Below are 114759 nucleotides of genomic sequence, written 5' to 3' on the forward strand. Positions count from 1 at the left end.
TGGGCGTCATCTTCGGCCCGCTCCTGATCGGCGGTCTGCTGCCGCTGTGGGTCAAGCAGAACGTCCTGGCCTACCTGCCCGCCTCGGCGGCGGAGAACCTCACCAACGTCCGCCGCGACCCGACCGTCGCCACCTACCTCGACCCGCAACTGGCCAGCTGGGTACTCGGCGCGTGGATGCTCGCCTTCCTCGCCACCGCCTACCTGGTCCTGGGGAAGCGGGACTCCGGCTGACCCACAGGAGAGCAGCGCGGCGGGCACACCCCCACCCGCCCATCCCGGCGACGCCCGTCGCGCCACCCCCAGGGTGCGGCGGGCGTCGCGCTGCTCACGGCAGGGTCGACAAGATCTCCTTGGCGGCGCGCTGGTGGCCGCCCGCCGTCTGGCAGTGGGTGCTCATCGCCCGGACCCGCGCGGCTGTGGCCGGGTCGGTGGCGACGGTGAGGACCGCGTCGCGGATGGTTTCCGGGGTGAGGTCGTCGCGGGACAGCCGGGAACCCAAGCCGAGTTCCACGACCCGCTCGGCGTTGACCTCTTGTTCGCCGTGCTGGGGGACCACCACCATCGGGGTCGAGCAGGACAGCGACTCCATGATGGACCCCATGCCGCCGGGGCAGACGAACGCCGCCGCGTGCGCGAGGACGGCCGGGTGCGGCAGCCAGCGGTGCGCGGTGACGTTGGGGGGCAGGGGTTCCAGCTCCGCCGGGTCGGTGCCGCTGCCCAGCGTCAGCACCAGGTTCCACGGCAGCCCCTCGAACGCCCGCGCGCAGGCCCGGAAGAACGCGGGCTGGTCGTTGAACGACGAGGTGCCCAGCGACACCAGCAGCACCGGGTTGCCGTCGGCGGGCGGTGCCCAGCTCCCCGCGAGCCTGCGCGGGCCCAGGCAGGGGCCGACGAAGGTGTGGCGGTCGTCGAAGGTGTCGCCCGCGAACTGGAACTCCCGGGGCAGGAAGACCACCTTGCGATCCCGGGAGTCACTCAGGACCGCGCCCAGGTCCCCGACCACGCCCAACCGCGCGAGCACAGCCACCATGTCCACCTCGACCGGTTCCCCCGCCGACACGTGCGCGGCCACCCGGCCCGGCAGTGAGAAGTCCGCATTGGACACGAAACAGGGGCTCAATTGCACGGTGGGGCAGGGGAACAGGTGCGCCAGCACCCGCCCGGCGAGCCACATCGTCGCGTCGAACCCCAGGACGTCCGGCGGGTCGTCGGCCAGCCGCGCCAGGACCGGGCCGAGCGGGTCCCCGAAGTCGGTGACGCCGGTCAACGCGGCGGCCACGGCGTGCGCGTCCGCCGGGCCCTCGTACTCGACCGTGGCCGCGCCCGCGTCGGCCAGCATCGGGGCGAACCCCGTCCCGCAGGCCGCGGTCACCCGCACGCCTTGGGCGACGAGTTCCCCGACCACGTCCAGCAGTGGCGTGACGTGCCCGTACCCGGGGACGGTGGCGAGCACGACGTGCGGGATTGTCATGCCAGGAGCACACACGATGACCTTGTGAGGGATTTCCTAGACCTCCCGCCCGGCCCCGGCCACCCCGACCGCGCGGGGCACACGATGCACTTGTGGTCACACCAACCCGTGCGCCCAAACACGTCGTGTTCCTGCCGTACCCGTCGGCCGGGCACGTCACGCCGACGCTCGCCGTCGCCGAGGAGCTGATCCGCCGCGGCCACCGGGTGACCTACGCGGTGACCCCCGCCGTGGCCGCGACGGCGGCGGGGACCGGCGCGGCGGTGATCGAGTACGACACCGCGCTGATGTCGACGGTCACCCCGCCCGCCAAGTGGTCCGACGACGAGGTGGGCCGCGCGTTCCTCCAGTACGTCTCCGAGATCATCGGCACGACCGCCGCCATCGAGCGGCAGCTCGCGGACCGCGCCGACGCCATCGCCTACGACTCCACGGTCTGGGCGCCCGGCCGCGTGCTCGGCCGCAAGTGGGGTGTGCCGACCTGCCAGCTCCTGCCCGTCTTCGCCTCCAACGAGACCTACTCGCTCATGCGCGCCCAGGTCGACCACGCGGGCCACCCCGAACTCGCCGCCGACCACCCGGCTGTCCTCGCCTTCGGCGAGCTGATGCGCCGGTTCCTCGCCGACAACGGCCTCGACCCGGACGACGCCGACGAGATCACCACCGGGAAGGGTGAGCGGAGCCTGGTCTTCCTGCCCCGCTCCCTCCAGCCGCACGGCGACACCTTCGGCCCGGACCACCTCTTCGTCGGCCCCTGCCCCCGGCCCGGCCGCGCGCCCACCTGGGCCCCGCCCGGCGACGGCCGACCGGTCGCGTTCGTCTCGCTCGGCACCGTGGTCAACGACCAGCCGGAGTTCTTCCGCGTCTGCGCCGACGCCCTGGGCGACCTGCCGTGGCACGTCGTCCTCGCGACCGGCGACGCGGAGGTCCCGCCGCTGCCCGCGAACTTCGAGGCGCACCCCTGGGTCCCCTACGACGACGTCCTCCCGCACGCCGATGTCTTCGTGACGCAGGCGGGCATGGGCGGGATCCTCGCCGCGGGCCGCCACGCCACGCCGCTGGTCGTCGCCCCGTTCCAGCCGGAGCAGCGGATCAACGCGGCCCGCCTCGTGGAGCTGGGACTCGGGCGGCGCGTCGACCCGAGCGGCCTCACCGCCGCCGACCTCCGCGACGCCGTGCGCGCGGCGGTGGCCGGCGGGCGGGCTCATTTGGGGGCCTTCCGAGCTGACATCGCCGCAGCGGGGGGCGCGCCGAGGGCCGCGGACTTCCTCGAGTCCGGCCTCGACGACACCGCCATCGACCTGCCACGACGCCGTGCCTGTCCCTTCGACCCGCCCACCGGCTACCGCGATCTCGCCGCGGAGCGGCCCAGGCGGTTGAGCTTCCCCGGTGGCGGTGAGGGCTGGTTGGTCACCCGGTACGAACACGCCAAGGCCGTGCTCTCCGACGCGCGGTTCAGCCACCGCAGCGAACTCCTCGCGTCGCCGCTGCCCCCACCGTTCGAACTCCCGCCCGGCGACCACCGTCCGCCTGCCGCCGAACCGGGCGCGTTCAACAAGATGGACCCGCCTGACCACACGCACTACCGGCGGGTGATCGGTCACCTGTTCAGCCCGCGCGCCGCGACGGACCTGCGTCCCGCCATCGAGGCCGTCGCCAGTGAACTCCTCGATGCCATGGCCGTCCAGGGGGCCGCCGACCTGGTGCGTGACTTCGCCCGTCCGCTGCCCGCCCGGGTCATCTTCGACCTGCTCGGCGTGCCGGTCGAGATCCGGGATCCGTTGCAGGACAACCTCGACACCATCATGCGCCTCCAGATGACTCTTGAGGAACTCATCGACGCGGTGACCGTCGTGGGCCAGCTCCTTGATGACATGGTCGCGAACGGACTGTCGACTGGAGCGCTCGCGGACCTGGCTGCCCGGGGCGACCTCAGCGCGGTCGAACTCCGCAACCTGGCCTGGGCGCTGCTCGGCGGCGGCACCGACACGACGTCCAACATGATCTCGCTCGGCACGTTCGCCCTATTGGTGGATCCGGCTCGGCGCGCGGGCTTGTTGTCCGATGTGGACAATACGGTGGAAGAACTGTTGCGGTACCTCACGATCTCCCAGTTCGGCGCCAGCCGGTGCGCGCTGGAGGACGTCCAGGTCGGCGGGGTCCTCGTGCGAGCGGGGGAGACCGTGGTGGTGTCGCTGCCCGCCGCCAACCGCGACGCGGCGCGCTTCCCCGAGCCGGACCGCCTCGACCTCGCGCGGGACGTGCGGGGTCACCTGGCGTTCGGGCACGGCGTGCACAAGTGCGTCGGCCAGTACCTGGCCCGCGAAACGCTGCGCGTCGCGTACCCGGCGCTGTTCACCCGGTTCCCCGATCTGCGCCTGGCCGTCGAGCCGGAGGAGTTGCGATTGCGCGACGACATGGACCACTACGGCGTGCACGAGATGCCGGTGACCTGGTGACGCGGCACCTGGGGGACCGCGGCTCGCCCATCGCGACCGCGTTGCGCGCCGGTCGGGGTTCGACGCTGGGGTTGGTGCTGGTGAGCGCGGTCAACACCGCGGTGATCATCGCCGTGCCCGCGCTGCTGGGCGCCGCGATCGACGCGGCGCTCGAGCGCGGCCCGGGTGATCGGCTCGTCCTCGTGGTCGTCGGGCTGCTGGTGGTGGGCCTGATCGCGGAGAGCCTGACCGAGGTCGCGGACTTCTCCGCCCGCACCCGCGCCCTGCGGCACCTGCGGCTCGGCCTGCTGGGCCACGTGTTCACCCTCGGTTTCCGCGGCCAGCGCGGGTTCACCCAGGGCGACCTGCTCAACCGGCTGACCGACTCGACCGACCAGACCGCCCAGTCGGCCAACCTGGTCACCCGCGTCCTCGTGCCGCTGCTGACCTCGCTCGGTGGCATCGTCGCGCTGTTCGTCATCGACTTCCGCATCGGTCTGGCGTTCCTGCTGCTGGGCCCGGTGTTCGTGCTGCTGACCCTGCGCCACATCAAGCGGATCACCACCCTCAGCGCCGAGGCCGCCGTCGCCCAGGCGGACGTCGCGACCCGGCTCACCGACGCGATCCGGGGCCTGCGCACCATCCGCGCGAGCGGCACGGTCGACCAGGAGACCGAGCGCGTCCTGACGCCCGCCCGCGACCTGCGCGGGCTGTCGCTGAGCATCTGGCGGCGGCAGCGGCGGGTCAGTTGGGAGACGGCGATCCTGGCGCCGCTGCTGCAGGTCTCGGTGCTGGCGGTCGCCGGGTGGGGTGTGCTCGCGCACCGGATCGGGGTGGGCGAGATGCTGGCCGCGTCCGCGTACCTCGCGCACGCCATGGGCATCTTCGCCCAGGCCGGGAGCGCCCGGGAGATCGGCCAACTGCGCGCCGCGGCCCAACGGCTGCGCGCGGTCGCCGACGCGCCGGGCCTACCGGGCGGGACGCGCCCGCTCCCGGACGGCCGGGGCGCGCTCGGTTTCCGGGGAGTCGGCGCGCGGGTCGGCGGGCGGTCGATCCTGCGGGACGTCACCTTCGAGATCCCACCGGGCAGCACGGTCGCGGTCGTCGGGGAATCCGGCGTCGGCAAGACAACCCTGACCGCGCTGGCGGGCGGCCTCCTCGCCCCCGACACCGGCACCGTGACCCTCGACGGCGCCCCGATCGGCGACCTACGCCAGTCCGACCTCCGACGTGCCGTGGTTTACGCCTTCGAACGCCCGAACCTGCTCGGCCTGACCATCGCCGACGCCCTGCGCTACGGCGACCCCGACGTGCCGGACGCCCGGCTGCGGGCGGCACTGCGCTCGGCCGGTGCCGAGGAGTTCGTCGCCCGCCTACCCGCCGGCGTCGACACCCCACTCGACGGCCTGCGCCTATCCGGCGGCGAGGTGCAACGCCTGGGCCTGGCCCGAGCCGCCTGCCGATCCGCCCGCCTGATCGTCATGGACGACGCCCTGTCCAGTGTGGACACCGCGACCGAGGCGGCGATCAGCGCGGCCCTGCACGTAGCCGCCCGAGGCTGCACCCGCCTCCTCATCGCACACCGTGTGGCCACCGCTGCCCGCGCGGACTTCGTGGTGTGGCTGCACGCGGGCACGGTCGCGGGCATCGGAACCCACCGCGAGCTGCTGAACGACCCGTTGTACCGCGCGGTGTTCGCGGTGCGCGAGCACCCCGCCCCAGCCGAGACAGGGGGCTGAGTCGTGGACACCGTGATCGCTCTGCGTCCGGCCACCGGTTGGCGGCTGTTGGCCGAGACCGCCCACCGGCACCGGCGTGACCTGGTTCGGTTGCTGCTGTGGTCGCTGCTCGAAGCCGGGCCGACGCTCGTCTCCGGTGCGCTGGTCGCGGCGGCGCTCGACCGCGGGTTCCTCGCGGGTGACCTCGCCACCGGCCTCCTCCTGCTCTGCGGTTACGCCGCGACCGTCGTGCTCGGCGGCCTCGGTGCCCGCCAGGCCGTGCTGCCGCTCGCCGGGATCGTCGAGTCCCTGCGCTACGACCTGGTCGAGCGCACGGTGCGGGCAACCCTGGCGCGCGGTGTCGTGCCGGGGGAGTCGGTCGACGGTCGCAGTGTCGAGGGGGTCACCAAGCACACCGAGGTGCTGCGGATGCTGCTGTCCCAGTTGCTGACCGTGCTGCGGACGGCCGTGTTCTCGCTCGTCTTCGTCATCGCGGGGTTGTTCTGGTTGGCTCCGCCGGTTGCCTGGGTGTCGGTGGCGGCGACCGTGGTCGTCATCGTGGTGTTGGCCACCACCGCGAGCGGGTGGCAGAGCCGGGTCCGGGAGGCCTTGTTGGCCGAGGAGCGGTTGTCCGGCACCGCGAGCGCGACCCTGCTGGGGCTGCGGGACGTGGTGGCCGTCGGGGCCGCCGAGCGGGCGACTGCCGACCTGACCGCCGACATCGACCACCACGCCCGCGCGGTCAACCGAGTCGGTCGGGTGGTCGCGGGCCGGGTCGCGGTCCTCGCCCTGGGTGCCCGGCTGCCGTTGGTCGCGCTGCTCCTCACCGCCCCCGCCGCCGTGTCCTCCGGCGTCCTGACGCCGGGCGAGCTGCTCGGCGCGGCGACCTACCTGGTCGGCAGCCTCGACCCGGCACTGCGGGCGATCGTCCGCGTCGTCGGCGACATCGGGTTGCAGATCGGCGTGTTGCTGGCCCGCATCCAGGAATACGCCCGCCCCCCGGCCCACCCGGAGCCGGCGCCCACCGCGACCACGACCGGTGGTCGGCTGGTGCTGCGCGACGTCGAGTTCGCCTACGGCGCCTCGGCGGAGAAGATCCTCGACGGGGTGGACCTGGCGATCGCCGCGGGGGAGCGCCTGGTCATCGTGGGGCCCAGTGGCGCCGGGAAGTCCACGATGGCCAACCTGTTGGCCGGGCTCGACCGCCCATCGCGGGGCACGGTCACCCTCGACGGCGTGCCGGTCGCGGACCTCGACCGGACCTGGCCGCACCGGGCCATCACCCTGCTGCCCCAGGAGGCGTACGTGTTCTCCGGCTCGGTGCGGGAGAACCTGGCCTACCTCAACCCGGGCGTCACCGACGCCGAACTGGCGCGGGCCTGCGCGGCCGTCGGCGCCGATGAGCTGGTCGAGGCGCGCGGCGGGCTCGACGGGCGGATCGACGCGCCGAACGAGCTGTCCGAGGGGCAGAAGCAGCTGGTCACCCTGGTCCGCGCGTACGTGTCCCCCTCACGGGTCGTCGTGTTGGACGAGGCGACCTGCCACCTGCACCCCGAACGCGAGCGCCGCGCGGAGGACGCCTTCGCCGCCACCGGCCGCACGGTCGTGATCATCGCCCACCGGATGAGCTCCGCGATGCGCGCGGACCGGGTGGTGCTGCTGCACGCAGGCTCCCCGGACGTCGGCACCCACCAGGAACTGCGCTCGACCTCCCCGCTCTACGCCGACCTCGTCGGCTACTGGCACGAGAGCTGAGACCCGAGGATGGCATGAGATGAGCCCTGGTCACGTCCTGTTCCTGCCCCTGCCCGCCTACGGGCACGTGATGCCCACCCTGGCCGTGGTCGCCGAACTGGTGGCGCGCGGCCACCGGGTCACCTTCGCCACCACTGCGGAGTTCGCCCCGGCCGTGGTGGCCGCGGGCGCGGAACCGTTGCTGTACGAGTCGGAACTGGCGGGCAAGGCCCAACCCGAGCGGTTCACCACCGACTACGTCTCCCGCGAGCCCCTGCGCTGCATCACGGAGAACATCGTGACCACGCGGCTGTTCGACAAGAGCCTGCCGGAACCGCCGGACGTGTACGTGTACGACGTCAGCACCTTCCCCGCCGGTCGGGCGCTGGCGCAGAAGCACGGCGCCCGCGCCATCCAGCTGTTCCCGGTGTTCGCCTCCAACGAGCGGTTCGTGTTCGGCCACCTGCAGGCCGCGGAACTGGACGAGCCGATCTCGGCCGAGCACCCGGCCATCGTGGACTTCCTGGCCAAGGTGGCGGAGTTCATCGACGAACACGGCCTGGGGGTCAGCGTCGAGCGGTTCCTGACCCCGTGCGACGCGACGAACCTGGTGTTCATGCCCCGGGAGTTCCAGATCAACGCGGCGGACTTCGACGCCCGGCACACGTTCGTCGGGCCGTGCCTGAACCCGTCGTCGGACGTGTCGTGGGAGCCCCCGGCCGACGGTCGGCCGGTCGTGCTGATCTCGCTGGGCACGACGTTCAACCGGAACCCGGAGTTCTTCCGCCGTTGCGCGGAGGCCTTCGCGGACCTGCCCTGGCACGTGGTGCTGACGCTGGGATCCCGGGTGGCGGTGGCGGAGCTGGGCGAACTTCCGTCCAATGTGGAGGCTCACCGGTGGCTGCCGCACGCGGCCGTGCTGCCGCACGCCTCGGTGTTCGTGTGCCACGCGGGCATGGGGACGATGATGGAGGCGCTGGCGTTCGGCGTGCCGCTGGTACTGGTGCCGCCGGACGTGACCGAGCACCGGATCAACGCCCGCCGGGCCGCGGAACTGGGCCTGGGTCGCTCGGTGGACGCGTCCGCTCCGGGGGTGCGGGACGCCGTGCTCGCGGTGGCGGCCGACAGCGCGATCCGCGAACACGTGAACCGGATGCGCGACGTACTGTCCGCTTTGGACGGACCGGCGGTCGCGGCGGACGTGGTCGCGGGCGTGCTCCAGCCGTAATTCGCTTGCGGGGTGCCCCGGCCGTCGAAACGATCAAGGCCATGGGGCCCCTGCTGTTCGTCACGCTGTTCGGCCACGGCCACGTCACACCGACGTTGGCGCTGGTGGCGGAGCTGGTCCGGCGCGGCCACCGGGTCGAGTACGCGACCGGTGCCGAACACGCCGAGGCGGTGGTCGGCGCCGGGGCGCGCTGGGTCGAGCTGCCCCGGCTCCCGGACTTCCGCCCCGGGGGACCGAACCCGGCCGAGTCGTGGTTCCGGCACTACTTCGCCGCGATCCGGGCCGCGCACCCGGTGCTGCTGCGGCACTGCCGGGCCAACCGACCCCGCCTGCTCTGCTACGACGCGACGAACTGGCAGGGTCGCGTCGTGGCACGGCAGTGGGAGATCCCGGCCCTGCGCTACCTGCCGCACCTGGCGTCGAACGCGTCGTTCCAGCTCATGGACCTGACCCCGGTGCGGGTGCTGGCTCCGGAGTGCGCGCGGTTCGCCCGGGAGCACGGGGTCGACCTGGACGTGACGACCGTGGTCGAGGCACCCGAACGGCAGAGCCTGGTATTCGTCCCCGCCGAGTTCCAACCCGCCGCCGAGAGCTTCGACGACACCTTCCACTTCGTCGGCCCCATGCTGGGTCGGCGGGCGGAGGAGGAGTGGTCACCCCGGCACGGGGACCAGCCGCTGCTGTACGTGGCACTGGGCTCGATGATGTCGGACCCGGCCCTCTACCGGACCTGCGCCACCGACTTCACCGACGGCGCGTGGCAGGTGGCGATGAACGCCCGCGACACCGGCCCGGTACCACCGAACTTCGACGTCCGCCCCTGGTTCCCCCAACCCGCCGTCCTCCGCCACGCCAGGGCCTTCGTCACCCACGCCGGGATGAACTCCACCATGGAAGCCCTCACCCACGGCGTCCCCCTGATCGCGGTACCCCAGACACCGGAACAAGCCATCAACGCCGACCGCGTCGAGGAGCTCGGTTTGGGTGTGCGGCTGAAGGACCTTTCCGCCCTCCGGGAGGTCGTGGACCACGTCGCCAACGACCGGACCATCCGCCACAACCTCGCCGAGATGCGTGCGGCGATCGAAACCTCGGGTGGCGCCACCCGCGCGGCGGACATCATCGAGGCGTGTTGCTGAGTTCACGACGAACCGGTCTGGTTCCACCCACGCACCGGCAACCAGCCCGATGCCTGTAGGACCAGAATGGTCGTCAGACCGGTGGTCACGAGACCGCCGACCCGCAGGAGAGCCAGACTGGTCCGGGCGAGGCTGGCGATGACGAAACCGACGGTCCAGCCGATCACGACAAAGAGGTGCCGTTGAGCCCGGATTCGCTCGAGGATCTCTTCCCGCAGTGCGGCCCCTGGTGCGTGCCAGGGCCGAGGTCGTGGCGGCCCGGCGAGCGACCGGCCGGGCCACCGCCCGGCGCAGGGTGTGGTGGTTGCGGGCGCGGGGGCGTTCACCGTCGCCTGGGTGGTCTACCTCGTGCAGATGCTCCCCTAGAGCAGACCGCGGTCCCGCGCGTGGATGGCGGCCTGGGTGCGGTCGCGCAGGTTGAGCCTGGTCAGGATCCGGGAGATGTGGTTCTTCACCGTCCCCTCGCTCAGGTAGAGCGCGGCGGCGATCTCCCGGTTCGTCGCGCCCCGCGCGATGTGGCGCAGGATCTCGGTCTCCCGAGCCGTCACCTCACCCGTGTGCCCCGACGACAGCGCCGCCGTCACGTGCCGGGCCGCCGCGGCGTCGAGTTGGGTGACGCCCGCGTGCGCCAACCGCACGGCTTCGGCGAGGTCGGCGGCCGGGAGGTCCTTGAGCAGGTAGCCCACCGCGCCCGCGCGCAGGGCCTGCACGACGTACTCCTCGTCGTCGAAGGTCGACAGCATGAGCACCCGGCTCGCGGGCGCGCGGTCGCGCAGCACGGCCACCGCCGCCACGCCGTCCATCTCCGGCATGCGGACGTCCATCAGCACCAGGTCCGGTGCCAGGGCGAGGGTCCGCTCGATGGCCTCCTTCCCGTTGGCCGCCGTCCCCACGACCTCGATGCCCTCCCGCAACCCCAGCAGCGACGCGATGCCCTCCCGGATCAGGCGCTGGTCGTCCACCACCAGCACCCGCACGCTCACGCCCCCACCGCCAGACGCACCGTGGTGCCCGCCCCCGGCGCGCTCTCCACCGCCACCACCCCGCCCACCAACGCCGCCCGTTCCCGTAGACCCACCAGACCGAAACCGTCCACCTGCTCTGCCACCACGAACCCGCGCCCGTTGTCGCGCACCGTCAGTCGAACTTCGTCCGCGGTGTACTCGACGGAAACCCGCACCTCGTCGGCCGCGCTGTGGCGGTGGGCGTTGGTCAGCGCTTCCTGTGCCGCGCGGTAGAGAGTGGTCACCGCGGCCTGGCCGATCGGCCGCTCCGTGCCGACCACCCGCAACGTCACCTTCTCACCGTCGACCAGATCACCCAGCGCGGCGACCAGCGAGACCGGGGCACGCAGGGCGCCGACCGACGCGCGGACGTCCTCCAGCGCCAGCCGGGCCGACCGACGCGCGTCGGTGAGCGCGCGGTCGGCGACGGACGGATCGTGCGCGCGGAACGCCTCCGCCTTCTCCAACTGCACCGAGATCGCCGTCAGGTGGTGGCCGAGGCTGTCGTGGATGTCGCGCGCCAACCGGTTGCGCTCCACCGCCGCCGACAGCTCACCCACCCGCGCCGCCGACCGGCGCTCACGCAGCACGACCTCGGCCATCGCGACCGCCAGCACCAGGCCGAGGCCGAACATCAGCAGGTCCGAGACGACCGCCGCCTGCCGGTACCACTCCGGCACCCACACGGCGAACCCGCCGACGAGCAGCCCCAGGCAGACCGCGCCCAGCGCCGACCCGGCGGCGCGCCCGAAGCCCAGGTACGCCAGGAACGGCAGCAGCACGAACAGCGCCCGCGACAGCCCGGACCCGTCCAGCAGCGCCACGGCGACGAACAGCGCCAGCCGCGCCGCCAGGAAGGCCGCCGCGTGCTCGTGGCGCGCCGCGAACCACTCCAGCGCGAACAACGCGGCGACGCCCGCGCCGAACCCGATCGTCCTCAGTGGATCGTTCGGCCCCAGTCCGGCGAACACCCAGTACAGCCCGGCGACCAGCACGATTCCGTACACCGCACTCGTCACCCACGGCATCCTGCGCACTGGCCGAACACTACGCGCCACCGCGGCACCACGGGAATTCCTTGGCCGAAAGGCACATGACCTCCGGCCACCGCCTTGGCCGCGCGGCACTTCCGCCGGTACCGCCCGCGCTCCTACCTTTCCGGCGATCACAAGGGAGGAACCGGAATGAACACGACCAGACTGGGCGCCTGGTGCGGTATCGCGGCGGGCGCGCTCATCGCGCTACCGGCCGCCGTCGAGACCGTCACCGGCGAGACCGCCGCCACCAGCTTCCTGCTCGGCCTGTCACCGGCGCTGGCGGTCCCGCTGCTCATCGCCCTGCACCAACGCCAACAAGCCGCGACCGGCCCGTTCGGCGCCACCGCCTTCACCCTCAACACCATCGGCCTCGGCCTCTTCGGTGGCGCGGCGTTCATGCTCAACATGGGCATCTTCTACCTCCCCGAACCCACGGCGAAGACGCTGCTGCAAGGTCCGACCATGTACGCGCTGTTGGGCAGCGCCCTGGTCTTCACCGTGGGAACCGTCCTCTTCGGCATCACGATGGCCCGCGCGGGCGTCCTCCCGCGCGTCCCCTCGATCGCCTACACCCTCGCCCTGCCCGCCCTGGCCCTCGCCGCTCCGCTCCCCGACACCCTGTTGACCAGCTCCTTCCACATCGTCTCCGGCGCCGCCCTCGTCTGGCTGGCCGTGGCGCTGACCCGGTCGACGGCGCGCGAGGGCGGACGGAGCGCCGCGCGGTCGTGACGGGGCGTATCCGGGCAGGCTCCTGAGGAGGCCCTATATCGTTTGCCCGCCAAGGGACCATGGAGGAACCCGCCGCGGCTCCGCGAGCCCGGTGGGTCACTCCACATCGGACACGGGGAAGGCGATGCGCACCCAGGCGATCATCCGCAGGACACTGCGCGTACCGCGCGTCGACGGCGAGCCGGGAGACGGTGCCGCCGTCGCCCGGCAACTGGACATCGCGCTGGTCAAGGTGGGGTTCACCGCCGCGCGGGACCTGCTGGAACACGTCAGCGGCCTGGCGCCCGCCGCCGCGACCGGGCTCGCCCGGGAGGTCGTCGACGCGGTCCGCGAGCTGGTCGGAGCGCACGTCGAGCACAACTCGTACTTCATCAACTTCCCGAACCGGGTGCCCGACACCGTCGAGTTCTGGGCGAAGTGCCTGCGGGAGGCCCTGGCCCCCGCCGAGCGCGGCCGGTGGCGCAAGCGCGTGCCGACCGACGACGAGCTGCGCGCCCGCCTCGGCGCGGGCGTCGACCTGCTCAGCCTGCCCCGCTACGGCCGCTACCAGCACACCTTCGCCGAACTGCTCGCCGCGCACGACGAGCTGGTCGCGCTCGGCGCGGAGCGGATCACGGTCGTGCACCTCGGCGACTCCCTCGACGCCGAGACCAGCGCGCTGTACGTGGCGCTCGCCGGGTCCACCACCCCGCTCGGCGAGGTCGACCTCGAGCTGCTCGCCGAGCTGGCCCGGCTGTGCCCGAGCACCGAACTGCCGGACGTCCCGGTGCGGGAGAACAAGGCCGTGATCAACGCGGTCCGGCTCGCGGGCGGACGCCCCCTGATCGGCGTCGACACCGTCGCGGACGTGCTGCGGGTCGCCTGCCAGGCCAGTGGCGGCGACGTGACCTTGCAGCAGACCAGCAGGTTCCGCCGCTTCCGCAGGCCGGAGCGGCGCGTGCTCATGGCCGCGCTGAACTCGGTGACCGGGGGCAAGCTCGGTGACGTCGCCCGCCACCGCGAGCCGCTCAAGCGGCTGGGGGAGGGGCTGCACCCGCACGAGTACCCGGCCTACCCGCACGCCCAAGAGGTCTTCGCCGTCGCGCGCGGAGAGCGCACCGTCCGGTCGCTCGCCGCCCGGGCCGAGCTGGCGTTCGCGGCGGGGGACGTGGTGCGCGCGGCCGAAGTGCTCGGCAGTGCGCCGGCGATGTTCATGCGCTCCCTGGACCGGCTGCTGCGCTCGTGCGCCACGGAGTCCGAAGTGGACTCGGTGGCGGACGTCGCGGCGCTGGTGCTCGACTCCGTGTCCGGCCGCGTGCTGTGCTCGGTGCGCGAACACCTGGCCACCCGCACCGGCACCGGCGGCGCGCGGGTCTTCCCGACCCGGTCGCGCCGCGCGTGGGTCACCCAGGACACCCGCGACCCGCTGCCGCGCGCCGCGGTCGACCGGATCACCTCGCTCATCGACGCCGAGCTGATCGATCGCCTGCCCGCGTACGAACACCTCGTGGTCGACCCGGCCGTGCTCGACGTGGCGATCCCGTTGTCCGGCAAGGCGACCGAGGACGGTTTCGCCGTGCTGCCGCGCGGGTCGCGGACCCGGGTGGACGGCTCGGTGCTGCGGATGTTCACGTACTGGCGCCAAACCCGCGAACGCACGGACTTCGACCTGGGCGCGCTGCTGCTCGACGACCACTTCGGCTACCTGGGCCACGTGTCGTGGACCAACACCAAGGACGGCCTCATCACCTACTCCGGCGACGTCACCGAGGCGCCGTCCGGGGCCACGGAGTTCATCGACATCCCGCTGGGCTCAGTCTCCGCCGCGCACATCGTCCCCCAGGTCTCGGTCTACGCGGGCGAGGGCTTCGACGAGGTCGCGGAGTCGATGTTCGGCTGGATGACGCGGGAACCCGCGCAGCGCGGCGCCCCGTTCGAGCCCCGCACCGTGCGCACCCGCTCGGGGATGCGCGGCGCGGGCCGGGTCGCCCTGCCCGTGATGTTCTCCCGCGACGCGTCCGGCGCGTGGACCGCGACCTGGCTGCACCTGTACCTGAACGGCTCGCCCACCTTCCGGCAACTGGAGTCCAACCGGATGAGCACCGCGCTGCTGGTCCGCAACCTGCTGCGGCGCCGGTACTTCACGATCGGCTACCTGGTCACCCTGCTGCGGGCCAAGGCGGGCAAGGTCACGCTGTGGCGCGACCAGGACCGGTTCGACGCGCCGGTGGTGTTCCTCGGCCTGCACCGCCCCGACGGCCTGCCCGCGGGGTCGACGGCGATCACCACCGAGAACCTAAACCTGTTGGTGCCGCGCTGATCCGGGAGTAGACTCGGCGACGCGAGGCAATGCGGGGACTTCCTTCTCCATCGTTGATGAACAGGCTTAGTCCCCGCGCTCTCCTCGCCGAAGGGGCCCGCGCACCGCGCGGGCCCCTTTCACCTCGTGCGGATCAGTCCCACCAGAACGCCCACGAGTGGTCGTCGACGAGCCGCTCGGCGTAGGCGGTCAGCGTTTCGGTGTCCTGCCACACGTTGTCCGGGCAGAAGGCGAAGTGCTCGGCGGCCACGACCAGCGCCTCGGCCAGGGTCGCGGGCGGGGCGGCGACGCTGAGCAGCAGGGTGTCGAAGCCTACGGCGACGACCCGCGCGCCGAACCGGTCCTCCCAGTCGCGCAGCACGGCCGACAACTCCGCGGTGTCCTCGGTGTAGTTGGCCGGGCCGGTCCACCCCGCCACCGCCACCGCGTCGGCACCCCGCTCGGCGGCCACCAGGCCCAGCCGCATCGACGGGTGCCCGTCGAGAACGTGCTCCGCCAGGTCGTCGGCGGCGCGGTCCGCGTCGACGCGCGCGGCGGGCGCGGGAGCCGGACCGGGCCAGTCGCGGCCGTATGGCGCGGTGACCGCGGCCCGCTCCGCCGGTGAGAGGTCGTCGTCGCCGTTGTCGCCGATGCCGGTGTGCTCCGCCCACCACCCCGCCAACACCGCGGCCGCGTCGTGCCCGCCGGGCGCGGACATGGCGCCGGGGCACACCTCGCCGCTGCCCCACGGCCGGTACTCCGCCGCGTCGTCGTCCAGGGCGTCGAGCAGCAGCGGCCACAGGCCGGAGCGGGCGTGCTCGGCGCGCAGCCGCGCCCACAGCCCCTCGGGCGCGGACCCGTCGCTGAACCAGAACGCGGGTCGGTCGCCGACCTCCTCCTCGGAGCGCACGGCCCGGCCGGGCGGCAGCGGGACGGACAGGACGCGGGACGCGGCGCCGTCGGCGAACAGGGCTCGCAGGTCGGCGGGTAACGGCTGTTGGTCGGTCACGCGCGGATCGTAGCCGGCCGTACCGACACCGCGTGGTCCGTTCCCGAATCCACGGAGGGTGAGCCCGCGCACCGGCCCCGCCACCGACGGGGCAGGCCGATCCGGTGCGACGACACGCAGCGGACCCCTCCCGACCGCGCGGCCACACGATGGGGGGCTGACACGTTCGAGAGCTGGTTTCCCGGGCAACTTCCCCTGTGTCCGAACCGGAAGCACCGAAGGAGGAATCGCCATGGCTCGCCTCACGCGCGTCCTCGCGGGCACCGCGCTCGCGGTCGCCGCGACCGCCATCGTCACCCCCGCCGCCGCGGCCGACGGCCCGAGGTCCGGGGAAACCACCAACACCCGTCCCGCCGAGACGTGCGTGCGCGCGGGTGTGGTGTACGGCCAGAGAGCCACCGCGCCGGTCGCCTACCCGGTCGACGGGTGCGCGGGCGACGTCGCCCGGCTCGCGGAGACACCGAGCTTCACCTACAGCGGCCCGGCGGGCGTGGTCCGCGTCGGCGACGTGCCGGACCGGCAGTGCGTGACCACCCAGGGCGGGGCCCCGGGTACCCGCGCCGTCAACGGGTCCGACCGGATCGTGCTGCTCTACAACGGAACCAACTGCCGGGGCGTCGCCAAGGTCGTCTTCCCGGACGGCGAGTTCGCGGGCGCGTTCCAGTCGCTGCTGTTCCTGAGCATCCCTCGGTGAAAGCCCTGGGGCAGGGCGGTTTCCACCGCCCTGCCCCAGGTGTCCGCACGGGGGAGGCGCGTCAGCGGAGGTAGCGGCGGAGGCGGGACAGTCCCGACCGCCCGGCCTGCCCGGCGAGGTGCCGGAACCGGTCCCACGGCAGGGCCCGCCGGTCCACCTCGGCCTCTGGGTCGGCCAGTTCCGCCTTCAACCGGTTGATTTCCCGCTGCTGCGAGGTGATCGTGTCCACCAGGGCCGCCCGGTCCGCCTCGTTCGCCGCCGCGTCGTACTGCTGCTGCAGGACGCGGGTGTACAGGGCGATCCGGTTGTTCTCCATCGTCGCCAGCAGTTCCGACCCGGTGTACGGGCGCAGCGCCTCGGCCAGGTCCTCGGCGTACGGGGCACCACCGGGGACCAGGATGCCGAGCCCGAAGACGGCCGGGACCACGCTGAAGGTCCAGCCGGGGTTGAGCACCAAGGCGTCCTCGACCGCCGTCAGGACACCGTTGCGCTCGCCACCCGCGCGCTCGGCCACGGTGTACGCGCCCGCGCCGATGAAGCCCGCCGGGCTCAGCCCGTCGTGCCACGCGCTCGGGCCGTCGTGGCTGGCGGGGTGCTTGTCGCCGCCGCGCAGGGGCGAGGGCTCGTAGTACATGTCGCGGCGCGCGGCGGGCCACAGGACGTCGTGCATCAGGATGACCGCGTCCGGCGCGTGGGTCATGATCCAGCGCAGCTCCTCGCGGACCACCGCGTAGTTGTGGTCGCCGTCGAGGACGTACACGTCGGCGAGCGGCAGGTCGGCCAGTGCCTCCGGCGACGGCCGCTCGACCAACCGCAACGCGGGGTTGGCGGCGAACGTGTCACGCACCCGCGCGTCCGGGCTCGGCTCGACCCCGTACACCGCGGTCGCGCCCAGCTCGGCGTAGACGCCGCTGACGTGACCCGACTCCACGCCGACCTCGACCACCGTGGACACGCCGCGGTGCGCGAAGACGACGGCGAAGATCTCGCGGAACACCGCCATGGAGTGCAGCAGCACGGGGAGCTGCCGGGCGTGCCGGGCCTGGGCGTGCGGGTCGGTGCGGCTGCCGGTGGTCACGCTGTTCATCAGTCTCCTGTCAGCTTCCTGGCCGCCACCCTGGCGGCACCGGCGATCACCCCGACCGGCCCGCGGGCGCGGTACTCCTCGACGACCCGCGTGGACAGCGCCACCTGCGCGGGGATCGGCGCCGGGTCGCGCTCCTCCGGCATCCGGGGACCGGGCAGCGACCACGACTGCGGCAGCATCGCGAACGCGACCGTGACCTGCCCGGACGACACCGCCGCCCCACAGCGCGCGGCCAGCGGGAGCCACACCGCCGCGTGCGGGTGCTCGAACTCCACCAGGTTGCCGCCCAGCCACCGGCAGTCGACGAAGGTCAACTCGGCGAACTCGTCCGGCTGCTCCCAGCGCAGCGCGCACGCCCGCCCCTCGCGGCCGGTGACGACCCGCGCCTCGATCCAGTCCACCCGCACGATCGCCGGTCTGCCCGGGATGGCCAGCGACACGTCCACGACGTCCGGGCCGCGGAAGTCGACGCGGGCGAAGGACAGCCCGTTGTGGTTGATCCGGACCCGGCGGCGCGGGGTGTCGTGCCAGGTGTCGTCCGCCAGCCGGTACCGCAGCAGGGTGCCGAACGGCTCCCCGCTCGGCTCGAACACCGCCCGGTCGACCGCGCCCTCGGCGACCGCCCGGGTGGCCGCGGCCAGCCCCGGGTCGGACGCGGCCAGCAGTGCGGGCCAGAAGCAGTCGCGCATGTCCAGGTCGTCGAGGTCGTTGGGGGACAGGTACGGGATGGCTGCGGCCAGGTCGTCGGGCACCACCGGGGTGACGACCGCGGAGCCGAAGTTGTCCTCGTGCGCCCAGTCGCCCAGGAACGCGGCCTCCCGCGCGTCCGGTGCCTGGAGCGCGCGGGTGAGCACGGTGGCCAGCCGCGGCGCCGCGGTGGTGCCGAGCAGCGGCCAGTTCTTGTCGGTGCCGACGTAGCGGGCCCAATTCGCCTGGAACGCGCGGATACCGGCCTTCGCGGCGGCCCGCTCCGCCTGCTGCGCCGCACTGCCCTCCACGGGCCCGAGCACCGGCGCGCCGTCCTCGTCGAAGGCCAGCAGCGACCCGCAGAGCGCGTTGACGCACTGCTCGACCACCTCGGGGCTGCGGCTGACCGCGCGGACCACCTCGCGGGGGTGGTCCACCTGCCCGAGGTAGCCCTCCACGCGCAGGCCGTCGAGCAGCACCCCGGCGGCGCGCTCGTCGGCGACCAGGTAGAGCCCGGCGGGCGCGATGTCCACGCCCGCGTCGCGCAGCGCCTTGGCCAGCTGGTGCTGGATCGTGCCGCCCCAGCCGAGGTCGACCAGGGTCAGGTCCTCGGCGTCGAGGGCGCCCGCCGCGCGCAGCGACCGCACCAGCCGCTCGCGCGCGGTGTCGACCACCTTGGACAGCCGGGTGCGCAGGTGCTCGGTCTCGGTGAGCGCCCGCCCGACGGAGTCCACGAGCTGCTCGTCGTCGAGCAGGGAGTCCAGCGAGCCGACCAGCCCGGGCACGTCGCCGGGGCGCAGGCGCAGCATCTCCAGCAGCTGCCGCGCGCTGAGCCGGTACCGCTTGCGGATGAAGGCGCGCACGGCTCCCGGGTCCAGCGGGTCGAGCGCGGCCACCGAGGTCACCTGGCGCGAGAGCCACACCGGCTCGGCCCGCACGGCCCAGCCGCGGGCCTCGGCGGCGGCGTTGACCATGGCGGCGAGCAGCTCGCCCTCGCGCATCGGGCACCACAGCACGGATGTCCCCGCCTCGTGCGCCCGGTGCGCGGCCCACTCGGCGAAGCCGGTGAGCACGGGGCCGAGCACGGCGGCGCCGTAGCGCCAGGCCGCGGTGCGGGACGCGGTCGCGGCGGGGGCGTGCGCGCCCAGGGTCCGGGCGCGCAGGGTGGTCATGCCGAAGTCGCCGTGCGCCGGGTCGACCAGCGCGCCGAACGGGCCGAACGGGTCCGTCGTCTCCGACTCGCGCTCGATCACGCGGGTGAAGTCGGCGTCGACGCGCTCGTAGTGCAGGGTGCGCACGCCGAGCGCGGCGGGCACCTCGTGGTCGGCGACGCGGTTGTCGCCGATGTGCAGGACCTGCCGCGGCGCGCGGTCGAGGGCGCCGAGCACGATCGGCCAGAGCCCACCCGCCTTGTCCGCGCCGTGTTCGTGGGAGCGGAACACCGCGATGTCGTCGAGGGGACCGATCTCGGGGCGGTCCAGCAGCGCGGCCAGCTGCTCGGCGGTGAAGTACGTGTCGGACACCAGCACCACGGGCACGCCGTGCGCCCGGGCGACGCCGATCAGCGCGGCGACGTCGAGGTCGACCACGGTGCACGACCGCTCGACCCGCACCTCGGCGGCGACGAGCGCGTCCAGCCCGACCGGGTCCACCACGGCCTCCGGCATCGCCCGCCAGATGTCGAACAGCGACACCTCCGGGCCGAGCGCGCCGCGCCCCGCGCGGGCCCGCTGCTCGGCGCCGATGCGCATCCGGCGGAACGCGGCGTCGCCGATCCAGCCGGGGAGCTGACCCGTGGCCCGCAGGTGCGCGGCCAGCACGGTGAACACGTCGGTCGGCCGCGGTACCCGCCGCCACAGCAAGGTGTCGAACACGTCGAGCGAGAGCACGGCGCACGAGCGGTCGGCGATCATGCCGACGACGGGACCCAGTTGCGCGTGCTCGGCTATGTCAGGCACTCCGGCGCCGGTCATCTGTCTCCCCTGTGGTATCGCGCTCACGGCTTGCGGGGATGCTCAGTTTATGGACGGCCCGGACAATTCCCCGGACGGCGCACGGGGAATGCGAAGACTCTTTTCGGTAATGCCGGATCGAGTGAATACGGCGCGGAATTGCCTACGACCGGTAGCGGATTGGCACGGCCCTTCCCGGTGGCGCGCCGGGTCTCCCGATCGGAAGTCCTGAGTGGACGGTGAAGGTCCGTTCGCGTCACGGGCGGGCCGGGTTGCCCGGTGCCGCGCGGCACCGGGCAACCCGGTCGTGGTGCGGGTCAGGGGCCGGTGACCAGCGGGTGGTCGTTGAAGAACTCCCAGAACGTGTCAGTGGCCTTGATCTGCGCGGTCACCTTGCCGTTGCCGCTGGAGCCCGGCGCCGCGCCGGGCCAGGTGTGCGCACCGGTGATGATCTTGTAGTGCACGATGTCCCGGTTCTGCGGGCAGAGGTCACGGGTGATCCGGACGACCTCGGAGCTCAGCGGGGTGGACACGATCGTGGACGAGCAGAGGTTGCGGGTGGCCCAGGTCTGGGTCCAGTCCGCGATCGAGGGCAGCACCTCGTGGTGGTTGTCGTCGTCGCCGTTGTACTTGATGACCTGGTCGTCGTCGCCGTGGAACTCGACGATCGGCGCGCGCTGCTCGACGCAGTCCGACCGCGTGCCGGGGTAGAAGGCCCCCGCGACGATGCCGAACGCGGCGATCCGCAGCGGCAGCCTGCACGCCAGCAGCGCGACGAACCCGCCGCCGTTGGACTTGCCCGCCGCGAAGATCCGGTCCGGCTGCACGCACAGCGTCTGCTGGAGGTGGTCGAGCAGGTCGGCGACGAACTGCACGTCGTCGAACGGCGCCGCGTAGAGCGGGCCCTGCCAGGCGCGCTCGTTGTCCTGGTCCGGGAGGCCACGCGGGTAGACGGCGATGGCGTCCAGGTCGTCGATCTTGGAGTAGGCCTCGATCTCAGCGCTGTCGCTCTTGCGGCCGTGGAAGGCCAGGATCAGCGGCTTCTGGTGCCCGGGCTGGTAGGTGGTGGGCAGGTGGATCAGGTACTCGCGGGTGAGGCCACCGGACTGGACGGAGCCCGGCGCGGTCACCCCCGGGGTCAGCGTGGTGGACGTGAGCTGGCACCCGGTCGACGCGACGGGGTAGTTGTGCGCGGGCGGTGTCGCCCCCGCCACCTGCGGGGTGACCACGGTGGCGGCGACGGCGGCGGTGACGACGGCGAGCTCGGCGAATCTCATTGACACCTCGGGTGGAGGAGGGTTCACGGCTGGTCGTTGACGCTCGTGCCCCTCCACTGCTCGGCGGGAGCACATCCCGTCACACGGGGGACCCCCGCGGCCGGTTGCCCCGAATCCTGATCTTCATCCCGAGGTCGCTTCGGGGCACTGTCGCCCTTGACGACGAGGAAGTCTATATAGATAGACTTCCTCGCATGGCACGTCGACCCTCGGCCCAGACCCTGGCGGTGCTGGAGCTGCTGGCCCGCGACCCGGACACCCCGCGCCACGGCTACGAGCTGGGCAAGGAGCTGGGGCTGAAGGCGGGCACGCTGTACCCGATCCTGATCCGGTTGTGCGAGCGGGGTCATCTCGCCGCGTCCTGGGAGTCCGACCCACCCGCCGGGCGCCCGCCCCGGCACCTGTACCGCCTGCTCGGCACCGGCCTGCGCCTGCTCGACCAGGCGCGGGAAGCGGCTCCGGCGACCACCAGCCCGGCCCTGGGCGGCGCGTTGTGACCACCGACTTCGCCGACCGGCTGCTGGCGGTCGCGGTCCGCGCGCTCCCCGCGCACCGCCGCGACTGGGGTCGGGCCATGGTCGCGGAACTGGCCGCGTTGACCGACCGCGCCGAGCGGCGCCGGTTCGCCCGGGGCTGCGTGCGCGCGGTCGCGTTCAGCGGCCCGGCCCTGCGCGCCACCACCCGGGTGCTGGTCCTGCTGGCGCTGTCGGCGGTGATCGTGGTCGAGGCGACCCGCCTGCGGTCGGTCGGCGTCGCGGTCGAGGCGGTCGGGTTGGCGGTGGCCGTCCTCGGGCTGGTGTGGCGGGACTCCCGCCGGGACGCCGTCGGCCCGGTCGGCGGTCGGGTCGCCCGCCAGTGGGGGTACGCCGTGGTGCTGGCGACCGTCGCGGTGCTGCTGACCACCGGCGTCAACGACCCGAGCGGGTGGTGGCTGGCCGCGGCGGCCGTGGTCGTCTACCTGGCGGCCCTGCTCCGGATCACCACGCGCCGGGCGGACGGGATCGTGTCGTTCCCGCTCGTCGGCGCGCTGACCGCGGCGGGCCTGGCCGTGTGGTGGGTGCCGATGCTGCTGCTCGCGGCGGTGCGCGCGGCGCCCGCGCTGACCTTCCCGGTGGCCTTCGCGGTCGTGCTCGCGGGCGCGGTCCTCGGTCCCCGGGTCGGCTCGCGGATCCGGGGCCTGATCAGCGGCCTGGTGGCCGCGGGCGCGCTGTTGCTGCTGGTGTTCCTCGCCGCGGTGGTCACCTACCGCGTCGCCCCAGGACTTGCTCCTGACCTCTTCGGCGCCGACTGGGGCGCGTTCCCCAAGGCCACCCGGCTGGAGATGAACAGCGTGGAGGCCGTCGACCCGTACGTCGCCGACTTCCTCCTCGGCGCCCTGGTCGGCGCCGGTCTGATCATCATCACCGAGCGGTTGGTCGGCCGGACGGGACCCGCCCACCCCCGGTAGGAGGTGGGCGGGCGTCCGATCGTCCTGGCAGGGATCAGGGCGTCGGGGTGGGGCTGGTGGTCGGTGGTCGCGTGGTGGGCGGGGGACCGGTCGGCGGGGTGGGCGGCTGCCCGGTGCCGGGCGGCTGTCCGGGTCCACCCGGGCCACCAGGTCCGCCGGGACCGCCCGGGCCACCGGGGCCTTGGCTGTCGTCGTCGCCGACCTCGGTGTCGGACAGGTCCAGCGCGATGCTGAACTCCGCGGTGTGACCCTGGTGGGTGCGGCGCGGCTGGAGCGTGAGCTGGTCGCCGCCCTGCAGGTAGATGAAGTCCTTGGCGTTGGTGGTGTCCGGGGTGCCCTTGGCCTTGTACGGGTCCTTGGCCAGGTAGCCCGCCTTGAACTCCTCGGTGAAGTAGAGCTGCGAGGTGAACTCGTAGGGCTTGCCGTCGGTGCCGGTGGTCTGGATCTTGATGTGGATGTGCACCGTGCGGCCCCGGTACCAACCGGGCAGGACCGTGGTGAACCGGACCCGGCCCGCGCGGTCGGACTTCTGGTAGCCGCGCAGGAACTTCTTGCCGGACGACCCCTCGCTCGCGATGTCGGAGTAGACCCCCGCCGCGTCGCAGTGCCAGATGTCCACCACCGCGTCGCGCAGCGGCAGGCAGCGCTTGTCGCGGATCTGCAGGACGGTCAGCTCGAGGGCCAGCGGCGCGCCGGGGGACCGGACGCCGGTGGTCGGGTCCGAGCGGATGTCGGACCGGTTGAGCCCCTCGTCGACGAAGTACGGGCCCTCGACCTGTTCCGGTTTGGCCACGCAGTTCACGTCGCAGTCCGGTCCGCCACCCGGTCCGCCGTCACCCGATCCGGTGGCCGCGAGGGCCACCCCCGATCCGGTGACGGTCAGCGCGGCACCCGCGAAGCCGAGCAGGGTCAGCGCCTGCCGCCTGCCCAGGACGCGGCCGACCGGCTCGTCGTCATCGTGCATCGTTGAAGCTCCTCACTCACTGTGCCAGTTCGGATACCAGCGGTGAGGAAGCTAGGTGCGGTTCCTGGGCGCGCGGTGTGCGCCACCTGTGCGGTAGTTGTGTGAACGCCGTCCCCACTTGCCAAACGGCGCGGGGACGGCGTTCTCGGGTTGCGCGCCGTCTACCGCTCGAAGACGATTCGGCCGTCCACCACGGTCATCGCCACCCCGACGTTCGGCAGGTCGGCCGGGGCCAGCTCCAGCGGGTTGGCCTCCAGGACGGTCAGGTCCGCGACCTTGCCGACCTCCAGCGTGCCCTTCCACGACTCCGCGCCGTCCTGCCGCGCGGCGTTGACGGTGTAGGCGCCCAGCAGCTGCCGCATCAGGGCCGGGCTCGGCTCGGCGCCCATCCACTGCGCGGCGGCGGCGATCCACTGCCGCCAGTCCGGCTCGATGACCGGCGCGTCGGAGCTCAGGCACACCGGGATGCCCAGGTCGAAGGCCTCGCGCAGCGGCCACGCGGTGCGCGCGGCGTCCTCGTCGAGCGCGGCGGCCAGCCACGGCGCGGTCATCACCGCGATGCCCGGCTGGGTGTTGAGGCCGATGCCCAGCTCGGCGGCCCTGGCCAGCACCGCGCGGTCGACCAGGTCGCCGTGGATGAGGTAGTGCCTGCCCTTGGGGCCGTGCGCGGCGATGGCGTCGGCCATGGCCGAGACGGTGACCTCGATCGAGCGGTCGCCGGTGGCGTGCACGCCGATCTGCGCGCCCGCCTGGTGCGCCAGGTCGACCATGCGGCGCAGGTTGGCCTCGCGGTCGGCCAGGTCGGCGCCGTCGACCAGCAGGTGGCCGGAGCTGCCGTCGGCGTAGCAGCGGTGCGTCCAGGCCGAGCGCATCGGCGGGATGCCGTCGGCGAAGATCTTCACGCCCGCGATGTTGAACCAGCGCGGGTCGCCGTCGGGCTGCGGCGAGACCAGGCCGCGCTCGAAGTCGGCCAGCGTGCTGGGGCCGTCGAGCTGGCCGAACAGGCGCAGCACCGTCACCCGGGCGCGCAGCTTGCCCTCGGCGGCCACGGCGGCGTACTCGCGCAGCACGTCGGTGGAGAAGCACCCGGTCGAACCCTCGTCCTCACCCGGGCCGAGGCCGGGCTCGGTGTAGCTGGTGATGCCGAGTTCGGCGGCGATGTCACCCGCCTTGATGATGGCCGCGCGGCGCTCGGCCGCGTTCTTCAGCAGCGGCTCGCCGTCGCCCGCGGCCTCCAGGCCGCCGCCGAGCAGCGTCTTGGGCCACATCGCGCCCAGCCAGGCGCCGTGCAGGTGCGAGTCGTTGATGCCGGGCAGCGCGGTGCGGCCGTAGAGGTCCACGACGTGGGTCTTGGGGCCGATGAGGTGGTCGACCTCGCCGACGGCGGTGATCAGCCCGTCGGTCACGGCGACCGCGCTCGCGACGGTGTCGGCGCCGTCGAAGGTGAGCACCGTGCCGCCGGTGAGCACGAGGTCGGCGGGCTGCGCACTGGTCACGGTGTTCCTCCGGTCAACAAACGTAGAAGATGCGGCCTCAGTATAGGGGCCAACGGGATGTTCTCCCGGTTTTTCGTCTATGTATGTAGACTAAACCAACCACTCTCGGCAAGGAGGGCCACTCATGGGCGACGCCCAGCGCATCCCGGTCAGGCAGCTCGGACCCGGCGGTCCGGACGTGCCGCTGTTCGGCCTCGGCTCCTGGAACACCTGGGACCGGATGGAGTTCGACGACGCGGTCGCCCTGGCGCGCCGCGCGGCGGCCGCGGGTGCGACGCTGTTCGACGTCGCGCACTACAACTTCGGCCCGCACGCCGAGCAGGCCCGCACCGACATCATCTTCGGCGAGGTCGTGCGCGCGGCGGGCATCGCCCGCGAGGACTACCACCTGTGCGGCAAGCTGTGGCTGTGGGAGTACCCCACGACCACCTTCGACTCGCAGATGACCACCTCGCTGGAGCGCATCGGCGTCGAGCGGGCCGACAGCGTCGTGGTCGGCGACTACATGTCGCCGCCGGACATCCCCGCGGTGGTCACCGACGTCAACGAGCAGATCGCCAAGGGGCGCTTCGCCGTCTGGGGCGTCAACAACTGGATCGCGTCCGACCTCGAGGCGGCGCTGGCCTTCGCCGACCGCGAGGGCCTGGTCGGCCCCACCTTCGCCCAGCTGAAGTACAGCATCGCCCGGCGCACCATGGCCGAGGGCCCGTTCTACGCCCCGTACTTCGCCGACGGCCGCCTCGCGCTGCAGGCCTCCGACGTGTTCGAGGGCGGCATCCTCGCGGGCCGCAAGTTCCCCGAGCGCAAGATCGGCGCCGACCCGGGCGGCATCCGCGACACCATCCGCGAGGCCGCCGACGCGGTCGCCGAGATCGCCGCCCGCTACGGCGCGACCGCGGCCCAGGTCGCCATCGCGTTCTGCCTGACCAACCCGGCGGTGGCCAACGTGCTCTTCGGCGTCAGCCGGATCGAGCAGCTGGAGGACAACCTCGGCGCGATCGAGCTGGCCGCCGAGCACGGCGCCGAGCTGCACGCCGCGCTGGACCCGCTGTGGTCGGACAAGGCGGTCAACGCCGACGGTTCCTGGTCGCTGTAGGTCGGTCGCCCCGGAGTCCCCGCCCGCCATGCCCCGACGGGCGGGGAAGCGGGCCCCCGCACGCAGGAGTCGGTGCGCGGTAGTCGGGTCTCCCGGGGCGCGCATACCGGCGGTGTCGCTTTCTCGAACGGTGTGCTGTGGTGGGGGTCGCCTCCTGGGAGGCGGAAACGACAACGGGGGCGGTCCGGGAAATCCCGGACCGCCCCCGTTTTCCGTTTACGGGCGCGCGATGCGCTCGAAGAAGGAGTCCAGGTGCTGGCGCTGCAACTTCCGCGTCGAGTACCGCGGCCCGACCAGGCTCATCACGTTCGAACCCGCGTTGATCAGCACGATCTCGTCCACCAACTGCTCGTCGGGCAGCTCGGTGCGGATATCGCCTTCCGCGCGGCCTTCGCGCAGGTAGCGGTGCAGCAGCGAACGCCACGACTTGAGGTGCGCCAGGTAGCGGTTGTGCAGCCGCTTGTTCGACAGCGACATCTCCCAGAACGCGAACAGGACCCGGCCCGCGGTGACCCGTTTGGCGTCCAGGGGCATCGTCGCCGTGCACATGATGCGCAGCGCGTCGAGCCCGGTGTGGTCGGCCACGACGGCCGTGATGTGCTCGTGCATCATCGCCAGCGCCCGCTCGAACGTCGCCTCGACCAGCACGTCCTTGCTCGGGAAGTACCTTTTCAGCGCCCCGTTGGCGAACCCGGCGGCCTCGGCGATCTCCCGCATCGTGGCGGCTTCCAGCCCACCTCGAACAATCAGCCCCCACGTCACCTCCACGATATGCGCCCGACGCTCGTCGTGGTCGATGACCTTGGGCATCTTTCTCCTCAAGCACTGGTTAGAGCGTTACGACTACCGAGGAAGTGTAACGGAGCAACGCGCCTGTTCCACCACCAATCCGCACCATTCTTTTGCACCACGGTTGCCGGGATCTGTACCATGGACGTGAGTGATGGTCATGATGGGCGCGTTGTGTGTCCCCACCTGGGAACCTGGGCCGTTCGGCCACTCGATGTGATCGTCGCGGTCACGCTGGGGACATGTGGTGTTCGGATCTTTCGCCGCTCAAGACACGGTTCTCCATACCCGGTGAACGATATTTCACCGATCACCGGCGATTGGGCGGACTCGCTTTGTGTGAATGCCGCGATCGGTTGCCGCGGTAGGTCACCCGGATAAATCGGGTCCGCCCAATCACGCGTCAGACCAGGGTGCGCCGGGTCCTTGGCGGGCACGGCTCGCGGGCGTGGGGGATTGCGGCCGGTGCGGTTTCTCGACGGCTCGGGGGATTGTCGAGGGGCGCAAGCGGGCGAACTCGGTCGCGGGCTGCCCTCGGGTCAGCGCCGTGGTCGACCTTGTGGACGAACAGCGGAATCGGGATCCGCGGACGCCGCGGGGGCTGGTGCGGGCGTGGGTCCGCGTCTGTTTCCCTCGACAGCGGAGACGGTCGTGAGCGCAGGGCGCGTGAGGTGCGCCTGGGTCGGCCGCGGTGCCCCGGCAGCACCGGGGCACCGCGGGCGGCATTCGGCCTAGCCCACCGGTCGGATGCCGATGACGACGCGTTCGCCGCCGGTGTCGGGGTCGGTGTGGACGTCGACGTGCACCCGGTCGGCGTAGACGGGGTGGGTGACCACGATGGCGCCGTCCGAGTCGGTGACGCGCAGTTCCCGGGTCGGGGTGTCGAGGGCGCCGGAATGCAGGTGCGCCAAACCCTTCAGGGTCGACGCGGATGGGGGTGCGCGGTACAGCTCGACCGTCGCCGGGCCGTCCGCCGCTCCTCGGACGCAGATCCAGAGCGAGTCGTTGTCGGCGTGCACCCAGTCGGTGACCGGGTTCCAACCCGCGTGGCGGGCGGTGGTGGCGGTGTCGTCGACGAAGAGCAGTCCGCGGGTGAACGGCAGGGTGAAGGCGGCGATGAGGTCGTCGGTGTCCACACTGCCCTTTCCCACGTCGTGGTCCGGTCGAGACTAGTCGCAGACCCGGACGTCGAGGATCCGCACGGGCTTCTTCGGCGCGCCGTCGGTGGCGCCGTCCGGGGTGATCCCGGCGGCGACGATCCGGTCGAGGACGGTGAGGCCGCGCGTGACCCGGCCCAGGACGGTGTAGACGGGGCTGATCTTGGCGACCGAGTGCACGATGAACCACTCGCTGCCGTTGGTCCCCGGGCCCTGGTTGCCCATGGCGATGGTGCCGCGCGGGTAGGTCTCCTTGCCGGTGACCTCGTCGGGGAACCTGTAGCCGGGCCCGCCCTCCTCGGCACGGTAGATGTCGCCGCACTGCAGGACCCCGAGCCGTTCGCTGTTGGTCAGCCGCCAGCACTGGGACCGGTCGTAGAAGTCGGAGCGGGCCAGGTGCACCAGGTTGTGCACGGCGCACGGCGCGTTGTCGCGGTCCAACAGCAGTTCGATGGACCCGTAGTTGGTGCGGATCGTCACCTCGACCTCGCCGTGCGCCTTGGCCTTCGAGCCGGGGACGCGCACGGGCCGGGCCGCCGGGTTCTCCGGCGTCGGGGTGAACTGGCAGCGGACGGTTTTGTGCCGCGCGGTGGTGGGTTCGGCGCTCGCGGGGCTGGTGAGCAGCAGGGACGCGCCAAGCGACAGGGCGAGGGTGACCAGTGTTCGCTTCATCCACCGGACGCTAGTGGCTGCGGCGTACCCGGTCGATCCCCCGTTCTCCGGTAGTCGGTTGCCGCTGCCGCGCCCGGCCCGCTAGAGTCGGCGACGTGACTGCCGGGTCTGCCGTGAGGCAAGAGCGAGTGGGGTCCCCGGCCGGGGCGTGACCGGCGTTCGGGCCGCCCGAGGGCCGCCCGTCGACTTTCCTTCCTCAGCCAACCATCCCGCTGACCCGAGGAAAGTCCTTGCCCAACGATTTCAACGACGCCGTCATCGCCGAGTTCCGCGCGAACTCCGGCCAGGTGGGCGGTTTCTTCGAAGGTGCCCGTCTACTGCTGTTGACCACCACCGGTGCCCGCACCGGCAACCCGCACACCACCCCGCTCGGCTACCTGCCCGACGGCGACGGCCGGGTCCTGGTGATCGGCAGCGCGGGCGGCTCGCCCCGGCATCCCCAGTGGTACCGCAACATCCAGGCCAACCCCCTGGCCACCGTAGAGGACGGCGTGTTCACCTACGAGGCCAAAGCGACCATTGTGGACGGTCCAACCCGAGACGCCGCCTTCGCCCGAGCCGTGGAAGCCGACCCCGGCTGGGCCGACTACCAGGAGAAGGCGGCGGGCCGCGTGATCCCGGTCGTCGCCCTGGAACCGGCGGTGGCGGGACCACCCCCGTTCCGCTCGCTGGCCGATGCCCTCCTCCAGGTGCACGGCGCCTTCCGCCGCGAACTGCGCCTGATCCGCGCGGAGATCGCGCGGTCGGGGTCGGGGATCGGGGCGCAGTTGCGGATCACGTGCCTGTCGCTGTGCGCGGGCCTGCGCAACCACCACGTGGGGGAGGACACGATGGTGTTTCCCATGCTGGCCAAGCGGTACCCGGAACTCGCGGACGTGCTGGACCGGCTGGGCCGGGAGCACGAGCAGGTGGCGGCCTCGGTCGAGCGGCTGAAGGCGCTGCTCGAGGGGAACGGCGAGACCCTGCTCCCCGAGTTCGACCGCATCGCGGCGGAGCTGGAGGCACATCTGTCCTATGAGGAGGAACAGCTGCTGCCGCTGCTCTAGCCGGAGCCCCGGTCGCGGACGCCTGCCGGGTGGCGCGCTAGCGGAACAATCCATTCGACGCCAGGGCCACCGGCCGGACGGCTATGGCTGGCGCATTACCAGGGTGTGTCGCAGCGACCATTTGGGTCTTGGCTGTCACAGTGGAATTTCGCGGCGTAGCCCTGAATGGGCTAAACATCCCGGTTTTGCGACTGGAATCCTGCCGCCGCTCGAACGCCGAGGCCGACGCGGCGCTCGGGTTCAAGGCGCCCGCAAACGCCTTCGGCACCAACGGGATCCTCGTCTGCTCGGATGGCCTGCTGTGCCTCTTCGAGCACGTCAACGGCGGCGGCAGGCGGCTGCTGTTCAGCGACGAGTACTGGCACAACCTCTCCACCTGGACCTTCGACGAGCAGACTTCGTCGTGGTTCACCATGCAGGACGGTCCGCCGCTGTGCACCTCCGCCGCGGACCCCGGTGATCTGCAGGACTGGCAGTACTACAGCATCACCCTGAGCGCGTGCAGCGGTCAGAACTCCATGGGCGCGTGGAACGATCGCGCCACCAAGGTGCACGGCTGATGATGACCGGTTGGTGGCGCCGCGGACCGCGGCGCCACCAACCGGTCATCGGAAATCGGCGTGGACGTAGGTCTCGTATTCGATCACCGCGGGAACCGTCACGTTGAGCGAGCCCGCCGACGTGGTCAACAGCTGCTCGTTCCCGAGGAACTCGCCCGAATCCGGGGACACCAGAAGGGTGTACCGAGTCGGTAGTCCGGCACAGGCGGAGTCCATCGAGAAAGCCTCGGCGGCCCGGCCGATCCGGTCCGTTGTCGCGCCCTGGTAGCGGACGTCGGGTAGCCGCCCCAACAACTCCAGGGTGGCTGCCCGTTCGGGTGGGGTGAGGACGCGTTCGCGGAGGAGGTCGGTGACGGCGACGAGGGTTTTGATCGGGCCGATGTCGTCCGGGGGGTTCGGCCTGCGCGGGTACCGGTCCAGTTCCGCGACCGTCGACGGTGGCCTGCGGTCGCCGAACGACGTGGCTCGGCCGCCCGGCTGCCAGTTCTCGGAGCCGGTGCCCGCCCGGGGCGACGCCCAACCGCCGGGGTCCGTCCCGTTCTCGAACTCCGGTTCGGCCCACTCCACCTCCGTGCGACCGGAGCCGTCCGCCTCCCGCCAGGTGCGGTGGACCCGCGGCACCACGGCCGACAGCGTGAACCCGCCGGACACCTGGCTGTTCAGGTACCAGGCCCGCGTCTCCAGGTACTCGGTGCGCCCGCTCGTCGCGGGGGTGCCAGTTCGGTGCTGTGGGCGCGCTGACCACAAGCGGCGGGGGAGTCGCCCGCGAGCCCAGGGCGCGGTCGGGCTCGCGGCCTGCCCACAGCAGCAGACCGGTGGCGGCGACGATCACCGTGGCGCCCGCCAGGGACCAGCGTCCCGCCACCGGTGGCCGCGTGGGCTCGAAGACGAGGTGCGGCGGGTGCGGGCGGGCGCACCGCGGGCTCGTCGCGCATCGGGTCCAGGGGCTCAGCAGCTCGCGGATCAGGGTTCGCATCAGTGCACTTCCGGCGCGAACGACCCGTGATCGTTGATACCGACGTGTTCCAGCGCTCCGCACGGCCGCTGTCGTCCGCGCGTCGCAGAGGCGCACGGCGTAGGTCGGCTGCTCCTACGCGACCAGCCGAAGGACCTCTTGGTCGTGTTCGGCCGAGGACCAACCGGTCAACCGCCGTCTGCCTGGCCGCGAAACTGCCCATCCCCAGCACGAGCAGGCGGTGTCCGCTGCTCCAGCTGATTCGCGGTATCCGCTTGGCGGCGGGACATGCCTCCGCCCCCGGTATCCATTCCACCGAGGAGCACCGTCGCTTCCCGGCGAAGATGATCAAGCCTGTGGACTACCTCGCCGTGTGTCGTTCGTTCGGGTGACCGTTTCGCCGAGAGCGGAGAAGGTGGGGCTCTCCGGGCGCGTTGTCCACAGAGGCTTATTCACAACCCCGGGGTGAGTACCCGAAAGTAAGAGGTGGCGGCCCGTTTGAGAGAATTCAGTTACCACACCTGGTTCTCGAAAACGGACCGCCTCCATGTATCACACCACCGGCCTCGTGTGAGACCGTGCCGAAGAATTATGTGCTCTGATCCGCGAAGCCACCAGCGAATCGATTCGCCGGTGGCCGCCGGTTCTGGGTTTATACCGCTCCGTGGTGGTCACGTTGGCGTACTTGCGGCGGAATCGGGTTCAAGCGGAGTCGGCGGAAGCGTTCGAGGTGTCGCAGTCGACGATCGGTCGGGCGATCGCGGCGGTGACACCATTGTTGGCCGGCGTGCTCGAACAGTGCGTTCCCGCGGCTGACGATCTCGACGACCGCAACTCCCCCATAGTGGACGGGACACTGCTGCCGTGCTGGTCCTGGGCGTCCCGCCCCGAGTTGTTCTCCGGGACACACCGCACGACCGGGCTCACCGTCCAGGTCGCGTACACGCCGGACGGACGTCCGAGATGGGTGCTGGATCCTAGGCCGGGATCCCGTAACGACATCGTCGGCCTGAACGCCTCGCGGGTTCTCGACGGACGAGAGCCCAGCACCTGGCTCGGCGACAAGGGCTACATCGGCAGCGGCATCCTGACCCCGATCAGAAAACCCAGAAACCGCGAACAACCCGACTGGGAAGTAGAGTTCAACCGACACCACAACTCCATCCGTGTCGTGGTCGAACGCGCCATCGCCCAACTCAAAACATGGCGTGTTCTCCACACCGACTACCGGCGTCCCATCGACACTTTCACCGACACCATATCGGCCGTTATCGCCCTCTACTTCTACTCCGCTGAATAAGCCTCACAGGGTTGATCATCTTCAGCCGGAACTGTCGGTGCTCGCCACTAGAATGGATACCGGGGGCCGGAGGCGCGCGCCAGGGTCAGCTCGGCCAAGGTCAGCTCGGCCACGGCGGGTTCGGGATCTCGCGGTCGAGGGTCGGGGCGATCGCCGACTGGAACAGCTCCAAGGTGTCCCGGTGCTGCTTCCGCGTCAGGCCTTCCCGGTCCGCGCCCAGGTGCAGGACCTGGTGCCCGAACTCCTTGTGGTACCGACCGACCTTGTCGATGATCTGCTCCGGGCTCCCCACCAGCGCCGAACTGCGCTCGACGAAGTCCGCCAGCGAGTGGAACGCCGGCTCCACCCCGAGCCGCGTGAACAGGGCCAGCCGGGCCTCGAAGATCGGTCGGTACACGTCCAGCGCGTCCTGCGACCGCGCCGCCGCGTAGTACCCGGCCGTGCCCGCGCCGACGATCGCCTTCGACGGGTTGTGCCCGTGGTGCGCCCACCGCTCGCGGTAGTGGCGGATCAGGTCCGCGTACGGCTCGATCGGGTTCGTCACGTTCGCCGAGAACAGCGGATCCCCGTACCTCGCCGCCAGCTCCACCGACTCCCGGCTCGTCGCGCTGCCGTGCCAGACGCGGATGGGGTGCTGGAAGGGTTTCGGCCACACCTCCGCGTCGACCAGGGGTGGCCGGAACTTGCCCGACCACGTGACCTTGTCCTCCCGCCACAGGCGGCGGAACAGCTCGTACCCCTCGGCGTTGCGCTCCCACTGGTCTTCCGGGGTCACGTGGAACAGCTCGCGCTGGGCGTTGCCGTTGCCCTTGCCGATGATCAGTTCCAGCCTGCCGCCCGACAGGTTGTCCAGGGTGGCGTAGTCCTCGTAGGCGCGCACCGGGTCCAGCAGGCTCAGCGTCGTCACGGCGGTGAACAGGCGGATGCGGGAGGTGCGGGCGGCGATGTGGCTGAGCACCACCGGCGGCGACGACGAGATGAACGGCCGCTCGTGCCGTTCACCCACGCCGTAGCCGTCGAAACCCAGTTCCTCGGCCAGCACGGCGTTGTCGACGACGTCGCGCAGCCGTTCGGCGGGGCTGGGCTGGATGCCCGTGACCGGGTCCGCCGTGTAGGTGATCAGCGTGATCAGCAGGTACTTCATGCCGGGTCAGACCCCCAGGTGGTCTCGCAGCGTGTCGCCGCCGTACTCGGTGCGGAACACGCCCCGCTCCTGCAGCAGCGGGACGACGGTGTCGGCGAACTCGTCGAGCCCGCCCGGTGTGACGTGCGGTACCAGGATGAACCCGTCCGCCGCGTCCGCCTGAACCAGTTCGTTTATCCGCTCGGCGACCGTGGCCGCGGACCCGATGAAGTTCTGCCGACCGGTGACCTGGATGACCAGCTCGCGGATCGACAGGTTCTTCGACTCCGCGATGCCCCGCCACTCCTGCGCGGTGGCCAGCGGGTCGCGGTGCATCCGCACGCTGGCGCGGCCCCGCGCGATGGTGTTCTCGCCGTCCACCGGGTCGAAGTCGGGCAGCGGGCCGTCGGGGTCGTACCCGCTCAGGTCCGCGTTCCACAGTTGCTCCAGCAGCTTGATCGCGGTGGCCCCGCTGACCTGCTGGTGGCGCACCACGTCCGCGCGCTCCTGCGCGTCCGCGTCGGTGTCGCCGAGCACGAAGGTCGCGGCGGGCAGCACCTTGAGCTGCTCGTGGGTGCGGCCGTACTTCGCCAACCGCCCCTTGACGTCGGCGTAGAACGCCTGGCCCGCCTCCAGCGTGCCGTGCCGGGAGAAGATCGCGTCGGCCGACGACGCGGCGAACTCGCGGCCCTCGTCGGAATCGCCTGCCTGCAGGATCACCGGCCGCCCCTGCGGGCTGCGCGGCACCGGGAACCGGCCCGAGATGTGGAAGTGGTCGTCGCGGTGGGCGAACGACCCGGCGTCCGGGTCGCGCAGGAAGACCCCGTGCGCCTTGTCCACCGCGAGTTCGTCGCCGCGCCACGAGTCGATCAGCTCCAGCGCGGTCGACAAGAACGTCTTGGCCCGCGCGTAGCGCTGGTCCTGCGGCAGGAACCCGCCGCGGCGGAAGTTCTCGCCGGTGAACGCGTCCCACGACGTCACCACGTTCCACGCGGCCCGCCCGGCGGAGAGGTGGTCCAGCGACGCGAACTGCCGCGCCACCTCGAACGGCTCGTTGAACGTCGAGTTGATGGTCCCGGCCAGCCCCAGCTTCGAGGTGACCGCGGCCAGCGCGGCCAGCACGGTGAACGTGTCCGGTCGCCCGACGACGTCCAGGTCGTAGATCTCCCCGCCCTGCTCGCGCAGCCGCAGGCCCTCGGCGAGGAAGAAGAAGTCGAACTTCGCCCGCTCGGCTGTCCGCGCCAGCTTGACGAACGAGCTGAACTCGATGTGCGAGCCCGCCTCCGGGTCGCTCCACACCGTGGTGTTGTTCACGCCCGGGAAGTGCGCGGCCAGGTGGATCTGCTTGGTCATGTCAGCTCCTCTAAGCCGCGTAGCGGTTGGCGGGACGGGACAGGCCGAGCAGCCCGCGCAGGGTGTCGGCCTCGTAGGCGTTGCGGAACAGGCCCCGCGACCGCAGTTCCCCGGCCACGCCGCGGGTGATGCCGGTGAGGTCGTGCGGCACCGCGCCCGGCCGCAGCCGGAACCCGCTCAGCCCGGCAGCGTGCCAGTCGAGCAACAGGTCCACCAGGTCGCCGGGGGTGCCGGTGAAGACGTGGGCGTCGGAGCGGTACTCCGCGCCCGCCAGGTCGTCGAGCCGCTTCTTGTGGTCGCGCGCGGTGGCGGTCGTGCCGTCCAGGAACACCACGACGTCGCCGAACACGTGCAGGGTCTCCTGCTCGCGGCCCGCCTTGGCCTGCTCGTCGCGGATCTCGGCGACGGTGCGGGCGGCGTCGGCGCGGTCGGTCGGGGTCACGAACACCACGTCGGCGGACCGGGCCGCCAGCCGGTTCGGCACGATCGCGTGCGACAGCGTCGCCACCACGGGCTGCCCCTGCGGCGGTCGCGGCGTGATCGACGGGCCCTTGACCGAGAACCAGCGGCCCTCGAAGTCGATGTAGTGCAGCCTGTCCCGGTCGACGAACCGCCCGGTGGCCACGTCGCGGATCTCCGCGTCGTCCTCCCAGCTGTCCCACAGCCTGCGCAGCACTTCGACGTAGTCGGCCGTCTCGTCGAAGAGGTCGGCGATGTCGCTGCGCTGATCGCCGAGGTGCGCGTCGGCCAACCGGGGGGTCCCGATGTCGCGCCTGCCGAAGTGCGCGTTCTCCTGCGGGGTCCACCCGATCCGCACCCGCACGCCCGCGCGCCCGGTGCTCACGTAGTCCAGGGTGGCGATCGCCTTGGACAGGTGGAACGGCTCGGTGTGCGTCGCCACCGCGGTCGGGATGATCCCGATGTGCTCGGTGGCGGGCGCGATCCGGGCCGCGACCAGGACCGAGTCCAGCCTGCCCTGGACCCGGTCGGTGCCGTCGGTGGACGGGTTGAACGGGTCGTCCTGGAGGGCGAGCGTGTCCTCGAGGGTCACGAAGTCCAGCAGCCCGCGCTGGGCCTCGACGGCCTGGTCGAGCCAGAAGCCCGCGGTGAGCACCTGCTCCGGCCGGGCCTCCGGCAGCCGCCACGCCGCCGGGTGCCACCCGACCCCGTCCAACGCCACGGCGAGATGCGGTCCGCTCGTCACCGGCGGGCTCCCTTCCCAGAGTGTTCCCTGATCAACCTGACCGGATTGTGCGCCGGTCCGGGGACACCGGGCACGCACGGCCAGGTGGTGGGACGCCTGCCGGGGGCGGGAATAAAGGCGGGGCGCAAACGAAAGTCGGGTGGTCGCGCACGCGCGACCACCCGACTCGTCCGGCTTCTCCTACAGTGACAGACCCGCGTAGAGGTAGGTACCCGGGTTCTCGGGGTCGTCGACCAGCACGACGCCCTCACCGGGGCGCGGCACCGAGATCCGGGGCACGATGGTGCGCAGCCCGATCGGCCTGTCGTGGCCGTCGACGGACAGCAGCAGGTCGACGACCGGGTCGTGGTGCACCTGCGCGCCGGTGTCCACGACCGACTCCACCCGCCCGTACGTGCCCGGCACGCCCGTGGACAGCAACTGCTGCGCGGTCGGGCCGGACCGGGCGATGGTGACCGCCTGGCGCGCCGCGGCCATCTCCCACCCGGCCGCGTGGCCGCCCCCGCCGCTGAGGACCTTCTCCCGCCGCTCCTTGCCCTTGCCGAACCACCCCATGGGGCTCTTCCTCTTCCGCTCTCCACCCGACCGGTGTGGACACCTGGTCACTGTCGGAACAAAGCGTACGGTTACCTCTCCACGGCGGGATCCGGGGGGATACCGTTGTGGTGTACGACATATGGCCGGGTGGTGAACAGTGCTCGGTTTGTCCTGTGTGGAACCCGTTAACCCTTCACCGCGCCCGCCAGCCCGCTGACCAGCCGCCGCTGCACGAACACGAAGAACACCAGCACCGGGATGGTCATCAGGGTGGAGCCCGCCATGATCGCGCCCCAGTCGTTCTGGTCCGGTTTGACGAACACCTGCAGCGCCAGCGGCAGCGTCTGGTTCTCCGCCGCGGAGATGATGAACGTCTTGGCGAACAGGAAGTCGTTCCACGCGTGGATGAACGACAGCACGCTGGTCGCCACCAACCCGGGCGCCACCAGCGGGAACAGCACCCGCCACAGGAACCCGAACCGGCTCGCCCCGTCCAGGGTCGCCGCCTCCTCCAGCTCCACCGGCACCGCCGCGACGAACCCGCGCAGCATCCAGATCGAGAACGGCAGGCTGAACGCCAGGTGCACCAGCACCAGCGAGCCCAGGTGGTTGAGCCCGAACGCGGGCACCGACTGGCCGACCGAGCGCATCAGGAAGAACAGCGGCACCGTCAGCGCCTCCACCGGCACCATCTGCACCACCAGCAGCATGATGAGCATGGTCGTGCGGCCCTTGAACCGGAACCGGGTCAGCGCCGCCGCGGCGAGGAACGCGATGGCCATGCTCAGCACGACCACCGCCAGCGCCACGACCACGCTGTTGACGAAGTAGCGGCCGAAGTTCTGTACGGTCAGCGCCCGCACGAAGCTGTCGAACGTGGGGCGCAGCGTCCACGGCCGCGGTTGCGCGGAGATGATCTCGTCCTCGGGCTTGAACGCGGTCAGCACCATCCAGAACAGCGGGAACGCCACCACCCCCGCGACCACCACGGTGACCACCTCGGCCACCCCGCGGCCGCTGCCCCCGGTCCGCTTGACCGGTCGCCGCTCGACCCGGGCCGGGGCCGGTACCGCCGTGTCCACGCTCACAGTTCCTCCCCCGACCGGCGCAGCGCGCGCAGGTAGAACAGGGTGACGGCCAGCAGCACCACGGTCATCACCACGCCGATCGCCGCGCCCAGCCCGTACTCCGAGGCCGCGAAGGCCTGCTGGTAGGCGAACACGTTGAGCACCAGGTTCTGCCCGGCGATGCCGCCGCCACCGGTCATCACGTAGATCTGGGTGAACACCTTGAAGTCCCAGATCACCGACTGGATGGTCACCACGACCAGGATCGGCCGCAGCAGCGGCAGGACCACCGACCGCGCGGTGCGCCAGGTCGACGCGCCGTCGAGCGCGGCGGCCTCCAGCACCTCGCCGGGGATGGCCCGGATGCCCGCGTACAGGGTGATCATCACGAACGGGAACGAGCACCAGACGACCTGGGCGGCGACCAGCCCGAAGGCCGTCCACTTGCCGTAGGTCCAGGAGAAGCCGTCCAGCCCGAGCAGGTGGTTGACCAGGCCGAAGTTGGCGTCGAAGAGGAACAGCCAGATCGTCGAGCCCGCCACCGCGGGCGTCGCCCACGCGCCCAGCGCGGCCAGGAACAGGCACATCCGGGCCCACGGCCGCACCCTGGTGGCCAGGACCGCGAGCGCGGCACCGACCACCAGGGTGGTGACGACGCAGACGGCCGCGAACCCGACCGTCTGCGCCAGCACTTCCCAGAACCGCGCGCTGCCCAGCAGCTCCTCGTAATTGCCCGCGCCGAGGAACTCCAGCGGCGCGCCGCCGCTGACCTGCTCCTGCCCGTAGTCGAAGAGCGAGATGACCACGAGCTGGTACACCGGGTACGCCAGCAGAGCGCCCAGCACGAGCAGGGCGGGCGCCAGGTAGCCCAGCGCGGTCCGGCCCTGCCCGCGCGCGGCGGGCCCCGCGGTCACGAGCCGAAGGCCGCGTTCATGGCGTCGGCGGCCGACTTCGTCGCGGCGTCGACGTCCTTAGTGCCGCGCGCGACCTCCTGGAGCATGGTCGGGACCACCGCCTGCGCGTCGATCTTCGCCCAGGCCGGGGTGTTCGGCACGAACTTGACCCCGGAGGCCAGCGTGTCGGTGAACGGCTTGATCGCGGGCACCGAGTCGGCCAACTCGCGCTGCAGACCCGAGAAGGTGGGCAAGTTGCCCATGGCGTCGAACATCTTGCGCTGGTACTGCTTGCCCGCCAGCAGTTGCGTGAACTCGAAGGCGAGCGACCGGTGCTTGGTACCCGAGAGCAGGCCGAGCAGGTTGCCGCCGCCGAACGCGGGGGCGATGACGCCGGGGGCCTTGCCGGGCAGCGGGACCACGGCGTACTTGCCCGCCGCGGCGCTGGCGTCGACCGACCTGCGGTTGAAGTCGCCGCCGATGGTCATCGCGGCCTTGCCCGCGCGGAACGCCTCCACGCTGGCGTCGCCGCCGTTCCCCGCGCACTGGGCGGGCGGGCAGATGTCGTCGCGCAGCAGCTCGGTGTACTTGGCCACGCCCGCCTTCGCCTGCGGGGAATCGATGGCGGCGGTGAACTTGCCGTTGAGGCTGGTGGCGAGCTCGCCGCCCTCACCCCACACGAACGGCAGCGCGCCGTAGGTGTACTTGCCGCCGACGGAGATGCCGAGCAGGTCGGGCTTGGCGGCCCGGATCCGGCGGGCCAGCGGGGCGATCTCGTCCAGTGTGGACGGTGGTTTGACGCCGAGTTCGGTGAAGACGTCGGTGCGGTAGTAGAGCGCGCGCACGCCGATGTACCACGGGATGGCGTAGACCTTCTTGTCCACCTTGGTGGCGTCGAGCGCGGCGGGGAGCACGTCGTGCACGTCCTCCCAGTTCAGCGCCTCGCCGCTGATGTCGGCGAGGCCGCCCGCGGACACGTACCCGGCGAGGTCGGTGTTGCCGAACTCGGCCACGTCCGGCGCGCTCGCCGGGTCGCTGAACGCGGCCTTGAACCGCTCGGCGCGGGACTGGACCTGGATGTACTGCACGTCCACGGTCACGCCCTGGTGCTTGCCCTGGAACTCCGCGACCGCCTCCTGGACCACCTTCTCCTTGGCGGCGCGGTTCACCTCGTCGAACAGCCAGACCCGGAGCTGGCCGGTCCGCTCGTCGCCCGCGGGCTGGGCGGGACCGGACTGCACGGGCGCGCAGGCCGCCAACGAGACGGCCGCCGCGATCCCGGCTAACCACCGTGACTTCCGCATCTCTCGACCCCGTCCTGAGTGTTGCGCTGCACGCAACATTCGTTTCATAGAGAGCAACGTGTGGGCGATGGTAGAAGCGCGGTGCGGCCGTGGCAAGGTCTGAACCATTCGGACCAGTGGCCGGTGATTCCCCACCGGTCCTTTCCGGACGGTGCGGGCGGTATCGCGGGCCGCGCGCGGGCACGCGGCCCGGCGAACGGGTGGGAACGCGAAGAACACCACCCGCCGCGGCGGGTGGTGTTCCGGTGGGGCGGGTGGTGACTAGTTCTTGGCGCGGTCGCCCATCAGGCTCCGCAGCTGCTCCTCGGCCCACTGGTCCTCGGCGATCTCGCGCTCGGTGGCCCCGATCCCCACGGCCAGCAGGGAGAGCGCGGAGAGCACGCCGAGCACCATGGCCAGCGGTCCGAAGAAGGAGAACGCCTCGAGGCCCTGCACGTCCGAGGCACGCGCGCCGGTGACCTGCCCGACCTCCATGGCGGCCATGCCGACGTAGTGCATGCCCGACACCGCCACGCCCATGATCAGCGCGGCCCCGGCGGTGGCCACGATGCCCCGCACGTTGGAGGTGGCCCACAGCGCGGCGGTCGCGGCGACCACGGCGATCACGACGGACAGCACCACCAGACCCGTGTCGTAGCCGACGTGGGCGTTCATCGCCATCGCGGAGATGCCCAGGTAGTGCATCGAGGCCACGCCGACGCCGGTGATCGCGCCCGCGCCGATCAGCCGCGGCCAGGTCGCCTTGCCGCGCGCCACCGACCAGAGGCCGATCCACACGATCCCCACGGCCACCGCGAGGCTGATCATCGTCCGGAACAGGTCGTAGCGGATCGGGGTGCCGTCGACGGAGAAGCCCATCATCGCGACGAAGTGCATGGTCCAGATGCCGGTGCCGCCGATGGACACCGCGCCGAGCGCGAGCCAGGCCTGCTTGGGCAGCCCGATCTGGGCCCGGGCGCGCTGCATGCTGAAGAGGCCGAGGGTGCAGCCGAGGCAGGCGATGAGGTACGACAGGACGGGTGTGACCGCCCCGACGGAGAAGTGGTGAACGTGGTCCATCAGCCATCTCTCCTGTTTCGACCCTCAAGGCAACTTCGGGTGAGCACATCACGCTGCGTGCCTGTTGACCAAGGCGCGCGGGTGCGAGATGAGTCATGTTGATTGTGGTCTGAACAGGGATTATTGCGCCGCGCGCGGGATGGTTGAGCTTGGTCGCTGACCCGACGTGACATTGCGGAGGGTGATGAACCGTCGAGAGTGTCTCACTGTTCGCAATTCTTGCCCGCCAGGAAGGTTCCGGTTTCGCCGAAACGGTCGAGTGTGGCCATGTCCTGGCGACACGCCCACAAGATGTGGGTGCGCTGGCGGGCCGGCACCCCTATGTATTGTGTCCCGCAGCTGGTTCGACCGGTCCGCCAGATCGGTCGTCGCAAGAGGGAACCCGGTGTGAGTCCGGGACTGCCCCGCAGCGGTGAGTGGGAACGGAAGCCGTCACGAAGCACTGGACCCCGGGTCCGGGAAGCGATGGCCGGTAGGCGCCGATCGGCACGCCCACGAGTCCGAAGACCTGCCAGCACCCCGGCGCGCGTCCGCGCGCGGGTGTCCGCGGCCCCGAGGGAGGGTGGGAGGACGTGGCGGTCGCGCGCGCCCGTTCGCTCCCCGCTGTCCCCGGCAGGCCGCCCGGCTCGCGAGGAGACAGTTCTGTGACGGTCGTCGACTCAGTCGTGACCACCATGCGGGTGCGCAAACGAGATGGCGCGCTCGAACCCGTCGACGTCAACCGGATCGTGCGCGCCGTGGCGCGCCGCGCGGTCGGCCTCACCGAGGTCGACCCGCTGCGGGTCGCCACCAAGACGATCAGCGGCCTCTACGACGGCGCCACCACCGAGGAACTGGACAAGCTGTCCATCCAGACCGCCGCCGCGCTCGTCGCCGAGGAGCCCGAGTACTCCAGGCTCGCCGCGGGCCTGCTCAGCGCCTTCATCGACAAGGAGGTGCGTAGGCACGGCGTCGGCTCGTTCAGCGAGAGCATCGCGCTCGGCCACGCGGAAGGGCTCATCGGCGACACCACCGCCGCGTTCGTCGCGGCCAACGCCATCGACCTCGACGACGCCATCGACCTCGACGCCGACCGCCGGTTCGAGTACTTCGGCCTGCGCACCGTCTACGACCGCTACCTGCTGCGCCACCCCGCGCGGCGCACGGTCATCGAGGCGCCGCAGTACTGGCTGCTGCGCGTGGCCTGCGGTCTCTCGCGCACCGCCGCGGAGGCCGTCGGCTTCTACCGGCTCATGTCGTCGCTGGCCTACCTGCCCAGCTCGCCGACGCTGTTCAACTCCGGCACCGTCCACACCCAGATGTCCTCCTGCTACCTGCTCGACTCGCCCCGCGACGAACTGGAGTCGATCTACGAGCGGTACGCGCAGATCGCCCGGCTCTCCAAGTTCGCGGGCGGCATCGGCGTGCAGTGGTCCCGCGTGCGCTCCCGCGGCGCCCTGATCCGCGGCACCAACGGCCACTCCAACGGCATCGTGCCCTGGCTGCGCACCCTCGACGCCTCCGTCGCCGCGGTCAACCAGGGCGGCCGGCGCAAGGGCGCGGCCTGCGTCTACCTGGAGACCTGGCACCCGGACGTCGAGGAGTTCCTCGAGCTGCGCGACAACACCGGTGAGGACGCCCGCCGCACGCACAACCTCAACCTGGCCAACTGGATCCCGGACGAGTTCATGCGCCGCGTCGAGGCCGACTCCGACTGGTCGCTGTTCGACCCCGACGAGGTGCCCGGGCTGGTCGACCTGTGGGGCGACGACTTCGACCGCGCCTACCGCGCCGCCGAGGAGGCGGGCCGCGCCGTGCGCACCGTCCGGGCCCGCGACCTCTACGGCCGCATGATCCGCACTCTGGCGCAGACCGGCAACGGCTGGATGACGTTCAAGGACACCGCCAACCGCACCTGCAACCAGACCGCCGAACCCGGGAACGTGGTGCACCTGTCCAACCTGTGCACCGAGATCCTCGAGGTCACCAGCGACGACGAGACCGCGGTCTGCAACCTCGGGTCGGTCAACCTGGGCGCGCACGTGCTGGTGGATGGCGCCGGGGGCGACGCTTCCGGTGGAATCGACTGGGAACGCCTGCGGGCCACGGTCCGGACCGCGGTCGTCTTCCTCGACCGCGTGATCGACATCAACTACTACCCGACCGCCCAGGCCGCGGCGAGCAACCCGCGCTGGCGGCCGGTCGGCCTCGGCGTCATGGGCTTGCAGGACGTGTTCTTCAAGCTCCGCCTGCCCTTCGACTCACCCGCCGCGCGCGAGCTGTCGACTCGGATCGCGGAAGAGATCTACCTGACGGCGTTGGAGTCCTCCGCCGAACTGGCCGCGTCGGCGGGTGCGCACCCCGCGTACGCGCGGACCCGCGCCGCGCGGGGTGACCTGCAACCGGACCTCTGGGGTGTGACGCCGACGCAGACCGAGCGGTGGGCCCGGGTGCGGGCGCGGATCGCCGAGCACGGGCTGCGCAACTCGCTGCTCGTCGCCATCGCGCCGACCGCGACCATCGCCTCCATCGCGGGCTGCTTCGAGTGCGTCGAACCGCAGGTGTCGAACACCTTCAAGCGCGAGACGCTGTCGGGGGAGTTCCTGCAGATCAACTCCTACCTGGTGCGCGAGCTGAAGGCGCGCGGCCTGTGGACCGACGAGATCCGGTCCCGGCTCAAGCGCGACGACGGGTCCGCGCAGGGGGTCACCGAACTGCCCGCCGACGTCCGCGAGCTGTACCGCACCGCGTGGGAGCTGCCGCAGAAGGCGCTGATCGAGCTGGCCGCCGCGCGCGGGCCGTACGTCGACCAGAGCCAGTCGCTGAACCTGTTCGTGGCCGCGCCGACCATCGGCAAGCTGTCCTCGATGTACCTCTACGCCTGGAAAGCCGGGCTCAAGACCACGTACTACCTGCGCTCCCGCCCGGCGACGCGCATCCAGCAGGCGACCGTGGCCGTGCCCGAGGCCACCGTCGACGCCATCGCCTGCTCCCTGGAGAACCCCGAGTCCTGCGAGGCCTGCCAGTGACCACCCTGAACGACGACGCGACGCACAACAGCGCTCTGCGCAACACCGCCCGCAAGCACGCCCTGCTCGACCCGGGCATGGACCTGACGCTGCGGCCCATGCGCTACCCGCTGTTCTACGACCGCTTCCGCGACGCCATCAAGAACACGTGGACGGTGGAGGAGGTCGACCTGCACACCGACCTCGCCGACCTGGGCAAGCTGTCCCCGGCCGAACGGCACCTGGTCAACCGGCTCGTCGCGTTCTTCGCCACCGGCGACACCATCGTCGCCAACAACCTGGTGCTCAACCTCTACGAGCACGTCAACGCGCCGGAAGCCCGGCTCTACCTGTCCCGGCAGCTGTTCGAGGAGGCCGTGCACGTCCAGTTCTACCTGACGCTGCTCGACACCTACCTCCCCGACGAGGACGACCGCGCCGAGGCGTTCGCCGCCGTCGAGACCATCCCGTCGATCCGGGCCAAGGCCGAGTTCTGCTACAAGTGGATCGACTCGATCTCCGCGTTGACCCGCCTGGAGACCCGCGCGGACCGCCGGTCGTTCCTGCTGAACCTGATCTGCTTCGCCGCCTGCATCGAGGGCCTGTTCTTCTACGGGGCCTTCGCCTACGTGTACTTCCTGCGCTCGCGCGGCCTGCTCAACGGCCTGGCCTCCGGCACCAACTGGGTGTTCCGCGACGAGTCGATGCACATGGCGTTCGCGTTCGACGTGGTGGACACCGTCCGCCGCGAGGAACCGGACCTGTTCGACGACGACCTGCGCGACCAGGTCCGCGAGATGCTCCGCGAGGCCGTGGAGGCCGAGACGCAGTTCGCCCACGACCTGCTCGACCTCGGCGTCGCGGGCATGTCGGTGACGGACATGCGGGCCTACCTGGAACACGTCGCCGACCGGCGGTTGCAGGTACTCGGCATCGAACCGATCTACGGCAGCAAGAACCCGTTCCCGTTCATGGAGTTGCAGGACGTGCAGGAACTGTCCAACTTCTTCGAACGCCGCGTCTCGGCTTACCAGGTCGCGGTCAGCGGCACGGTCACCTTCGACGAGGACTTCTGAGGACACGGCGCGGTCGCTCGGATTCCCTGGCGACCGCGCCGTAGTTTGTGCGCCATGCGCGTGATGTTCGTGAGCCTTGCGTCGGTCGGGCACGCCTACCCGATGGTCCCGTTCGCCGCGGCGGTGCGGGCGGCTGGGCACGAGGTGCGGTTCGCGGTGGGGGAGGAAGTGCACGCGCCGCTGGCCTCGGTCGGGCTGCGGCCGTTCCGACCGGCGGACGTGTTCTACGAGGTGTACGCGGAGGACCTGGAACCGGAACTCGACCGGTGGCGACCGGACGCGGTGGTGCACGGGTGGGGTGTGCCGGAGGCCGGGGTCGCCGCGCGTCGGGCCGGGGTGCCTGGCCTGTGGCACGGGTTCGGGCGGATGTTTCCCGAGGGGATCGGGCTGGTGCGCCCGGTCGGTGGCACGCACCTTGACATTTGTCCGCCTTCATTGCAGGACAAGGGTTTTGAGGCGGAGCGGGTGTTGGTGCGGCCGGTGCCGTTCGCGCCGGGGGAGTTCTCGGTCGAGGTGCCCGGTCGGCCGCTGGTGTACGTGACGTTGGGGACGGCGTTCGGGACGGCCGATGTGCTTCGGGTGGTTGTGGCGGGGTTGGGGCGGGTTGACGCTCAGGTCGTGGTCGCTACGGGGCGGGTGCCGGTCGCGGAGGTGGGGCCGTTGCCGGGGAACGTGATCGCGCGGTCGTGGGTGGGGCAGGCTGAGGTGCTTCGGCACGCGTCGGCGGTGGTTCACCACGCGGGTAGTGGCACGACTTTGGGGGCGCTGGCGGTGGGGGTACCGCAGGTGGTGCTTCCGCAGGGGGCGGACCAGTTCGCCAACGCGGAGGCCTTGGTGGCCGCGGGGGTGGCGGTGCGACCTGGTGAGGTGACCGCGGAAGCTGTTGCGGATGCGGTGGCCGCGGTGTTGACCAGTCCGGATCTTCGTGCGGCCGCGGGTGGGATCGCGGAAGAGATCCGCCGGATGCCGGGGCCGGAGGAGATCGCCCGACGGCTCCCGGACCTCATCGCCGACTAGCTTGAGTTTTAACCTGTGCGGCGGGGTCGTGGGGTGTTGGACTGGGTCTTGCTGTTGCGGGTCTTGTGTGTGTCGGCGCTGGTGGCGGTGTGGACGTCGTGGCGTGGGGCTGGTCGTTGGTTGGGTTGTCCGGTGGGGCGTCCTGGACCTGGTCGGGTGGGTTTCGGTGCGCTGGCTGGTGTATCGATTGTTGCGTGGAGGTGCCGAAATCCGCGGCGGACCCGAGCCGGGGTCAGTCGGCCAGGGCGTGCGGTTTTCTCCCAGGGACGGCGCAGGTCGGTGGCGAGGTCGCGGGCGAGGCGGAGTTGGGTGTAAGCGGTCAGAATGAGCCAGGTCCACCGATCCGCCTGGTCGGGCGTGCGGAGTTTCGGGGTGGTCCAGCCGAGGGTTTGTTTGAGCATGCGGAAGGTGTGCTCGATGTCGAACCGCCGCAGAAACGCCTGCCAGAGAAGGTCGACCCTCGTGGCGTCGAGATCGGTGGCGGAATGCCAGAGCCAGACCGGTTTTGGGATCGCTCCGGAGGGCAGTCGGTCGACCTCGAGGCGGATCACGGTGCCCTCGATAACCGGGAGCTTCCCGAAGTGGTTTGCCCAGGCGGTGCGGTGGGTCAGACGAGGATGCAGCCGGTTCCAAGCGCGAGCCAGTGCTGGACCGTAAAGCCGGGTTTCCGTGCGTGTGGTGACCTCCGGCTCGCTCCAGGTGGCGGGGTCACCGAAGACGAACTCGTCGCCGTGGCGGCGGGGCCGCCCCAGGGTGCCGGGCAGGTGAGCAGGCGCGGGGCGGCGCAGCACCCGGTCCGAGCGCATTCGAACCAGCACGACCACCGGCAGATCCTGGAGCAGGAACGCAAGCCGAGGACCGTCGTAACCGGCGTCGGCCACCAGCATGATCGCCGGGTCGCCGGGCTGCCAGTGGCCTGCCTCGATCAGGCGGGTCACGACCTGGCGCACTTGCCGGGCGGTCACCGTTGCCGCGTCGTCTCCCGGCGCCAGCCTGACCGCGTCCAAAGGGGCGGTCCAGGAGCCGCGCCCTGTCTCCAACGCCACCACGATCGAGTAGGGCCAGCCAGGCACCATGATGTGCGTGTCTTTGCCGCGTCCGTAAGTGTAGCACAGGATCCGCTCCGGCGAGGTATGCGCTTCCGGCCGCAGCCAGCAGGTCACATCGACCGCCAACACCAACCGGCCGTCCGCCGCCCGCGGTAACGGGCAGGCAGCCAGAGCACATCGCAGCCGATCAACGTCCACCCGACCATGCGCCAAGCCGGCATAGAGGCTGCCGTGACCGCGACGATGTTCGCCTACCAGGGACAACTCAGGCAACGACCGCACCGGCCCGTCCGCGCACAACATCGCGTCGACCAGCTCGAACAACGCATCTCCCCGCTTGGACAAGCTCTGGTAGAACGCCTGACGGAACCGGGCGAGGTGCCCGGACACGCCGGCCGAACCGGCGTCGTGCACACTGATCAACTGAAGCCCTTGGTTGTGGTCGTCCTTCTGTCGCAAGAGGAATGATCAACCAAGGGCTTCGTTCATGATCGACAGGGGGCAGCCACCAAGCCCAGCACGTTAAAACTCAAGCTAGGCCATCCCGAGACCAGACACGTTGAGCGGTTGCTCTCTTGGTGGAAGGCAGCGCTTTATGGGTCTCATTATTGACTAGTCACTATCAAGATAATGAGCGTTTGAGAGGGGCGGGTGGTGGTGGGCGGGAGAGCGAGAGGGGGAGTTGGAGAGGTGGAGTGGGTGAGGTGGCAGCCGCAGGTCCAGGTGGCAGCGGGGTGTCTTGCGAAGGCATGGATGGGCGGAATCAGCGGGCATGGGGGCGGTTGCCTCGGAGTGGCTTCCAGGTCGCGGGAGCGGGGGATGGCTGGCGGGCAGGGGATCGGATGGGTGCGGCGGGTAGGTGGGGTGTGCGGAAGGGACCGTCGCGGGTCCAGGTGGCAAGGGGATGTCTTGTGAAGACATGGAGTGCGAACCAGGAGGGCAAACCGGCGGGCATGGCCTGGATGGGTGCGGTGGGCGGGCAGAGAGGGTTGTGGGTAGCCGCAGGTCTGAGTGGCGGTGGTTGTCTTCGAGGCAGGGATGGCGCGCCCAGTGGGTGTGCCGTGGAGGTGGTTGCCTCGGGGTGGTGGATCAGCGCGGTCGCGGCGCGTGGGGCTGGTGGTCAGGCCAGGGTCGTGGCGAGGGTGTCGACTACCGCTGTGACTCGGGTTGGTTCGTTGAGCTGCCTCGACCATAGCGCGGACTCGGTGGCCCTGGCCTGGGTCCAGCGGCGGAGGCGGTCGATCTCCAGTTCGGCCGCCTCCGTGAACTCGGCGATTCGGCGGTCGATCGCTCGGGCGGGGTCGGGCTCCGCCGCGATGGCCTGCCAGTCGCCGCGGAGGAGGGGGAGGAGTTCATAGGCGGGGTCGCCGGTGAAGCCGTTGGGGTCGATGGCGCGTAGGGCGTTGGTCGGGGTGTTGGTGCGGAGGATGTTGCCGAAGTGGAGGTCGCCGTGGACGAGCAGGGCCGGTTGGTCGGTGGCGAGGTCGCGGGCGTTGGCCACGCAGGCATCGATCACATGGCGCGGCAGCGGGTTTCCGAGTCGTTCCGCGTGCGCGGGTACGTCGACCGTCCACGCGCGGGCTTTGTCGGCCAGGGACGGGATGCCGGGTGGGGCCGGGATGGCCAAGTGGTGGGCCAGGCGGCCGATGGTGGTGAACGGGGTGGGCTCCGGGCGGTCCAGGGGCTGGAGGCGCTCCAGGAGCATGGCGAAACGGCTGTCGTCGCGGTCCAGGAGTCGGACGGCGCCGTTGCCGTTCCACGCGGCCAAGGCGAGCGGTTCAGCGGTGTTGTAGGTGAGTGGGAAACCCAGCTTGAGGACGACTTCGAAGCCGTCCGCGCGGGTGGCCGGGATCGCCACGCCCACGAAGCCGTGCAGCACGGGGCCGGACGCGACGCACGCCCACCGGTCGAGGAAGTCGGCGGCCAAGGCGGGCAGCGAGTCGATCCACCGCCTGCCCGCCTCGCCCTCGCGGGCGATCGTGGACTCGGCGAATCCCGGTGGGACGGTCAGCATGCGAACCCCGCGTTCGGCGAATGGACCTGGCACGGGGATTGTGCCAGGTCCATTCCGCACGGTTACAGCGTCGACAGGTCCACCGCGGCGGCCATGGCCCGGTAGCCCGCGTCGCTGGGGTGGAGGTGGTCGCCGCTGTCGTAGGCGGGCAGCAGGCTGTCCCGATCCGCCGGGTCGGCCGTCACGCGGTCGAAGTCGACCACCGCGTCGAACTCGCCGGAGGTGCGGATCCAGGCGTTCACCTCGTCGCGGACGCCCTCGCCGCGGTCGGAGAAGTACATCGCCCCCTTGTACGGCAGCAGCGTCGCGCCGACGACCCGGACGTGCTTGGCGTGGGCCTTGCGGATCAGCTCGCGGTAGCCCGCGATCAGGTCGGCGGCGGTGACCGCCGGGTTCGGCTTCGCGCAGACGAAGTCGAAGTCGCTGAAGCCGATGTCGTTGATGCCCTCCAGCAGGATCACCGTGCGGACACCGGGCTGCGCCAGCGCGTCCCGGTCGAACCGGGCGGTGGCCCGCTCCCCGAAGCACGGGGAGTCGTTGGTCACCCGGTTGCCGCCGATGCCCGCGTTGACCACGGGCCGCTTCCCGCGCAGGCGCTCGGCCAACTCGTCCGGGTACCGGTTGTCGCCGTTCATCGTGGACCCGGCGCCGTCGGTGATCGAGTCGCCGAAGGCCACCACGACGTCGCGCCGCGGTGCGGGGTCGACGGTCTCGACGCCGCTGAGGTAGTACCAGGCCTCGGTGGTCTCGCCGAACGCGGCCGCCGCGGTGTCCGACCGGTGGTCGCCCGCCGCGCGGTAGCTCGTCGCCGCGGCGAACGTGTGGCCGGTGGCGGGACCGGTCTTCTCCGGCAGGTACAGCGTGACGGTCAGCTTCTCCAGCGGCGACACCGGGAGTACCGCCAGGTCCGTCACGACGTCCCGGCCCGCGGGCACCACAACGGACCGTTTCCCGTCGAACGCCAGGTTCCGCACGGTCCCGGGCCGGACCGCCGCGCCGTCACCGGCCCGCGCCACGGTCGCGCCGCCCACCCTGAGCGGGGTCGACCCGTACGCGTTCGACAGCCGGACGCGGAGCGCGGGTCCGCCCGCGCTGACGCGCACGACCTGCCGCACGGTGTGGTTGTCGAACCCGTCGACTCCCCAGTTCGGCCCCAGGTCCGCGCTCTGCCGGTGCGGGGAGGCCGACCACGTGGCCGTCGTCCATCCCCGCGCCTGCCCGGCACCGGCGGTGCCGGGCACGAACGCGGGTACGACCGCAGCGACGAGCACAAGCGCCGCGAGTCTCTTCATTGCCTTACCCCCAACAGTTTTTTGTGCGGTGGTCCCAGGTCACCCGACCACCACTGGCACCAACCTACGGCCGACCCCCGACAATTCCCGGCGGCGCCGACGGGATCAAGGCGTGGACAGCGCGGCCGTGGGGGAGAGGTTGGCGGCGCGCACGGCCGGGTACAGGCCCGCGGCCACGCCGATCAGCAGCGTCGCGGCCACCCCGCCCGCCGTGGCCCAGGCCGGGACGACCGTCCCCCAGGACCGCGTGCTCGAATACAGGGCCGTCGCCGCCACGCCGAGCACCACGCCACCGGTGCCGCCCAGCGCCGAGAGCAGCAGCGACTCCGCCAGGAACTGCGTGCGGACCTGCCCCCGGGTGGCGCCGAGCGCCCGCCGCAGGCCGATCTCGTGCCTGCGCTCCAGCACCGAGATCACCATGGTGTTCGCCACCCCGACCCCGCCCACCAGCAGCGCGACCGCGCCCAGCCCGAGCAGCAGCCCGGTGAACGCCTCGTCCGTGGCGTGCCGGGCGGCCAACGCGTCGGAGGGCCGGGACACCCGGACTTCGTTGGGCGCCTCCGGGTTCGCCGTCGCCGCCAACACCGCGCGGACGGCCTCGACGGCGTTGTCCGCGCTGCGGGCGTACACCGTGGTCGGTTTACCGTCGAAACCCAGGTGCGCCACGGCCTCCGGCCACCCGACCAGCACTGACGAGTCCAACTCCGGGGCCAGCGGGACCGGCTCAAGAATGCCCAGCACGGTGAACCAGGAGCCGCCCACGTACACCCGCTCGCCGACCGTGCCGAGACCCAGCAGGCGCGCCGTGTCCGCCCCGAGCACGGCGGTCGGGTACCGCTCGGTGGCCGCGTTCAGCCAGGTGCCGGACGCCAGCCGGGCGCCCACGGTCGCCGGGAGGTCGAGGTGCGCGGCCCGCACCGAGATCCCGCCGGTCTCGATCGAGGGAATCCGGTCCGTGCGGTACGCGCGCGTGTCCGGCACCTTCCCCGTGGCGGCGACCTGCCGGACCGGCCCGATGCGGGCGATCATCGCCACCGACTCCGGCGGCAGGCTCGCGCTGTCCCCGGCCAGCGTGCTGCCCGGTGCCGCGGTCAGCAGGTTCGTGCCCAGCGCGGCCAGTTCGCGGTCGACCTGCGCGCGGCTGGAGCTGGAGATGCCGACGACGGCGGTCATCGCCGCGATGCCGATGGCGATGCCCAGTGCGGAGAGGAACACCCGCAGCGGCCGCGCGCGCAGCCCGGCGCCGCCGACGCGCACGACGTCGCGGGGACCCAGGCGGGCGGGGGTCAGGTCCATCAGGCCACCACCCGTCCGTCGCGCATGGTGATCCGCCGCGGCAGGGTCGCGGCGAGCTCCCGGTCGTGGGTGATGACCAGGACCGTCGCGCCCGCCGCGTGCAGGGTGGCCAGCACGGCCAGCACGCGGGCGCCCGCGGCGGAGTCGAGGTTGCCGGTCGGTTCGTCGGCGAGCAGCAACGGCGGGTCGCCGATCACCGCGCGGGCGATCGCGACTCGTTGCCGCTCGCCGCCGGACAGCTCGTTCGGCAGGTGCGACATCCGATCCGCCAAGCCCACCCGGTCGAGCGCGGTCTCGGCGCGGCGCTGACGCTCCCGGAGGGAGACTCCCGCGTACAGCAGGCCGTCGGCGACGTTGTCCACCGCTGACTGGCCCGGGGTGAGGTGGAACTGCTGGAACACGAACCCGATCCGGCGCGCCCGCAGCGCCGACACCCGCCGGTCGGACAGCGCGGCGACGTCGTGCCCGTCGACGCGCACCACGCCGGCCGACGGCCGGTCCAGCGCGCCGATCAGGTGCAGCACCGTGGACTTCCCCGAGCCCGACGGCCCCACGATCGCGGCCATTTCCCCGTAGTCGACCGACAACGTCACCCCGTGGACCGCGGTGACGCCGCCGGGGTAGACCTTGCTGACCGCGTCCAACTCCACGACCGCGCTCATCCCGGCACCCCCACGGACTGCCCCTCCGACACCCCGGTGACCTCGACCCGGCCGTTGGCGAACATGCCCGTGCGCACCGCGACGGTCCGCGTGGTCCCCGCGTCGACGACCTGCACCCCGTAGCCGCCCTCGGCCAAGGCCAGCAGCGCCGAGACCGGCACCGTGAGCACGTCCGCGCGGCGCGACGAGGTGAACTCGACGCCGACCGACGCCTGGTCCAGGCCCACCAGCGACCCCTCGTCCGCGGGTGCGACCGTCACCTTGAGCTTGGTCTCCGGTTCGGCGTCCGGTGCGCCGTTGCCCTCGTCGACGACGGTCTCCGCCGCGGTGACCTTGCCGGGCACGGTCTTGCCGTCGGGCAGCCGCACGGTCACCTCCGCGCCGACCGGCGCCATCCGCTGGTCGTCCATGGTCAGCTCGACCGTGACCAGCCGGGCGGATCCGGTGTACTCCACCACCGAACCGCCCGGCTGGACCCCCTGCCCCACGGTCGTCTTGTGCGAGTCGACCCGGATGGACCCGGCCGCGTACACGACGCGCCCGAGTTCGACGGCCCCGGTTTCCGGCAGACCGAGGTCCTCCTGCCAGTCCTCGACCGCTTTCGCGGTCGACCGCGTGTACTTCTCGTCGACGGTGAAACCCTTGTAGCCCAACGCCGCCAGGTTCTCCTCGAACTGCCGCACGTCCGCGCCTTCCGCGCCCGTGTCCAGCGCGCGGTAGGCGGGCAGCGACCCGTACAGCAACACGACCGGCGCGTTGTCGATCCGGCACAGCGCTTGTCCGCGCTGGACGGTGCTGCCCACTGCGGGTGCGGCGGTCAGCGTCCCGGGCAGTCTTGCCTGCACCGCCGTCGTGGCGCCGAAGCCCAACCTGCCGTCCTCCTTGTGCGTGTCGATGAGCGTTTCCCGCGTGACTTTCACTGTTCCCTGCGGACTCCGCTCCCGGCGTGGCTCATCCCGCGTCGAACCGTTGTCGAAACCGACCCCGGCCGCCGCCGCGGCCGCGCCGCTGACGGCCAGCACGACCGTGAGCCCGACGGCGACCCGGCCGCGCTTCGACGACCCGCTCATCCGCCGTCCTTGTCGGTCCGGGGCTCGCCCGCGCCCTTGGGGCCGAACTCCTGGCACGCCTGTTCGGCGGCCTTGAACTCGGCGCTCCCCGGGTCGAGGCCCTGGCCGCTCTCGATCCGGATGCCGCCGGACTCGTCCGGGTCGGGGAACCGGGGGAGTCCGTGCTCCCGCATGCACCGGGACATCTTCCTGGCCTGTTCCAGCATCCCCGGCGAAGCCTTCGGCAGTTCGCCGCCGTCGGGCGCGTACCGGCGGCACGCCTCGCGGGCCGCGTCGACCTCGCCCCGGTCGGCGCCGCGCGGGATGACCATCTCCACGCCGCCGCCGTCGCCGATCTCCGGGTCCGGCATGTCCACGCCGTGGTCGCGCATGCACTTCGCGAAGGCCAGCATGTTCTCCTCGGTGCCCCGGTTGTCGCCGGGGGTACCGCTCGGGGGCGCGGCGGCACCGGCGCCGTTCGCCGACGCGACCCTGTCGCCGTCGTCCGACCCGCCAACCCCGCACCCGGCCAGGGCGAACACCGCCAAGGCGACGACCGGGCCGTTCCGCAGACGCATCTCGCTCCCTCCCGCCCCGGGGCCGTCCCGGTGGCGGGGGCCAGTGAAGCCAGGTCGGGATTTCCCGGGCGTCACCGCGGGTGTTGACGCCGGGGAAACGCGGTCACCGGTCACCATGGGGAATGCGGATCCTGGTGGTCGAGGACGAGCCGCTGCTGGCCGACGCGGTGGCGCGGTGGTTGCGCGGCGACGCGCACGCGGTGGACGTGGTGCACGACGGCGGCGCGGCCGTGGAGCGGATCGGTGTGCACGACTACGACGTGGTGGTGCTCGACCGGGACCTGCCCGTGCTGCACGGCGACGAGGTGTGCAGGCGGGTCGTCGACACCGGCACCCCGACCCGGGTGCTGATGCTCACCGCCGCCACCGAGGTCGACGACCGGGTCGCGGGCCTGGTCCTGGGCGCGGACGACTACCTGACCAAGCCGTTCGCCTTCGCCGAACTCGGCGCCCGGGTGGCCGCGCTCGGCAGGCGGGCCCGGCCCGCGGTGCCGCCGGTGCTGCGCCGTGCGGGCATCCGGCTCGACCCGCACCGCCGGGAGGTGTTCCGCGACGGCCGCTACGTCCCGTTGTCCCGCAAGGAGTTCGCGGTGCTGGCCGAGCTGCTGCGGGCGGACGGCGCGGCGGTGTCGGCCGAGGTGCTGCTGGAGAAGGCGTGGGACGAGCACGCCGACCCGTTCACCAACGCGGTGCGGATGACGGTGCTGAAGCTGCGGCGCAAGCTCGGTGACCCGCCGGTGGTGCTGACCGAACCGGGAGTGGGGTACCGCATCCCATGACCCGACCGTCGCTGCGCGTCCGCCTCACCCTGGTCTACGGCGGCCTGTTCTTCGCCGCGGGCATCCTGCTGATCGCCCTCACCTACACCCTCGTCGCGCAGCGCATCCCGCACGGGGACAAGCTCATCGTGTCGGGGACGGGGCCGAAGCTCGACCCGGCGCCCGACCCCGAGCCGACCTTCATGGTGGGCTCGCTCAACCGGGTCATCGCCCAGACCGGCGATGACGCGCTGGACGCGCTGCTCACCCAGGGCGGGATCGCGCTGCTGCTGGTCGGTGCCGTCGCGGTCGCGTTCGGCTGGCTGCTGGCGGGGCGCGTGCTGCACCCGCTGAACCGGGTCACCGAGACGGCCGGGCGGATCGCCCGCTCCGCCGACCGGGGCCTGCACGAGCGCATCGGCCTGCGTGGCCCGCGCGACGAGGTGAAGGAACTGGCGGACACCTTCGACGCGATGCTGGAGCACCTCGACCGCGCCTTCGACAGCCAGCGCCGGTTCATCGCGAACGCCTCCCACGAGCTGCGCACACCGCTGACGCTCAACCGCGCGTTGCTGGAGGTCGCCGTCTACCGCGAACCGGCGTCGCCGCAGGTGCGGCAACTGGGGTTGGCGCTGCTGGAGATCAACGCCCGCAACGAGCGGCTGATCGACGGGCTGCTGCTGCTCGCGCGCGCCGAACGCGAACCGCTTGAGCGGTCCTATGTGGACCTGGCGGACATCGCCGAGCACGTCGTCCACCAGACCCCGCGCGACGGGGTGGACGTCCAGGTGGCCGCGGCGGAGGCCGCGACGGCGGGCAACCCGGTGCTGCTGGAGCGGTTGGTGCAGAACCTCGTGGACAACGGGATCCGGCACAACGTCGAGGAAGGCGGCTGGGTGCGGGTCGAGACGCGGCGGGTCGACGGGTACGCCGAGGTCGCGGTGACCAACACCGGGCCGGTCGTGCCGCCCTACGAGGTGCCCGCGCTGTTCGAGCCGTTCCGGCGACTGGGGCGGGAGCGGCTCTCCGCCGCGGGCGCCGGGTTGGGGCTCTCGATCGTCCAGGCGATCGCCCGGGCGCACGGCGGCGAGGCGCGCGCCGAGGCCCGGCCCGGGGGCGGGCTGGTGGTGACGGTGCGTGCGCCCGCGGCCGAGGCCCGATCACTCGGGGGCCTCGACCGCGGGTGAGGTGCTGCGGGCGCGTCCGGTTGCCCCATGAGGCCGGATGGTTGCCCTGGCGGGCGGCACATCGGGTGGGGTGCGCCCGCCGAGTCGGGAGCGATGCCGGGTGGGGAAGTGGGGAGCGGGAGGAGTGTTACTGCTCGTTCTCCATGGCGTCGATGAGGCTCTTGGGGCGCATGTCGGTCCAGTTCTTCTCGACGTAGTCCAGGCACGCCTGGCGGGTGTCCTCGGGGTGCGCCACCGTCCAACCCTCGGGGACCTCCTTGAAGCCCGGCCAGAGCGAGTGCTGGCCCTCGGCGTTGACCAGCACCAGGAAACGGCCGTCGGGGTCGTCGAACGGATTGGTCACGTCGCCCTACCTCCAAGCTTTCAGCGGGTGCCGCCGGAGCGCGGCGGCGGAGTCCAGTCTGGCCGCCCCGCGATCTTCGCGGCAAGCGCGTCCGACTTTCGTCGGTAGACGCGGTCCGCCGTTCGTTGGTTGACGATGTGCCCGGGATCTGGGTGACTGACGGGGAACGGGCGCTGACACAGGGGGAAACAGTGTTCGACAGCCGATTCGACACAGTGATCGCGGACAAAACCGACAGCAACACCGAGTACAAGACCCAGATCAGACACGACGCGAACGACAACCACCGGATCACCTTCACCGACGCGGACCTGGCCCGCACGCGGGTGGCGCCGACCCTGGGGAGGGCGGCGGAGACGGTGTTCGCGCTGGAGGCCTACACGCAGACCCGGACCCGCACCGGGTTCGAGGCGTGGCGCCGCACGGCGCACAACGCCCTGGCGCAGCGCTCGCCCGCGCTGCTGGGGCACCTGCAGGGCCTGGGCCGCTCCCGGGCGGCGCGCCAGGCGCTGCTCAGCGGCGACCCGGCCGAGCAGCGCACGGTGGCGCTGCTGCGCGAGTTCCACGCGGTGGCGGTGGCGCCGTACTGGGCGTCCATCACCGCCGAACTGGAAGCGGAACGGGAGTGCCGCGGCCGGGCGCTGCTCGCGGGCGGCATCGAGGAGCTGTTCGGCACCCTGCACCCGCGCGTGCGGTGGCAGACGCCGAACCTGGTGGTCGCCGGTCGCGGCGACCAGGTGGCGCTGCGCGGGCGCGGGCTGGTGCTCGCGCCGTCGCTGTTCCTGTCCGGCCCGCCGCGCACGATCGTGCCGGTGGCCCCGGACCGGCCGGTGACCCTGGCCTACCCGATCAGCCTCGACCGGGCGGCGCTGACCACCGTGTGGTCGGGCGGGCGGCAGGACGCCCGCGCGCTGGGGCCGCTGCTCGGCCGCACCCGCGCGGCCATGCTGGTCGCGCTGACCGACAGCCGGGCGTCGGTCGAGCTGAGCCGGTCGCTGGAGATCTCCTCGGCCGCGGTCAGCCAGCACACGTCGATCCTGCGGGCGGCGGGGCTGATCTTCTCCCGCCGGGACGTGAACTCGCTCTGCCACACCCTCACCCCGCTGGGTGAGGCGCTGCTGCGCGGCACCTGCCGCGCAGGCTGAACGAACTAGGAACCGACCGAAGCGACCGATCCACGGGCGGCGGTCCACCGAGGCGACTCGGCGGACCGCCGCCCGTTCGCGTGGGCCGCGTCCGGTTCCCGGGTGTCATCACGCACCCGATGACCCACCACCGGGCGTTCTCACGCCGGGCAGGCGTCTCGGACCTCGTGGCGAACCCCGGCGACCGTGATCGGTGCCGGACTTGGATACCCGAGGAAGTCAGCAATGGATCAAGGTGCGCGTGGCGAACTCATCGGTCGACTGTCCGAGGTGATCGGGTCCGTCACGACCGCGCACCCGCTGCGGGTCGACGTCGACGGGCCACCCGCCGCGGGCAAGACCACGCTGGCCGACGAACTCGCCGTCGTCCTGCGCGCGCAGGGTCGCGTCGTTGTCCGCGCGACCGTCGACGACTTCGTCGTTCCCCTCCCGCGGCGCTACCGGCGCGGCCGGTACTCGGCCGAAGGTTGCCGACGTTGTCGTGCACAACGAGAACCCCCACCGGCCGACCTGGGAGGTCCGCGCTCATCGACGCGCGGGACCCGACTCGGCTTGACAAGAAAGTTTGTCAATGCGACGGTGTGCGGGTGCGCGAGGTGGCGGTGATCGAGGACCCGGCGGTGGCCGGGGTGTCGCTCGACCCGGTGCGGGCCGGTTTGCTGGCCGCGCTGGTCGAGCCGGGGTCGGCGACCACCTTGGCGCGTCAGGTGGGGTTGACCAGGCAGAAGGTGAACTACCACCTGCGCGAGCTGGAGCGGCACGGGCTGGTCGAGCTGGTCGAGGAGCGGCGCAAGGGCAACCTGACCGAACGGGTGCTGCGGGCGACCGCGGCCTCGTACGTCATCTCGCCGAGCGTGTTGGCCGCTGTCCAGCCGGACCCGGCCCGCGATCCCGATCGGCTGTCCGCGCGGTGGCTGTTGGCCGTGGCCGCGCGGATGGTGCGGGAGGTGGGGGAGTTGGTCACCGGTGCGACCAAGGCCCGCAAGCGGCTGGCCACCTTCGCCATCGACGGGGAGGTGCGGTTCGCCTCGGCGGCCGACCGGGCCGGGTTCGCCGAGGAGCTGACCCGGGCGGTGACCTCGTTGGTGGCCAAGTACCACGACGAGTCCGCCGAGGGCGGGCGGGCGCACCGGATCGTGGTCGCCGTGCACCCGAAGGTCAAACGAGAAGAGCAGGAGTGACGATGCACATCCCGGTGACCAGCATCCTGGTCGACGACCAGGCCAAGGCCCTGGCGTTCTACACCGAGGTGCTGGGGTTCGTGAAGAAGACCGACATCGACCTCGGCGGCGGCGCCAAGTGGCTGACCGTCGTCTCGCCCGACGCGCCCGACGGGGTGGAGCTGCTGCTCGAACCCGACGGCAACCCCGGCATCCGGATCGACGACAAGCCCGCCGCGCAGGTGTGGAAGAAGACCCTCTACGACGCGGGTATCCCGTTCACCATGCTCGGCACCAAGGAACTGGACAAGGACCACGCGCGCATGGTGGAGCACGGCGTCCGCTTCACGCAGGAGCCGACCAAGACCGGGTTCGGGGCACAGGCGGTCTTCGACGACACCTGCGGCAACCTCATCCTCCTCGCCCAGCAGGACTGACCGTGGCGGATGAGCGCCGGAGCCTGGCGAAGCGGATCGAGCTGGCCGCGACGCCCGAGCAGGTCTGGCAGGCGGTGTCCACACCGGACGGTCTGTCGCTGTGGTTCGTGCCGCACGAGAACGCGGGCGGTGAGATCGAAGGCGACTTCGGCGGTGGCAACAGCCAAGCGGGCCAAACCCTGGAGCTCGAGCCCGGCCGACGGGTCGTCTTCGGCGCGCCCGGCCCGGACGGCGTCCCCCCGATGACCTTCGAGTTCCTCGTCGAGGGCCGCGCGGGCACCACCGAACTCCGCCTCATCCAGAACGGCTTCTTCGGCGACGACTGGGAAACCGAGTTCGACGGCTTCGGTCGCGGCTGGGACATGTTCCTGCACAACCTCGCCGAGTACTTCCGGCACTTCCCTGGCCTTCCCGTCACCAACGTGGTCGCCACCGCGTTCACCGCGCGCCCCGGTGGCGAGGTGTGGACCGACCTCACCACCCGACTCGGCGCGGACCCGGCCCTGAGCCTTGACGACCAGGTGCGCCTCACCCCCGACGGCCTTGACCCCATCGAGGGCGTCGTCGACCTGCGCGGTGACCGCCTCCTCGGCATCCGCACCGAGAACGGCTTCTACCGCTTCATGTCCGACGACATCCACCACATGGTGAACACGTCGCAGTACTTCTACGGCGTCACCGTGGACCGCGCCACCCGCACCGCCGCCTGGCAGACCTGGATCGACGGCCTCGCCGGGGTGTGAAAGCGGTCAGGGGGCGTTGGCTACCGGCGATCGTCACCGGCAGTGAGGGGGCGGCCGTGCCCGGTGCGGGCAGGAACAGCCGCGCCAGGTGGTCCGGGCCGTCGTGGCCGAAGTCGGCCAACCCCGGGCCCGCCAGGGTGACGCGGGCCATCCGGGCGGAGATCAGCCGTTTCGCGATCACCTCCACCGGGATCGCGTAGTGCGTCCGAACCGGTGCCCCCACCGCCGAGCCTGTTGCCAGCCCGGTCCAACCCGGGAATATTCCCTCGAACAGATCACCGTGCTGGACGAGACTGACGTCCTGCTGGATCCGCCTGCTCCCGACGGCGTGACGCCGTCACCGGACAACGCGCCACTGACCTGGGAACGCCCTGGGGCAGAGGCTGCCCGCCGTCCAGGCGGGTCGGTCCACCCGGTGCCCGCGTCGCCGAGCGCCGCGCTGGAGCGGATCAGTGGCTTCGACAGGGGTGTTGGCCGAGCTGGGAGGGTGATCCGGGCATGTCGGGGGCGATGGGTGCGCGGGGTGTGCTGGTCCGGGCAGTACGGCGGCACCTGTCCCGGTTGGTCGCCGGGGCGCTGCTGCTGTCGGTCCACCAGGCCGCCGAGGTCGCCGTACCGGTGGCCATCGGCCTGGTGATCGACCGCGCGGTCGCGACCGGTGACCGCACCGCGCTCGCCTGGTCGGTGGTCGCGCTCGCCGCGCTGTTCGCGGTCCTGTTCTTCGCCTGGCAGTTCGGGGCGCGGCAGACCCTGGTGGCGCTGGAACGCGAGACGCACCTGCTGCGGGTGGCGGTGGCCGCGCGGGTACTCGACCCGCGCGGCCACCGCACCGGCCTGCGCACGGGGGAGTTGCTCTCCATCGCCGCTTTCGACGCCCAGCGCACCGGCGTCGTGCTGCGCGCCTTCGTGGTCGCCGTCGGCTCGGTGGTCGCCCTGGTGTCCGCCGCGGTGATCCTGCTGACCATCGACCTGTGGCTCGGGATCGGCGTGCTCGTGGGTGTCCCCGGGCTCGCGTTCGCCACCCAGGCCATCGCGCCGCTGATGACCCGCCGCAGCGGTGCGCAGCAGGAGGCCGCGGGCCGGACCGCCGCGCTGGCCACCGACCTGGTCGGCGGGCTGCGGGTGCTGCGCGGCATCGGCGCCCAACACGCCGCGGCCGCGCGCTACCGCCGCTCCAGCGAGACCGCGCTGGCCGCGAGCCTGCGCGCGGCGGGCACGAGCGGGCTCTACGAAGGTGTCACCACGGCTGCGGGCGGTCTGTTCCTGGCGGCAGTCGCCGGGTTCGCGGGCTGGTTCGCCCTCACCGGCAGGCTGACCGTCGGGGAGCTGATCACGGTCGTGGGGCTCGCCCAGTTCATCGCTGAACCGCTGCGCGCCCTGGGCTGGTGCGGTGGTCAGGTGGCGAGCGCGCGGGCCTCGGCGGCGCGCCTGGCCGAGGTGTTCGACGCCGACCCGGACGCCGCGGGCGGCACGCGCGACGTCGACACCGCCGACGGGATCACCGTGGCGCTCAAGGGCGTTTCCTACCGCACGCTCCAAGACGTCGACCTCGACCTACGCCCCGGCGAACTCGTCGGCGTGCTCGCGAGCGACCCCCGCGACGCGGACGCGCTCGTCGCCGTCCTCGCCGGACGCGCGGCCGAGCGCACCGGCGACCTGCTCATCGGCGACGTCCCCGATGGTGAACTCCACCTCGACGCCCGGCGCCGCGCGGTGCTCGTCGAGCAGCACGACACCGCCCTGTTCGCGGGCACGCTGCGCGGCAACCTCACCGCCGGTGTCCACAACGGACAGCTCGCCGACCCCGAGGAGGAAGTCCTGCGCGCCGTCGAGGCGGCGGCGGCCCGGGATGTCGTCGACGCGCACCCGTCGGGGCTCGACCACCCGGTCACCGACCGGGGCCGCTCGCTGTCCGGCGGGCAGCGGCAGCGGATCGGCCTGGCCCGGGCCCTGCTCTCCGCCGCGCCCGTCCTGGTGCTGCACGAACCGACCACCGCCGTCGACGCGGTCACCGAGGAACGCATCGCCGAACGGCTATCCGGCCGCCGCACCGGGTTGACCACGCTGATCGTGACCAGCAGCCCCGCGCTGCTCGCCCGCGCCGACCGCGTGGTGGTGATCGAGGGCGGTCGCGTCACCCGCACCGGCACCCACGACGAACTCCGCGCCGCCGACGAGACCTACCGCCAGGTGGTGACCCGATGACCGCACCAGTAGGTGGTGACGTGGTGGCAGCGCCCATCCTCCCGGTCGCCGACGCCCGTCGAACCTGGTTGCTGCTGCGCGACGAACTCCTCGCGCACCGCCGGTCCGCCGCCGCCGTGCTGGTGGTCATGCTCGCCGCGAGCGCCGCCGGGCTCGTCGCGCCCTGGGTGCTTGGCCTGCTGGTGGACGACGCCGGTGCGGGCGCGGGCACCGACCGCCTCGTCCCGCTCGTGGTGGTCATGGTGGTCGCCGCGCTGGTCACCGGTGTGCTGGCCGCCTTCGGTGCCACGCTGGTGGCACGGCTGGGGGAGACCGTGCTGGCGCGCGTGCGGGAACGGGTCATGGACCGCGCGTTGCACCTGCCGTCGGCCACCCTCGAACGGGTCGGGGTCGGCGACCTGCTGTCCCGGGTCGGTGACGACGTGTCGGTGGTGACCGGCGCGATCACCACCACCGTCCCCGAGATCGTGCGCGCGTCGTTCACCATCGTCCTCACCGCGGCGGGCCTGTTCGGCCTGGACTGGCGCCTCGGCCTGGCCGGTCTGCTCTCCGCGCCCGCCTACCACCTCGCGCTGCGCTGGTACCTGCCGCGCTCGAAACCCTTCTACGCCGAGGAACGCCTCGCCGTGGGGGAGCGGACCGAGGCCATGGCCTGCTCCCTGTGGGGCGGCGAGACCGTGCGCGCCTACCGGCTGGAGCACCGGCACACCGCCGTCATCGAGGAGAAGTCGCAGGCGGCAATGGACCTGTCGATCGGTGTGTTCCGGGTCTTCACCTGGTTCGCGGGCAGGCTCAACCGCGCCGAGTTCGTCGGCCTGACCGCCGTGCTGGTCGTCGGGTTCTTCCTGGTGCGCGGCGACCTGGCCGCGTCCGGCACGGTCACGGTCGGCACGGTCACCGCCGCCGCGCTGTACTTCCACCGGCTGTTCAACCCCATCGGCTTCCTGGTGATCGAGGTCGACCAGATCCAGCAGGCCGGTGCGGGCCTCGCCCGGCTCGCGGGTGTCGCGAACCTGCCCGGCGCGGAAACGCCCGAGAACCCACCCGTGCCCGCCGACAGCGGTATCGAGTTGGAGGGCATCAGCCACCACTACGAACTCCAGGACGGCAAGGCCGGTTCCGAGGTCGTGCGCGCGGTGACGCTGCGGATCGCACCGGGGGAGCGGGTCGCGCTCGTGGGGGCCAGTGGCGCCGGGAAGTCGACGCTCGCCGGGATCGCGGCGGGCATTCTCCGGCCGACCACCGGGACCGTCCGGCTCGGCGGTGTCGACCTCGACGCGCTCGGCGAGGCCGCGACGCGCAGGCACATCGCGCTGGTGAGCCAAGAGGCGCACGTGTTCGCGGGCACCCTCGCCGACGACGTCCGACTGGCCCGCGAGTCCGCGACCGACGCGGAGGTCACCGCCGCGCTCGACCGCGTCGGCGCCCTGCCCTGGGTCGAGGCGCTGCCCGACGGCATCACCACCGTCGTCGGGGAGGGCGCGCACGGGCTGACCGCGGCCCAGACCCAGCACCTCGCGCTCGCCCGGGTCCTGCTCGCCGACCCCGCCGCGGTCATCCTCGACGAGGCCACCGCCGAGGCGGGCAGCGCGGGCGCCCGGACCCTGGACCGGGCGGCGGAGGCGGTCACCGAGAGCCGCACCGCGCTGGTCGTGGCGCACCGGCTCAGCCAGGCCGTGGCCGCCGACCGGGTCGTGGTGATGGACCGGGGCGCCGTGGTGGAATCCGGCTCGCACGCCGAACTGCTGGCCGCGGGCGGGGCCTACGCGGCGCTCTGGCGCGGGTGGACCGGGCCGATCACGCACACGGGGTGAAGTCGGGGCGCGGGACTTGCTCCTAGCGTCGGCGCGTGACACTTCCCCCCATACCGCGCGCCGTGCAGATCCTGGTCGGCCTGGCGTCGGTGGCCGTTGTCCTGCAAGGGATCTCGTACGCGTCCTGGCTGCTCGGACCGCTCGCGCTGGCCATGATGATCGTGGTCGCCGTGTCCCCCATCCCGCAGTGGTTGCGGGACCGGGGATTACCCTCCTGGCTCGCCACGACGGTCCTCGTCCTCCTCGTCTACGCGGTCATCGCCGTGCTCGTCCTGGTGGTGGTCGTCTCCATAGCCCAACTGGCGACCCTGTTGCCCGCCTACGCCGAGCGCGCCGACGCGCTCGTCGCGGAACTGGCCTCGGCCCTGGCCCGCTTCGGCGTCGGCGCGGACGAGGTGCGCGCCGCCGTCCACGGCCTGGACTTCGGTCGGGTCGTCGGCTACCTGCTCGACATCGTCGGCGCCGTCGGCACGATCGGCGGCGGCCTGGTGTTCCTGCTGTCGCTGCTGCTGTTCCTCAGCATCGACGCCGCCACCGTCCGGCTGCGCCAGCGCTCCGTCGCCGCCGACCGGCCGGAACTGGCGGCGGCGCTCTCCGGGTTCGCCCACGACACCCGCCGCTACCTGTGGGTGACCACGGTGTTCGGGTTCCTGGTCGCGGTGCTCGACGCGATCGGGTTGCTGCTGCTCGACATCCCGCTGCCGCTGCTGTGGGGCGTGCTGTCGTTCGTCACCAACTACGTGCCCAACATCGGGTTCATCCTCGGCGTGGCGCCGCCCGCGCTGCTGGCCCTGCTGCAGGGCGACTGGCAGCTGATGATCGCGGTGATCGTCCTGTACGTCGTGGTGAACTTCGTGCTCCAGTCGGTCATCCAGCCGCGGGTCATCGGCGACACCGTGGGCCTGTCGTCCACCGCCACGTTCCTGTCGCTGATCGTCTGGAGCGCGGTGCTCGGCCCGCTCGGCTCGGTGCTCGCCGTGCCGCTCACCCTGCTGGTCAAGGCGGTGCTGGTGGACGTCGACCCGCGTGCCCGCTGGGTCGACGCGCTCGCGGGCGCGCCGTCGCGGGTACCCACGGCCGCACCCGCTGACGCCGCCGAACCCCACACCGAACCCCCTGCCGAATCCGCGGAACCCGCCGAGGAGAAAGGGACGACCGACTGACCCCGCGCACGCCGAAGGGGCCCGGCCGCGATGGCCAGGCCCCTTCGTCCTTCGGTGACGTTCCGGTACCGCCCGCTCAGTCGCCCAGTTCGCGGCCGTGCACCACGATCGCCCACATCACCAGCACGTCCAGCGCGATGGCGATCAGCGACCACACCGGGTACGCGGGCAGGAAGGCGAACTGGCTGATGGCGTTGAGCGCGGCCAGCACCACGGCGGTGACCCGCGCCCACGCCGCCCCGGAGAACAGCGCGAACCCGGCCGCAGTCGCCAGGGCGCCCAGGATCAGGTGGATCCAGCCCCAGCCGGTGAGGTCGAAGACGAGCAGCCCCTCCGGGCCGACCACGTAGTAGTTCTCCTGGAACAGCGCGACCAGGCCGAAGATGACGGTGAACAGGCCGAGCAGCACCAGCATCACGGCGCCGAACCAGATCCAGCCGATCCACGCCGACCGCTCCCGTTCCCGGTGCCGGGCGGCCGCGTACTCCTCCGTGCGCTCACTCATGACATGTCCTTCTCTCCAATAGGTCCACGGGTGCACGCCGGTCACCCCGGGTACACGCAGCGGAAGCCGATGTCGCCCGCGGAACCGTCCTGGGTGTTCGCGCCGCGCGCGGCCACCCGGTAGCGGTCGCAGTGCGACTCGTGGCTCAGGTACGACCCGCCGCGCAGCACCCGGTGGCTGCCCGAGCGCGGCCCGGTCGGGTCGTCGATCCGGCTGGTGGCGTAGGCGGTCGGGTTGAACCAGTCCGCGCACCACTCCCAGACGTTGCCGGTCATGTTGGACAGCCCGAACCCGTTGGGCTCGTAGGTGTCCACCGGCGCCGTGCCGACCCAGCCGTCCAGGCCCAGGTCGCCGTCCGGGAACTCGCCCTGCCAGATGTTCATCCGGTGCGCGCCGCCGGGCTCCCGCAGGTCGCCCCACGGGTACCGGCGGCCGACCAGACCGCCCCGGGCCGCGTACTCCCACTCGGCCTCGGTGGGCAGCCGGGCGCCCGCCCAGCGGCAGAACGCGCGCGCGTCCCGCCAGCTCACCTGGGTCACCGGGTGGTCGCCGCGGTCCAGCACGGTGGACCCCGGTCCCTCGGGGCTGCGCCAGGTGGCGCCGTGCACCTGGCGCCACCACGGCGCCCGCACCGAGCGGGCCACCGGGTGCCGGTCGGCGAGCAGGCCCGCGAACACGTACGACCAGCCGTAGTGCTCGGCCTCGGTGGTGAAGCCGGTCGCCGCGACGAATTCGGCGAACCGGTCGTTGGTCACGGTGAACCGGTCGATGCGGAACGGGCTGAGCCGCACCACGTGCGCGGGTCCCTCGCCGTCGGCCGGGTGGCCCTCGCCGCTGTCGGTGCCCATCAGGAACTCCCCGCCGGGCAGCGCGACCGCGTCCCCGGCCAGCGGTGCCGTCCTCGTGCGGTTCACGCGCCCACCGCCTCCAACGGCGGCACCACGACCGCGTACACGACCAGCACGCTCAGGGTGATCGCCACGATCGACCAGAGCGGGTACGCGGGCAGGAACAGCAGGTGCCCCACCACCGACAGCAGCGCCAGCGCGAGCGCGCCGACCCTGGCCCACAGCGCGCCGAACTGCACGCCGATCCCGGACACAACTCCGATCAGGCCGAACACCAGCCAGATCCAGCCCCACGCGGTGTAGTCGAACACCAGCAGGTCGCCGTCCGGGGTGCGGTAGAAACCGCTCCGGGTGAGGGCGACCAGCCCGACGCCGACGTCGATCGCGCCGACCAGGAACACCACCAGCCCGCCGAAGGTCAGCCAGCCGGACACCCGCTTGCGCTCGCGCGGGGAGGTCCACTGCGGACCGCTGAGCATCGCCGCCTCCTCCCGCGCTCAGGCGAACGCCGTTCGCAGCGCCTGTTCCTGCCGGTCGTCGAGGTTGGTGTGCACCAGTTCCGCGCGCCCGCCCGGGAAGGCGTCGTGGATCCGGTCCAGCACCACGTCCTCGGTCAGCAGGAACAGCGCCGACGTGCCGGGCACGACCTTGGCCCGCACGTCGGAGATGAACCCGTCGTCGATGCCGATGTCGGTGAACTTCCCGCCCAGCGCCCCGGACGCGGCGCCGATGGCCGCGCCGATGAGCGGCATGAAGAACAGGATGCCGAACAGCAGCCCCCAGAACGTCCCGGTCAGCGCGCCCGCGCCGACCATGCCGTGCAGCTGCTTGGTGCGCGGTTTCGACTCGCCTTCCGGCCAGCTCACCACCGCCGCGTCCACCAGGGTGAGCGCGCCCTCGCGACGCAGCGACTCGACCGTGTCCCGTGCCTGCTCCGCGCCTTCCGCCGTGGGGAACTTCCATACCGTCAACGTGGCCGACATGCGTCGTCCCTCTCGTCCGTGGCCGCTGTGGCCGTCGGTGGAGCCCGGGCCAGCGCCGGGCAGACCCAGCATTTCGGCACGCCCCGCGCCGCCGCCTCCCCTCGGGGAGGTGAAGCCCGGTGCTCCACAGTGGACGAATCCGACCTACTTCGCCGCGGTCAGCAGCCTGCTGGGCCAGTCGACCGAGCGCAGCAGGTCGAACACCCCGATGACGGTGGTGACCACCGGGCCCGGTTGCTCACCGGGGCTCGCCGACCGCTTGGCCGAGGCCAGCAGCACCAGCACGAACAGCACCGTGAGCAGCGACCGCGGCCGCCGTCGCCGCCCGATCACCGCCGCCGCCCCGGCCGGGGAACAGTCCCTTGTGCCCGCATCCCGCGCTCCTCCCGACTAGAGCAACCCTTGTCTGCGCGCGGCCACCACGGCGTCCCGGCGCTGCCGGACGCCGAGCTTGCGGTAGATCCCGCGCAGGTGCGTCTTGACCGTGTTGGCCGAGACGAACATCGACTCCGCTATCTCGTCCACCGTCCGCATCGACGGCAGTTCCAGCAGCAGCTCCAGCTCCCGACTCGTGAGCGGGTCCGCGGTGGTGGCGTCCGCGGGCAGCGCGGACAGGGTGTCCACGGCGAACCGGTCCAGCCTGCCGAAGCGGCCCGCGCCCTCGGCGAGGATGTCCCGGACGGACCGGCGCGCGGTGAGGAAGGGCCGAATGGCCCGGATCGGCTCCGCGGCGCGCAGCGCGCGGGTGACCGCCTCGTGCGCGCGTTGCGGGTTCTCGCCTCGGTCGACCAGCGTGGCCTCCAGCAGCCACGCCTCCACCGCCGTCGTGCCCGCCAGCGGGCTCAGGTCCCCGGCCAGCACGGGACCGAGCAGCCGTCGCGCCTGGATGACCCGGCCGTGGTGCGCGTGCGTTATCGCGTGCAGCACGGGTAGTTCCGCGTGCCCGCCCAGCGCGGACCCGGCCGCGTCGACCAGTTCCGCGGCCCGGCCCGGTTCGCCCACCCGCAGCGTCATGCGGACCAGGGTGGGCATCAGCATCGCGACCAGCTGCGGGCTCACCCGCCGCGCGGTCAGCCCGCGCCAGTGCTGCAGCGCGGTGCGGACCACGGTGTGCGGGTCGGCCGCGCCGTCGAACTCCGCGAACGCGGCCATCGTGCGGCGGGCCAGCTCGATCGTCGGTTCCTGGTGCGCGGGCGCGGTCTCCGCGGCCAGCCTCGCCCACCGCCTCGCCTCGGCCGAGTCGCCCTGCTGGTAGGCGTACGCACCCAGTAGGACGTACGCCGTCGAGCACGGCCACTCCCGCTCCCAGTGGTGCGCCGCGGCCAGGTGCACCGCGCGGCCCGCCCGGCGGTCCATCTCCGGCAGGTCGCCGCGCAACGCCGCGGCGACCGCGAACTGCACCTTGGCCTGCAACGCCAGCCAGGGCAGGTTCTCCCGCAGGCACGACTGCACCACCCGGCTCAGCTCGGACTCCGCGGCCTCCGGGTCGCCCGCCCACAGCGCCGTGGCACCGCGCGCCTGCCGGGTGAGCGTGTCGGCCGCGGCGTCCCCGGTGGGCGTCGCGCGGGCCTGCGGCAGCACGCCCGTGGCGTCCAGGTGGGCCCGTCGCGAGAGCACGGTCTCGTACACCGCACGCACGCGGTCCGTCCACGGTGCCGCGTCGGTGTCGTCGATGCGGCCGAGGAAACCGTCCGCCGCCGCGGGATCGGGCGCCTCCAGCGCCGCGAACGCCGCCGTCACCGCGAAGGTCGGCTCCGCCAGCCGCTCGTCCGGCAGGGTGGCCAGCGCCGCGCGCAGCGGCGCGCCGTGTCCACGCAGGATCTGCCCGACCCCGTCGCCCGCCACCAGTTCCGCCACGAGTTCGGTGTCCTGGGCTTGAGCGGCGTGGTGCAGGGCGCTGGTCACGTCGCCCTCGGCGCGGAACCAGCGCGCCGCGCTCTGGTGCAGCCGCTGCGCCGCGCCGGGCCGGGTCCTGGCCAGCTCGGCGCGCAGGTGCTCGCGCAGCAGCGGGTGGTACCGGTACCACTCGCCCGGCACGTCGTCGCAGCGCGTCACCAGGAAGTTCGTGCGCGCCAAGCCGTGCAGCACGGTGCCCGCGTGCCGCTGTCCGGACAGCACCGAGGCCAGTTCCACCCCGACCCGGTCGCACACGCTGGTGGACAACAGGAACTGCCTGGTCTGCGGCGGGTGCGCGCCGAGGACCTCCTCGGCGAAGTAGTCCCCGGCCAGCGGGTCCTCGGCCGGGAACGCCGTCAGCGAGCGGTTTTCGGCCGGTTGCCCGGCCAGCCAGAGCGCGGCCAGCCGGGTGCCCGCGACCCAGCCCCTGGTCAGGTCGAGCAGGTCCGCGAGCTCCGCCTCGGACAGCGCCACGTGGTGCTCGGCCAGCAGCGCCTCGGCTTCCGGTGCGGTGAGCGCGAGTTCGCGGCCGTCGATCTCGCGCAACCGCCCGTCCAGGCTCAGCTTGGACAGGTGCACCGGGGGCGTGCGGCCCGCCAGGACCAGTCGCAGGTGGTCCGGTGCGTGCCGGACCAGGGTGGTGAGCACGCCGAGGACCTGCTGGTCGGACAGCTCGTGCACGTCGTCGAGCACCAGGCAGGTCTGGTCGGCGAGGCCGTCCATGGCGCGCGTCAGGTCGCCGAACGGGTCGGCGGACTCCGGCGGCGGGCACTCGTCGCGGTCGTCCGCGCCCGCGAGCGCGGCGTGGATGGTCGTCCACAACCGCGTCGGGTCGTTGTCGTGCCGGTCCAGCGTGGCCCACCGCACCGGCCGGTCCGCGGGGCGGGTAGCCGCCCACGCGGCCAGCGCGGTGGTCTTGCCCGACCCGGCCGGACCGTGCACAACGGTCACCGCGGGCGGTGTGCCGGGGTCGGTCACGTGGGCGTCGAGCGCGGCGGCCAGGCGCTCGCGCCACGGCCGGGTCGCGGCGCTGGTGGGCACGCGGACCTTCCCGGCGGGCACGGTCGGCCGGTGCCCGGTTGTGTCGGAATGGGCGCGCATGTCGTTCAGGTCCCGCATCGTGCGTTCTGCTCCTCTTCCGCTGTTCGTTGGCCGGGGTTCGCGCACATTCCGGTTTGCCCCATGCGATACCCGCGGCCACCTATATCCCCTTCTTTCGGCGAGTAGATCGTCGGTTCTTGATGACCGGCGTCACCTCATGTGGGCGAAACGGCTCACAAAATGAGGCCGCGTGCTGAAATCATTGCGGCGTATGCCGGTGCGTAACCGCGATTGGAACCGCATTCACAGTTTCCCCGTGGAAAGTGGTAATGGTCTGCGCTCACCCGCCACGGGTGATGATCATGACCGCCGAACAGCGAAAACGCCCCGAGGCGCGGGCCTCGGGGCGGTGTCGGGTGGTTCGGTCGGTCGTGCTCGGTCGGTTGTCGGTCCCGGTGTCGGTTCAGGTGAGGATGCGGGCGGCGCTCGCCGCGGCGGGCAGGGCCGCGGCGGCGACGGCCAGGCCGATGGCGCAGCACAGCACCACCAGCCTGGCCGCGGCGGGCATCCGCCGCCCGCGCCGCCCGGGCCGGTGGGGCTGCCCGGCACCAGGGGGGTTCAGAGGGTTGAGTGGGTTGAAGGGGTCGGCCGCCGCCAGTGCGTTCGTCAGGTTGGTCATGTCGGACCTCTCGTCGGACCGGTGCGGACACCGGTGCCGGACCCGGCCGTAACGAGCGCCTCCGCGCGGCCCCGACTCCGCTTGGGGGCGCGCCGGGTCCGGCACCGGCGGACGGGCGCGGGGACCGTGGTGGCCCGGTGGTGGCCCCGGCTGCTCCGTCTGCGTCGATCATGTCGCCCCGCGCCGGGCCGGTTCGTCACCCGAACAGGAGGAGATCGGCACCGACGGTCAGCACCCGCACTGCCGCGGCGTGCAGCCCGGGGGCCGCGACCAGGAAGTCCGCCGCGCCGGGCGTCCACGGCGCGCCTGCCGCGGTGCTGACCACCGCGCCCGCCTCGGCGGCGACCAGGCTCGCGCCGAGCAGGTTCTCGCTGTCGCGGCCGTACTGCCAGAACAGGTCCACCCGGCCCGCCGCCACGTCCGCCACCTGCCACGACGTCGGCCCGAGGTTGCGCACGGCGGCCACGGTGTCCAGCACCCGGGGCAGCGCGAGCCCGGCCAGCCGGTTCGCGTCGGGCTGCCGGACGTGCGGGTGGCTCGTGGCGGCGAGCGCGGCGGCCGGGTCGGTCTTGGTCGACGGCCGGATCGGCGCGCCGTCGCGGTGCGCGCCGCCCCCGGCCACGGCGGTGTAGGTCTCGCCGAGGTGGGGGGAGTGCAGGACGGTGAGGGTCGGGACCTCGTCGACGAGGAGGGCGACGGACACGCACCACTGGGGGAGACCCTGCAGGTACTGCACGGCGCCGTCCAGCGCGTCGACGACCCAGCAGCCGCCTGCGGGGGTGAGCGGGTCGAGCCGCCCGCGCAGCGCCGCGCACAGGGCGTCGTCGAGCTCGGTGAACTCGCGGTGCAGGGCGTCGAGGGTGTCCGGGGCGGTGGTGCCGCGGCGGTCGGGGATGGTCGCGGCGACCGTGCGGACGATCTTGGTCACGGTGTGCAACATGGGACAAGCGTGGTCGCGGGTGCTCGGTTATGGTGCCTGTGAGCGTCGCAGTGAGCGGAAGTGGACACCCGTGGTCGAGGAGTTGGGTGATTTCGATCAGCGCGTTGCCTCGGCCCTGCAGGTCGACGGCCGCGCCGCGCCCGGCCGCCTGGCCGAGGTGCTCGGCGTCTCGCCGCGCACGGTCACCCGGTCGCTGACCCGCCTGGCGGACCGGATCCGGGTCGTGCGGGTGCCGGACCCGCGCCACGGCCTGCCCGCGGTCACTCTGCTGCGGGTGCGGGTGTTGCGCGGTCGGGTGGAGCGCTTCGCGGACGCGCTGTCCCAGCATCCGGAAACCCTCTTCGTCGACATCCTCGAAGGCGGGGAGGAAATTAGCGCCGTCGTGGTCGGACCTAAACCGCATCTGCCGACCGCGGGCGCCATTACCAATGTCCAGGTGCTGTCGGTGCTGCACGTATTCTCCGATGCCGCGGACTGGCGCACGGGCCGCTTGTCGAAAGCGGAAGTCGAGGCGTTGACCCCGCCGCCCGCGACCGGGGCGCACGCCCCGGACGAACAGGACCGGCGATTGCTGGAACTGTTGACAAAGGACGCTCGAACGGGACCGTCCGCGTTGTCCGTCGCGTTGGGCGTGCCGGAATCCACGCTGCGCAGGCGAATGGACCGGCTCACTTCGGCCGGATTGGTCCGGACCTGCGTGGTGGCCGATCCGCGACTGTTCGGTCTCCAAGTGGACGCCAACCTCTGGCTGACCGTCCCACCCGGACGGTTGGCCGAGATCGGCGGCAGGCTCGCCCGCGACCCGATGGTGCACGGCGTGCTCGCCACGACCGGGCCGACCAACCTGATGGCGGCCGTGTTCTGCCGCGACTTACCCGCGCTCTACGACTTCGTCACCCGGCTCGACGGCGTGCCCGCCGCGGAGGTGACGGTGGTGGGCGGCGCGGTGAAGCGCGCGGGGCACCGGCACCCGGTCTGAGGTGCCCGGTACGGACCCGGGTCCGGGTCGGACAAGTCATCCCCGGGGGTCCTCCCCGGGGATGACGTCGGCTCAGCGCCGGGCGGCTTAGCGTCCGGGGGTGTGGGGATGATGGTGTTCAGGCGCGTGAGCGCGGTTCTCGTCGTGGCGGTCGGGCTCGTGGTCGCGGCGGCGGCGGGGTTGACCGGGGCGGTGGTCGTCGCGGCGGTGACCGACCGGCTGTGGCTGATCGCGGCCGCGGGTTTCGCGGCGTTCGCGGTGGTGATGGCCGCCGCCGGGTGGGCCGGGTTCGCGGTCGGCGGGGCGGGGCGGGCGTGGCGCGACGGGAGCGTGCTGGCCGGGGTCGTCACGGTCGCGGTGACGGTGGTCTGCGCCGTGCTGCTCAACGCGCCCGCGGTGCCGCCCGACGCGGCCGTGCCCGGGGACGTCCGGTTCTGGCAGCTGCCCACCGGGTCGCGCCTCGCCTACGTGTACGAGCCCGCGCAGGGGACCAAGCGCGCGAACCCGTGGTGCTGCTGCACGGCGGGCCCGGCACGCCCGCCGAGGGGATCTCGGCCACGGGGCGGGCGCTGGCCGCGGCGGGCTTCGACGTCTACTCCTACGACCAGCTCGGCTCCGGCCGCTCGACCCGCCTCGACGACCCGTCCGGCTACACCGTCGCCCGGCACGTCGCCGACCTGGAGGCCGTCCGCGACCGGCTCGGCGCCGGGAAGCTCGTGCTGGTCGGGCAGTCGTGGGGCGGGTCGCTGGCCGCCCAGTACCTCGCGGCGCACCCGGACCGCGTGGCGCGCGCGGTGTTCGCGTCACCGGGCGAGCTGTGGCCGCGCGCGTGGCGGGACGGGGTGGGCGAGCCCAGGCTCAACCGGGCGCAGCGGGACCGCCGGGACGACCTGGTGACCTCGCCGCGGTTGCTGCTGGCCTCGGCGCTGCTGTCGGTCAACCCCCGGGCCGCGCACGACTTCCTCGGCGACGCGGAGGCCGACCGGCGGATGCGGGAGATCGGCGTGGCGATCAAGGACGCGACCGGCTGCCCCGGCGCGCCACCGGCGGCCGTGCACGACAACCCGCCCGGCTTCTACGCCAACCAGCGGACCGTCGCCGACTTCGACGACGTCCCCGACCCGCGCCCGGCGCTGCGCGCGGTCCGGGTGCCCGCGCTGGTGCTGCGCGGGGAGTGCGACTACATCAAGGAAGCGGTCACGGCCGAGTACACCGCTGTCCTCGCCGGCGCCACGCTGGTCACCGTTCCCGGCGCGGGCCACAACATCGCCGCGGCCCGCCCGGACGCCCACCGCGACCTGATCACCGCCTTCCTCCTGGACGAACCGCTTCCCCAGCCGTGAACAGGTAGTTGCGGTGACCGTCGACCAGCCCCGGTACCGGCTGCCAGGCGCCGCGCCAGACCCGCGGTCGGTAGCCGAACTCGCCGAGCCACGCGAGGAACTCCGGTGGGGCGAGGCCGTAGCGGGCCAGGTGGCGGGGCTCGACCTCCAGCAGCAACGCCGGGCGGTCGCGGCCCAGCAGGTCCGCGCCGCCGCGCAGGACCGACCACTCGGAACCCTCGGTGTCCGCCTTGACGAAGTGGACCCGCGGCAGGCCGAGCCGGGCGGCGAAGTCGTCGAGGCGCTCGGTCGGGGTGCGCACCTCGACCTGCGCGTCGAACTCCCGGTTGGCGCCCAGCGCGGCGGTGCCGCCGGTGAGGAAGGCCCGGCCGGTGACGAACCGGGGACCGCGCAGGGGCACGCTCAGGTGGGACCGACCGGTCACCTCGGCCAGCGCCAGGGCGTGCGCCCGGACCGCGGGGCCGCGCCGCAGCGCCAGCAGCTCGGAAACCGCGCGGTGGGCGAAGACCAGCGGTTCGATGCTGTGCACCTGACCGCCCGGACCGACGAGGCGGGCCAGCTCCGCGGTGTAGATCCCCGCTCCCGCGCCGATGTCGAGGCACACGTCACCCGGTCGCACCAGCGCCGAGAGGCCCAGCACCTCGCTCTCCACCCACGGCGTCAGCCGGGCCAGCGCCCGGGTCGTCAGGGAAACCGCTTGGTCCACAAGGGAAGTCACGGCACCGACGCTAGGCGCCGGTGGGCGCCGTGCCGTCCCGCGCGGGAGCCCGGCCCCGGCCCCCGCCAAGGGGTGCCCGACGGGTGGTGTGGCTCCCAAGAGTGATGATCACGAACCCCATCGGGGGACCGCACCCGGCGCGCGGCGCCCTACCGTGGGGGTATGCACACGCGGAACGGACAGCGGGCGACCGTGGTGGCGGCGACCGCGGTGTTCGTGGCGGCCGCCGCCTCGGCCGGTGGGGTGATCTCGGGGCGGTTGTGGGACTGGGCCGTGTGGCCGGTCGCGGTGGCGCTCGGCGCGGCCGTCGCGGGGCCGCTGCCGTGGTGGCGGACAAGACCCTTCCCGGCGTGGCTGGTGGCCTGCGCCGCGACGGTGGCGACGCGGCTGCTGGAGGTCTGGCTCGCGGTCCCGCCCGGCCTGCTGACCACCGCCGCGGTCTTCGCGCTGACCCCGCTGCTGGTCGGCGTCGGCATGGCCCTGCGCCGCCCCCGCGCGCTGGCGGTCGCGGCGATCACGGTGGTGGTCATGGCGTTCACCCAGCCCGGCGCCGACTTCGGCGTCGTGCTGCTCGCCGCCGTGACCGCGACCCTGCTGGGCATGGCCACCGCCGCGCGGAGCCGGGCGGAGGCCGAACTGGACCGGGAACGGCTGCGCCAGGAGACCCTCGCCGCCCGGGCCCGGATCGCCCGGGAACTGCACGACGTCGTGGCGCACCACATGTCGCTCGTCGCCGTCCGCGCGGAAACCGCGCCGTACCGGCTCGCCGAGGTGCCCGACGCGACCGCCGCCGAGTTCGCCGACATCGCCGCCGCGTCCCGGTCCGCGCTGGCCGAGATGCGGGTGCTGCTCGGCGTCCTGCGCGCCGACACCGAGGCCGACCGCGCGCCCCAGCCCACCGTCGCCGACCTGCCCGACCTGGTCGACCGCGCCCGCGCGTTGGGCGCCGAGGTCCACCTGGCGCTCGACGAGCCGAGTCGCGGGCTGTCCGGTGTCCGCGCGCTCGCCGTGCACCGGATCGCGCAGGAGGCGTTGAGCAACGCCGTCGCGCACGCGCCCGGGCAGGCCGTCGACCTCTCGATCACCACGGCGGGCGGGGTGGTGGTCGTCGAGTCGCGCAACCGGCTCACCAGCACCGCGCACGGCACCGGGCTCGGGGTGCTCGGGATGCGGGAACGGGCCGAACTCCTCGGCGGCACCCTGGTGGTGGACCGGACCGGCGACGAGTTCCTGGTCCGCGCGGAGATCCCCGTCCCCCGCGCGGAGACCGCGTGATCACCGTGGTCGTGGTGGACGACCAACCGGTGGTGCGCGAGGGGTTCGCCGCGCTGCTGGACCGCCAGGACGACATCTGCGTCGCGGGCACCGCGGGCGACGGCGAACACGCCTTGGCGCTGTGCGGGCGGGAACGGCCGGACGTGGTGCTCATGGATGTCCGGATGCCCGTCCTCGACGGGGTCGCCGCGACCGGCAGGCTGGTGGCGGACCACCCGGACACCCGGGTCCTGATGCTCACCACCTTCGACATCGACGAGTACGTCTACGCGGCGCTGCGCGCGGGCGCGAGCGGCTTCCTGCTCAAGGACGCGACCGCGGCCGACCTCGTCGCCGCCGTCCGCGCGGTCGCCTCGGGCGGCGCACTCCTGGCCCCGACCGTCACCCGCCGCCTCGTCGAGCGGTTCGTGGCGCAGGACCCGCTGCCACCGGACAGCACCGCGATATCCCGGCTGACACCCCGCGAACGGGAAGTCCTCACCCTGGTGGCGCGTGGGCTGTCGAACGCGGAGGTGGCCCGCGCGCTGCACCTGGCCGAGGAGACGATCAAGACCCACGTCGGCCGGGTCCTCGGCAAGCTGGGGCTGCGGGACCGCGTGCAGGCCGTGGTCTTCGCCTACGAGAACGGCGTCGTCACGCCGCGGGCGGGCGGCTACGGTCGACCGCGTGCCCCGACTCGCCATGGTGAACCTCAAAGCCCGGGATGACGCGGCGCTCGGCCGGTTCTGGGCCGCGGTGCTCGACTGGGTCGTGTTCCACGAGGGGCCCGGTTCGACCGCGCTCGGACCGGCGGGCTTCGCCTGGCCGGACCCGGACGCCCTCTGCCTCGACGTCGTCGCGGTCCCGGACCCCGAGGCGGTGCGCGGCCGCGTGCGCCTCGACCTCGCCGCCGCCTCCGCGACCCACCAGGCGGAGTTGGTGGCGCGCCTGGTGGCGTCGGGGGCGAAGCGCGTCGGCGGTGGTGACGAGCCGTGGACCACCCTGACCGACCCGGAGGGCAACGTCTTCCGCGTGCGGCGGGAGACCGACCGGGACACCGGGCCGATCGCCGCGGTGGTGGTCGGCTGCGCGGATCCCCGTGCCATGGCCCGGTTCTGGGGCACGGCGATGGCGTGGACCACGCACGAGGCGCGCGACGACCGCGCGAGACTGCGCGCGGCCACGGGGATCGGCCCCTACCTGGAGTTCGTCCCCGACCCGCTCGTCACCCGGAACCGCTTCCACCTCGACCTCACCCCGAGTCCGCGCGCGGACCACCCGGCCGAAGTGGCCCGGCTGCGGACCCTCGGCGCCGCCGACGCCGACATCGGTCAGGGCGCGGTGCCGTGGGCCGTCCTGGCGGACCCGGAGGGCAACCGGTTCTGCGTCCTCACCCGCTAGCGGGTGAGGCGCACCGGGAGGCTCGTCAGGCCGCGGTTGCGGAACGACGGCAGCCACCGGGGTTCGAAGTCGGGGGTGGCGGGTGCGCAGCCGCGCGCCAGCAGGGCCGCGATCGCGATGCCCGCCTCCACCTGGCTCAGCCGCGAGCCGAAGCTGCGGTGCGGGCCGTGCCCGTAGCTCAGGTGGGGGTTGGGGTCGCGCCGGAGGTCGAGGGTGTTCGGGTCCGCGAAGACCGCCGGGTCGCGGTTCGCCGCCGCGATGCCCAGCAGCACGGTGTCGCCCGCCGGGATCACGGTTCCCGCGATCTCCACGTCCGTCCGCGGGAACCGGCGGATGGCGAACTGGAGCGGCTGGTCGTAGCGGGTCAGCTCCTCGACCGCCGACGGCAGCACATCCGGGTGGGCACGCAGGTCCGCCAGCTGCTCCGGCGCGGCGAACAGCGCCCACACGCCGTTGCCGATGAGGTTGACCAGGTTCTCGTAGCCCGCCCACAGCCCCAGGAACGCCAGCGACACCAACTCGGCCTCGCTGAGCCGGTCCTCCTCGTCGCGCACCGCGATCAGGGCGGACAGCAGGTCGTCGGCCGGCGCCGCGCGCTTGGCCGCGACCAGGTCGACCAGGAACCCGTACATGGCGGCCACCGCGTCCCGGGCGGCCGTCGGCGGCTGGTCCGGGCGCGGGGTGAGCAGCACGCTCGTCCACGAGCGGAACCGGTCCCGGTCGGCGGCGGGTACGCCGAGCAGGTCGCCGATCACCCGCACCGGCAGCGGCGCGGCGAACGCGGCGATCAGGTCGACGGGCTCGCCGACCGGTACCGCGTCGAGCAGTTCGGTCGCGGCCGCCTCGATCGCCGGTGCCAGCGCCGCCACCCGCTTCGGGGTGAACGCGCCCGCGATCAGGGCGCGCAGGCGGGTGTGGTCCGGCGGGTCGAGGTTGAGCAGGTTGGCGTCGAGCGCGGGCGGCAGCGCGAAGCCCCGGTAGCCCGCGCCCGCGTTGGCCCGGTCCAGGGACAGCCGCGGATCGGCGAGCCCGGCCCGCACGTCGGCGTACCCGGTCACCACCCACGCCTTGGCACCGTCCGGTGTGGACACGTGGTGCGCGCCGCCGTCGGCGCGCAGGCGCGCGTAGGTGGGGTGCGGGTCGGCGAAGAACTCGGCGTCGAAAAGTTCGCTCATCGGTTCCCCACCTTAGCGCGGCCGTCCGCGGTGAAGGCCCGCGATACCCGGACCAGCCAGTCGGTGCCGGTGTCGTGCGGCGGCGCCTCGGATTCCGGGCGCGTGACCGCGTCGGGGCCGTCGCGCAGCGCGGCGGCGATGGCGGCGGCCTCGACCGACGCCCGAAGGTCCGCGCCCGCCAACCCGGCTTCCCGCCCCCGCGCCGTCGCCGCCTCCACCACCGAGGGGTCCTGGTACGGCTGGAGCCACCGGATGCCGTCGCGGATCTCCACGACCCGCCGGTGCAGGCGGAAGTCCAGGTCCCGCACCGCGCGTCGCGGCGCCTGCCGGTCGAGCACGAGGTCCGGGTTCGCCTCGCTCAACGCCGCCCACAGCGGGTAGAGGTCGTTGTGGCGCCGGTAATCGCGCATCCGCACGCGCAGGGCGCTCACCTGCGGCCCCCACCCCGGCACGCTCCACCCGATCAACGTGAGGATGCCGCCCAACCCGGCACCCAACCGCGCCACGAACTCCCACCGCTGCGGGTCCAACCCCAGCGGCGCGGCGATGACGTCCGCGTAGCGGGCCGCCGAGTACAGCAGGCCACCGGTGGCCCCGATGGCCGCCATGCGCAGCCCACGGCGCAGCCAGGGGCCTTCCAGGGCCCGCGCGTGCCGCACGCACCGCGACACCAGCACCGCCTCGGTCACCGCGAACGCGGTCACGTAGAGCATCAGGTAGACCGAATACAGCCCTTTACCGGCAAACCGGATCGCGGCCGTCGTCGTGTCTTCTTCTGTGAGGTCGGCCAAGGCGAACAGCACGGCCATCGCCACTACTACGGCGCCGAAACCCACCACCTGCCGACGCACCATGGGACGGGCGTGTTCGGCGTCGTGCGCCCAGAACGTCAACGCGGCCAACTGCGTCGCGGCCACCCCGATCACGCTGCCCTGCGACAGCAGCAGCGACAGGTTGGGCACACCGGCCGACCGGTCGACCAGCGCCCACACGCGCGGGTCGCTGATGGTGAACGTCAACCCCATGAACAGGAAGAACAACGCCACCGCGACCGCGGCCGGACCGCGACCCGGGCGGGACAGCGCGGGCAGCTTGAACAGCAGGCTGACCCACGCCACCCCCGCGCACAGCGGGTAGAGGACCGCGTTCACCGGCCGCTACACCGCTTCGGGGTGCGTCGAGTGGTTGAGCGAGCCCGCGATCCGCGCCGCCACGTCGTCACCCGGCGGGGGAGCGCCGCGCAGCACCTCGCCGAGCAGGTACGCCAGCACCTCGGCCTGCTGCTCCTGCTCGTCGCTGTAGGTGGTGCGGCCCAGCATGTCGCGCACCAGCGCCGGGTCGATGTCCGGGAAGAACACCGCCGCCGTGTCCGCGTCGAGGTGGCCGCCGCCGCGGTGGCAGCAGATCATGTGCCCGATCTCGTGCAGGATGATGTGCTCCTGGTGCGCCGCCGGGGCGGCCTCGTCGAAGAAGATCCAGTCCGCGTCGCCGGTGGCGACCCAGATGCCGCACGGCTGCGACGCGAGCATCGCCACCGGGACCACGTGCAGCGGCCGCCCGCGCGCCCGCGCCAGGTGCGCGCACAGCCCGGCCAGGTCGGTGTGCGGTGGCAGTTCGAGCCCGGCCAGCAGGGCGGCGCAGTCGCGGCGCACCCGGCGCAGTCCCCGACGCGGCACGGCTTTCAGTCCTCGGGCCGGTCGGTGTCGGTGTCTGTGACGGGCGGCAGGCCGCGCTGCCTGCGGGCCTGGTCGAGCAGGGCCGTGATCAGGTCCAGGTTCGACCGCGGCAGGCCGACCGCGCGCTGCGCGATGCCGACGACGCCGCGCTCGCGCAGCATCGCCAGCTGCTCGAGCTGCGCGCGCACCCGCTCGCCGTGGCCGTCCTCGTCGTCGAAGAAGTAGCTCGGGTTGACCCCGAAGAACCGCGCCAGCGCCACCAGCAGGTCCATCGACGGGCTCGTCCGGCGGCCGGTGCGCAGCATGGACAGGTACGGGCCGCTGACCCGCAGGTCCGGGTTCGCCTTCTTGACCTCGGCGGCCACCTCGGCGTTGGACCACTGCCTGCCGCGCGGGAGGCTCACCCGGAACAGCCGGTCCAGCCGGGCGCCCAGCGAGGTCCCGGGCCGCTCGGCGGATGTCCCCGCCGCACCACCGGTTTCGGGATCCCCCACGGTTGGCCACCCTTTCGTGACTGTGACTCCCCCACAAGTCTCGCAGGGTAACTGTGAGTTGACAACGGGCCCGCACCGCTGCGTACCATGGCCACGCATGGGTTAACTGCCAGTTAGTGGTGGTGACCGGACTCGACGCGCGGCGCTCGGCCGCGGCTGATCGGGGAGAAAAAAAGGAGTTCCGCGCTCAACCGGCCTGGGGGTTACCGGGAGCGCGGAACTTCATCAAGCGTAGTACGAACTCGGCGATTGTGCACACCGACCCCCCGAATTCGTGTCCTCGGCGTGTCCTCGCGCCGGTCAGAGCCGGTAATCGAGGGTCGCTCACGAGCGCCGGGACCGGTCGCGCCCCGGGGTGAGGGGTCCGGGGGCGCGGCCGATCCCGGGTCGGATCGTCGGATGACCGGGCGTCGCCGCCGCGGGTCAGGGGTGGGACTGCTCCCGGTCCTGCGGCCCCGGTTGGGTGGGGACGTGCGGGCCCGCGGCGCCCACCACGGCGACCTGGTTGCGGCCGTTCTGCTTGGCGACGTCGAGCGCCTGGTCCGCCAGCTCCTGCAGGTCCGCCAGGGTCGTGGCGTGCTGCGGCGCGCAGGCCACGCCGATCGAGATCGTCACCCGCGGCACCTCGCGTCCCAAGTGGACGGACGGGCCGTCCGCCGGGGTGGTGATCGTCGTGCCCAGGGCCTCGACACCCGCCCGGATCCGCTCGGCGATCTTCAGCGTCTCGGCCGGGTGGGTGTCGGGCAGCACCGCGGTCAGCTCCTCGCCGCCCCACCGGGCCACGAGGTCACCCGCCCGGGTGTTCTGCCGCAGCGCGCGGGCCACGGCCTGCAGCACCTGGTCACCGCCGAAGTGGCCGAGGCGGTCGTTCCACCGCTTGAAGTGGTCGAGGTCGAGCATCAGCACGCCGGTCGGCCTGCCGTTGAGGCGGTCCAGCCGGATCGCGGCGGTGGCCAGGGGCAGGAAGCCGCGGCGGTTGCTCAACCCCGTCAACGGGTCGGTCGTGGCGTCGGCCTCGAGCCGGTCGCGGTCGGCCGTGCGCATCGCCAGGCTGCCCAGCAGGCGGGTTTCCATGACCGCCACCGCCAGCACGCCGAACAGCGCCACCGGGGTGATGGCGGCGGCCCCCACGGCCCCGAGGCCGACGAGCAGGGTGTGCAGCAGCAGGAGGTTGTCCTCCCGGCTGCCCCAGGTCTCGCCCAACCGCCAGGTGCGGAAGCGGACCGCGCGGTACACGCCGACGATCGTCCCCTCCACCAGGAAGTACACCAGGGCCGCCAGCACGAACAGCGCGGTGATCCGCAGCCCGCCCGCGTCGGGTTCGGTCAACCCGTCGTAGGGGCGGCCGGAGCCCACCATGAGACCCCGCAGCAGGCTCACGAACGCCACCGACAGCAGCACCGCGGCGGTGTTGCTCACCCACAGGGTCAACGGCCGCATCGCGATGCGCCAGCGGCGCACCCGCACCATGACGACCAGCGCCCCGGCCAGCATCGGCGGCAGCAGCAGGGCCGAGCTGAAGAACCAGATCGAGGCCTGGTCGATGAACTCGACGGTGCCGCGCTGCCTGCGCATGCTCCGGCGGCGCTTCTCGCTCGCCGCGGTGACCTCGGTGTAGGCCAGCGCGCACGCGCACAGCATCGCGAACAGACCCCAGTCCGCCGTCGTGATCCCCGGCGCCCGCGTCACGGCGTAGGCCAGCCCGACCACGCCGACCAGGTTGGTGATCAGCAGCACGACGCCCGTCGGCACGCCGAACTGCCAGAGGCCCCACCGGGTCGGGTGCAGTGCCGACCGCGCGCGCTCGGGCCCGCGCACCCCCGCGAAGGGGCACTCCGGGCCGTCGTTTCCCCCCATACCGCATGCCTCCCCTGAGCCGCCCACCCGTGCCGGGGTGGGCGCGCGCATCACGCGAGGCTGACCTGGCGCGGGCGGGCTCGGGTCGGCGCGACTGCGAACGCGCCCCGGAGCGACCGGACTCCTGGGCGGGTGCACGGGCGCGGCGCGGGCGGCTCGTCGGTCGTTCCCCTGGACCTGACGAGCCACCGGGGTGCGCCCCCGGCTCCCGGCGTCGCGCGATCGTCCCCCCGCGTCCCCCCGCTTGAGTTTCCTCGCGAGGAAACCATAGGGCAGTTCGCATCCCGGACAACCGAATTGGGCTGAACCACTCATTCGGCGGAGCGGGTGATCGCGACCGGGCCAGCGAGGTGAGGCCGATAGGGGGACGCGCCGTCACACTCGCGGCGTAGCGCGCGGCGGCCGTTCGCGGGAGGGGGGCCACCCTGAGCTGTCGGGTGAACGCGAACAGCGCCCGCGTCGGGCGTGGGGCACCCGGTCCGCCGGTAGGGCCGTTCGACCCTCCCGTTTCCCGTTGTGGACCGGACCATTTCCTCTTGTGTCCACTGTTGACGGTGTGCGGTTCTCGTTGGCCCGCAGGGGATCGGGGCCGAAACGCGCTGCCGCCGTTCAGCGGAGCGTCACCCCCCGGTACGCGGATAACATCGAGAATCCCCCGATTCCCCAGGAGGACGGGCATGACGCAGACCGCGCCGGTGGTTCCCGACCGTGGCGGGTTCCCTTTCCTCGACATCACCGCACCGGACTTCACCTACGACGCACCGGAAGTCGCCGCCGCGCGCGACCGCAGCTGGTGCGCCGAGAGTCCGATCGGCCTCCTGGTGCTTCGGCACGCCGAGGCCCAGCAGCTGGTGCGCGATCCGCGCCTGACCCACGACGGCGCCCGGTTCATGGCGATGAGCGGCGTCGCCGACGGGCCCGTGTACGACTGGTGGGTCCCGATGATGGTCAACCACGACGGCGTCGACCACCGCAGGCTGCGCGGCCTGGTGCAGAAGGCGTTCACCCCGCGCACCCTCGACCGGCTGCGCCCCTTCACCCGGGCGCGGGCCCGGCAGTTGGCGGGTGACCTGGTCGGCGCGGGCACGACGGACTTCTACGCCGCGTGCGCCGACCCGCTGCCGCTGGCGGTCATGTCGGCGCTGCTCGGCGTGCCGTCGGAGGACGTCGGCGTGTTCGGCACCTGGACGACCGACCTCGGGCTGGTGCTCAGCCTGATCCACGAGCGGTCGTTCCTGGACCGGGTGGTCGCCGCGGTGGTCGGGCTCGACGGCTACGTCGACCACCTGATGGACCTGCGCGCCGCCGAGCCCGGCGAGGACGTGGTGTCCGCGCTGGTCTCCGAGCGCGTGGCCGAGGGCGTGGTCACCCGGGAGGAACTGCGGAACCTGTTGGTGACGCTGGTGTTCGCCGCGCACGACACCACGCGCCACCAGCTCGCCAACGCCATGGTCGTCTTCGCCGAGCACCCCGACCAGTGGCGGCTGCTGACCCGGCGGCCCGAACTGGTGCCGGACGCGGTGCAGGAGCTGATGCGGTGGGCGCCCTCGGCGGCCAGCGTGTTCCGCTTCGCGGGCGAGGACTTCGAGTTCGGCGGTCGCCTGATCGAGCGGGACGAGTTCCTGCTCGTCCTGGCCCCGATCGTGCAGCGCGACCCGCTGGCGTACCGCGACGGCGACGCCTTCGACATCACCGCGACCGGCCGCGCCCCGCTGATCCAGTTCGGCGGCGGACCGCACCACTGCCTCGGTGCCGCGCTGGCCCGGATCGAACTGGAGGAGGCGCTGGCCGCGATGACGGCCGTGCTCGGTCCGCCGGTCGTCACCGAACCGGTCACCTGGCGGCCGCCGATCGGCATCCTGGGACCGACGGCCCTGTCCGTCCGGTTCGAAAGCCCCTAGCGGCGAACCCGGTCACGGGCGCGCAATCCCGTGCCCGTGACCGGGTCGACGTGGCGGGAACCGGCCCCGGTGTACTTCTATGGGGGAATGCGTACCCAGGTCGCCATCATCGGGGCGGGCCCCGCCGGTTTGCTGCTGTCCCACCTGCTCGGCGCCGCGGGCGTCGAGTCCGTCGTGCTGGAGACCCGGTCCCAGGAGTACGTCCTGGCCCGGATCCGCGCGGGCATCCTGGAGGACACGTCGGTCCGGTTGCTGGAGTCGGTCGGCCTGGCCGACCGGCTGCGCCGCGAGTCGATGCCGCACCGGGGGATCTACCTGCAGTGGCCGGGGGAGCGCCACCACCTGGACTTCGTCGACCTGGTCGGCCGGGGCATCCACGTCTACGGCCAGACCGACCTCACCCGCGATCTCGTCGACGCTCGCGAACGCGCCGGGCAGGCGCTGGTCTACGAGGTCACGGGAACCGCGCCGCACGACATCGACACCGACCGCCCGTCGGTGACCTATGTCGATCGCGACGGCAACCCCGGGCGCGTCGAGGCCGACGTCGTGGTCGGCTGCGACGGGTCGTTCGGCCCCAGCAGGCAGGCCATCCCCGAGGACCGGCGGCGGACCTGGGAACGCGCCTACCCGTACGCCTGGCTCGGCGTGCTCGCCGACGTCGCGCCGTCCACCGACGAGCTCATCTACGCCCGCCACCCCGACGGGTTCGCCATGCACTCCATGCGCTCGGACACCGTCAGCAGGCTCTACCTGCAGGTGCCGCCGGGGGAGGACATCGCGGCGTGGTCCGACGACCGGATCTGGACGGCGCTCGGCACCCGCCTCGACGTCGACGGCTGGACGCTCACCCCGGGCCCGATCACCGAGAAGTCCGTGCTGCCCATGCGCGCCGCCGTCACCGGCCCGATGCGCCACGGCAGGCTGTTCCTGGCGGGCGACGCCGCGCACATCGTGCCGCCGACCGGCGCCAAGGGCCTGAACCTGGCCATCGCCGACGTGGCCGTGCTCGCCCCCGCGGTGACCGCGCTGCTGCGCGGCGACGAGCGGCTCGCCGCCGAGTACGCCACGACGGCCGCCCGCCGGGTGTGGCGGTGCCAGCACTTCTCGTGGTGGATGACCACCATGCTGCACACCGGCGACGACCCGTTCGACGAACAGGTCCAGCTCGCCCAACTGCGCTGGGTCGTCGAGAGCGAAGCGGGCGCGCGGGGCCTGGCCGAGAACTACACCGGGTTGACGTTGGACGGCGCGTAGCAGGCACCGGATGTCCACAATGGTCCGCGATCCCCGGCGGGCCCGGATCGCCTACGTCAGGCAGAGTTCGTTGCCCTCCGGGTCGGCGATGGTGATCCAGGCGAACGGTCCCTGCTGGGCGCGGTGCAGCAGGGTGGCGCCCTTGGCCGTCAACCGCGCCAGCTCGGCTTCCTGGTTCTCCTTGCCCACGCGGACGTCGAGGTGGACGCGGTTCTTGACCGCCTTGGACTCCGGCACGACCTGGAACAGGATGCGCCTGCCGTCGGGGTGGCGGATCGCGGCGCCGACGCGCCACACCAGGACGCCGTTGTGCGTCTTGGTGTCGGACTCGGCGGCGTGCCCCTTGGCCACCAGGTCCCGGATCATGGCCTCGTCGCTGGGCTCGACCGCCCAGCCCAGCGCGTCGGCCCACCAGTCGGCGAGGGTGTGCGGGTCGGCGCTGTCGAAGGTCACTTGCACGTCATAAGCCATGCGCCGCAGTGTAGGGGCGGGCACCGACAACGACCGGTCAGCGGAACTCGAAGAACACCGTTTCCCCTGGTCCTTGCAACCGGATGTCGAACCGGTACCGGCGGTCCGTCTCGCGGGTGGCGACCAGCGTGGACAGTCGGTCGGACAGCGCCGCGAGCGCCGGGTCCGCGCTCAGCAGCGAAGAGTGCTCGGGTAGGTAGATCCGGGTGTACAGGTGGTGCAGCAGACCCCGCGCGAAGACGGCCACGGCGAGGTAAGGGGTCGCACCGGGATGGTGAGGGCCCGGTGGCACGGTGTGCACCGCCCAGTGACCGTCGGCGTCGGTGGGGATACGGGCGAACCCGGTGAAGGCGGTGCCGTCGCGGCCCAGGACCGCGTCGGTGACGGGGTCCCGGCGGATGGTGCCGACCGCCGTGGAGCGCGCGCCTTCGGCGTCGGTCTGCCAGATCTCCACCAACGCGTCCGGGATGGGCTGGTCGGCGCCGTCGAGCACCCGGCCGTGGACGGTGATCGCGCCTTCCGCGTCGCGCGACACGATCTCGGCGCCACGGGTGAACGGTAGGGCGTAACCGAAGAAGGGACCGATGGTCTGCGCGGGGGTGGGTGGTAGGTCCATCACAGGTCCTCGTCCTCGAACAGTGTCGCCGATGGACCGTCGAGCACGATGTCCCACCGGTAGCCGAGCGACCACTCCGGCACCGAGAGGTCGTGGTCGTAGGTCGCCACCAGGCGTTCCCTCGCCGACTGGTCGGTGACCGCCTGGAGGATGGGGTCGTAGGGGAACAGCGGGTCGCCGGGGAAGTACATCTGCGTCACCATGCGCTGGGTGAACGCGGTGCCGAACAGCGAGAAGTGGATGTGCGCGGGGCGCCAGGCGTTGTCGTGGTTGCGCCACGGGTAGGCGCCGGGGCGGATCGTGGTGAAGGCGTAGCGGCCGTCGTCGTCGGTCAGGCAGCGGCCGAAACCGGTGAAGTACGGGTCCAGCGGCGCCGGGTGCTGGTCGACCTGGTGGGCGTACCGACCGGCCGCGTTGGCCTGCCACACCTCGACGAGCTGCCCGCGCACGGGTTTGCCGGAGCGGTCCGTCACGACCCCGGTCACGGTGATCCGCTGCCCTTGGGGCTCACCGGGTCCGCCCCGGGTCAGGTCACTGTCCAGTGCGGTCACATCGGTCACGCCGAAGACCGGGCCGCTCAGCTCCACGGCCTCCGGGTCGCGCACGACGGCCAGGGCCTGCTCGGGGTGCCGCAGGACGCTGCTGCGGTACGGGCCGTAGTCGCGGTGCGGGTGGAAACCGCCGGGCAGCGCGGACAGCCGGGCGATCGCGGCGTCGATCTCGCGCTGCGTGGGGAGTTCGGTCATGGGTGCTCCGGTGTGCGCACGGGCGCGGCGGTGTTCGCCGCGATGTCGGCCTCGATGGTGCCGGGCGCGAGTTCGACCAGCGCCAACCCGGATCCGGTGATGTCGAAGACGCCCAGGTCGGTGATGACGCGGTCCACGCACGCGCGGCCGGTCAGCGGCAGCGTGCACTCGGGTACCAGCTTGGCGGTGCCGTCCTTGGCGGTGTGCGTCATGACGACCACGACCCGGCGGGCGCCGTGCACCAGGTCCATGGCGCCGCCGATGCCGGTGACGAGCTTGCCGGGCACCGCCCAGTTGGCGAGGTCGCCGCGCGCGGAGACCTGCATGGCGCCCAGCACCGCGGTGTCGATGTGCCCGCCGCGGATCATCCCGAAGGACAGCGCCGAGTCGAAGTAGCTCGCCCCGGGCAGGACGGTCACGGTTTGCTTGCCCGCGTTGATGAGGTCGGGGTCCACCGCGTCCTCGGTGGGGAACGGCCCGGTGCCGAGCACGCCGTTCTCCGAGTGCAGCACGACCCGCACGCCGTCGGGCAGGAAGTCCGGGATGAGCGTGGGCAGGCCGATGCCGAGGTTGACGTGCTCGCCGTCGCCGAGCTCACGAGCCGCGCGGGCGGCCATCTCGTCGCGTGTCCAGGGCATCAGGGCTCCCGCCGCACGGTGCGCTGCTCGATCTTCTTGTCCGCCGCCTGCTCGGCGGTCAACTCGACCACGCGCTGCACGAAGACGCCGGGCAGGTGCACGTGGTCCGGGTCGATGTCACCGGGCTCGACCAGCTCCTCGACCTCGGCGATCGTGACCCGGCCCGCCATCGCGGCCAGCGGGTTGAAGTTGCGCGCGGACTTGGCGAACACCAGGTTGCCGTGCCGGTCCCCGCGCGCGGCCCGGACCAGGGCGAAGTCGGTGGTGATGCCGCGTTCCAGCAGGTACTCGACCCCGTCGAAGACCCGGGTCTCCTTGGCCGGGGAGGCCAGCGCGACACCGCCGTCACCTGCGTAGCGCCACGGGAGCCCGCCCTCGGCGACCTGCGTGCCCACCCCCGCGGGGGTGTAGAACGCCGGGATGCCGCAGCCGCCCGCGCGCAGCCGCTCGGCGAGCGTGCCCTGCGGGATCAGCTCGACCTCCAGCTCACCGGCCAGGTACTGGCGGGCGAACTCGGCGTTGGTGCCGATGTAGGACCCCGTCACCCGGGCGATGCGGCCCGCCGCGAGCAGCACCGCCAGCCCGGACTCCATCGCGCCGCAGTTGTTCGACACCACGCGCAGGTCACGGGTACCGGCCGCGTGCAGCGCCGTGATCAGCGCGGTCGGCACGCCCGCCAGCCCGAAGCCCCCAACCGCCAGGCTGGCGCCGTCGGCCACGTCCGCCACCGCGTCCGCCGCGGTGGCCACCACCTTGTCCATCCGACTCCTGTTCGTCAGGTGAACATTGTTTCACTCGACAGCCATGAGTCTTGTCCGGCCGGGAGCGTGTGTCAACGCCCCGCCCCGGACAACCGAGGACGGCTCAGTTGTGGTGCACCGCGGTGAACCGCGACGTGACGTGCAGGTCCGCCTCGATCCGCGCGGCGGTCTCCCGCAGGTGGGGCAGCACCTCGGCGAGGAACTCCGCCGGGGTCCGGCCGCCGCTGTGGGAGGCGACGTTGACCGCTGCCACCACCTTGCCCGCCCGGTCGCGCACCGGCACGGCGACCGAGCGCAGGCCGACCTCCAGCTCGGCGTCCACCAGCGCGTACCCGTCCCGCGCGACGGCGTCGAGCACGGCGTCCAACCGCTCCGGGTCGGTGATCGTGTGCGGGGTGAGCGCGGCGGGCGGCGCCGCGGCCAGCCGCGCGCGGTACTCGTCGACGGGCAGGTGGGCCAGCAGTGCGCGGCCCATGGCGGTGGCGTGCGCGGGCAGCCGGGTGCCGACGGCGATCTCCACGGACATGATCCGGCTGACCGAGGCGCGCGCGGTGTAGCGCACCTCCGCCCCGGACAGCACCGCCAGCGACGACGAGTCGCGCACCCGCTCGGCCAGCGCCTTCAGGTGCGGCGCGGCGATGACGGGCAGCGTGGTGCGCGACAGCGGCGGGAAGCCGAGGCCCAGCACGCGCGGGGTCAGGCTGAACCGGCGGCCGTCGGTGGTGACGTAACCGAGGTGCTCGAGGGTGATCAGCGCGCGCCGCGCGGTGGCGCGGGCCAGGCCGGTGGTCGCGGCGACGGCGGTGAGGGGCAGTTCCGCGCGACCGTCGCCGAACGCGGTCAGCACGGTCAGGCCCCGGGCCAGCGACTCCACGAAGCCCCGCCCCAGCTCCTGCTTGGTGGTCCCGGTCCAGGCGGCGAGGCCCAGCGCGTGCGGCGCGGGCGCGGGGGCGATCCGGCCGACGAGCGCGGCCTCCATCTCGGCCACCGCCGCGCACAGCCGGGGCAGCAGCTCGCGCTCCATCGAGGCCGTGCTGTGCCTGCTGGAGTGGCTGACCACGCTCGCCGCGCACGCCGTCTCGCCGGAGGGGTACCGCACCGGCACCGCGACGGCGAGCAGGCCGGGCTCGATCAGCTGGTCGTCGAGGGACCAGCCGTGCGCGCGGGCGAACCGCGCGCGCTCGTCGAAGTCGAGGTCGCCGCCGGTGCGCGGGGCCATCGGCGGGAAGCCGCGGTCGTCCGGGTCGGCGGCGCGCCGGGCGCGCCAGCGCGTCCAGTCCTCGTCGGTCCAGGACGCGGCGATCACGGTGCCCGCGGCGGTGCGCTCGGCGGGCAGCAGGTCGCCGAGCCGGAAGGTCACCGACATGGCGCGGCGGCGGGTCACCTGGTAGACGAACCGGATGCCGTCGCCGTCGCCGACCGCGAGCGACACGGACTCGTCCACCTCGTCGGCCAACGCGCGCATATAGTCGCCGAGGCGGCCCGGTAGGCCCGTCGCGGCGAGGTAGGCGTTGCCGAGGGCCATCAGTGCGGGGGCGAGCGTGACCGTGCGGCCCTCCAGGCGCACGAAACCCATCTGCGCGAGGGTCGCCACCAGGCGGTCGACGGTGGCCCGGGCCAAACCGGTGGCCCGTTGCAGGTCGCCCAGGGTGGGCGTGTGCTCGGCCGCGGTCAGCGCCCGGAGCACGGCGAGACCGCGGACCAGGGGGGCGACCGCCTCCGCGGGCTCCTCGATGTCCTCGGCTGCCGACATGCGCGCACTCCGTCTGCTCGGTCCTCGATCGCGAACCACCACAGTGAACACCGCCCGTCGCGACCCGGCCGACCCGCCCTCGGTCGGGTGATCTTCCCCCGGCGCGTCGGGGCGCGTCGCCCGCATCCTATAGGTGCATTGATTCAGTCAAGCAGGAATGGCGGGACGGGGCTTTCTCGTGGACGACTCGCGCTCGCGGGCCGGTGTTCTCGGCGCGGGTCGGTACGGGTGATCGCCGCCGGACCGATCGTCCGGTGGTGGCGCGGCAGGCAGGCGGCGGGGCGGTACTCGGGTGCGGTGGTTCGGCGGACTTTGGCTTGGCCAAGCCGAGTTCGCGGTCGCCCGCATGGCAGATCCGATGGTCTCCCGGTGTCGGCCGATGCGGATCCGGGGGTTTCCGCGCGCCTCTCCCGGGCTCCCCGGATATGGTCGGCCGCGCTCGACAACCCACCGGGGGAGCGGTGCGGATTTCCCATTCCGCGGGCGGCCGTGCGGCGCGCCGCGGCAGTCGGCACAGCCAGGGCCCCGGGCCGTGCCCGCTCGCGACCCGCGTGCGGCACCATGGATCATGGAAGGGTGACCGCCCACGCCGTCTTGTCCCTCCCCGACGGTCGCCGGATATCCTATGTGGACAAGGGCGCCGGATCGCCCCTGGTGGCCCTGCACGGCACCTTCGGCCGAGGCGCCGTCTTCGACCGCCTCGCCCACGACCTGGGCGCCGCCGTCCGCGTCCTGGCCCCCGACCAGCGCGGCCACGGCCTCAGCGATCCCGCCGACGACTTCTCCCGCGCGGCGTTCGTGGCCGATGTCGCCCGCTTCATCGAGGCCTTGGACGTCGGCCCGGTGGCACTGCTGGGCCACTCCCTCGGCGGCGTCACGGCCTACCAGGTCGCTGCTCGCCACCCACACCTGGTGGCCGCCCTCGTCATCGAGGACGTCGGCGCCGTCACGGACAGCTCGGTGGTCGACACCCCCGTCCTCGACACCCGCGGGTGGCCGCGATCCGCCCCCACCCGCGCCGCACTGGCCGCCGCCCTCATCGACCGCGGCATCCCCGACCCGACGTACTTCCTGCTCAGCGCCGTCGCCGAGAACGGCCAGTGGCGGTTCCTGTTCGACTGGGAACAGATGATGGCCGTCCAACGGGCGGGCGCGGGCTCCTGGTGGTCCGACTGGACCGCCGCCACCTGCCCCACCCTGCTCCTGCGCGCCACCCAGAGCCCGTTCCTACCCGCACCCCTGGCCGACGAGATGGCGGACCGCCGCCCCGGCACCGAGGTACTCACCTTCCCCACCGGCCACTGGATCCACGACGACGACCCGACGGGCTTCGCCACAGCCGTGGCGGACTTCCTGGACACCGTCAGCGGGTGACGGGATAGCCCGCCTGGAAGGCCGGTCGGCGTGGCGCGTCGGCGGTGACGCGATCGAGTTCGTCGTCCAACTCCATGAAGACCTCCCAGTCCGGCTTCCCGCTCGCCGCGGCCAGGCGGGCGACGACCAACCGCTCCAGATCGGTTACCCGTTTTCCCTTCCACACCTTGTCCGCCAAGCTCACCAGCAGCCCCTCGAAGTCCGCCGCCGTCCACGACGCGTGGTCGCGGGCGAACCGCGCCAGCCGCTCCTCGACCCCGCGCGCCAGCAGGAGTTCGTAGCCCGCCCGCTCGTGCTCGCTCCCCGACCCGCTCCGGCAGCGGTCGCATCCCCGGCTCGGTCCGCCCGGACACCGCCTGCCTCAACAGTCCCTCGATCACCTCGGCGACCGTACCCGCGCCGGCCCGCCGGTGGGGTGAACCCGGGCGGCTGTTCGGTGGACACCCCGACACGAGTGGTAGACCGGGAATGGCTCCTGCCCGTCGAAACCCTGGTGGTGCACATGAGCGTGGTTCCCCCACCCACCGGCGAGCCGAACCGCGACCCGGTCGGCGGCCACCCCACCGACTACCCGACGCACCAGACGATCGTCACGTTCGACGTGGAGGGCTACAGCGCGCCCCACCGCGACGACCGGGCGCGGGCGGTGGTCCGGGCGACCGCGTACCGCGTGGTGGAACAGGCTTTCCTGGCGGCGGGTGTGCCATGGGGCATATGTTTTCTGGAGAACACGGGGGATGGTGCGATCGTGATCGTGCCGCCCCAGGTGTCCAAGGTGCTCCTGCTGGACCCGATGCCGGGCTGCCTGCTGGCCGCGCTCGCCGAGCACAACCGCGGCGCGGAGTTGGGCCACCGGGTCCGGATGCGGCTCGCCGTGCACGCGGGGGAGGTGTCGGAGGACGAGCACGGCCGCTCCGGTGACGACCTCGTGCACGCGTGCAGGCTGCTCGACTCCGCGGACCTGCGCACCGCGCTCGCGCACGCCGGGGTGCCGCTCGCGGTCATCGTGTCCGACGCGATCTACGACGGCATCGTGCGCCACCGCTACCGGGGCATCGACCCGACCACCTACCACCCGGTGTCGGCTCGGATCAAGAACGGCCGCGCGCACGGCTGGATCCACCTGCCCGGCACCACCGAGATCCCGGTCACCGGCGCCCCCGCGGCCCCCGAACCATCCACATCGGACTCGCCGACGCCGCGCCAGCTGCTGCCCGCGCCCGCGTCGTTCGTGTGCCGCGAAACCGAGATCGACGCCCTGGACGCGGCCTCCCGCGAACACCGGCTGCTGATGGTCGTCGGCCCGCCCGGCGTCGGCAAGACGGCGCTCGGGCTGCGGTGGGCGCACCGGGTCCGCGAACGCTTCGACGGCGGCCAGCTCTACGCCGACCTCGGCGGTCCGCACGACGAGGTGTCCCCGCAGGACGTCCTCGGCCGGTTCCTGCGGGCGCTCGGCGTCGCCGCGGCCAAGGTCCCCGTCGACCTCGCCGAACAGGCCGCCCTGTTCCGCTCCCTCACCGCGCGGGCGCGGCTGCTCGTCGTCCTCGACAACGCGGTGACCACCGCGCAGGTGCGGTACCTGCTCCCCGCGTCACCGGACGCGGTCACCCTGGTCACCAGTCGATCCCGGCTCGGCGGTCTGGTCGCGCACGGCGCGCGCACCGTCGAGCTGGCCCCGCTGTCCACAGCGGACGGTACGGCCCTGCTCGGCCGCCTGGTTGGACCAGCCAGGGTGGCGGCGGAGCCGGACTGGGCGCGACGGCTCGCCGCCCTGTGCGCGGGGCTGCCGATCGCGTTGTGCGTGGTGGGCGCCCGACTCGCGACCCGGGTCCGGTGCTCGCTGGAACGCGCGGTGCGCGACCTGCTCGACGAACGACGCAGGCTCGCCCGGCTCACCTTCGGACCAGACCTCAGCGTAGAGGTGGTTTTCGCCATGTCCTACCAAGCGCTCTCCGCACCCGCCGCCCGGCTCTACCGGCTCGTCGGCCTGCACCCCGGCGCCGACTTCACCCTCGGCGTCGCCGCCGCGGCCGTCGGCGACTCGCCCGGCCACGCGCAGGCGTGGCTCGACGAGCTGATGGAGGCCAACCTCGTCGACGAACCGCTCGCCGACCGGTACCGCTTCCACGACCTCATCCGCCTGCACGCCGCCGACCGCGCCCGCGCCGAGGAGGGCGAGCGGGCGAGCGCGGCGGCGGTCCGGCGCATGGCCGACTGGTACCTGCACTCCGCGGCCGCCGCCACCGCGAAGACCACGCCCCACCGCACGGGCTTCCACGTCGACGTGGCGCAGGAGCCGGTCGACCCCACCGAGTTCACCGGCCACGGCGACGCGCTCGACTGGCTCGACACCGAGCGGACGAACCTGCTCGCCGTCGCGGGCGAGGCCATGGACCGCGGCTGGGCGCCCACCACCTGGCAGATCGCCGACGCCATGTGGGGCCTGTTCCTCTACCGCCAGCACTACGGCGACTGGCTGCGGTTCGACACGCTCGCCATCCAGGCCGCCCAGAGCGCCGCCGACCGGGCCGCCGAGGCGCTCGCGTCCGACCGCGTCGCCCTGCTGCACCACGCGCTGCGCCGCAACGACGAGGCACTGACCCACATGGCGCGAGCCCGCAGCTGGTGGCAGGAGTCCGGCGACCGGCACCGCGCGGCCGGGTCGCTGGAGCGCTTCGGGTTCGTCTACCTCGACCAGGGCGAGGTCGAGCTGGCGCTGCGGCACTTCCGCGGCGCGCTGGCCGGGTACCGCGAACTCGACCAGTCCCGCAGCGTCGGTCTGGCGCTGATCAGCGTGGGCCGGGCCCTGCTGGCCGCCGACCGCCCCGGGGAAGCCGCCGGGTACCTGCGCGAGGCGGTCACCACCCTGGGCACGCTCGCGGTGCCGGACGAGTACAACCGGCCGCGGGCCCTGATCGCCCTCGGCCGCGCCGAGACGGCACTGGGGGACGTCGACGAGGCGGGGGAGCGGCTGCGGGCCGCGCTGGCCGCGATGGAGTCCGCCGACTCCCCGCTGGGCCAGGCCGACGCCTACTTCGCGCTCGGGGAACTCCACGAACGCCTGGGCAACCGTGTCGAGGCACGGCGCCACTACGAACGCACAGCGGCGCTCTTCGACGACCTGGGCAACCCAGGCGCGAATGAGGTCCGCGAGCGGGTACGGGCGTTGTAGCGCGTTCAGACCAGGAACACCCGGTGGTAGGTGGCCGCGACCGGATCGTCGGCCGCCTCCACTACGGGTTCACCCGACACCTCGACCCACGCGTGGAAAGTCTGCGGGTCGACCGCGAAGCCGAAGCACCAGTCCACACCGCGCTGGAGGACCGCGCCGATCAGGACCGCCGTGAGCGACAGCTCCAGGCACGCCACCCGCCCCGGGTAGTGCCTGCTCACCCACCTCGCCGCGGCGAGCCAGGCGACCACCTGCGCGGGCGTGGCCGTCTCCCGTACCCGGCCGCGCTTGACGCGGCTCACGGCAGTCGTGGAGAGGCGGAACGGTAGGCGTAGGAGAAGCAGGGCGACGGGAAACGCCACTACGGCGGCGAGGCGCTCGGTGAGACCGCTCGGGCGTTGCACCGGCGGTAAGGCCATCAGCACGCCGTGCGCCTCGCGGCGCTCGGTCGGCTCCACCAAGCCGAAGCGGACCAACTCGGCCACGAGCGCCTCCACGTCGTGCCGGATGCGGTCGGCCGGTACGCCGGGGAACCGGTCGACCAAGGCGGTGACCGCGGCGTCGACGTCGTGGTGGGCCTTGAGGTGCGCGAAGAACTCGGCGCCGGTCGCGTTGAGCCGGTGCCAGTGCCCGGTGGTCGCGTTGAGCAGCACGAGGTGCCCGTTGCCGTCGTCCCGGGAGTGCACGGTCTCCGGCACGGTGAACCAGCTCACGGGGAACCCCTCTCACGCAACCACAACTCGACCGCGAACACCTGGTTGAGCGCGCTCCACGGCACCGGCAGCCCGTCGATCGCGCCTTCGAGCACCGGCCGGACCCGCGCGGCGTCGAGCAGCCCGTGGTCGGCGGCGGCGGACTCGGCGAGCAGCGCCCGCAGTCGCGGCGCGGCCCGGCGGACCCCGGCGTAGGCGTCGCGGGAGTAGGCGCCCTTGGTGGGTCTGGTCAGCACCGCGTCCGGGACCAGCCCGGTCAGGGCCGCGCGGAGCAGCGGCTTGGGCGCGCTCGGGTCGGCGCGCCGGGCCGCGGTCAGGGAGAGGCAGGCGCGCACGACCGCGGCGTCGAGGAAGGGCGCGTGCACGGCGATGCCGTACCGCTCGCCCTCCACCCGCAGCGCGCGCTGGGTGAGGTTCTGCAGCCGCAACCAGCCCCGGGTGACGAGGTCGCCCAGGTGCTCGTCCCGGTCCGGCTCGTCGGCGAGCGCGGCGAGCCGGTCGGCGAGGCCCGCCGCGGCGGCCCGGGTCAGCCAGTGCGCCTGCGGGGTGCCGACGAGGGTGACCTGGTCGTCGGCCCAGTCGGTCGGCCCGCGCTCGCAGCCCCGCCGCAGGTGCGCGGCGAGGTCGAGGAGGGCGCGTCGGCGGCCGGTGGTGCCGACCTGGACGGCGCGGCGGAAGAGGCGGGTGGGGGACAGGGTGCGCAGGCGGGCCCAGGCGCGGCAGTGCCGCCAGAGGGTGGTGAGGTCGCCGTGCCTGGCGAGGTCCGCGAGGTAGGCGGCGGGCGGGCTGAGCAGCACGTCGCCCGCCTCGCCGACCAGGTGGGCGCGCGCGCCGAGCGCGGCGGCGTGCGCCAGCCGGGCCCGGAAGCTGCCGAGCGAAATCGGGGTCACGTGCGGTTCCCCGGTCGCGGCGACCAGCCTTTGGTAGGGCAGGTGTTCGCCCGATGTGGTCACGACGTGGTGCCGCAGGACCGGGGAAAGTGCCACGTATCGCGCCGCCCGGTCCACGTCATCGGCAACGGGGGCGTCGGGGTTGCGGAAAGTGATGACCGGTAACTCATCGGTGTACTCCGCCGCGAGGAATGCCAGCGACGTGGAATCCAGCCCTCCGCTGAAATCGGACACGACCCGCGGGGTATCCGCGACCCGGAGCCGAATCGATTCGAGCAGCGCCGATCGCAGTCGATAGGCGGCGTCGGCGATCGTCGCCGCGGAATCGACTCGTATCGGGTCGAGATTGTCCACCCGCGTACCCTCGGCGGCCATTCGGATCGTCGCGCCGCCGGGCACTTGACAGACGCCGGTGAACATGGTGGCCGACGCGAAGAGATCGGCGATCGAGGGGCAGGCCAGGCAGGCCGCCGCGGTGCCGGTGTCGAGGGGCGCGCGGACGGCCGCGGCGACCGCCCCGGGGTCGTCACCGACCACCGCGCGGGTGGGGGAGCGCGCGGTGTAGAGCGGGAACTGGCCGGTCGGGTCGGTCCGGAGCAGGATCTCGCCCGGCCGCTCGACGGCGACCGCGAAGGCGCCCGGGGCCCGGGCGAGCGCGTCGAGCCGGTCGGCCGCCGTCCGCCCCGCCGTCGGGTCGGCGATTTCTCGGAGCCCGAGGCAATTCCCCACCACGAATGCGCGGCAGCTCTCGTCCTTGAATTGAAGCGAATCGGAATTCGAGACGGTGAACCGCCATTTTTCGCGGCGGTCCGGCCCGTCGTGGTCGGTGGCGTCAGCGACCAGTAACACGCGGTTTCACTATCGGCTCAGCCGTACTCCTGGCCATTGGCATCCGGCGTTCCCGAGCCACTGCCGAACGTTACCTCGAAAGCGGGTCCGAGGTCGATCACGACCGGTGGCTGATAGTTGGGCTCAGGTGTGCGGGGCTGGACTTCAGCCGTAGCGGCGCTGTCGCTCAAATTCGCCTCCGAACGTTCTACTTCGGACCGTCAAGACCCAATTACCAGGAGTTAATGGTAGCGGCGCGTGTCACCACCCGCCAGGGGTGATCCTTCACGCGTATTGACGGAACTTGGACACGCGGCGAGAACCGAGAGTTCCTTAGGTTGGAGGTTGATGTCGGGTCGAACTGAACACAATCTCGTGTTCACGCCGCGGTGCATTGGGCGACCCGACTACCATCTCGCGTAGGGTCTACGGTAGGCAGTCTTCAAGTAGAAGACAACGGGGAGGGCGTGGTGAGCGCAAGTACATCCGAGGGAACGGTCCCCAGCGCGCGCGCGTTGCTGTGGACGCCGTCGGACTCCGTCCGCGACGCGAACCGCCGGAAGATCATCCGAGCGGTGATGGCCGGTCCGGGCACGCAGGTCAGCATCGCCCGGCAGGCCGACCTGTCCCAGGCCACGGTCTCCACCGTCATCACCGAGTTGCAGGGCGAGGGGATCGTCCGGGTCGACAACACCGAGGGCGAGCGCGGCAAGCGGGTGCGGCTCGGCGCGGTCCGCGGTGTCGCGGTGGGCGTGGAGGTCAACCACAACGGGCTGACCGTCGCGGCCCGGCGCGTCGACACCTCGACCGTCGAGCACGAGTCCGTCGACTTCGGGTCGGACCAGGGCGGCGCGATGTGGGTGCGCGAGGCGGCCCGGCTGATCCGGGAACTGGCCGCGCAGACCGGGCTCGACGAGGAGCACATCGTCTCCATCGGGATCGGGCTGCCCGCCGCCGTCGACCCGCGCAGCGGCGCCATCGCCCAGGTCGCCGCGTCGCTGTCGTGGGACCTGTCCGGCAACCCGCAGAGCCGGTTCCAGGACCACTTCCCCAACGTACCGGTCATCGTGGACAACGAAGCGAACCTCGCCGCGTACGGCGAGCAGGTCTACGGTGCCGGGCGCGGTCGGGAGACCATGCTGTTCGTCAAGGCGTCCACCGGCATCGGGTCCGGCCTGATCATCGGCCGCCGGATCTACCGCGGCAGGCACGGCCTGGCGGGCGAGGTCGGGCACCTGACCATGGACCCGCAGGGCATCGTCTGCCGCTGCGGCAACCGGGGCTGCCTGGAGACCGTCGTGGGCGGCACCCGGCTGCTCGACCAGGTCCGGCAGGCCTACGCCGGGTACCGGATGGACCTGCCGACCAGCCTGGAGAGCATGATCGAGCGGGCCAAGAGCGGCGACGTGGTGTGCAGGCGGATCCTGCAGGACGCGGCCCGCACCATCGGGGTCGCGCTGGCCAGGGTGTGCAACGTGGTGAACCCCGAGATCGTGGTGCTCGGCGGCGAGCTCGGCCGGGCGGCGGACTTCCTGGTCGACCCGCTGCAGTCCTCGATCCGGCTCTACGCCCTGCGCGGGATGTTCGACAGCGGTGTCGAGCCCATGGTGGTGGCGGGTTCCGAGCTGGGACTGCTGGCCGGGGCGCGCGGTGCGCTGGCATTCGCCCTGCAGATCGATCGGACGGTCGAATTGTAGACAACTTGGCTCGCGCTCTGACTTTGCCTTGACTTCGAATCGAAGAGTCGTACGCTTTCGGTAGCGGACCCGAGGTTCGCGTTCGGGGGTGGGGAGAGCGGGGTGGCGGCCGGTTCGGTGCGTCGGACGTGGTGGTGGCTGAGGGGCGACCACCACGGCGGGCGCGCGCGGCAGTAGCGCGGTCTTCGGCCCTTTCCCCTGAGATGGAGGAAGGGTGAGTGCCATGACGACTCCTGCGCCGTCCCCAGGGGGCGAGAACCAGCGGTCCCCGATGTCGCGGCTGAGCGAGCGGTACCCGGCGATCCGCCGCGTGCCGTCCGCGCTGCGGCGCCGGATCCGGGTCGTGGAGCGTCCGGACGAGACCGTGGCCCGGGTGGTGGAGGCGCGGCCCGAGCAGGCCCGCTGGGGCAGCACCGGCTACCGGCGGACGGTCCTGCTCGGCGCCCACACCGTGACCAGCTTGATGCGGTTGGAGGACATCTGCGTTCTCCTCGAAGACGACCCCCGCGTGCAGCTGGTCTACACCCAGGTGCCCGACCGGCTCGGCACCGGCGTGGCGAAGCGGCTGGGCGAGCTGGAGGTGCGGGTGGTGCCGTGGGAGGAGGCCGTCGACACCCGGTACGACCTGGCCATCTCCGCCAGCCTGCACCGCATGGAGGACGTCCCGGCGCTGCGCCGGTTCGCGGCCCCGCACGGCGCGGGCTACAACAAGCTGTGGCCCCGCTGGTCGCACCCGGGCGCGGAACGGCCGGTCTACGGCCTCGACCGGGAATCCCTGCTGGACCGCGATGGCTCGCTCGTCTTCGATTCGCTGGTCCTGCCGCACCCGGACCACCTGCGCACCCTCGCCCGCCAGTGCCCGGAGGCGGTGCCCGCGGCGATCGTCGCGGGCGACCCGTGCTTCGACCGGCTGGTCGCCTGCCAGGCCGACCGCGAGCGGTTCCGCGCGGGGCTGGGCGTGCGCACCGGTCAGACACTGGTCGCGGTCGCCTCCACCTGGGGTCAGGAGTCGCTGCTGTGCAGGCAGTTCGACCTGCTGGCCGCGCTGCCCGCCGCCCTCCCGGCCGACCACCGGGTGATCGCGACGCTGCACCCGGCGGTGTGGTCGGAGCACGGCTCCCGACAGGTGCGCACGTGGCTGCGCAAGGCGCGCGAGGCCGGGGTGGACCTGGTCGACGTCGGCGAGGACTGGCGGGCCCTGGTCGCCGCGGCCGACGTGCTGATCGCCGACCACAGCTCGCTGACCGCGTACGCCGCCGGGGTGGGCGTCCCGGTGCTGCTGAGCCACTTCCCCGACCTGGACATCGACCCGGACTCCGTGCTGGCCGAGCTGGCGGCGTGCAGCCCCCGGCTCGACTCGACGGTGCCGCTGCCCGTCCAGCTGGGCGCGGCCCGGGCCGCGCGGGCCGAGCAGTGGGAGATCGCCCGCCGCCGGGTGGCGACGGCCCACGGCCTGTCGGCCGACCTGATCCGCCAGACCCTCTACCGGCTCCTCGACCTGACCGAGCCCACCACCTCCGCGGCGTGGCCGGTGGTCCCGGTCCCGCGCCTGGTGGTCAACATGTGACTACCGGATCGCCGCGGGCCGGGCCCGGAAGGCACCACGCGCCAAGGCGATCAGCAGGACGGTGGTGAGGAGCAGGGCGCCGCCATCGGTGACGAGGGAAGGGAGGAGACCCGCCGGGCCGTAGCGGTCGGCGGTGGCGTCGGAGACCTCGAACGGGATCATGAACACCCCGGCGGCCTGGCAGGCGTTGACGGCCAGGGCGACCCAGAGCGGCCACCGGTGCGAGGTCAGGGCGGATACACCCAGGGCGTTGCCGACGATGAAGACGCAGCCCACCAAACGGAAGGCGGACAAGAACCCCGGCGCGTCCGCGGCGGCCTGGTCCGGGGTGTTGCCCGCCAGGACCATGGTCCGCTCGATGAGCGGCAGGTCGACTATGCCGAAGTTCTGCACCGCGGTGCCGATGGTGAACACCAGTGAGCACACCGCGACGGTCCAACGGAATCCGGTCACCTCGAACCCCCTTTTCTTGGTGATAAGGAGATTCTGGCACCGATGGGGTGCCTCGGGTGGCGTTCGGGACTACCGGTCCCGGCGGACCTCGGTCCGCAGCGTGGGCTTGTGGACCTTGCCCGATGCCGTGCGGGGCAACGAGGTCACGAAGGTGAAGCGGGTGGGGACCTTGTAGCCCGCCAGCCGCTCCCGCAGGTACGCGCGCAGGGCGTCGGCCTCGGGTGCCGCGGCGGCGCCCACGACGAACGCGTGGCCGGTCTCGCCCCACTTGGTGTCCGGTACGCCGATCACCGCCGCCTCGGCCACGTCCGGGTGCCCGGTCAACGCGTTCTCCACCTCGGCCGGGTAGACGTTCTCGCCGCCCGAGATGTACATGTCCTTCACCCGCCCCACTATGTGGTGGTGGCCAGCGTCGTCGACGCGGGCCAGGTCGCCGGTGCGGAACCAGCCGTCCGGGGTGAAGGCCGCCGCGGTCGCGTCGGGGGCGTTCCAGTAGCCCGGGGTCACGTTCGGGCCGCTGACCTCCAGCTCCCCGAGGTCTGACAGGCGGACGTCGGTGAAGAACACCGGCAGGCCCGCGGACCCGATGTGGGTGGCCGTCCGGCTCGCCTCCAGGTACGTCACCCCCGGCGCCGTCTCCGTCATCCCGTAGCCCTGGCTCAGCACCAACCCGCGGTCGAGGTACGTCCGGATCAGCGACTCCGGCACCGGCGCGCCCCCGCACATCAGCTCCCGCAACGAGGACAGGTCCGCCGACGCCCACCTCGGCGACGCCGCGAGCGTGGCGTACATCGTCGCCACGCCGAACATCCAGGTCACACGGAACCGCTCCACGAGGTCCAGGCAGTGGTCCGGGTCGAAGCCGGGGGTGAGCACCGCGCAGCCGCCCTTGGCCAGGGTCGGGAGCAGGGTCTGGGCGAGGGCGGCGATGTGGAACAGGGGCGCCGACACCAGGGTGACCTCGTCGGCCGAGACGTCGACGCCGACGAGCACGTTGGCCGTGTTCCAGATCAGGTTGGCGTGGCTGAGCACCGCCCCCTTCGGCCGCCCGGTCGTCCCCGAGGTGTAGAGGATCATCGCGGGGGCGTCCACCGGCACCGGGGGAGCGGCGGGCGCGTCGCCGCCGCCCCCGGGCCAGTCCGCGTCGACCTCGATCGTCCGTGTGGCGCCAGGCGCCGGGTGCGCGGGGTCGTGGACCAGGACCGCAGGGGCGGCGTCGGTCAGCTGGTAGGCCAGTTCGGGTCCGGTCAGCCGGAAGTTCAGGGGGACGAAGATCGCGCCGACCAGTGTGGTCGCGAACAGCGTGTCGACGAACGCCGGGTGGTTCTGGCCGAGGTAGGCCACCCGGTCACCGGCCGCCACCCCCGCCGCGACCAGCCGGGACGCCAGCGCGTTCACCCGGCGGGACAGCTCCGCGTAGGTCGTGGACCTCCCCTCGAAGACCAGTGCCGTGCGGTCCGGCGTCATCAGCGCGCGCCGGGCGGGCCAGCCGCCGATTCCGTTGCCCCACACCTCAACTCCCCTCCGCCGGAAGCTCTCCGCGACCGGTCTCCCGCAGCGCCAGCACGCACGCCGCGGACACGGCGCAGAACACCGCGATCGTCACCGACACCGGGACCGTCGACGCGCCGGACCCCCGCTGGAGTTCCGCGAAGATCAGTGGTGCGAACCCGGCGCCCAGCCCGGCGACCTGGTAGCCGAGCGACGCCCCGGTGTACCGGCTGCCGGTGGCGAACAGCTCCGCGTACAGCGCCGCCAGCGGTCCGAACAACATCGGGTGCAGTATTCCCTGTCCCACCACCAAAGCGAGCACGAGTGGCGCGTCCCCGCCCGCACGGACCAGTGGGAACAGCCCGAACCCGAACAGCGCGATCAGCACGGCCCCGGCGAACATGACCGGCCGCCTGCCGACCCGGTCCGAGAACGCCGACCAGGCGAGGACCCCGACCACCGCGGTCGCCGACGAGATCGTGAGCGCGTCCAGCACGTCCTGCCGCCCGTGTCCGACCCGCACCCCGTAGGACAGCACGAACGTGGTCAGCGTCGCCTGGAAGACGAAGGCCGCCAACCCGGTCCCGATTCCCAGCAGCAGCGCCCGCGGGTGTTCGCGCAGCACCGCCACGACCGGGATCCGGTGCCGCTTCGCGGAAACGAACGCGGGCGGTTCCTCGACCCGGGACCGCACGAACATCCCGACCGCCAGCAGCACGATGCTGAACAGGAAGGGGATCCGCCAACCCCAGGCGAGGAAATCCGCCTCGGAGGTCAGCCCGGCGGTCACCGACAGCGCCACGGTCGACAGCAGGCTGCCCGCCGGGCCGCCCGCGTTGGTGAACCCGGCCCACAGCCCGCGTCGAGACTTCGCGTGCTCGACGGAGAGCAAGACCGATCCGCCCCACTCGCCGCCCACCGAGATACCCTGCACGACCCGTAGCAGCACCAGCAGAACCGGGGCCGCCACGCCGACTTGCGCGTAGCCGGGCAGTAAGCCGATCAGGAAGCTGGACCCGCCCATCAGGATCATGGTCAGCACCAGCATCCGCTTGCGCCCCAGCCGGTCCCCGAAGTGGCCGAACACCAACCCGCCCAGCGGCCGGGCCAGGTAGCCGGTCGCGAACGTCCCGAAACTGGCCACGGTCGCCAGACCCGGTTCCAGGCCGGGGAAGAAGACCTTGCCGAAGACCACCGCCGATGCCGTGGCGTAGAGCAGGAAGTCGTAATACTCGATCGCGCTGCCGAGGAAGCTGGACGCGACCGCGCGCCGCAGCACCGGGGAAGTGGTCATGGCGGGCCCCTCGTCATTGAGGTACCGGATGGGGGAGTCAGGCGTAGTGGCGGTAAACCGCGCGCGCGACGCAGGCGGGCTTGACCGAGCCCGCGATCTCGATGGTGAAATCGCAGGACAGCTGCACGCCGTCGCCGGGCACGTCGAGCACCTCGACGACCTTGCCGGACAGGCGGATCTTGGCTCCCGACGGCACCGGCGCGGGGAAGCGGACCTTGTCCAGCCCGTAGTTCACGCTCATCCGCACGTCCTCGACCACCAGCAGGTCGCTGAACAGCGGGATGAGCAGCGACAGCGTGAGGTAGCCGTGCGCGATGGTCCCGCCGAACGGGCCCGCGGCGGCCCGCTCGGGGTCGGTGTGGATCCACTGGTGGTCGTCGGCGGCGTCGGCGAACCCGTCGATCCGCTCCTGCGTGACCTGCATCCACGCACCGGGGCCGAGGTCGACGCCGGTCAGCCCGCGCAAGCCGGGCAGTCCCTTGGCGGTGGTGGTCATCGCGGGTCTCCTTCCGTGGTCAGGCCGAGCAACCGGGCCGCGTTGTCCTTGAGCACGCGGGGTCGCACCTGGGGGTCGATGTCGAGCTTGGCGAAGTCCGCCAGCCAGCGGTCCGGTGTGAGCACCGGGTAGTCCGAGCCGAACAGGACCTTGTCCTTGAGCAGCGTGTTGGTGTAGCGCACCAGCTGCGGCGGGAAGTACTTGGGGGACCAGCCGGAGAGATCGATGTGCACGTGTGGTTTGTGCGTGGCTACCGCCAAAGCCTCGTCCTGCCAGGGAAAGGAAGGGTGGGCGAGGATCACGCGCAATTCCGGGAAATCGACGGTGACGTCATCGACGAGCATCGGGTTGGAATACCGCAGGCGGATTCCGCCGCCGCCCGGGACGCCTGCGCCGATTCCCGTCTGTCCGGTGTGGAACAGCGCGGAGACGCCCAATTCCTCGATGGCCTCGTACAGGGGGTAGGCCATCCGGTCGTTGGGCGCGAAACCCTGAAGGCTGGGGTGGAACTTGAACCCGCGCACGCCGTGCTCGGTCGCCAGCCGTCGAGCCTCGCGCACCCCCGCTTTCCCGCGCCAGGGATCGATGCTGGCGAACGGGATGAGCACGTCCGGGTGTTCGGCGCAGTCCTCCGCGATCTCCTCGTTGGAGAGCCGCGGGTGGCCGGTGGCGTGCTCGGCGTCCACTGTGAACACCACCGCCGCCATCCGGCGTTCCCGGTAGTGCGCGGCGATCTCGGGGATCGTCGGCTGCCGGTGGTCGTGAGCCTTGAAGTACCCGGCGGACGCGGCCAGCAGCTCCGGGCTCAGCGAGCCGCGGCCGTCCCGGGAGACCTCGGCGTGGGTGTGCACGTCGATGGCCACCAGGTCGTCGAGGGCGATCCCCATGTCAGGAAACCCTCTGCGGGGCGGGGATCCCGTAGGTCTCGGGTTCCGCGCCGATCCCGGTGGCCCAGGAATCGGCGATCTCGTCGGCGATCCAGCCGCCTTCGGAGTAGGCGACGGTCTTCTCCGAAGGGTGCGACCACAGGGAGAGCTTGTCCCCGCCGATTCCGATCGCCTGCCCCGTAACGCCTTCTGCGGCATCCGAGGCCAGGTAGACCACGAGCGCCGCAGCGTCCTCGGGGGTGCCGAAGCCCTCGTCGTGGCGCAGCCAGGCGGGTAACGGCGCGCCGGTGCGCTCGGCCTCGCCGATGGCCTCGGTGAACGCGGGGATCGTCTTCGTCATCTCGGTCGCCGCGATCGGCACGATGGCGTTGACGGTGATCCGCGACCGGGCCAGTTCCATGGCCCAGGTCCGCGCCATGGCGGCGATCCCGGCCTTGGCGGCGGCGTAGTTGGTCTGCCCGAAGTTGCCGCGCTGCCCGGCCGGTGAGCCCACCAGGACCAGGCGCCCGCCGCCCTGCTCGCGCATCCGGATCGCCGCGGCCCTGGCGCAGGTGAACGTGCCGCGCAGGTGCACCCGGACCACGTCGTCGAAGTCCTCATCGGACATCTTCCACAGCACGCGGTCGCGCAGGATGCCCGCGTTGGTGACCATGACGTCCAGCCGCCCGAACTCGGCCACCGCGGTGTCCACGAGGCGCTGGGCGACCTCGCTCGTGCCGACCGGCGCGACGACCACCGCGGCCCGCTCGCCCTCGGCGGTGATCGCCGCCGCGACCTCGTGCGCGGCGTCGGCGTCCACGTCGTTGACCACGACCGCCGCCCCCGCCGCGGCCAGCGCCGTGGCGTACGCGCGGCCGAGCCCGCGTCCGCCGCCGGTGACCACCGCGACCTTGCCTGACAGATCCATCTCCGCCTCCCGTGCTCGTCGACCCAAAGTACGGCACTCTCGTTACGGCCGTCAATGAAGTGCCCAACGTTGGCGGCGGTTACGCTGCGGCCATGACCGACGCACCGCGGCCCCAGGCCCTGATGCTCAACTTCCTGGGCCTGCACGTGCTCGGCCGGGACGTGGCCGTCTACTCCGGCAGCGTGATCGAGGTGTTCGCGCGGGTCGGCGTGTCCGAGGAGGCCGTGCGCTCGACGCTGACCCGGATGGCGGGCCGCGGCCTGCTGGCCCGCCACCGCAGCGGTCGGAAGGTCTACTTCGGACTCACCGCGCGGTCGGCCGCGGTGCTCGAGGACGGCAGGAAGCGGATCTGGGAGACCGGCGCGGTCAACCACGACACCGGCGGCGACTGGACGCTGGTCGGGTTCTCGCTGCCCGACAGCCGCCGCGGCGACCGGCACGACCTGCGCACCCAGCTGAGCTGGGCGGGTTTCGGGCCGCTGCAGAACGGGCTGTGGATCGCCCCCGGCCGCCGGGACGTTGACGCGATCGTCGACCACCTGGGCCTGGCCGACCACGTGACGGTGCTGACCGCGCGCCCCACCGACACGACCGGGTCGGCCGACCTGGTGCGCAAGGCCTTCGACACCGCGACCATCGCCGCCCGGTACACCGGGTTCCTGACCACATGGGACGTGCCCGAACCGCTGCCTGCGGTCCCCGACCACCTGGCCAGGCAACTGCTCCTGCACACCGACTGGCTCCAGGTCGTCCGCCAGGACCCGCACCTGCCCGCCGAACACCTGCCCGCCGACTGGCCCGCCAGCCCGGCCGAGCAGGTGTTCCGCCGCCTCGACGCGGACTTGCGCGGCGAGGCGGCGGACCTGGCGGCGGCGATCCTGGACGAACTCCCGGACCGCCCGCCCGCCTAGCCCCTGGTCAGGGGCACGGGCCGGAAGGTGGCGTACGGGGAGAACGCGCCCAGGTCGGCGGCCTTCGCGGCCGCGTTGAGGGACGCGGGGGTGGTGCGGTCGGCCCAGGAACCGGTGTCCAGCCGGTACTCCAGGGCGCGCAGCGCAGCGAGGTAACCCGCGGGCTGGAAGGCGCAGTGGCCGCTGCCCTGCACGAAGGCCTGGCGCAGGAGGTCCTGGGAGCCCGCGCGGCGCACGCGCGTGGCGTAGGACTCCTCGTGCTCGACCGGGATCAGCTGGTCGGCCACGGTGTGGATGTTCAACTCCGGCACGGCGAGCTTGCCGGTGGCGGTCGACGTCGCGGTCAACGTCCGCACGGCGCCCGGGTCGGCCTTGATGTCGGCGCGCCGGGTGAGCCGGGTCAGGTCCGCGCGCAGGTCGAGGCCCGCCTGCCGGTACAGGGCCGTGACCTGCGCGTACTGGGGGCTGCGGGTGATCAGTGCCGAGTAGTCGACGCCCGCGGTGGCCGCGCTGTTGCCGCCCGCGGCCAGCTCGACCTGGTAGCGGCCGGTGACGGTGAACGGCAGGACCAGTTGGATCAGCTGCGCGGCCTGCTGCCGCTGCTGGGCGGCGTAGTCGCGCGGATCGGGCGCGGTGGGGCCGGTGAACCAGGTGGGGGCGTTGTAGAAGGCGGCCGCGAGCGCGGTGCGGGCCCGGCCCTGGGCTGTGTTCTGGGCCTTCTTGGTGGCCTCGACCAGCGCGTTCGCCGCTGTCGTCGCCTGCTGGGGGTTGGCGTAGCGGACCAGTTGGACGTGCTGGTCGGCGGCCAGTAGTTCGCTGATCGCGTAGGCGCCGTCGAGTTGGTAGTCGTTCAGGCTCACACCGCCCGCGACCAGCCCGCACGTGGTGAGCGCGCCGTGGATCCGGCTCGCCCCGCGCTCCGCCTCCAGCGCGCTGACCAGCCCGCCCATCGACTGCCCCCAGGCGATGACCCGCTTGGCCTTGCCGGTGTGCGCCTCGGCGGCGGCGAGCGCGCCGAACTGGTCGTCGACGGCGGTGGCCAGCGCCCAGTCCGACGGTCCGGAGTAGGAGGAGCCGACGAGCGCGTACCCCTGGTCGAGCAGGGCGTCGTGGGTGGCGGGGTCGGGGGCGTTCTGCGGCCGCAGCGGGCCGAAGCCGTGGCTGAACAGGACGGTCGTGCCGTTGGGGTGCTCTGGCACGTCGGCGATCCAGGCCGCGCCGTCGGGGAGGGTGCTGGTGTAGTGGGTGCTGCCGGTGGCGGCGTCGGCGGCCACCACCCCCGCGGTGACGGCGGCGGTGGCGCAGGCGGCCGCGAGCAGGGTTCTCACAGTGCGCACAGGTACTCCAGGGTGGAAGTGGTGAACTTGGCCGGAAGTCGGCCAGTGGAATGCGCGGGCCCCGTGGGATCGGGTGGCGCCGCGGTGAAGAGCCACCAGCATCGCCACCGACCGCGACGGCTGTCAACCGCCGGTTTTTACCGGATGCGCTGGTGTGGCAGGGTTCTGCGGCGTCGACTCAGGCGGAGTCGTTTCCGGAAATGGTGAAGTTATGCGCGCAGGGCGATTTTCTGTGTGGACGCTTCTGCGTCGATCGACGGTTTGTATCGGAGCGGACTAGCTATTCTTTTCCGTGGAGTTCCAATAGTCGACGGCGCCTTGCAGGACCGTGCGGAAAAGCGCGAAGTTGACCGGCTTGTAGATGTAGCTGTCCGCGCCCGCGGCGTAGCAGCGGTCGATGTCGGCCGATGTCGTCGAGGACGTCAGGACGATGATGGTGAGGTCCGCGAAGGCGGGGTCGGCGCGCACGTCGGCCAGGACCTGGTAGCCGTCGGTGGCGGGCATCGACAGGTCGAGGAACATCAGGGCGGGCCGGGGCCGGGTCGTGTCGCGCAGGCGGTCGAGGACGGTGTCGCCGTCGGGGAGGAACTCGAGCGTGAGCTCCGGGTGCGACCGGGACAGGGCGCGGTCGATGGCCTCCCGGTCGACCTCGCTGTCCTCGACGACGAGCACCAGGCGGTCGTCGGGCGCGGGCCTCACGCCACCAGTTCGGTCCACGCCTGGTCTCCGTTCGCGTCGGTCAGGTCGATCCGGGCCCAGCGGGCGTCGCCGGTCACCGTGGCGCGGATCTCGCCGGGGTGCTCGGCGAGGAACGCGAGGAGCTCCTCGGGCGGGGGGAGGTCCGGGTTCAGCGCCCGCACGGCGGCGGTGACGGCGTCGGTCACCTCCGCCGACGGCAGCGCGCGGTCGAGCACCGGCGGGCCGAGGTAGCGGATGGCCAGCACCGCCACGTCGTCGTTGACGTGGTAGCGGTCCGACCCGGTGAGCAGGGCGTCGACCAGTCGGGCCGTCGGCAGCGCCCGCAGCTCGCCCAGTGTCCGCGCCAGCTCCGAGTCGCCGAAGAAGCCGCCGTCGGGGTCGCGGGCCTCGATCAGGCCGTCGGAGAACAGGACCACGAGGTCGCCGGGGCGGAGCAGGTCGACCGCCGAGCGCAGCCGCAGGTCGGCGAGCACCCCGACGAGCCGACCGGTGCAGCCGCACTCGTGCACCGTTCCCTCCCGCCGCACGAGCAGCGGCGCCGGGTGCCCGGCGGCCAGCGTCTCCAGCCGCAGCCCGTCCGGCTCGACCGGGCCCAGGGTGGCGGTGGCGATGGTCAGGAACCGCGAGATGCGGTTGCGCAGCATCTTCGCGTTCAGCGTCCCCAGCGCGTGCCGGGGCGACCCGCCCTCGGCCAGCACGGTCTCCAGCGTGTGCCGGGCCAGGCCGGTCAGCGCCGCCGCGGGCGCCCCGCGACCGCACACGTCGCCCACCAGCGCGATCACCGTGCCGCCGGGCTGGTCGACCACGCCGTAGAAGTCGCCGCCGACCTCCATCGTGTGGTCCGCCGCGTTGTACCCGGCCGCCAGCTCCACGCCGGGCACCTCCGGCAGCACCGCGGGCAGCAGGTGCTGCTGCAGCGACACCACGTCGTGGCGGCGCTGCTCGTAGAGCGTCGCGTTGTCGATCGCCAGCGCCGCGCGGCTCGCGAGGTCGCGCAGCAGCCGCGTCGAGTTCCGCCTGCCCGAGCCCCGGCGGTGGAAGAACGTCAGCAGGCCCACGTCCCGGCCGCGGGCGCGGAGCACGCCGATCGTCATGGTGTCCAGCCCGACCTCGGGGGGCAGCCCGGCGGGCCGGGCCTCGTCGTCCAAACCGGACCGGTCCGCGCCGTCGACCAGCGCCTGCCCCGCCCAGCGACCCGCAGCCAGGTGCTCGGTGAGCAGGCGCTCGCGCTGGGCGTCCACGTGCGCGGCGGCGATCGGCGCCATGCCGCCGTCCTGTCGGATGTGGATCGCGGCGCCGTCGGCCAGCGCGGGCACCACCATGCGCAGCACCGCGCGCAGCGTGTCCGCGATGTCGAGCGAGGCGTCCATCCGCAGCGACGCCTCGGCCAGCAGCGCGTCGAGGGCCTGGCGGTCCTCCAGCACGCGCTGCTCGCCGATGCGGTGGTCGGCGGCGATGACCACCTCGGTCGCCTGGGCCAGCGCGGTGGTGACCTCTGGTCGGGGCTCGTCGACGGCTATCCCGAGCACGCCCTGCCCGCGCTCGGCGGCGTCGAAGGCGACGACCAGCAGACCGGCAGCGGCCAGCCGCTCGGCCAGACCGGGGGAGAGGTCGGTCACCTCGGCCAGGGTGAGGTGGCGGATCGGGTCACCGGAGGTGAGCGCGGACACCAGCCCGCACACCTCCTCGGCCAATCCCGGCGGACCGGACTGGAGGCCGGTCGCGTCCGCCCAGCGCGTGACCTGCACCCGACCGTCCGCGCCGACCCGCACCCCGAACACCGCGCGCACACCGGGCAGCGACAGCAGACCCGTGTACAGCTCGCGCGCGAGCTGCCGCGTGCTCAACGCCCCGAACGCGGACCGCCACAGCGTGTGCAGGCGGTCCGGCCAGGAGTCCGATCTCGGGTCCAACTTCCCTCTCCGGTCGGTGTTCGGCGCGCGGCGGGGACGCCGCGCCAACTGTACGGTTTAGTCGAACAGCGGACCGGACGCCGGATGACCGGCCGCCCGGCCAGGAAGCGGACCGCGTGGGCGACGACTCGACATGGCAGCCGGACGAGCGCGACCGGGCGGCGGAGGTCGAGTCGGGGACGCCGTTCGACCTGTCGGTATGCCTGAACGAGCCCATCCACCGCCTCGGCGGCATCCAGTCCTACGGGACGCTGGTCGCCGTCGCCGCGGACGGCCGGGTCGAGGTCGCCGCCACCAACGCCGGTGCCGTGCTCGGGATCACCGACCCGGTCGGGCTCCCGGCCGACGCCGTGTTCGGTGTGGAGGGGCTGGCGGCGGTCCACCGCACGCTCGCGGCACCGACCGGCGACCGCGGCCTGCTGAGCCTGGCCGTGGCGGGCCGCGAGTTCGACGCGACGGTGTACCGGGCGGACGGTCGCGTCGTGGTCGAGCTGGAACCGCCCGTCGACGAGCGGCCGTTCGTGTTCTCCCGGTTCTACCCGGCCGTGCGCACCGCGCTGACCAGGCTCCAGCACGGTCGCACGGTGGTCGACGTGTGCGCCGCCGCGGTCGCCGAGATCCGCGCGCTGACCGGCTACGACCGGGTCGTGGCGTACCGGTTCGAGGGCCCGGCCGGGCCGGGTGAGGTGGTCGCCGAGTCGGTCGCGGACGGGCTGGAGCCGTGGCTCGGGCTGTGGTTCCCGGCGACGGACATCCCGCCCCAGGCGCGGCGGCTCTACGAGCGCAACTGGATCCGGGTCATCCACGACGTCGACGACGACACCGCGTCGCTGGTGCCCGCCGTGGCCGAGCCGCTGGACCTGTCGGACTCGACGCTGCGCACGGTGTCCGGCTTCCACCTGGAGTACCTGCGCAACATCGGGGTCCGGTCGTCGATGTCGGTGTCGCTGCTCGACCGGGGACGGCTGTGGGGGCTCATCGCCTGCCACGGCCTGGCGCCGCGGCGGCTCGGCGCCGAGGTCCGGGCGGCGTGCGAGTTCTTCGGCGTCACCCTGTCGCTGCAGCTGGCGGCGGTGCAGGACGCGGAGGCCGAGCGGGCGCGGCAGCGGGCCCGGTCCGCGCTGCTCGCCCTGGTCACCGAGCTGCCCGACGCGCTGCTCGACCACGGCGCCGAGCTGGCCGACCTGGTCCGGGCCGACGCCGTCGCGCTGCGGCTCGACGGCCGGTCGTCGCCGCTGGTGGACGCGCTGGTCGAGCACCTGCCGCCGCTCGCGGCGGGGGAGGTGTGGGGCTGCGAGAGCCTGGCCGAGCTGGACCCGGCGCTGGGCCGGTACGCCGACGAGGTCAGCGGTGTGCTGGTGCTGGCCCTCGACCGGCCCGGTGACCTGGTCGTCTGGACGCGGCGTGAGCGCCGGGCGGCGCGGACCTGGGCGACGGACCCGGAGCGGCCGGTGCGGGTGGGTCCGCGCGGCCAGCGGCTGACGCCGCGCGGGTCGTCGGCGGTGTACCGGGCCGTGGTGCGGGGCCGGTGCCTGCCGTGGACGACCGCGGACGAGGCGGTGGCCGTCGAGTTCGGCAACGCCGTGCGCGCCGCCGCCGTGCGCCGGGCCGCCCACCTGTCGGCGTTGAACGACGAACTGCGGCGCGCGAACGAGGACCTGGACACCTTCACCCACGTCGCGGCGCACGAGATGAAGGAACCCTTGCGCGGCATCGCCACCACCGCCGCCTTCATCACCGAGGACGCCCCCACCCTCGACCCCACCACGACCCGCCGCCTGGGCACCATCCAGAACCTCGCCCAGCGGATGGACGAACTGATCAACAGCCTGCTGCACTTCGCCCAACTGGGCCAAGCCGACCTCCGCCGGGAACCGGTCGACCTGCGCGAGGCCACCGAACGCGCCCTGGAGATCGCAGGCGGCCGACTCGCCGAACAGGACGTGACCGTCACCCTGCCCCCACCAGGCACCACCCTCCCCGCCGACCCGGAACGACTACAGGAAATCCTGGTCAACCTCCTGGTCAACGCGGCCAAATACGCCCGAACAGAACCCCCGCGCACGGTCGAGGTAGGCATGGCCGAGGACGCGGTCTACATACGCGACAACGGAATCGGCATCCCCGACGCATACCGAGAAGACGTCCTCCGACTGTTCCGCCGCCTCCACCCCCGCAACGCCCGCGGCGGTGGGCACGGCGCGGGACTGGCGATCGTCGACCGCATCGTGGCGCGGCATGGTGGGAGGTTGTGGGTGGAGTCGGAACTGGGACAGGGGACCGCGGTGTGGTTCACCCTGACCCCGTCGTCCACTTAGGCCTCGACGAACCGCTGTCGGGTGTGCCTGGAGAGGAGGAGGTCCACCGGCACGCTAGGCCACGGATGCCCGTCCGGCGCGCCGGGCCGTGGGCGTCCGGCCGCGACGAAGTCGCCGTACTCGCTGTCGACGACGGCCTGGTTGACCCAGCGCCCGCCGAGAACTGCTCGACCGACTTCCCGCGCCGCAGGGCGCCCACGAGGTAGGACTCCGCACGGTATCGCACCTGGTCACGCTACCGCGAGCCACCGACAGGCTCGAGCCGCGCTGGTGATCACGGGGTGGCGGTGGCCCGGGTCACGGGGGCCTGCTGTCGGTTCGCCACTGGGTGGGATGGGGCTCGGGGGATTAGGGACCTCTTTAGTGGTGCTTCCTAGCGTTGTCGGAGTCCCGGAGTCG

General features: G+C 72.5%; 104 protein-coding genes and 1 riboswitch (1 of these 105 cut by a window edge). Of the genes, 40 read left to right on the forward strand and 64 right to left on the reverse strand.

What is annotated here, in order from left to right; translation table 11 throughout:
* Positions 1 to 233: the final stretch of an ABC transporter permease gene (locus CLV40_RS02400; protein WP_104476403.1), read on the forward strand. 592 nt of this gene lie to the left of the window's left edge; 233 of the gene's 825 nt are visible here — the last part of the coding sequence; its start codon lies off the left edge, out of view; it ends in the stop codon at positions 231 to 233.
* 94 nt (positions 234 to 327) lie between these two features.
* Here CLV40_RS02400 and CLV40_RS02405 read toward each other — a convergent pair whose 3' ends face one another.
* Positions 328 to 1473: a macrolide family glycosyltransferase gene (locus CLV40_RS02405; protein ID WP_104476405.1), complete on the reverse strand. Its 1146-nt coding sequence runs from the start codon at positions 1471 to 1473 to the stop codon at positions 328 to 330.
* Between the two features lie 92 nt (positions 1474 to 1565).
* Between CLV40_RS02405 and CLV40_RS02410 the strand changes: the two genes are divergently transcribed.
* The 5 genes from CLV40_RS02410 to CLV40_RS02435 are packed head-to-tail and all read left to right on the forward strand — an operon-like array spanning position 1566 to position 9730.
* Positions 1566 to 3932 carry a macrolide family glycosyltransferase gene (locus CLV40_RS02410; RefSeq protein ID WP_104476407.1) on the forward strand — a complete coding sequence of 789 codons (2367 nt, stop codon included), beginning with the start codon at positions 1566 to 1568 and terminating at the stop codon, positions 3930 to 3932.
* Positions 3929 to 5650, forward strand: a complete 1722-nt coding sequence (locus CLV40_RS37015) for an ABC transporter ATP-binding protein (RefSeq protein WP_181043277.1) — start codon at positions 3929 to 3931, stop codon at positions 5648 to 5650. Before CLV40_RS02410 ends, CLV40_RS37015 begins: the two co-directional genes overlap by 4 nt.
* 3 nt (positions 5651 to 5653) lie before the next feature.
* A complete protein-coding gene (locus CLV40_RS02425; RefSeq protein ID WP_104476411.1) occupies positions 5654 to 7384 on the forward strand; it encodes an ABC transporter ATP-binding protein in 1731 nt (576 codons plus the stop codon).
* Positions 7385 to 7403: 19 nt separating this feature from the next.
* Complete coding sequence (locus tag CLV40_RS02430; protein WP_104476413.1) at positions 7404 to 8591, forward strand: macrolide family glycosyltransferase; 1188 nt, start codon at positions 7404 to 7406, stop codon at positions 8589 to 8591.
* A 41-nt stretch (positions 8592 to 8632) separates the two neighbouring features.
* Positions 8633 to 9730: a macrolide family glycosyltransferase gene (locus CLV40_RS02435; protein ID WP_104476782.1), complete on the forward strand. Its 1098-nt coding sequence runs from the start codon at positions 8633 to 8635 to the stop codon at positions 9728 to 9730.
* Between the two features lie 2 nt (positions 9731 to 9732).
* Here the strand turns inward: CLV40_RS02435 and CLV40_RS37705 are convergent, their stop codons facing one another.
* From CLV40_RS37705 to CLV40_RS02445, 3 genes are all read right to left on the reverse strand, one after another.
* A complete protein-coding gene (locus tag CLV40_RS37705) occupies positions 9733 to 9897 on the reverse strand; it encodes a hypothetical protein (RefSeq protein ID WP_181043278.1) in 165 nt (54 codons plus the stop codon).
* A gap of 195 nt (positions 9898 to 10092) precedes the next feature.
* Positions 10093 to 10713: a response regulator gene (locus CLV40_RS02440; protein ID WP_104476415.1), complete on the reverse strand. Its 621-nt coding sequence runs from the start codon at positions 10711 to 10713 to the stop codon at positions 10093 to 10095.
* The gene (locus CLV40_RS02445) at positions 10710 to 11762 is read right to left on the reverse strand and encodes a sensor histidine kinase (RefSeq protein ID WP_104476417.1); all 1053 of its coding nucleotides are present in this window, start codon (positions 11760 to 11762) and stop codon (positions 10710 to 10712) included. Before CLV40_RS02445 ends, CLV40_RS02440 begins: the two co-directional genes overlap by 4 nt.
* Positions 11763 to 11918: 156 nt before the next feature.
* Between CLV40_RS02445 and CLV40_RS02450 the strand changes: the two genes are divergently transcribed.
* Positions 11919 to 12500, forward strand: coding sequence for a hypothetical protein (locus CLV40_RS02450; protein ID WP_104476419.1), 582 nt, complete (start codon positions 11919 to 11921; stop codon positions 12498 to 12500).
* A 124-nt stretch (positions 12501 to 12624) separates the two neighbouring features.
* Positions 12625 to 14799 carry a TerD family protein gene (locus CLV40_RS02455; RefSeq protein WP_104476420.1) on the forward strand — a complete coding sequence of 725 codons (2175 nt, stop codon included), beginning with the start codon at positions 12625 to 12627 and terminating at the stop codon, positions 14797 to 14799.
* A 133-nt stretch (positions 14800 to 14932) separates the two neighbouring features.
* Here CLV40_RS02455 and CLV40_RS02460 read toward each other — a convergent pair whose 3' ends face one another.
* Positions 14933 to 15787 (reverse strand): DUF4253 domain-containing protein, encoded by an 855-nt coding sequence (locus tag CLV40_RS02460; protein WP_245930965.1) that lies wholly within the window; start codon positions 15785 to 15787, stop codon positions 14933 to 14935.
* A gap of 232 nt (positions 15788 to 16019) precedes the next feature.
* On the opposite strand from CLV40_RS02460, the gene CLV40_RS02465 reads away from it, so the two are divergent.
* Positions 16020 to 16481 (forward strand): hypothetical protein, encoded by a 462-nt coding sequence (locus tag CLV40_RS02465; RefSeq protein WP_104476424.1) that lies wholly within the window; start codon positions 16020 to 16022, stop codon positions 16479 to 16481.
* 61 nt (positions 16482 to 16542) lie between these two features.
* Here CLV40_RS02465 and CLV40_RS02470 read toward each other — a convergent pair whose 3' ends face one another.
* The 3 genes from CLV40_RS02470 to CLV40_RS02480 all read right to left on the reverse strand — a co-directional run bounded on the left by CLV40_RS02470 (position 16543) and on the right by CLV40_RS02480 (position 21484).
* Positions 16543 to 17568: a class I SAM-dependent methyltransferase gene (locus CLV40_RS02470; protein ID WP_104476425.1), complete on the reverse strand. Its 1026-nt coding sequence runs from the start codon at positions 17566 to 17568 to the stop codon at positions 16543 to 16545.
* Positions 17568 to 20228, reverse strand: a complete 2661-nt coding sequence (locus tag CLV40_RS02475; protein WP_104476427.1) for an HAD family hydrolase — start codon at positions 20226 to 20228, stop codon at positions 17568 to 17570. The genes CLV40_RS02470 and CLV40_RS02475 overlap by 1 nt, the downstream gene beginning before the upstream one ends.
* 296 nt (positions 20229 to 20524) lie before the next feature.
* On the reverse strand, positions 20525 to 21484 hold the full coding sequence (locus CLV40_RS02480) for a CE1 family esterase (protein ID WP_104476429.1): 960 nt from the start codon (positions 21482 to 21484) through the stop codon (positions 20525 to 20527).
* 194 nt (positions 21485 to 21678) lie between these two features.
* Here CLV40_RS02480 and CLV40_RS02485 point away from each other — a divergent pair, with 194 nt between their 5' ends.
* Complete coding sequence (locus CLV40_RS02485) at positions 21679 to 21981, forward strand: PadR family transcriptional regulator (RefSeq protein WP_104476431.1); 303 nt, start codon at positions 21679 to 21681, stop codon at positions 21979 to 21981.
* The gene (locus CLV40_RS02490) at positions 21978 to 22931 is read left to right on the forward strand and encodes a hypothetical protein (protein WP_104476433.1); all 954 of its coding nucleotides are present in this window, start codon (positions 21978 to 21980) and stop codon (positions 22929 to 22931) included. Before CLV40_RS02485 ends, CLV40_RS02490 begins: the two co-directional genes overlap by 4 nt.
* Before the next feature lie 34 nt (positions 22932 to 22965).
* On the opposite strand, the gene CLV40_RS02495 is transcribed toward CLV40_RS02490, so the two are convergent.
* Positions 22966 to 23895, reverse strand: a complete 930-nt coding sequence (locus CLV40_RS02495) for a dioxygenase family protein (RefSeq protein ID WP_104476435.1) — start codon at positions 23893 to 23895, stop codon at positions 22966 to 22968.
* Positions 23896 to 24056: 161 nt separating this feature from the next.
* Positions 24057 to 25391, reverse strand: coding sequence for an amidohydrolase (locus CLV40_RS02500; protein WP_181043279.1), 1335 nt, complete (start codon positions 25389 to 25391; stop codon positions 24057 to 24059).
* Between the two features lie 124 nt (positions 25392 to 25515).
* Here CLV40_RS02500 and CLV40_RS02505 point away from each other — a divergent pair, with 124 nt between their 5' ends.
* On the forward strand, positions 25516 to 26487 hold the full coding sequence (locus CLV40_RS02505) for an aldo/keto reductase (protein ID WP_104476437.1): 972 nt from the start codon (positions 25516 to 25518) through the stop codon (positions 26485 to 26487).
* Between the two features lie 216 nt (positions 26488 to 26703).
* On the opposite strand, the gene CLV40_RS02510 is transcribed toward CLV40_RS02505, so the two are convergent.
* The 3 genes from CLV40_RS02510 to CLV40_RS02520 all read right to left on the reverse strand — a co-directional run bounded on the left by CLV40_RS02510 (position 26704) and on the right by CLV40_RS02520 (position 29105).
* A complete protein-coding gene (locus CLV40_RS02510; RefSeq protein ID WP_104476438.1) occupies positions 26704 to 27297 on the reverse strand; it encodes a TetR/AcrR family transcriptional regulator in 594 nt (197 codons plus the stop codon).
* A 710-nt stretch (positions 27298 to 28007) separates the two neighbouring features.
* Complete coding sequence (locus CLV40_RS02515) at positions 28008 to 28427, reverse strand: hypothetical protein (protein WP_146107901.1); 420 nt, start codon at positions 28425 to 28427, stop codon at positions 28008 to 28010.
* 18 nt (positions 28428 to 28445) lie between these two features.
* A complete protein-coding gene (locus tag CLV40_RS02520; RefSeq protein ID WP_104476442.1) occupies positions 28446 to 29105 on the reverse strand; it encodes a peptidylprolyl isomerase in 660 nt (219 codons plus the stop codon).
* A gap of 230 nt (positions 29106 to 29335) precedes the next feature.
* Between CLV40_RS02520 and CLV40_RS02525 the strand changes: the two genes are divergently transcribed.
* Both CLV40_RS02525 and CLV40_RS02530 read left to right on the forward strand, forming a co-directional pair.
* Complete coding sequence (locus CLV40_RS02525; RefSeq protein ID WP_104476444.1) at positions 29336 to 30151, forward strand: nitroreductase/quinone reductase family protein; 816 nt, start codon at positions 29336 to 29338, stop codon at positions 30149 to 30151.
* A gap of 185 nt (positions 30152 to 30336) precedes the next feature.
* Complete coding sequence (locus tag CLV40_RS02530; RefSeq protein WP_104476446.1) at positions 30337 to 30711, forward strand: hypothetical protein; 375 nt, start codon at positions 30337 to 30339, stop codon at positions 30709 to 30711.
* Between the two features lie 45 nt (positions 30712 to 30756).
* Here the strand turns inward: CLV40_RS02530 and CLV40_RS02535 are convergent, their stop codons facing one another.
* Positions 30757 to 31335, reverse strand: a complete 579-nt coding sequence (locus CLV40_RS02535) for a hypothetical protein (RefSeq protein WP_146107902.1) — start codon at positions 31333 to 31335, stop codon at positions 30757 to 30759.
* 998 nt (positions 31336 to 32333) lie between these two features.
* On the opposite strand from CLV40_RS02535, the gene CLV40_RS02540 reads away from it, so the two are divergent.
* Positions 32334 to 32966, forward strand: coding sequence for a transposase (locus CLV40_RS02540; RefSeq protein ID WP_245930967.1), 633 nt, complete (start codon positions 32334 to 32336; stop codon positions 32964 to 32966).
* Between the two features lie 100 nt (positions 32967 to 33066).
* Here the strand turns inward: CLV40_RS02540 and CLV40_RS02545 are convergent, their stop codons facing one another.
* The 8 genes from CLV40_RS02545 to CLV40_RS02580 all read right to left on the reverse strand — a co-directional run bounded on the left by CLV40_RS02545 (position 33067) and on the right by CLV40_RS02580 (position 41506).
* Positions 33067 to 34110 (reverse strand): LLM class flavin-dependent oxidoreductase, encoded by a 1044-nt coding sequence (locus CLV40_RS02545; RefSeq protein WP_104476451.1) that lies wholly within the window; start codon positions 34108 to 34110, stop codon positions 33067 to 33069.
* Positions 34111 to 34116: 6 nt separating this feature from the next.
* Positions 34117 to 35442, reverse strand: coding sequence for an NtaA/DmoA family FMN-dependent monooxygenase (locus tag CLV40_RS02550; protein ID WP_104476452.1), 1326 nt, complete (start codon positions 35440 to 35442; stop codon positions 34117 to 34119).
* Between the two features lie 10 nt (positions 35443 to 35452).
* Positions 35453 to 36646 carry an LLM class flavin-dependent oxidoreductase gene (locus CLV40_RS02555; RefSeq protein WP_104476454.1) on the reverse strand — a complete coding sequence of 398 codons (1194 nt, stop codon included), beginning with the start codon at positions 36644 to 36646 and terminating at the stop codon, positions 35453 to 35455.
* Between the two features lie 180 nt (positions 36647 to 36826).
* Entirely contained in the window at positions 36827 to 37201 is a 375-nt protein-coding gene (locus CLV40_RS02560) for a hypothetical protein (RefSeq protein ID WP_104476456.1), read from the reverse strand.
* A gap of 167 nt (positions 37202 to 37368) precedes the next feature.
* Positions 37369 to 38190 carry a carbohydrate ABC transporter permease gene (locus tag CLV40_RS02565; protein WP_104476786.1) on the reverse strand — a complete coding sequence of 274 codons (822 nt, stop codon included), beginning with the start codon at positions 38188 to 38190 and terminating at the stop codon, positions 37369 to 37371.
* 77 nt (positions 38191 to 38267) lie between these two features.
* Complete coding sequence (locus tag CLV40_RS02570) at positions 38268 to 39164, reverse strand: carbohydrate ABC transporter permease (RefSeq protein WP_104476457.1); 897 nt, start codon at positions 39162 to 39164, stop codon at positions 38268 to 38270.
* Positions 39161 to 40447, reverse strand: coding sequence for an extracellular solute-binding protein (locus tag CLV40_RS02575; RefSeq protein ID WP_104476459.1), 1287 nt, complete (start codon positions 40445 to 40447; stop codon positions 39161 to 39163). Before CLV40_RS02575 ends, CLV40_RS02570 begins: the two co-directional genes overlap by 4 nt.
* Before the next feature lie 261 nt (positions 40448 to 40708).
* Positions 40709 to 41506, reverse strand: coding sequence for an MHYT domain-containing protein (locus CLV40_RS02580; protein ID WP_104476460.1), 798 nt, complete (start codon positions 41504 to 41506; stop codon positions 40709 to 40711).
* 323 nt (positions 41507 to 41829) lie between these two features.
* Positions 41830 to 42036, forward strand: a riboswitch (cobalamin riboswitch).
* Between the two features lie 114 nt (positions 42037 to 42150).
* Between CLV40_RS02580 and CLV40_RS02585 the strand changes: the two genes are divergently transcribed.
* From CLV40_RS02585 to CLV40_RS02595, 3 genes are read left to right on the forward strand one after another with little or no spacing between them, the layout of a single operon-like run.
* The gene (locus CLV40_RS02585) at positions 42151 to 44514 is read left to right on the forward strand and encodes a ribonucleoside-diphosphate reductase subunit alpha (RefSeq protein WP_245930969.1); all 2364 of its coding nucleotides are present in this window, start codon (positions 42151 to 42153) and stop codon (positions 44512 to 44514) included.
* Complete coding sequence (locus tag CLV40_RS02590; RefSeq protein ID WP_245930971.1) at positions 44511 to 45569, forward strand: ribonucleotide-diphosphate reductase subunit beta; 1059 nt, start codon at positions 44511 to 44513, stop codon at positions 45567 to 45569. Before CLV40_RS02585 ends, CLV40_RS02590 begins: the two co-directional genes overlap by 4 nt.
* A 54-nt stretch (positions 45570 to 45623) precedes the next feature.
* Positions 45624 to 46586: a glycosyltransferase gene (locus tag CLV40_RS02595; RefSeq protein WP_104476462.1), complete on the forward strand. Its 963-nt coding sequence runs from the start codon at positions 45624 to 45626 to the stop codon at positions 46584 to 46586.
* Positions 46587 to 46594: 8 nt separating this feature from the next.
* On the opposite strand, the gene CLV40_RS02600 is transcribed toward CLV40_RS02595, so the two are convergent.
* The 7 genes from CLV40_RS02600 to CLV40_RS02630 all read right to left on the reverse strand — a co-directional run bounded on the left by CLV40_RS02600 (position 46595) and on the right by CLV40_RS02630 (position 54526).
* Entirely contained in the window at positions 46595 to 48094 is a 1500-nt protein-coding gene (locus CLV40_RS02600; RefSeq protein ID WP_245930973.1) for an NF041680 family putative transposase, read from the reverse strand.
* Positions 48095 to 48755: 661 nt separating this feature from the next.
* Positions 48756 to 49649, reverse strand: a complete 894-nt coding sequence (locus CLV40_RS02605; RefSeq protein ID WP_104476464.1) for an aminoglycoside phosphotransferase family protein — start codon at positions 49647 to 49649, stop codon at positions 48756 to 48758.
* A gap of 62 nt (positions 49650 to 49711) precedes the next feature.
* Positions 49712 to 50941, reverse strand: a complete 1230-nt coding sequence (locus CLV40_RS02610; RefSeq protein ID WP_104476465.1) for an SGNH/GDSL hydrolase family protein — start codon at positions 50939 to 50941, stop codon at positions 49712 to 49714.
* 105 nt (positions 50942 to 51046) lie between these two features.
* Entirely contained in the window at positions 51047 to 52237 is a 1191-nt protein-coding gene (locus CLV40_RS02615) for an ABC transporter permease (RefSeq protein WP_104476467.1), read from the reverse strand.
* Positions 52237 to 52899: an ABC transporter ATP-binding protein gene (locus tag CLV40_RS02620; RefSeq protein ID WP_104476468.1), complete on the reverse strand. Its 663-nt coding sequence runs from the start codon at positions 52897 to 52899 to the stop codon at positions 52237 to 52239. Before CLV40_RS02620 ends, CLV40_RS02615 begins: the two co-directional genes overlap by 1 nt.
* Complete coding sequence (locus CLV40_RS02625) at positions 52896 to 53969, reverse strand: efflux RND transporter periplasmic adaptor subunit (protein ID WP_104476470.1); 1074 nt, start codon at positions 53967 to 53969, stop codon at positions 52896 to 52898. The genes CLV40_RS02620 and CLV40_RS02625 overlap by 4 nt, the downstream gene beginning before the upstream one ends.
* A complete protein-coding gene (locus CLV40_RS02630; protein WP_104476472.1) occupies positions 53966 to 54526 on the reverse strand; it encodes a hypothetical protein in 561 nt (186 codons plus the stop codon). The genes CLV40_RS02625 and CLV40_RS02630 overlap by 4 nt, the downstream gene beginning before the upstream one ends.
* A gap of 122 nt (positions 54527 to 54648) precedes the next feature.
* Between CLV40_RS02630 and CLV40_RS02635 the strand changes: the two genes are divergently transcribed.
* Together CLV40_RS02635 and CLV40_RS02640 are read left to right on the forward strand one after the other, a co-directional pair.
* Complete coding sequence (locus CLV40_RS02635) at positions 54649 to 55305, forward strand: response regulator transcription factor (RefSeq protein WP_104476474.1); 657 nt, start codon at positions 54649 to 54651, stop codon at positions 55303 to 55305.
* Positions 55302 to 56471: a sensor histidine kinase gene (locus CLV40_RS02640; protein WP_104476476.1), complete on the forward strand. Its 1170-nt coding sequence runs from the start codon at positions 55302 to 55304 to the stop codon at positions 56469 to 56471. The genes CLV40_RS02635 and CLV40_RS02640 overlap by 4 nt, the downstream gene beginning before the upstream one ends.
* A gap of 127 nt (positions 56472 to 56598) precedes the next feature.
* Here the strand turns inward: CLV40_RS02640 and CLV40_RS02645 are convergent, their stop codons facing one another.
* Positions 56599 to 56814, reverse strand: coding sequence for an MbtH family protein (locus CLV40_RS02645; protein WP_104476477.1), 216 nt, complete (start codon positions 56812 to 56814; stop codon positions 56599 to 56601).
* A gap of 191 nt (positions 56815 to 57005) precedes the next feature.
* On the opposite strand from CLV40_RS02645, the gene CLV40_RS02650 reads away from it, so the two are divergent.
* The 4 genes from CLV40_RS02650 to CLV40_RS02670 all read left to right on the forward strand — a co-directional run bounded on the left by CLV40_RS02650 (position 57006) and on the right by CLV40_RS02670 (position 60299).
* Entirely contained in the window at positions 57006 to 57959 is a 954-nt protein-coding gene (locus CLV40_RS02650; protein ID WP_104476479.1) for a winged helix-turn-helix domain-containing protein, read from the forward strand.
* Positions 57960 to 58546: 587 nt separating this feature from the next.
* Positions 58547 to 59140, forward strand: a complete 594-nt coding sequence (locus CLV40_RS02660; RefSeq protein ID WP_104476794.1) for a winged helix-turn-helix domain-containing protein — start codon at positions 58547 to 58549, stop codon at positions 59138 to 59140.
* A gap of 2 nt (positions 59141 to 59142) precedes the next feature.
* Positions 59143 to 59556, forward strand: coding sequence for a VOC family protein (locus CLV40_RS02665; RefSeq protein WP_104476480.1), 414 nt, complete (start codon positions 59143 to 59145; stop codon positions 59554 to 59556).
* Positions 59557 to 59558: 2 nt separating this feature from the next.
* Positions 59559 to 60299: an SRPBCC family protein gene (locus CLV40_RS02670; protein WP_181043280.1), complete on the forward strand. Its 741-nt coding sequence runs from the start codon at positions 59559 to 59561 to the stop codon at positions 60297 to 60299.
* Here CLV40_RS02670 and CLV40_RS40685 read toward each other — a convergent pair.
* Positions 60232 to 60522 (reverse strand): siderophore-interacting protein, encoded by a 291-nt coding sequence (locus CLV40_RS40685; protein ID WP_104476483.1) that lies wholly within the window; start codon positions 60520 to 60522, stop codon positions 60232 to 60234. The genes CLV40_RS02670 and CLV40_RS40685 overlap by 68 nt on opposite strands.
* 275 nt (positions 60523 to 60797) lie before the next feature.
* On the opposite strand from CLV40_RS40685, the gene CLV40_RS02680 reads away from it, so the two are divergent.
* From CLV40_RS02680 to CLV40_RS02690, 3 genes are read left to right on the forward strand one after another with little or no spacing between them, the layout of a single operon-like run.
* Positions 60798 to 62504 (forward strand): ABC transporter ATP-binding protein, encoded by a 1707-nt coding sequence (locus CLV40_RS02680; RefSeq protein WP_104476485.1) that lies wholly within the window; start codon positions 60798 to 60800, stop codon positions 62502 to 62504.
* Positions 62501 to 64318, forward strand: coding sequence for an ABC transporter ATP-binding protein (locus tag CLV40_RS02685; protein WP_104476487.1), 1818 nt, complete (start codon positions 62501 to 62503; stop codon positions 64316 to 64318). Before CLV40_RS02680 ends, CLV40_RS02685 begins: the two co-directional genes overlap by 4 nt.
* Positions 64319 to 64353: 35 nt before the next feature.
* Positions 64354 to 65481, forward strand: coding sequence for an AI-2E family transporter (locus CLV40_RS02690; protein ID WP_245930975.1), 1128 nt, complete (start codon positions 64354 to 64356; stop codon positions 65479 to 65481).
* A gap of 76 nt (positions 65482 to 65557) precedes the next feature.
* Here the strand turns inward: CLV40_RS02690 and CLV40_RS02695 are convergent, their stop codons facing one another.
* The 8 genes from CLV40_RS02695 to CLV40_RS02730 form a co-directional block, all read right to left on the reverse strand.
* Positions 65558 to 65986, reverse strand: a complete 429-nt coding sequence (locus tag CLV40_RS02695; protein ID WP_104476489.1) for a DUF7144 family membrane protein — start codon at positions 65984 to 65986, stop codon at positions 65558 to 65560.
* A gap of 41 nt (positions 65987 to 66027) precedes the next feature.
* The gene (locus CLV40_RS02700) at positions 66028 to 66834 is read right to left on the reverse strand and encodes a formylglycine-generating enzyme family protein (protein WP_104476798.1); all 807 of its coding nucleotides are present in this window, start codon (positions 66832 to 66834) and stop codon (positions 66028 to 66030) included.
* A 62-nt stretch (positions 66835 to 66896) separates the two neighbouring features.
* Positions 66897 to 67313 carry a DUF7144 family membrane protein gene (locus CLV40_RS02705; protein WP_104476491.1) on the reverse strand — a complete coding sequence of 139 codons (417 nt, stop codon included), beginning with the start codon at positions 67311 to 67313 and terminating at the stop codon, positions 66897 to 66899.
* A gap of 18 nt (positions 67314 to 67331) precedes the next feature.
* Positions 67332 to 67817: a DUF1269 domain-containing protein gene (locus CLV40_RS02710; protein ID WP_104476493.1), complete on the reverse strand. Its 486-nt coding sequence runs from the start codon at positions 67815 to 67817 to the stop codon at positions 67332 to 67334.
* A 144-nt stretch (positions 67818 to 67961) separates the two neighbouring features.
* Entirely contained in the window at positions 67962 to 68150 is a 189-nt protein-coding gene (locus tag CLV40_RS02715) for a hypothetical protein (protein ID WP_104476495.1), read from the reverse strand.
* A gap of 57 nt (positions 68151 to 68207) precedes the next feature.
* Positions 68208 to 70832, reverse strand: coding sequence for a winged helix-turn-helix domain-containing protein (locus CLV40_RS02720; RefSeq protein ID WP_104476497.1), 2625 nt, complete (start codon positions 70830 to 70832; stop codon positions 68208 to 68210).
* 385 nt (positions 70833 to 71217) lie between these two features.
* Positions 71218 to 71433, reverse strand: coding sequence for a hypothetical protein (locus tag CLV40_RS02725; protein ID WP_104476499.1), 216 nt, complete (start codon positions 71431 to 71433; stop codon positions 71218 to 71220).
* Between the two features lie 196 nt (positions 71434 to 71629).
* On the reverse strand, positions 71630 to 72373 hold the full coding sequence (locus CLV40_RS02730) for an inositol monophosphatase family protein (RefSeq protein ID WP_104476501.1): 744 nt from the start codon (positions 72371 to 72373) through the stop codon (positions 71630 to 71632).
* A gap of 82 nt (positions 72374 to 72455) precedes the next feature.
* Here CLV40_RS02730 and CLV40_RS02735 point away from each other — a divergent pair, with 82 nt between their 5' ends.
* Complete coding sequence (locus CLV40_RS02735) at positions 72456 to 73352, forward strand: Lrp/AsnC family transcriptional regulator (protein ID WP_245930976.1); 897 nt, start codon at positions 72456 to 72458, stop codon at positions 73350 to 73352.
* On the opposite strand, the gene CLV40_RS37710 is transcribed toward CLV40_RS02735, so the two are convergent.
* Entirely contained in the window at positions 73256 to 73801 is a 546-nt protein-coding gene (locus CLV40_RS37710; RefSeq protein ID WP_181043282.1) for a hypothetical protein, read from the reverse strand. The genes CLV40_RS02735 and CLV40_RS37710 overlap by 97 nt on opposite strands.
* Here CLV40_RS37710 and CLV40_RS02740 point away from each other — a divergent pair.
* Positions 73787 to 74695: an alpha/beta fold hydrolase gene (locus CLV40_RS02740; RefSeq protein WP_342752242.1), complete on the forward strand. Its 909-nt coding sequence runs from the start codon at positions 73787 to 73789 to the stop codon at positions 74693 to 74695. The genes CLV40_RS37710 and CLV40_RS02740 overlap by 15 nt on opposite strands.
* Here the strand turns inward: CLV40_RS02740 and CLV40_RS02745 are convergent.
* Positions 74655 to 75413, reverse strand: coding sequence for an FkbM family methyltransferase (locus CLV40_RS02745; RefSeq protein ID WP_104476507.1), 759 nt, complete (start codon positions 75411 to 75413; stop codon positions 74655 to 74657). The genes CLV40_RS02740 and CLV40_RS02745 overlap by 41 nt on opposite strands.
* A gap of 162 nt (positions 75414 to 75575) precedes the next feature.
* Here CLV40_RS02745 and CLV40_RS02750 point away from each other — a divergent pair, with 162 nt between their 5' ends.
* The 3 genes from CLV40_RS02750 to CLV40_RS02760 are packed head-to-tail and all read left to right on the forward strand — an operon-like array spanning position 75576 to position 78068.
* Positions 75576 to 76688: a sensor histidine kinase gene (locus CLV40_RS02750; RefSeq protein ID WP_104476509.1), complete on the forward strand. Its 1113-nt coding sequence runs from the start codon at positions 75576 to 75578 to the stop codon at positions 76686 to 76688.
* On the forward strand, positions 76685 to 77395 hold the full coding sequence (locus CLV40_RS02755; RefSeq protein WP_104476511.1) for a response regulator: 711 nt from the start codon (positions 76685 to 76687) through the stop codon (positions 77393 to 77395). The genes CLV40_RS02750 and CLV40_RS02755 overlap by 4 nt, the downstream gene beginning before the upstream one ends.
* Entirely contained in the window at positions 77355 to 78068 is a 714-nt protein-coding gene (locus CLV40_RS02760) for a VOC family protein (RefSeq protein WP_245930978.1), read from the forward strand. Before CLV40_RS02755 ends, CLV40_RS02760 begins: the two co-directional genes overlap by 41 nt.
* On the opposite strand, the gene CLV40_RS02765 is transcribed toward CLV40_RS02760, so the two are convergent.
* The 5 genes from CLV40_RS02765 to CLV40_RS02785 form a co-directional block, all read right to left on the reverse strand.
* Positions 78065 to 79243, reverse strand: a complete 1179-nt coding sequence (locus CLV40_RS02765; RefSeq protein ID WP_104476513.1) for a cytochrome P450 family protein — start codon at positions 79241 to 79243, stop codon at positions 78065 to 78067. The two genes, CLV40_RS02760 and CLV40_RS02765, sit on opposite strands and share 4 nt — an antisense overlap.
* A complete protein-coding gene (locus CLV40_RS02770) occupies positions 79240 to 80394 on the reverse strand; it encodes an MAB_1171c family putative transporter (RefSeq protein ID WP_104476515.1) in 1155 nt (384 codons plus the stop codon). Before CLV40_RS02770 ends, CLV40_RS02765 begins: the two co-directional genes overlap by 4 nt.
* 6 nt (positions 80395 to 80400) lie before the next feature.
* Complete coding sequence (locus CLV40_RS02775; RefSeq protein ID WP_104476517.1) at positions 80401 to 80919, reverse strand: hypothetical protein; 519 nt, start codon at positions 80917 to 80919, stop codon at positions 80401 to 80403.
* A 5-nt stretch (positions 80920 to 80924) separates the two neighbouring features.
* Entirely contained in the window at positions 80925 to 81413 is a 489-nt protein-coding gene (locus CLV40_RS02780) for a helix-turn-helix domain-containing protein (RefSeq protein ID WP_245930980.1), read from the reverse strand.
* 423 nt (positions 81414 to 81836) lie between these two features.
* A complete protein-coding gene (locus CLV40_RS02785) occupies positions 81837 to 83270 on the reverse strand; it encodes a GGDEF domain-containing protein (RefSeq protein WP_181043284.1) in 1434 nt (477 codons plus the stop codon).
* 677 nt (positions 83271 to 83947) lie between these two features.
* Here CLV40_RS02785 and CLV40_RS02790 point away from each other — a divergent pair.
* Entirely contained in the window at positions 83948 to 85171 is a 1224-nt protein-coding gene (locus CLV40_RS02790) for a cytochrome P450 (protein ID WP_245930982.1), read from the forward strand.
* Positions 85172 to 85258: 87 nt separating this feature from the next.
* Complete coding sequence (locus CLV40_RS02795; RefSeq protein WP_104476521.1) at positions 85259 to 86428, forward strand: 4-hydroxybenzoate 3-monooxygenase; 1170 nt, start codon at positions 85259 to 85261, stop codon at positions 86426 to 86428.
* A 51-nt stretch (positions 86429 to 86479) separates the two neighbouring features.
* Here the strand turns inward: CLV40_RS02795 and CLV40_RS02800 are convergent, their stop codons facing one another.
* The 6 genes from CLV40_RS02800 to CLV40_RS40500 all read right to left on the reverse strand — a co-directional run bounded on the left by CLV40_RS02800 (position 86480) and on the right by CLV40_RS40500 (position 91413).
* The gene (locus tag CLV40_RS02800) at positions 86480 to 86899 is read right to left on the reverse strand and encodes a VOC family protein (protein WP_104476523.1); all 420 of its coding nucleotides are present in this window, start codon (positions 86897 to 86899) and stop codon (positions 86480 to 86482) included.
* Between the two features lie 37 nt (positions 86900 to 86936).
* Entirely contained in the window at positions 86937 to 87515 is a 579-nt protein-coding gene (gene pcaG, locus CLV40_RS02805) for a protocatechuate 3,4-dioxygenase subunit alpha (protein ID WP_104476524.1), read from the reverse strand.
* Complete coding sequence (gene pcaH, locus CLV40_RS02810; protein ID WP_104476527.1) at positions 87515 to 88261, reverse strand: protocatechuate 3,4-dioxygenase subunit beta; 747 nt, start codon at positions 88259 to 88261, stop codon at positions 87515 to 87517. The genes pcaG and pcaH overlap by 1 nt, the downstream gene beginning before the upstream one ends.
* Complete coding sequence (locus CLV40_RS02815) at positions 88258 to 88899, reverse strand: 3-oxoacid CoA-transferase subunit B (protein WP_104476529.1); 642 nt, start codon at positions 88897 to 88899, stop codon at positions 88258 to 88260. The genes pcaH and CLV40_RS02815 overlap by 4 nt, the downstream gene beginning before the upstream one ends.
* Positions 88899 to 89660, reverse strand: a complete 762-nt coding sequence (locus tag CLV40_RS02820; protein ID WP_104476531.1) for a CoA transferase subunit A — start codon at positions 89658 to 89660, stop codon at positions 88899 to 88901. Before CLV40_RS02820 ends, CLV40_RS02815 begins: the two co-directional genes overlap by 1 nt.
* 103 nt (positions 89661 to 89763) lie before the next feature.
* A complete protein-coding gene (locus tag CLV40_RS40500; RefSeq protein WP_104476533.1) occupies positions 89764 to 91413 on the reverse strand; it encodes an IclR family transcriptional regulator domain-containing protein in 1650 nt (549 codons plus the stop codon).
* Between the two features lie 576 nt (positions 91414 to 91989).
* Here CLV40_RS40500 and CLV40_RS02830 point away from each other — a divergent pair.
* On the forward strand, positions 91990 to 92787 hold the full coding sequence (locus tag CLV40_RS02830) for an alpha/beta fold hydrolase (RefSeq protein WP_245930984.1): 798 nt from the start codon (positions 91990 to 91992) through the stop codon (positions 92785 to 92787).
* Here the strand turns inward: CLV40_RS02830 and CLV40_RS02835 are convergent.
* Positions 92777 to 92971, reverse strand: coding sequence for an SPX domain-containing protein (locus CLV40_RS02835; RefSeq protein ID WP_104476537.1), 195 nt, complete (start codon positions 92969 to 92971; stop codon positions 92777 to 92779). The two genes, CLV40_RS02830 and CLV40_RS02835, sit on opposite strands and share 11 nt — an antisense overlap.
* Positions 92972 to 93289: 318 nt before the next feature.
* Between CLV40_RS02835 and CLV40_RS02840 the strand changes: the two genes are divergently transcribed.
* Complete coding sequence (locus tag CLV40_RS02840; protein ID WP_104476806.1) at positions 93290 to 95959, forward strand: ATP-binding protein; 2670 nt, start codon at positions 93290 to 93292, stop codon at positions 95957 to 95959.
* 5 nt (positions 95960 to 95964) lie between these two features.
* Here CLV40_RS02840 and CLV40_RS02845 read toward each other — a convergent pair whose 3' ends face one another.
* On the reverse strand, positions 95965 to 96672 hold the full coding sequence (locus tag CLV40_RS02845; RefSeq protein ID WP_104476539.1) for a lasso peptide biosynthesis B2 protein: 708 nt from the start codon (positions 96670 to 96672) through the stop codon (positions 95965 to 95967).
* On the reverse strand, positions 96669 to 98411 hold the full coding sequence (locus tag CLV40_RS02850; RefSeq protein ID WP_104476541.1) for an asparagine synthase-related protein: 1743 nt from the start codon (positions 98409 to 98411) through the stop codon (positions 96669 to 96671). Before CLV40_RS02850 ends, CLV40_RS02845 begins: the two co-directional genes overlap by 4 nt.
* 449 nt (positions 98412 to 98860) lie before the next feature.
* On the opposite strand from CLV40_RS02850, the gene CLV40_RS02855 reads away from it, so the two are divergent.
* Both CLV40_RS02855 and CLV40_RS02860 read left to right on the forward strand, forming a co-directional pair.
* Complete coding sequence (locus CLV40_RS02855) at positions 98861 to 100087, forward strand: ROK family transcriptional regulator (RefSeq protein WP_245930987.1); 1227 nt, start codon at positions 98861 to 98863, stop codon at positions 100085 to 100087.
* Between the two features lie 223 nt (positions 100088 to 100310).
* On the forward strand, positions 100311 to 101654 hold the full coding sequence (locus tag CLV40_RS02860; RefSeq protein WP_146107905.1) for a CDP-glycerol glycerophosphotransferase family protein: 1344 nt from the start codon (positions 100311 to 100313) through the stop codon (positions 101652 to 101654).
* Here CLV40_RS02860 and CLV40_RS02865 read toward each other — a convergent pair whose 3' ends face one another.
* The 6 genes from CLV40_RS02865 to CLV40_RS02890 all read right to left on the reverse strand — a co-directional run bounded on the left by CLV40_RS02865 (position 101655) and on the right by CLV40_RS02890 (position 107182).
* Positions 101655 to 102107 carry a hypothetical protein gene (locus CLV40_RS02865; RefSeq protein WP_104476545.1) on the reverse strand — a complete coding sequence of 151 codons (453 nt, stop codon included), beginning with the start codon at positions 102105 to 102107 and terminating at the stop codon, positions 101655 to 101657. It lies immediately after the preceding gene.
* 69 nt (positions 102108 to 102176) lie between these two features.
* Positions 102177 to 103619: an acyl-CoA synthetase gene (locus CLV40_RS02870; protein WP_104476547.1), complete on the reverse strand. Its 1443-nt coding sequence runs from the start codon at positions 103617 to 103619 to the stop codon at positions 102177 to 102179.
* 1 nt (position 103620) lies between these two features.
* Positions 103621 to 104892, reverse strand: a complete 1272-nt coding sequence (locus CLV40_RS02875; RefSeq protein ID WP_104476548.1) for an MFS transporter — start codon at positions 104890 to 104892, stop codon at positions 103621 to 103623.
* Positions 104893 to 104929: 37 nt separating this feature from the next.
* Positions 104930 to 105388, reverse strand: coding sequence for a MaoC family dehydratase (locus tag CLV40_RS02880; RefSeq protein WP_104476550.1), 459 nt, complete (start codon positions 105386 to 105388; stop codon positions 104930 to 104932).
* A complete protein-coding gene (locus CLV40_RS02885; protein ID WP_104476552.1) occupies positions 105385 to 106275 on the reverse strand; it encodes an amidohydrolase family protein in 891 nt (296 codons plus the stop codon). The genes CLV40_RS02880 and CLV40_RS02885 overlap by 4 nt, the downstream gene beginning before the upstream one ends.
* Position 106276: 1 nt before the next feature.
* Positions 106277 to 107182 (reverse strand): SDR family oxidoreductase, encoded by a 906-nt coding sequence (locus CLV40_RS02890; RefSeq protein ID WP_104476553.1) that lies wholly within the window; start codon positions 107180 to 107182, stop codon positions 106277 to 106279.
* A 92-nt stretch (positions 107183 to 107274) separates the two neighbouring features.
* On the opposite strand from CLV40_RS02890, the gene CLV40_RS02895 reads away from it, so the two are divergent.
* Entirely contained in the window at positions 107275 to 108093 is an 819-nt protein-coding gene (locus CLV40_RS02895; RefSeq protein WP_104476555.1) for a PaaX family transcriptional regulator, read from the forward strand.
* Here the strand turns inward: CLV40_RS02895 and CLV40_RS02900 are convergent.
* The 3 genes from CLV40_RS02900 to CLV40_RS02910 form a co-directional block, all read right to left on the reverse strand.
* Complete coding sequence (locus CLV40_RS02900) at positions 108090 to 109430, reverse strand: alpha/beta fold hydrolase (RefSeq protein ID WP_104476557.1); 1341 nt, start codon at positions 109428 to 109430, stop codon at positions 108090 to 108092. The genes CLV40_RS02895 and CLV40_RS02900 overlap by 4 nt on opposite strands.
* A gap of 276 nt (positions 109431 to 109706) precedes the next feature.
* A complete protein-coding gene (locus CLV40_RS02905; RefSeq protein ID WP_181043285.1) occupies positions 109707 to 110129 on the reverse strand; it encodes a response regulator in 423 nt (140 codons plus the stop codon).
* The gene (locus CLV40_RS02910) at positions 110126 to 112042 is read right to left on the reverse strand and encodes a PP2C family protein-serine/threonine phosphatase (RefSeq protein ID WP_104476561.1); all 1917 of its coding nucleotides are present in this window, start codon (positions 112040 to 112042) and stop codon (positions 110126 to 110128) included. The genes CLV40_RS02905 and CLV40_RS02910 overlap by 4 nt, the downstream gene beginning before the upstream one ends.
* A gap of 116 nt (positions 112043 to 112158) precedes the next feature.
* Between CLV40_RS02910 and CLV40_RS02915 the strand changes: the two genes are divergently transcribed.
* Positions 112159 to 114360: an ATP-binding protein gene (locus CLV40_RS02915; RefSeq protein WP_104476563.1), complete on the forward strand. Its 2202-nt coding sequence runs from the start codon at positions 112159 to 112161 to the stop codon at positions 114358 to 114360.
* Positions 114361 to 114759: the final 399 nt, after the last annotated feature.

Source organism: Actinokineospora auranticolor (genome assembly GCF_002934265.1).
GTDB lineage: Bacteria > Actinomycetota > Actinomycetes > Mycobacteriales > Pseudonocardiaceae > Actinokineospora > Actinokineospora auranticolor.

Bases quoted from the DNA above. Each gene is read 5' to 3' on its own strand.
- CLV40_RS02840 (WP_104476806.1), top strand. From the start codon at position 93,290: ATGAGCGTGGTTCCCCCACCCACCGGCGAGCCGAACCGCGACCCGGTC.
- CLV40_RS02725 (WP_104476499.1), bottom strand. From the start codon at position 71,433: ATGACCAACCTGACGAACGCACTGGCGGCGGCCGACCCCTTCAACCCA.
- CLV40_RS02435 (WP_104476782.1), top strand. From the start codon at position 8,633: ATGGGGCCCCTGCTGTTCGTCACGCTGTTCGGCCACGGCCACGTCACA.
- CLV40_RS02895 (WP_104476555.1), top strand. From the start codon at position 107,275: ATGACCGACGCACCGCGGCCCCAGGCCCTGATGCTCAACTTCCTGGGC.
- CLV40_RS02700 (WP_104476798.1), bottom strand. From the start codon at position 66,834: ATGGGCACCGACAGCGGCGAGGGCCACCCGGCCGACGGCGAGGGACCC.
- CLV40_RS02665 (WP_104476480.1), top strand. From the start codon at position 59,143: ATGCACATCCCGGTGACCAGCATCCTGGTCGACGACCAGGCCAAGGCC.
- CLV40_RS02580 (WP_104476460.1), bottom strand. From the start codon at position 41,506: ATGGACCACGTTCACCACTTCTCCGTCGGGGCGGTCACACCCGTCCTG.
- CLV40_RS02485 (WP_104476431.1), top strand. From the start codon at position 21,679: ATGGCACGTCGACCCTCGGCCCAGACCCTGGCGGTGCTGGAGCTGCTG.
- CLV40_RS02520 (WP_104476442.1), bottom strand. From the start codon at position 29,105: ATGAAGCGAACACTGGTCACCCTCGCCCTGTCGCTTGGCGCGTCCCTG.
- CLV40_RS02695 (WP_104476489.1), bottom strand. From the start codon at position 65,986: ATGAGTGAGCGCACGGAGGAGTACGCGGCCGCCCGGCACCGGGAACGG.
- CLV40_RS02795 (WP_104476521.1), top strand. From the start codon at position 85,259: ATGCGTACCCAGGTCGCCATCATCGGGGCGGGCCCCGCCGGTTTGCTG.
- CLV40_RS02720 (WP_104476497.1), bottom strand. From the start codon at position 70,832: ATGCGGGACCTGAACGACATGCGCGCCCATTCCGACACAACCGGGCAC.
- CLV40_RS02890 (WP_104476553.1), bottom strand. From the start codon at position 107,182: ATGGATCTGTCAGGCAAGGTCGCGGTGGTCACCGGCGGCGGACGCGGG.
- CLV40_RS02445 (WP_104476417.1), bottom strand. From the start codon at position 11,762: ATGCCGTGGGTGACGAGTGCGGTGTACGGAATCGTGCTGGTCGCCGGG.
- CLV40_RS02625 (WP_104476470.1), bottom strand. From the start codon at position 53,969: ATGAGCGGGTCGTCGAAGCGCGGCCGGGTCGCCGTCGGGCTCACGGTC.
- CLV40_RS02730 (WP_104476501.1), bottom strand. From the start codon at position 72,373: ATGTTGCACACCGTGACCAAGATCGTCCGCACGGTCGCCGCGACCATC.
- CLV40_RS02480 (WP_104476429.1), bottom strand. From the start codon at position 21,484: ATGAGATTCGCCGAGCTCGCCGTCGTCACCGCCGCCGTCGCCGCCACC.
- CLV40_RS02860 (WP_146107905.1), top strand. From the start codon at position 100,311: ATGACGACTCCTGCGCCGTCCCCAGGGGGCGAGAACCAGCGGTCCCCG.
- CLV40_RS02475 (WP_104476427.1), bottom strand. From the start codon at position 20,228: ATGACCGGCGCCGGAGTGCCTGACATAGCCGAGCACGCGCAACTGGGT.
- CLV40_RS02880 (WP_104476550.1), bottom strand. From the start codon at position 105,388: ATGACCACCACCGCCAAGGGACTGCCCGGCTTGCGCGGGCTGACCGGC.
- CLV40_RS02820 (WP_104476531.1), bottom strand. From the start codon at position 89,660: ATGGACAAGGTGGTGGCCACCGCGGCGGACGCGGTGGCGGACGTGGCC.
- CLV40_RS02465 (WP_104476424.1), top strand. From the start codon at position 16,020: ATGGCTCGCCTCACGCGCGTCCTCGCGGGCACCGCGCTCGCGGTCGCC.
- CLV40_RS02505 (WP_104476437.1), top strand. From the start codon at position 25,516: ATGGGCGACGCCCAGCGCATCCCGGTCAGGCAGCTCGGACCCGGCGGT.
- CLV40_RS02430 (WP_104476413.1), top strand. From the start codon at position 7,404: ATGAGCCCTGGTCACGTCCTGTTCCTGCCCCTGCCCGCCTACGGGCAC.
- CLV40_RS02550 (WP_104476452.1), bottom strand. From the start codon at position 35,442: ATGACCAAGCAGATCCACCTGGCCGCGCACTTCCCGGGCGTGAACAAC.
- CLV40_RS02620 (WP_104476468.1), bottom strand. From the start codon at position 52,899: ATGAGCGCGGTCGTGGAGTTGGACGCGGTCAGCAAGGTCTACCCCGGC.
- CLV40_RS02680 (WP_104476485.1), top strand. From the start codon at position 60,798: ATGTCGGGGGCGATGGGTGCGCGGGGTGTGCTGGTCCGGGCAGTACGG.
- CLV40_RS40500 (WP_104476533.1), bottom strand. From the start codon at position 91,413: ATGTCGGCAGCCGAGGACATCGAGGAGCCCGCGGAGGCGGTCGCCCCC.
- CLV40_RS02640 (WP_104476476.1), top strand. From the start codon at position 55,302: ATGACCCGACCGTCGCTGCGCGTCCGCCTCACCCTGGTCTACGGCGGC.
- CLV40_RS02470 (WP_104476425.1), bottom strand. From the start codon at position 17,568: ATGAACAGCGTGACCACCGGCAGCCGCACCGACCCGCACGCCCAGGCC.
- CLV40_RS02605 (WP_104476464.1), bottom strand. From the start codon at position 49,649: ATGCTGACCGTCCCACCGGGATTCGCCGAGTCCACGATCGCCCGCGAG.
- CLV40_RS02545 (WP_104476451.1), bottom strand. From the start codon at position 34,110: ATGAAGTACCTGCTGATCACGCTGATCACCTACACGGCGGACCCGGTC.
- CLV40_RS02875 (WP_104476548.1), bottom strand. From the start codon at position 104,892: ATGACCACTTCCCCGGTGCTGCGGCGCGCGGTCGCGTCCAGCTTCCTC.
- CLV40_RS02575 (WP_104476459.1), bottom strand. From the start codon at position 40,447: ATGCGGAAGTCACGGTGGTTAGCCGGGATCGCGGCGGCCGTCTCGTTG.
- CLV40_RS02560 (WP_104476456.1), bottom strand. From the start codon at position 37,201: ATGGGGTGGTTCGGCAAGGGCAAGGAGCGGCGGGAGAAGGTCCTCAGC.
- CLV40_RS02450 (WP_104476419.1), top strand. From the start codon at position 11,919: ATGAACACGACCAGACTGGGCGCCTGGTGCGGTATCGCGGCGGGCGCG.
- CLV40_RS02815 (WP_104476529.1), bottom strand. From the start codon at position 88,899: ATGCCCTGGACACGCGACGAGATGGCCGCCCGCGCGGCTCGTGAGCTC.
- CLV40_RS02785 (WP_181043284.1), bottom strand. From the start codon at position 83,270: ATGGGGGGAAACGACGGCCCGGAGTGCCCCTTCGCGGGGGTGCGCGGG.
- CLV40_RS02710 (WP_104476493.1), bottom strand. From the start codon at position 67,817: ATGTCGGCCACGTTGACGGTATGGAAGTTCCCCACGGCGGAAGGCGCG.
- CLV40_RS02510 (WP_104476438.1), bottom strand. From the start codon at position 27,297: ATGCCCAAGGTCATCGACCACGACGAGCGTCGGGCGCATATCGTGGAG.
- CLV40_RS02610 (WP_104476465.1), bottom strand. From the start codon at position 50,941: ATGAAGAGACTCGCGGCGCTTGTGCTCGTCGCTGCGGTCGTACCCGCG.
- CLV40_RS02765 (WP_104476513.1), bottom strand. From the start codon at position 79,243: ATGAGCGAACTTTTCGACGCCGAGTTCTTCGCCGACCCGCACCCCACC.
- CLV40_RS02615 (WP_104476467.1), bottom strand. From the start codon at position 52,237: ATGGACCTGACCCCCGCCCGCCTGGGTCCCCGCGACGTCGTGCGCGTC.
- CLV40_RS02595 (WP_104476462.1), top strand. From the start codon at position 45,624: ATGCGCGTGATGTTCGTGAGCCTTGCGTCGGTCGGGCACGCCTACCCG.
- CLV40_RS02800 (WP_104476523.1), bottom strand. From the start codon at position 86,899: ATGGCTTATGACGTGCAAGTGACCTTCGACAGCGCCGACCCGCACACC.
- CLV40_RS02630 (WP_104476472.1), bottom strand. From the start codon at position 54,526: ATGCGTCTGCGGAACGGCCCGGTCGTCGCCTTGGCGGTGTTCGCCCTG.
- CLV40_RS02495 (WP_104476435.1), bottom strand. From the start codon at position 23,895: ATGCACGATGACGACGAGCCGGTCGGCCGCGTCCTGGGCAGGCGGCAG.
- pcaG (WP_104476524.1), bottom strand. From the start codon at position 87,515: ATGGACCTACCACCCACCCCCGCGCAGACCATCGGTCCCTTCTTCGGT.
- CLV40_RS02635 (WP_104476474.1), top strand. From the start codon at position 54,649: ATGCGGATCCTGGTGGTCGAGGACGAGCCGCTGCTGGCCGACGCGGTG.
- CLV40_RS02705 (WP_104476491.1), bottom strand. From the start codon at position 67,313: ATGCTCAGCGGTCCGCAGTGGACCTCCCCGCGCGAGCGCAAGCGGGTG.
- CLV40_RS02790 (WP_245930982.1), top strand. From the start codon at position 83,948: ATGACGCAGACCGCGCCGGTGGTTCCCGACCGTGGCGGGTTCCCTTTC.
- CLV40_RS02685 (WP_104476487.1), top strand. From the start codon at position 62,501: ATGACCGCACCAGTAGGTGGTGACGTGGTGGCAGCGCCCATCCTCCCG.
- CLV40_RS02405 (WP_104476405.1), bottom strand. From the start codon at position 1,473: ATGACAATCCCGCACGTCGTGCTCGCCACCGTCCCCGGGTACGGGCAC.
- CLV40_RS02455 (WP_104476420.1), top strand. From the start codon at position 12,625: ATGCGCACCCAGGCGATCATCCGCAGGACACTGCGCGTACCGCGCGTC.
- CLV40_RS02750 (WP_104476509.1), top strand. From the start codon at position 75,576: ATGCACACGCGGAACGGACAGCGGGCGACCGTGGTGGCGGCGACCGCG.
- CLV40_RS02885 (WP_104476552.1), bottom strand. From the start codon at position 106,275: ATGGGGATCGCCCTCGACGACCTGGTGGCCATCGACGTGCACACCCAC.
- pcaH (WP_104476527.1), bottom strand. From the start codon at position 88,261: ATGACCGAACTCCCCACGCAGCGCGAGATCGACGCCGCGATCGCCCGG.